This window comes from Verrucosispora sp. TAA-831 (assembly GCF_050780145.1).
Classification (GTDB): domain Bacteria; phylum Actinomycetota; class Actinomycetes; order Mycobacteriales; family Micromonosporaceae; genus Micromonospora.
This window is the reverse complement of the sequence record NZ_CP192240.1, coordinates 5,841,299-5,955,441: the sequence shown is the minus strand read 5'-3', so window position 1 is coordinate 5,955,441 and position 114,143 is coordinate 5,841,299. Positions and strand designations below refer to the sequence as shown.

102 protein-coding genes, 3 pseudogenes and 1 riboswitch (2 of these 106 running past the window's edge) are annotated in these 114,143 nt (G+C 71.9%); of the genes and pseudogenes, 71 read left to right on the top strand and 34 right to left on the bottom strand.

Annotation, left to right across the window (positions count from 1 at the left end; genetic code table 11):
• The 16 genes and pseudogenes from rplR to truA all read left to right on the top strand — a co-directional run.
• On the top strand, positions 1–100 hold the 3' end of the coding sequence (gene rplR / locus ACQVFL_RS26450) for a 50S ribosomal protein L18 (protein ID WP_396690260.1). The gene continues 290 nt to the left of window position 1, outside the view; the window shows 100 of its 390 coding nt (coding positions 291–390); the start codon falls outside the window, past its left edge; its stop codon occupies positions 98–100.
• A 34-nt stretch (positions 101–134) separates the two neighbouring features.
• Positions 135–749, top strand: a complete 615-nt coding sequence (gene rpsE, locus ACQVFL_RS26445; protein WP_093403623.1) for a 30S ribosomal protein S5 — start codon at positions 135–137, stop codon at positions 747–749.
• Positions 749–931 carry a 50S ribosomal protein L30 gene (gene rpmD, locus ACQVFL_RS26440; RefSeq protein WP_117226245.1) on the top strand — a complete coding sequence of 61 codons (183 nt, stop codon included), beginning with the start codon at positions 749–751 and terminating at the stop codon, positions 929–931. Before rpsE ends, rpmD begins: the two co-directional genes overlap by 1 nt.
• Positions 931–1,374, top strand: coding sequence for a 50S ribosomal protein L15 (gene rplO, locus ACQVFL_RS26435; protein ID WP_396690263.1), 444 nt, complete (start codon positions 931–933; stop codon positions 1,372–1,374). Before rpmD ends, rplO begins: the two co-directional genes overlap by 1 nt.
• Before the next feature lie 233 nt (positions 1,375–1,607).
• A complete protein-coding gene (secY, locus tag ACQVFL_RS26430) occupies positions 1,608–2,933 on the top strand; it encodes a preprotein translocase subunit SecY (protein WP_396690265.1) in 1,326 nt (441 codons plus the stop codon).
• A complete protein-coding gene (locus ACQVFL_RS26425; protein WP_117226242.1) occupies positions 2,934–3,587 on the top strand; it encodes an adenylate kinase in 654 nt (217 codons plus the stop codon). It begins immediately after the preceding gene.
• An 89-nt stretch (positions 3,588–3,676) separates the two neighbouring features.
• The gene (map, locus tag ACQVFL_RS26420) at positions 3,677–4,528 is read left to right on the top strand and encodes a type I methionyl aminopeptidase (RefSeq protein ID WP_396690267.1); all 852 of its coding nucleotides are present in this window, start codon (positions 3,677–3,679) and stop codon (positions 4,526–4,528) included.
• Positions 4,529–4,735: 207 nt separating this feature from the next.
• Positions 4,736–5,239 (top strand): annotated as a pseudogene (locus tag ACQVFL_RS26415) (DUF1707 SHOCT-like domain-containing protein); the annotation flags it as partial.
• A gap of 456 nt (positions 5,240–5,695) precedes the next feature.
• Positions 5,696–5,917 carry a translation initiation factor IF-1 gene (gene infA, locus ACQVFL_RS26410; protein ID WP_007073013.1) on the top strand — a complete coding sequence of 74 codons (222 nt, stop codon included), beginning with the start codon at positions 5,696–5,698 and terminating at the stop codon, positions 5,915–5,917.
• Between the two features lie 91 nt (positions 5,918–6,008).
• Positions 6,009–6,122 carry a 50S ribosomal protein L36 gene (gene rpmJ / locus ACQVFL_RS26405; RefSeq protein ID WP_012184307.1) on the top strand — a complete coding sequence of 38 codons (114 nt, stop codon included), beginning with the start codon at positions 6,009–6,011 and terminating at the stop codon, positions 6,120–6,122.
• Positions 6,123–6,336: 214 nt separating this feature from the next.
• The gene (rpsM, locus tag ACQVFL_RS26400) at positions 6,337–6,717 is read left to right on the top strand and encodes a 30S ribosomal protein S13 (protein WP_117226239.1); all 381 of its coding nucleotides are present in this window, start codon (positions 6,337–6,339) and stop codon (positions 6,715–6,717) included.
• 132 nt (positions 6,718–6,849) lie between these two features.
• The gene (gene rpsK / locus ACQVFL_RS26395) at positions 6,850–7,257 is read left to right on the top strand and encodes a 30S ribosomal protein S11 (protein WP_007073011.1); all 408 of its coding nucleotides are present in this window, start codon (positions 6,850–6,852) and stop codon (positions 7,255–7,257) included.
• Between the two features lie 14 nt (positions 7,258–7,271).
• On the top strand, positions 7,272–7,898 hold the full coding sequence (rpsD, locus tag ACQVFL_RS26390) for a 30S ribosomal protein S4 (protein ID WP_350692864.1): 627 nt from the start codon (positions 7,272–7,274) through the stop codon (positions 7,896–7,898).
• A gap of 98 nt (positions 7,899–7,996) precedes the next feature.
• A complete protein-coding gene (locus ACQVFL_RS26385) occupies positions 7,997–9,019 on the top strand; it encodes a DNA-directed RNA polymerase subunit alpha (protein WP_074472529.1) in 1,023 nt (340 codons plus the stop codon).
• Between the two features lie 34 nt (positions 9,020–9,053).
• The gene (rplQ, locus tag ACQVFL_RS26380) at positions 9,054–9,614 is read left to right on the top strand and encodes a 50S ribosomal protein L17 (protein ID WP_396690272.1); all 561 of its coding nucleotides are present in this window, start codon (positions 9,054–9,056) and stop codon (positions 9,612–9,614) included.
• 68 nt (positions 9,615–9,682) lie between these two features.
• Positions 9,683–10,513, top strand: coding sequence for a tRNA pseudouridine(38-40) synthase TruA (gene truA / locus ACQVFL_RS26375; protein ID WP_431727823.1), 831 nt, complete (start codon positions 9,683–9,685; stop codon positions 10,511–10,513).
• 9 nt (positions 10,514–10,522) lie between these two features.
• On the opposite strand, the gene ACQVFL_RS26370 is transcribed toward truA, so the two are convergent.
• Complete coding sequence (locus ACQVFL_RS26370) at positions 10,523–11,710, bottom strand: hypothetical protein (protein ID WP_431727822.1); 1,188 nt, start codon at positions 11,708–11,710, stop codon at positions 10,523–10,525.
• A gap of 114 nt (positions 11,711–11,824) precedes the next feature.
• On the opposite strand from ACQVFL_RS26370, the gene ACQVFL_RS26365 reads away from it, so the two are divergent.
• From ACQVFL_RS26365 to ACQVFL_RS26355, 3 genes are read left to right on the top strand one after another with little or no spacing between them, the layout of a single operon-like run.
• On the top strand, positions 11,825–12,427 hold the full coding sequence (locus tag ACQVFL_RS26365) for a class I SAM-dependent methyltransferase (RefSeq protein ID WP_396690278.1): 603 nt from the start codon (positions 11,825–11,827) through the stop codon (positions 12,425–12,427).
• A 57-nt stretch (positions 12,428–12,484) separates the two neighbouring features.
• Positions 12,485–14,173: an ABC-F family ATP-binding cassette domain-containing protein gene (locus ACQVFL_RS26360; protein ID WP_431727821.1), complete on the top strand. Its 1,689-nt coding sequence runs from the start codon at positions 12,485–12,487 to the stop codon at positions 14,171–14,173.
• A gap of 19 nt (positions 14,174–14,192) precedes the next feature.
• Positions 14,193–15,143 carry an aldo/keto reductase gene (locus ACQVFL_RS26355; protein WP_396690967.1) on the top strand — a complete coding sequence of 317 codons (951 nt, stop codon included), beginning with the start codon at positions 14,193–14,195 and terminating at the stop codon, positions 15,141–15,143.
• A gap of 64 nt (positions 15,144–15,207) precedes the next feature.
• On the opposite strand, the gene ACQVFL_RS26350 is transcribed toward ACQVFL_RS26355, so the two are convergent.
• Complete coding sequence (locus ACQVFL_RS26350; RefSeq protein ID WP_431729896.1) at positions 15,208–20,991, bottom strand: ThuA domain-containing protein; 5,784 nt, start codon at positions 20,989–20,991, stop codon at positions 15,208–15,210.
• Between the two features lie 388 nt (positions 20,992–21,379).
• A riboswitch (TPP riboswitch) is annotated at positions 21,380–21,488 on the top strand.
• Between ACQVFL_RS26350 and thiE the strand changes: the two genes are divergently transcribed.
• From thiE to thiC, 7 genes are all read left to right on the top strand, one after another.
• Positions 21,483–22,109, top strand: a complete 627-nt coding sequence (gene thiE / locus ACQVFL_RS26345) for a thiamine phosphate synthase (RefSeq protein ID WP_431727820.1) — start codon at positions 21,483–21,485, stop codon at positions 22,107–22,109. Its footprint overlaps the riboswitch before it by 6 nt.
• Positions 22,103–23,326, top strand: a complete 1,224-nt coding sequence (thiO, locus tag ACQVFL_RS26340) for a glycine oxidase ThiO (protein ID WP_431727819.1) — start codon at positions 22,103–22,105, stop codon at positions 23,324–23,326. The genes thiE and thiO overlap by 7 nt, the downstream gene beginning before the upstream one ends.
• Positions 23,327–23,340: 14 nt before the next feature.
• A complete protein-coding gene (gene thiS, locus ACQVFL_RS26335; protein WP_396690286.1) occupies positions 23,341–23,541 on the top strand; it encodes a sulfur carrier protein ThiS in 201 nt (66 codons plus the stop codon).
• A gap of 5 nt (positions 23,542–23,546) precedes the next feature.
• Positions 23,547–24,365, top strand: coding sequence for a thiazole synthase (locus ACQVFL_RS26330; RefSeq protein ID WP_431727818.1), 819 nt, complete (start codon positions 23,547–23,549; stop codon positions 24,363–24,365).
• Between the two features lie 80 nt (positions 24,366–24,445).
• Entirely contained in the window at positions 24,446–25,129 is a 684-nt protein-coding gene (locus ACQVFL_RS26325) for a thiamine phosphate synthase (RefSeq protein ID WP_431727817.1), read from the top strand.
• 191 nt (positions 25,130–25,320) lie between these two features.
• Positions 25,321–26,112 (top strand): bifunctional hydroxymethylpyrimidine kinase/phosphomethylpyrimidine kinase, encoded by a 792-nt coding sequence (thiD, locus tag ACQVFL_RS26320; protein WP_350692845.1) that lies wholly within the window; start codon positions 25,321–25,323, stop codon positions 26,110–26,112.
• Between the two features lie 15 nt (positions 26,113–26,127).
• Positions 26,128–27,720, top strand: a complete 1,593-nt coding sequence (gene thiC / locus ACQVFL_RS26315) for a phosphomethylpyrimidine synthase ThiC (RefSeq protein ID WP_396690289.1) — start codon at positions 26,128–26,130, stop codon at positions 27,718–27,720.
• 24 nt (positions 27,721–27,744) lie between these two features.
• Here the strand turns inward: thiC and ACQVFL_RS26310 are convergent, their stop codons facing one another.
• From ACQVFL_RS26310 to ACQVFL_RS26295, 4 genes are all read right to left on the bottom strand, one after another.
• On the bottom strand, positions 27,745–30,501 hold the full coding sequence (locus ACQVFL_RS26310) for a hypothetical protein (protein ID WP_431727816.1): 2,757 nt from the start codon (positions 30,499–30,501) through the stop codon (positions 27,745–27,747).
• 77 nt (positions 30,502–30,578) lie between these two features.
• Positions 30,579–30,890 carry a cupin gene (locus ACQVFL_RS26305; RefSeq protein ID WP_396690293.1) on the bottom strand — a complete coding sequence of 104 codons (312 nt, stop codon included), beginning with the start codon at positions 30,888–30,890 and terminating at the stop codon, positions 30,579–30,581.
• Entirely contained in the window at positions 30,887–31,837 is a 951-nt protein-coding gene (locus ACQVFL_RS26300) for an LLM class F420-dependent oxidoreductase (RefSeq protein ID WP_431727815.1), read from the bottom strand. Before ACQVFL_RS26300 ends, ACQVFL_RS26305 begins: the two co-directional genes overlap by 4 nt.
• A gap of 2 nt (positions 31,838–31,839) precedes the next feature.
• Complete coding sequence (locus ACQVFL_RS26295) at positions 31,840–32,622, bottom strand: ABC transporter ATP-binding protein (RefSeq protein ID WP_396690297.1); 783 nt, start codon at positions 32,620–32,622, stop codon at positions 31,840–31,842.
• A 268-nt stretch (positions 32,623–32,890) separates the two neighbouring features.
• Between ACQVFL_RS26295 and ACQVFL_RS26290 the strand changes: the two genes are divergently transcribed.
• Both ACQVFL_RS26290 and ACQVFL_RS26285 read left to right on the top strand, forming a co-directional pair.
• Positions 32,891–33,913 (top strand): ABC transporter substrate-binding protein, encoded by a 1,023-nt coding sequence (locus ACQVFL_RS26290; protein WP_396690299.1) that lies wholly within the window; start codon positions 32,891–32,893, stop codon positions 33,911–33,913.
• A gap of 101 nt (positions 33,914–34,014) precedes the next feature.
• Entirely contained in the window at positions 34,015–34,875 is an 861-nt protein-coding gene (locus tag ACQVFL_RS26285; protein ID WP_396690301.1) for an ABC transporter permease, read from the top strand.
• Between the two features lie 6 nt (positions 34,876–34,881).
• Here the strand turns inward: ACQVFL_RS26285 and ACQVFL_RS26280 are convergent, their stop codons facing one another.
• Positions 34,882–36,063, bottom strand: a complete 1,182-nt coding sequence (locus tag ACQVFL_RS26280) for an ABC transporter substrate-binding protein (protein ID WP_396690303.1) — start codon at positions 36,061–36,063, stop codon at positions 34,882–34,884.
• Positions 36,064–36,510: 447 nt separating this feature from the next.
• Here ACQVFL_RS26280 and ACQVFL_RS26275 point away from each other — a divergent pair, with 447 nt between their 5' ends.
• From ACQVFL_RS26275 to ACQVFL_RS26260, 4 genes are all read left to right on the top strand, one after another.
• Positions 36,511–39,651, top strand: a complete 3,141-nt coding sequence (locus ACQVFL_RS26275) for a sensor histidine kinase (protein ID WP_431727814.1) — start codon at positions 36,511–36,513, stop codon at positions 39,649–39,651.
• A complete protein-coding gene (locus tag ACQVFL_RS26270; protein WP_007465177.1) occupies positions 39,648–40,055 on the top strand; it encodes a roadblock/LC7 domain-containing protein in 408 nt (135 codons plus the stop codon). Before ACQVFL_RS26275 ends, ACQVFL_RS26270 begins: the two co-directional genes overlap by 4 nt.
• Before the next feature lie 86 nt (positions 40,056–40,141).
• Positions 40,142–40,507 carry a DUF742 domain-containing protein gene (locus ACQVFL_RS26265; protein ID WP_117226208.1) on the top strand — a complete coding sequence of 122 codons (366 nt, stop codon included), beginning with the start codon at positions 40,142–40,144 and terminating at the stop codon, positions 40,505–40,507.
• Positions 40,488–41,111: a GTP-binding protein gene (locus ACQVFL_RS26260; protein ID WP_396690307.1), complete on the top strand. Its 624-nt coding sequence runs from the start codon at positions 40,488–40,490 to the stop codon at positions 41,109–41,111. The genes ACQVFL_RS26265 and ACQVFL_RS26260 overlap by 20 nt, the downstream gene beginning before the upstream one ends.
• A 57-nt stretch (positions 41,112–41,168) precedes the next feature.
• Here the strand turns inward: ACQVFL_RS26260 and ACQVFL_RS26255 are convergent, their stop codons facing one another.
• Genes ACQVFL_RS26255 through ACQVFL_RS26245 form a run of 3 tightly spaced genes read right to left on the bottom strand, consistent with a single transcriptional unit; the run spans position 41,169 to position 42,787 of the window.
• Complete coding sequence (locus ACQVFL_RS26255) at positions 41,169–42,257, bottom strand: uroporphyrinogen-III synthase (RefSeq protein WP_431727813.1); 1,089 nt, start codon at positions 42,255–42,257, stop codon at positions 41,169–41,171.
• Positions 42,258–42,605, bottom strand: coding sequence for a nitrite reductase small subunit NirD (nirD, locus tag ACQVFL_RS26250; RefSeq protein WP_431727812.1), 348 nt, complete (start codon positions 42,603–42,605; stop codon positions 42,258–42,260). It lies immediately after the preceding gene.
• Positions 42,602–42,787 carry a hypothetical protein gene (locus ACQVFL_RS26245; RefSeq protein ID WP_431729933.1) on the bottom strand — a complete coding sequence of 62 codons (186 nt, stop codon included), beginning with the start codon at positions 42,785–42,787 and terminating at the stop codon, positions 42,602–42,604. Before ACQVFL_RS26245 ends, nirD begins: the two co-directional genes overlap by 4 nt.
• Positions 42,788–42,950: 163 nt before the next feature.
• Between ACQVFL_RS26245 and ACQVFL_RS26240 the strand changes: the two genes are divergently transcribed.
• The 7 genes from ACQVFL_RS26240 to ACQVFL_RS26210 all read left to right on the top strand — a co-directional run bounded on the left by ACQVFL_RS26240 (position 42,951) and on the right by ACQVFL_RS26210 (position 48,278).
• A complete protein-coding gene (locus tag ACQVFL_RS26240) occupies positions 42,951–43,694 on the top strand; it encodes a class I SAM-dependent methyltransferase (RefSeq protein ID WP_431727811.1) in 744 nt (247 codons plus the stop codon).
• Entirely contained in the window at positions 43,694–43,981 is a 288-nt protein-coding gene (locus ACQVFL_RS26235; protein ID WP_396690314.1) for a hypothetical protein, read from the top strand. The genes ACQVFL_RS26240 and ACQVFL_RS26235 overlap by 1 nt, the downstream gene beginning before the upstream one ends.
• Positions 43,971–44,264, top strand: coding sequence for a type II toxin-antitoxin system PemK/MazF family toxin (locus ACQVFL_RS26230; RefSeq protein WP_396690316.1), 294 nt, complete (start codon positions 43,971–43,973; stop codon positions 44,262–44,264). The genes ACQVFL_RS26235 and ACQVFL_RS26230 overlap by 11 nt, the downstream gene beginning before the upstream one ends.
• A gap of 461 nt (positions 44,265–44,725) precedes the next feature.
• Complete coding sequence (gene rplM, locus ACQVFL_RS26225; protein WP_350692820.1) at positions 44,726–45,169, top strand: 50S ribosomal protein L13; 444 nt, start codon at positions 44,726–44,728, stop codon at positions 45,167–45,169.
• 20 nt (positions 45,170–45,189) lie between these two features.
• Entirely contained in the window at positions 45,190–45,654 is a 465-nt protein-coding gene (rpsI, locus tag ACQVFL_RS26220; protein ID WP_102658823.1) for a 30S ribosomal protein S9, read from the top strand.
• Between the two features lie 118 nt (positions 45,655–45,772).
• A complete protein-coding gene (glmM, locus tag ACQVFL_RS26215) occupies positions 45,773–47,125 on the top strand; it encodes a phosphoglucosamine mutase (protein WP_396690319.1) in 1,353 nt (450 codons plus the stop codon).
• A gap of 112 nt (positions 47,126–47,237) precedes the next feature.
• Positions 47,238–48,278, top strand: a complete 1,041-nt coding sequence (locus ACQVFL_RS26210) for a hypothetical protein (RefSeq protein WP_431727810.1) — start codon at positions 47,238–47,240, stop codon at positions 48,276–48,278.
• A gap of 8 nt (positions 48,279–48,286) precedes the next feature.
• On the opposite strand, the gene ACQVFL_RS26205 is transcribed toward ACQVFL_RS26210, so the two are convergent.
• Complete coding sequence (locus ACQVFL_RS26205) at positions 48,287–49,480, bottom strand: pyridoxal phosphate-dependent aminotransferase (protein WP_431727809.1); 1,194 nt, start codon at positions 49,478–49,480, stop codon at positions 48,287–48,289.
• A 156-nt stretch (positions 49,481–49,636) separates the two neighbouring features.
• Between ACQVFL_RS26205 and glmS the strand changes: the two genes are divergently transcribed.
• The gene (gene glmS / locus ACQVFL_RS26200) at positions 49,637–51,550 is read left to right on the top strand and encodes a glutamine--fructose-6-phosphate transaminase (isomerizing) (protein WP_396690324.1); all 1,914 of its coding nucleotides are present in this window, start codon (positions 49,637–49,639) and stop codon (positions 51,548–51,550) included.
• Between the two features lie 21 nt (positions 51,551–51,571).
• On the opposite strand, the gene ACQVFL_RS26195 is transcribed toward glmS, so the two are convergent.
• Both ACQVFL_RS26195 and ACQVFL_RS26190 read right to left on the bottom strand, forming a co-directional pair.
• Complete coding sequence (locus tag ACQVFL_RS26195; RefSeq protein WP_431727808.1) at positions 51,572–53,185, bottom strand: alpha/beta hydrolase; 1,614 nt, start codon at positions 53,183–53,185, stop codon at positions 51,572–51,574.
• Complete coding sequence (locus ACQVFL_RS26190) at positions 53,182–53,478, bottom strand: hypothetical protein (RefSeq protein ID WP_396690328.1); 297 nt, start codon at positions 53,476–53,478, stop codon at positions 53,182–53,184. The genes ACQVFL_RS26195 and ACQVFL_RS26190 overlap by 4 nt, the downstream gene beginning before the upstream one ends.
• A gap of 218 nt (positions 53,479–53,696) precedes the next feature.
• Between ACQVFL_RS26190 and ACQVFL_RS26185 the strand changes: the two genes are divergently transcribed.
• The 5 genes from ACQVFL_RS26185 (at position 53,697) to ung (ending at position 58,721) form a co-directional block, all read left to right on the top strand.
• On the top strand, positions 53,697–55,166 hold the full coding sequence (locus tag ACQVFL_RS26185; protein ID WP_396690330.1) for an NAD(P)H-hydrate dehydratase: 1,470 nt from the start codon (positions 53,697–53,699) through the stop codon (positions 55,164–55,166).
• An 83-nt stretch (positions 55,167–55,249) separates the two neighbouring features.
• Positions 55,250–56,368, top strand: coding sequence for an alanine racemase (gene alr, locus ACQVFL_RS26180; protein ID WP_431727807.1), 1,119 nt, complete (start codon positions 55,250–55,252; stop codon positions 56,366–56,368).
• On the top strand, positions 56,365–57,459 hold the full coding sequence (locus ACQVFL_RS26175) for an alpha/beta fold hydrolase (protein ID WP_396690334.1): 1,095 nt from the start codon (positions 56,365–56,367) through the stop codon (positions 57,457–57,459). The genes alr and ACQVFL_RS26175 overlap by 4 nt, the downstream gene beginning before the upstream one ends.
• Complete coding sequence (gene tsaE, locus ACQVFL_RS26170; protein WP_396690336.1) at positions 57,456–57,944, top strand: tRNA (adenosine(37)-N6)-threonylcarbamoyltransferase complex ATPase subunit type 1 TsaE; 489 nt, start codon at positions 57,456–57,458, stop codon at positions 57,942–57,944. The genes ACQVFL_RS26175 and tsaE overlap by 4 nt, the downstream gene beginning before the upstream one ends.
• Positions 57,945–58,019: 75 nt before the next feature.
• On the top strand, positions 58,020–58,721 hold the full coding sequence (gene ung / locus ACQVFL_RS26165; protein ID WP_431727806.1) for a uracil-DNA glycosylase: 702 nt from the start codon (positions 58,020–58,022) through the stop codon (positions 58,719–58,721).
• Positions 58,722–58,802: 81 nt separating this feature from the next.
• On the opposite strand, the gene ACQVFL_RS26160 is transcribed toward ung, so the two are convergent.
• The 3 genes from ACQVFL_RS26160 to ACQVFL_RS26150 all read right to left on the bottom strand — a co-directional run bounded on the left by ACQVFL_RS26160 (position 58,803) and on the right by ACQVFL_RS26150 (position 63,847).
• Complete coding sequence (locus ACQVFL_RS26160) at positions 58,803–62,042, bottom strand: S8 family serine peptidase (protein ID WP_431727805.1); 3,240 nt, start codon at positions 62,040–62,042, stop codon at positions 58,803–58,805.
• Positions 62,043–62,157: 115 nt separating this feature from the next.
• Positions 62,158–63,321: a hypothetical protein gene (locus ACQVFL_RS26155; protein ID WP_431727804.1), complete on the bottom strand. Its 1,164-nt coding sequence runs from the start codon at positions 63,319–63,321 to the stop codon at positions 62,158–62,160.
• A complete protein-coding gene (locus ACQVFL_RS26150) occupies positions 63,305–63,847 on the bottom strand; it encodes a SigE family RNA polymerase sigma factor (RefSeq protein ID WP_396690343.1) in 543 nt (180 codons plus the stop codon). Before ACQVFL_RS26150 ends, ACQVFL_RS26155 begins: the two co-directional genes overlap by 17 nt.
• Positions 63,848–64,018: 171 nt before the next feature.
• On the opposite strand from ACQVFL_RS26150, the gene tsaB reads away from it, so the two are divergent.
• The 4 genes from tsaB (at position 64,019) to ACQVFL_RS26130 (ending at position 66,529) form a co-directional block, all read left to right on the top strand.
• Entirely contained in the window at positions 64,019–64,696 is a 678-nt protein-coding gene (gene tsaB / locus ACQVFL_RS26145) for a tRNA (adenosine(37)-N6)-threonylcarbamoyltransferase complex dimerization subunit type 1 TsaB (RefSeq protein ID WP_431727803.1), read from the top strand.
• A gap of 68 nt (positions 64,697–64,764) precedes the next feature.
• Complete coding sequence (gene rimI / locus ACQVFL_RS26140; RefSeq protein ID WP_396690972.1) at positions 64,765–65,208, top strand: ribosomal protein S18-alanine N-acetyltransferase; 444 nt, start codon at positions 64,765–64,767, stop codon at positions 65,206–65,208.
• Between the two features lie 5 nt (positions 65,209–65,213).
• Positions 65,214–66,260, top strand: coding sequence for a tRNA (adenosine(37)-N6)-threonylcarbamoyltransferase complex transferase subunit TsaD (gene tsaD / locus ACQVFL_RS26135; protein ID WP_396690346.1), 1,047 nt, complete (start codon positions 65,214–65,216; stop codon positions 66,258–66,260).
• Between the two features lie 14 nt (positions 66,261–66,274).
• Positions 66,275–66,529, top strand: coding sequence for a hypothetical protein (locus ACQVFL_RS26130; RefSeq protein ID WP_131056998.1), 255 nt, complete (start codon positions 66,275–66,277; stop codon positions 66,527–66,529).
• An 18-nt stretch (positions 66,530–66,547) separates the two neighbouring features.
• On the opposite strand, the gene ACQVFL_RS26125 is transcribed toward ACQVFL_RS26130, so the two are convergent.
• The 8 genes from ACQVFL_RS26125 to ACQVFL_RS26090 all read right to left on the bottom strand — a co-directional run bounded on the left by ACQVFL_RS26125 (position 66,548) and on the right by ACQVFL_RS26090 (position 75,593).
• Positions 66,548–68,191 carry a copper resistance CopC/CopD family protein gene (locus ACQVFL_RS26125; protein ID WP_431727802.1) on the bottom strand — a complete coding sequence of 548 codons (1,644 nt, stop codon included), beginning with the start codon at positions 68,189–68,191 and terminating at the stop codon, positions 66,548–66,550.
• A 17-nt stretch (positions 68,192–68,208) separates the two neighbouring features.
• The gene (locus ACQVFL_RS26120) at positions 68,209–68,946 is read right to left on the bottom strand and encodes a DUF4142 domain-containing protein (RefSeq protein WP_396690348.1); all 738 of its coding nucleotides are present in this window, start codon (positions 68,944–68,946) and stop codon (positions 68,209–68,211) included.
• 147 nt (positions 68,947–69,093) lie between these two features.
• The gene (locus tag ACQVFL_RS26115) at positions 69,094–70,275 is read right to left on the bottom strand and encodes an ROK family protein (RefSeq protein WP_396690350.1); all 1,182 of its coding nucleotides are present in this window, start codon (positions 70,273–70,275) and stop codon (positions 69,094–69,096) included.
• Positions 70,276–70,303: 28 nt separating this feature from the next.
• On the bottom strand, positions 70,304–71,563 hold the full coding sequence (locus tag ACQVFL_RS26110) for a sugar ABC transporter permease (protein ID WP_396690352.1): 1,260 nt from the start codon (positions 71,561–71,563) through the stop codon (positions 70,304–70,306).
• The gene (locus tag ACQVFL_RS26105; protein WP_396690354.1) at positions 71,560–72,378 is read right to left on the bottom strand and encodes an ATP-binding cassette domain-containing protein; all 819 of its coding nucleotides are present in this window, start codon (positions 72,376–72,378) and stop codon (positions 71,560–71,562) included. Before ACQVFL_RS26105 ends, ACQVFL_RS26110 begins: the two co-directional genes overlap by 4 nt.
• 102 nt (positions 72,379–72,480) lie before the next feature.
• Positions 72,481–73,575 carry a sugar ABC transporter substrate-binding protein gene (locus tag ACQVFL_RS26100; protein WP_396690356.1) on the bottom strand — a complete coding sequence of 365 codons (1,095 nt, stop codon included), beginning with the start codon at positions 73,573–73,575 and terminating at the stop codon, positions 72,481–72,483.
• Between the two features lie 197 nt (positions 73,576–73,772).
• Entirely contained in the window at positions 73,773–74,252 is a 480-nt protein-coding gene (ybaK, locus tag ACQVFL_RS26095; RefSeq protein ID WP_396690358.1) for a Cys-tRNA(Pro) deacylase, read from the bottom strand.
• A 96-nt stretch (positions 74,253–74,348) separates the two neighbouring features.
• Positions 74,349–75,593: a THUMP-like domain-containing protein gene (locus ACQVFL_RS26090; RefSeq protein WP_396690360.1), complete on the bottom strand. Its 1,245-nt coding sequence runs from the start codon at positions 75,591–75,593 to the stop codon at positions 74,349–74,351.
• Positions 75,594–76,284: 691 nt separating this feature from the next.
• On the opposite strand from ACQVFL_RS26090, the gene groES reads away from it, so the two are divergent.
• From groES to ACQVFL_RS26075, 3 genes are all read left to right on the top strand, one after another.
• Positions 76,285–76,599: a co-chaperone GroES gene (gene groES, locus ACQVFL_RS26085; protein WP_089155197.1), complete on the top strand. Its 315-nt coding sequence runs from the start codon at positions 76,285–76,287 to the stop codon at positions 76,597–76,599.
• A gap of 70 nt (positions 76,600–76,669) precedes the next feature.
• Positions 76,670–78,319, top strand: coding sequence for a chaperonin GroEL (gene groL / locus ACQVFL_RS26080; protein ID WP_431727801.1), 1,650 nt, complete (start codon positions 76,670–76,672; stop codon positions 78,317–78,319).
• 119 nt (positions 78,320–78,438) lie between these two features.
• On the top strand, positions 78,439–80,085 hold the full coding sequence (locus ACQVFL_RS26075) for a molybdopterin-dependent oxidoreductase (protein ID WP_431727800.1): 1,647 nt from the start codon (positions 78,439–78,441) through the stop codon (positions 80,083–80,085).
• A gap of 57 nt (positions 80,086–80,142) precedes the next feature.
• Here ACQVFL_RS26075 and ACQVFL_RS26070 read toward each other — a convergent pair whose 3' ends face one another.
• A complete protein-coding gene (locus ACQVFL_RS26070) occupies positions 80,143–80,529 on the bottom strand; it encodes a WhiB family transcriptional regulator (protein WP_396690365.1) in 387 nt (128 codons plus the stop codon).
• A gap of 254 nt (positions 80,530–80,783) precedes the next feature.
• Between ACQVFL_RS26070 and ACQVFL_RS26065 the strand changes: the two genes are divergently transcribed.
• Positions 80,784–81,581: a response regulator transcription factor gene (locus ACQVFL_RS26065; RefSeq protein WP_431727799.1), complete on the top strand. Its 798-nt coding sequence runs from the start codon at positions 80,784–80,786 to the stop codon at positions 81,579–81,581.
• Positions 81,582–81,688: 107 nt separating this feature from the next.
• On the opposite strand, the gene ACQVFL_RS26060 is transcribed toward ACQVFL_RS26065, so the two are convergent.
• Complete coding sequence (locus ACQVFL_RS26060) at positions 81,689–82,099, bottom strand: DUF5319 domain-containing protein (protein ID WP_396690369.1); 411 nt, start codon at positions 82,097–82,099, stop codon at positions 81,689–81,691.
• A gap of 220 nt (positions 82,100–82,319) precedes the next feature.
• Here ACQVFL_RS26060 and guaB point away from each other — a divergent pair, with 220 nt between their 5' ends.
• From guaB to ACQVFL_RS26045, 3 genes are all read left to right on the top strand, one after another.
• Entirely contained in the window at positions 82,320–83,882 is a 1,563-nt protein-coding gene (guaB, locus tag ACQVFL_RS26055) for an IMP dehydrogenase (protein ID WP_396690371.1), read from the top strand.
• A gap of 37 nt (positions 83,883–83,919) precedes the next feature.
• Positions 83,920–85,038, top strand: a complete 1,119-nt coding sequence (locus ACQVFL_RS26050; protein ID WP_117226169.1) for a GuaB3 family IMP dehydrogenase-related protein — start codon at positions 83,920–83,922, stop codon at positions 85,036–85,038.
• Between the two features lie 132 nt (positions 85,039–85,170).
• Positions 85,171–86,589, top strand: coding sequence for a M1 family metallopeptidase (locus ACQVFL_RS26045; protein ID WP_431727798.1), 1,419 nt, complete (start codon positions 85,171–85,173; stop codon positions 86,587–86,589).
• Positions 86,590–86,629: 40 nt separating this feature from the next.
• On the opposite strand, the gene ACQVFL_RS26040 is transcribed toward ACQVFL_RS26045, so the two are convergent.
• Positions 86,630–87,742, bottom strand: a complete 1,113-nt coding sequence (locus ACQVFL_RS26040) for an LCP family protein (RefSeq protein ID WP_396690375.1) — start codon at positions 87,740–87,742, stop codon at positions 86,630–86,632.
• 182 nt (positions 87,743–87,924) lie between these two features.
• Between ACQVFL_RS26040 and ACQVFL_RS26035 the strand changes: the two genes are divergently transcribed.
• Both ACQVFL_RS26035 and guaA read left to right on the top strand, forming a co-directional pair.
• Positions 87,925–89,619, top strand: coding sequence for an FAD-dependent oxidoreductase (locus ACQVFL_RS26035; RefSeq protein WP_431727797.1), 1,695 nt, complete (start codon positions 87,925–87,927; stop codon positions 89,617–89,619).
• Between the two features lie 100 nt (positions 89,620–89,719).
• The gene (gene guaA, locus ACQVFL_RS26030; protein ID WP_396690379.1) at positions 89,720–91,276 is read left to right on the top strand and encodes a glutamine-hydrolyzing GMP synthase; all 1,557 of its coding nucleotides are present in this window, start codon (positions 89,720–89,722) and stop codon (positions 91,274–91,276) included.
• 262 nt (positions 91,277–91,538) lie between these two features.
• On the opposite strand, the pseudogene ACQVFL_RS26025 reads toward guaA, so the two are convergent.
• Positions 91,539–91,874 (bottom strand): annotated as a pseudogene (locus tag ACQVFL_RS26025) (PspC domain-containing protein); the annotation flags it as partial.
• 144 nt (positions 91,875–92,018) lie between these two features.
• On the opposite strand from ACQVFL_RS26025, the gene ACQVFL_RS26020 reads away from it, so the two are divergent.
• From ACQVFL_RS26020 to ACQVFL_RS26010, 3 genes are all read left to right on the top strand, one after another.
• Positions 92,019–92,966, top strand: coding sequence for an NUDIX domain-containing protein (locus ACQVFL_RS26020; RefSeq protein ID WP_431727796.1), 948 nt, complete (start codon positions 92,019–92,021; stop codon positions 92,964–92,966).
• Between the two features lie 94 nt (positions 92,967–93,060).
• Positions 93,061–93,966, top strand: coding sequence for an NUDIX hydrolase (locus ACQVFL_RS26015; protein WP_431727795.1), 906 nt, complete (start codon positions 93,061–93,063; stop codon positions 93,964–93,966).
• A gap of 365 nt (positions 93,967–94,331) precedes the next feature.
• On the top strand, positions 94,332–95,246 hold the full coding sequence (locus ACQVFL_RS26010; protein ID WP_396690974.1) for a CDP-alcohol phosphatidyltransferase family protein: 915 nt from the start codon (positions 94,332–94,334) through the stop codon (positions 95,244–95,246).
• A gap of 60 nt (positions 95,247–95,306) precedes the next feature.
• Here ACQVFL_RS26010 and ACQVFL_RS26005 read toward each other — a convergent pair whose 3' ends face one another.
• From ACQVFL_RS26005 to ACQVFL_RS25995, 3 genes and pseudogenes are all read right to left on the bottom strand, one after another.
• Positions 95,307–96,554: a phosphatidylserine decarboxylase gene (locus tag ACQVFL_RS26005; RefSeq protein WP_396690385.1), complete on the bottom strand. Its 1,248-nt coding sequence runs from the start codon at positions 96,552–96,554 to the stop codon at positions 95,307–95,309.
• Positions 96,555–96,900: 346 nt separating this feature from the next.
• Positions 96,901–97,084: pseudogene (locus tag ACQVFL_RS26000) on the bottom strand (hypothetical protein); the annotation flags it as partial.
• Positions 97,081–98,814, bottom strand: a complete 1,734-nt coding sequence (locus ACQVFL_RS25995; RefSeq protein ID WP_431727794.1) for a PspC domain-containing protein — start codon at positions 98,812–98,814, stop codon at positions 97,081–97,083. The gene ACQVFL_RS25995 and the pseudogene ACQVFL_RS26000, both read right to left, overlap by 4 nt.
• Positions 98,815–98,984: 170 nt before the next feature.
• Between ACQVFL_RS25995 and ACQVFL_RS25990 the strand changes: the two genes are divergently transcribed.
• From ACQVFL_RS25990 to ACQVFL_RS25960, 7 genes are all read left to right on the top strand, one after another.
• Positions 98,985–100,253 carry a PspC domain-containing protein gene (locus ACQVFL_RS25990; RefSeq protein WP_396690976.1) on the top strand — a complete coding sequence of 423 codons (1,269 nt, stop codon included), beginning with the start codon at positions 98,985–98,987 and terminating at the stop codon, positions 100,251–100,253.
• Positions 100,250–100,936: a response regulator gene (locus ACQVFL_RS25985; protein ID WP_396690389.1), complete on the top strand. Its 687-nt coding sequence runs from the start codon at positions 100,250–100,252 to the stop codon at positions 100,934–100,936. Before ACQVFL_RS25990 ends, ACQVFL_RS25985 begins: the two co-directional genes overlap by 4 nt.
• Before the next feature lie 374 nt (positions 100,937–101,310).
• Positions 101,311–102,948 (top strand): peptide ABC transporter substrate-binding protein, encoded by a 1,638-nt coding sequence (locus ACQVFL_RS25980; protein ID WP_396690391.1) that lies wholly within the window; start codon positions 101,311–101,313, stop codon positions 102,946–102,948.
• Positions 102,949–103,048: 100 nt separating this feature from the next.
• Positions 103,049–104,059, top strand: a complete 1,011-nt coding sequence (locus ACQVFL_RS25975; RefSeq protein WP_396690393.1) for an ABC transporter permease — start codon at positions 103,049–103,051, stop codon at positions 104,057–104,059.
• 157 nt (positions 104,060–104,216) lie between these two features.
• Positions 104,217–105,155, top strand: coding sequence for an ABC transporter permease (locus ACQVFL_RS25970; protein WP_396690395.1), 939 nt, complete (start codon positions 104,217–104,219; stop codon positions 105,153–105,155).
• A gap of 166 nt (positions 105,156–105,321) precedes the next feature.
• The gene (locus ACQVFL_RS25965; RefSeq protein WP_396690397.1) at positions 105,322–106,359 is read left to right on the top strand and encodes an ABC transporter ATP-binding protein; all 1,038 of its coding nucleotides are present in this window, start codon (positions 105,322–105,324) and stop codon (positions 106,357–106,359) included.
• Positions 106,352–107,362: an ABC transporter ATP-binding protein gene (locus tag ACQVFL_RS25960; RefSeq protein ID WP_396690399.1), complete on the top strand. Its 1,011-nt coding sequence runs from the start codon at positions 106,352–106,354 to the stop codon at positions 107,360–107,362. Before ACQVFL_RS25965 ends, ACQVFL_RS25960 begins: the two co-directional genes overlap by 8 nt.
• Before the next feature lie 347 nt (positions 107,363–107,709).
• Here ACQVFL_RS25960 and ACQVFL_RS25955 read toward each other — a convergent pair whose 3' ends face one another.
• Positions 107,710–108,081: a chorismate mutase gene (locus tag ACQVFL_RS25955; RefSeq protein WP_431729895.1), complete on the bottom strand. Its 372-nt coding sequence runs from the start codon at positions 108,079–108,081 to the stop codon at positions 107,710–107,712.
• Between the two features lie 331 nt (positions 108,082–108,412).
• Between ACQVFL_RS25955 and pcrA the strand changes: the two genes are divergently transcribed.
• Positions 108,413–110,806: a DNA helicase PcrA gene (gene pcrA / locus ACQVFL_RS25950; protein ID WP_396690401.1), complete on the top strand. Its 2,394-nt coding sequence runs from the start codon at positions 108,413–108,415 to the stop codon at positions 110,804–110,806.
• Positions 110,807–110,860: 54 nt separating this feature from the next.
• On the opposite strand, the gene ACQVFL_RS25945 is transcribed toward pcrA, so the two are convergent.
• Together ACQVFL_RS25945 and ACQVFL_RS25940 are read right to left on the bottom strand one after the other, a co-directional pair.
• Positions 110,861–111,658, bottom strand: a complete 798-nt coding sequence (locus ACQVFL_RS25945; RefSeq protein ID WP_431727793.1) for a M23 family metallopeptidase — start codon at positions 111,656–111,658, stop codon at positions 110,861–110,863.
• Between the two features lie 275 nt (positions 111,659–111,933).
• The gene (locus ACQVFL_RS25940; protein ID WP_396690405.1) at positions 111,934–112,647 is read right to left on the bottom strand and encodes a M23 family metallopeptidase; all 714 of its coding nucleotides are present in this window, start codon (positions 112,645–112,647) and stop codon (positions 111,934–111,936) included.
• A 424-nt stretch (positions 112,648–113,071) separates the two neighbouring features.
• Between ACQVFL_RS25940 and ACQVFL_RS25935 the strand changes: the two genes are divergently transcribed.
• Together ACQVFL_RS25935 and sucC are read left to right on the top strand one after the other, a co-directional pair.
• The gene (locus ACQVFL_RS25935) at positions 113,072–113,476 is read left to right on the top strand and encodes a cobalamin B12-binding domain-containing protein (protein WP_350692734.1); all 405 of its coding nucleotides are present in this window, start codon (positions 113,072–113,074) and stop codon (positions 113,474–113,476) included.
• A 618-nt stretch (positions 113,477–114,094) separates the two neighbouring features.
• Positions 114,095–114,143: the 5' end (the start) of an ADP-forming succinate--CoA ligase subunit beta gene (gene sucC, locus ACQVFL_RS25930; protein WP_396690407.1), read on the top strand. Its footprint extends 1,130 nt past the window's final position; only the first 49 of its 1,179 coding nucleotides appear in the window; its start codon is at positions 114,095–114,097; its stop codon lies beyond the right edge, outside the window.

Here is a 114,143-nt window from a genome sequence, read left to right as displayed (position 1 = left end):
CGGCGTCTCCAAGGTCGTCTTCGACCGCGGTGGCAACCGGTACGCGGGGCGGGTCGCCGCGCTTGCCGACGCCGCCCGCGAAGCCGGGCTCGAGTTCTGACAATCCCCGTCACGAGAGAGAAGGAAGGCTGCTGATGCCAGGTCAACAGCGCCGTGGCGGCGGGTCCGGTGGCAACGAGGGTGGTCGCCGCGACAACCGCCGTGAGGGCGGCCGCGGAAACGCGCCCGCCGAGAAGACCCCGCACCTCGAGCGGGTCGTCGCGATCAACCGCGTCGCCAAGGTCGTGAAGGGTGGTCGTCGCTTCAGCTTCACCGCCCTCGTGATCGTCGGCGACGGCGACGGCACCGTGGGCGTGGGCTACGGAAAGGCCAAGGAGGTGCCCGCGGCGATCGCCAAGGGTGTCGAGGAGGCCAAGAAGCACTTCTTCAAGGTGCCGCGGATCGGTTCCTCGATCCCGCACCCGGTCACGGGCGAGGACGCCGCCGGTGTGGTGCTGCTCAAGCCGGCCTCGGCCGGTACGGGTGTCATCGCCGGTGGTCCGGTCCGTGCCGTGCTGGAGTGCGCGGGCATCCACGACGTGCTCTCCAAGAGCCTCGGCTCGTCGAACCCGATCAACATCGTGCACGCCACCGTGGCGGCCCTGAAGGGGCTGGAGTCCCCGGAGGCTGTCGCGGCGCGTCGGGGCCTGCCGGTGGAGGACGTCGCTCCGGCCGCCATGCTCGCCTCGCGGGCGGAGGTGGCCTCCTGATGGCACGTCTGAAGGTCACCCAGCTCCGGTCCGACATCGGGACCAAGCACAACCAGCGTGAGTCGCTGCGGTCGCTCGGTCTCAAGCGGATCAACGACGTGGTGGTCAAGGAGGACCGGCCCGAGATTCGCGGCATGATCTTCAAGGTGAGCCACCTCGTGAAGGTCGAGGAGGTCGAGTAATGACGATCAAGGTCCATCACCTGCGCCCGGCGCCGGGGGCCAAGACCGCGAAGACCCGGGTGGGTCGCGGTGAGGGCTCCAAGGGCAAGACCGCCGGTCGCGGTACCAAGGGTTCGAAGGCCCGGAAGAACATCCCGGCGGCGTTCGAGGGTGGGCAGATGCCCATCCACATGCGCCTGCCGAAGCTGAAGGGCTTCAAGAACAAGTTCAAGGTGGTCTTCCAGGTGGTCAACCTGGACCGCCTGGCCGAACTGTTCCCCAACGGTGGTCAGGTCGGCCCGGCCGAGCTGGTCGAGGCCGGTGCGGTCCGCAAGGGTCACCCGGTCAAGGTCCTCGGCACCGGGGACCTCGGCAACGTGTCGCTCCAGGTCTCGGCGCACGCGTTCAGCGCGTCGGCCAAGGAGAAGATCGCTGCCGCCGGTGGTTCGGCCACCGAGCTGTAAGCAGGTACGAGCGATGGCGCCCGCCAGTTGATCGAAGCTGGCGGGCGCCATGGTCTCCACAGGGCCTGTGCGCCCGGTAACATCGGATTCGGTTTATGTAGCCGGGCACATCTGCCCGGACGGGGATCGGGCTGTTAGAGTCCCTTCCCAGCCATGGATATCGGGCACCTGCCCGGCACCCACCCCAAACCGCCAGGGACGACCGGCGGCCCGCCTCGCGCAGGAGGAAGAAGTTGCTGTCCGCCTTTCTCAGTGCGTTCCGTACGCCTGACCTGCGCAAGAAGCTGCTGTTCACAGTAGGCATCATCGCGATCTACCGGCTCGGCGCGACGCTGCCCAGCCCAGGCGTGTCGTACGGCAACGTCCAGCAGTGCCTCGACACCATCGACGGCTCGACCGGGGTCCTGAACCTGCTCGACCTCTTCTCCGGTGGTGCGCTGCTCCAGCTCTCGGTCTTCGCGTTGGGCATCATGCCCTACATCACCGCGTCGATCATCTTGCAGCTTCTGACAGTGGTGATCCCGCGGCTCGAGCAGCTCCGCAAGGAGGGCCAGGCCGGCCAGGCGAAGATCACCCAGTACACCCGCTACCTGACCCTGGGGCTGGGTGTCCTGCAGGCGTCCGCGTTCGTGGCACTGGCCCGCTCCGGACAGCTCTTCAACAACCAGTGCGACCAGTTCCCGATCATCCCCGAGGGCACCGGCATCCCGGACTGGCTGACCCTGTCCATCCTGGTGATGACGATGACCGCCGGTACCGGTGTGGTCATGTGGCTGGGCGAGCTGATCACCGACCGTGGCGTCGGCAACGGCATGTCGGTGCTGATCTTCACCTCGATCGCCGCCCGCCTCCCCAGCGAGGGCTGGCGGATCAAGGAGAGCCAGGGCTGGGCCAAGTTCTTCCTCGTCATCGCCCTGGTCCTGGTGGTCATCACCGCGGTCACCTTCATCGAGCAGGCGCAGCGCCGGATCCCGGTGCAGTACGCCAAGCGCATGATCGGCCGGCGGATGTACGGCGGCACGTCGACCTACATCCCGTTGAAGGTCAACCAGGCGGGTGTCATCCCGGTCATCTTCGGCTCGTCGCTGCTCTACCTGCCGCAGTTGGCGCTGCAGTTCTTCGACCAGAACGACCCGGGTCAGACGCAGGCGTGGATCCAGAACAACCTGGTCGACCCGACCAGCCCGATCTACATCTCGGTCTACTTCCTGCTGATCATCTTCTTCACGTACTTCTACGTGTCGATCACGTTCAACCCGACCGAGGTCGCGGACAACATGAAGAAGTACGGCGGCTTCGTGCCGGGCATCCGCCCCGGCAAGCCGACCGCCGACTACCTGGACTTCATCCTGAGCCGGATCACGCTGCCGGGGGCGCTGTACCTCGCGATCATCTCGATCCTGCCGAACTTCTTCTTCATCTGGCTGGACCGGCAGCAGTACCTCAACTTCCCGTTCGGCGGTACCGCTGTACTGATCATGGTCGGTGTGGCTCTGGAGACCAGCAAGCAGATCGAGAGCCAACTGATGCAGCGGAACTACGAAGGGTTCCTGCGGTAGATGAGACTGGTTCTGGTTGGCCCACCCGGGGCGGGCAAGGGAACGCAGGCGGAGTTCATCGCCGCGCACGTCTCCGTGCCGAAGATCTCGACCGGTGACATCTTCCGCGCCAACGTGTCGCAGGGCACCCCGCTCGGGGTCGAGGCCAAGCGCTACATGGACGCCGGCAAGTTGGTGCCGGACGAGGTCACCATCAACATGGTGCGGGATCGTCTCGCCGAGCCGGACGCGTCCGAGGGCTTCCTGCTCGACGGCTTCCCGCGGACCACTCCGCAGGCCGCCGCGCTGGACAAGCTCCTGGCCGACCTCGGCACCGCGCTGGACGTCGTCCTGGAGCTGGTGGTCGACGACGACGAGGTGATCCGCCGGCTCTCCGGCCGGCGTACCTGCCGGGGCTGCGGCAAGATCTGGCACGTCGAGTTCGACCCGACCAGTCGGGACGGCATCTGCGACCGGTGCGGTGCCGAGCTGTTCCAGCGCGACGACGACAAGCCGGAGACGATCGCCGCTCGCCTGCGCGAGTACGCGGAGAAGACCGCGCCGCTGGTGGACTACTACGGTGCCCAGGGCAAGCTGGTCGGGATCGACGCCACCGGTCCGGTGGAGGACGTCACGGTCCGCGCGATCGACGCCCTGCGGTCCTACGGCGGCTGAGATCGGCGTAGTCGCCGGCCGGATAGAGTGCGAACAGCGGGGTACGTCCGGCGTGCCCCGCTGGTTCGGCAACGAAAGGTAGCGCCCCGATGCGTCGTCCCCAGCTGGACATCCAGCTGAAGACCCCCGAGCAGATCGAGAAGATGCGTGCCGCCGGGCTGGTGGTCGCCGAGGCGTTACACCGGATGCGCGAGGCGGTGGCGCCTGGGGTGAGCACCGCCGACCTGGACGCGATCGCCGAGTCGACCATCCGCGAGGCCGGTGGCGTCCCCTCGTTCAAGGGCTACCACGGCTTCCCGGCGTCGATCTGCTCGTCGGTGAACGAGCAGATCGTGCACGCGATCCCGTCGCCGGACCAGGTGCTCGCCGAGGGCGACCTGATCTCGATCGACTGCGGTGCGGTGCTCGACGGTTGGCACGGCGACGCCGCCATCACCGTCGGGGTGGGGGAGGTCGACCCCGCGCTGCTGCGGATGGCGACGGTCGCCGAGGACGCGATGTGGGCCGGTATCGCCGCCGCCGCCCGGGGCGCGGCCAGCGGCAAGGGCCGACTGACCGACATCTCCCACGCGGTGGAGAACGCGGTCCGCAAGGGCGGCCGGTACGGCATCGTCGACGGCTACGGCGGCCACGGCATCGGCACCGAGATGCATCAGGACCCGCACGTACTCAACCACGGGCGTCCGGGCAAGGGGCCGCGTCTGGTGCAGGGCATGGCGCTGGCCATCGAGCCCATGATCACCATGGGTTCGCCGCGTACCGCCGAACTGGCCGACGGTTGGACCGTGGTGACCCGGGACGGGTCCCGCGCGGCGCACGTCGAGCACACCATGGCGCTGCTCCCGGACGGGGTCTGGGTGCTGACCGCCCGGGACGGCGGCCGGGCCCGCCTCGGTGATCTGGTCACCGCCCGCCAGCCCGCCGACTCCTCGGCCGGCTGAGCCCACCGACGCTCGGCGATCGGCCGCGCCGTCGGCTCTCTGGGCGGCTCTGTCCGGTCGTCGGTCGTGTGACGTTCGACACCACCGGAGCCCTGTGCTCACTCTCCGTGATTGGAGGCGGGGTGGTCGAGTCGGCTCCGGCGTGACGGCGGGCGGCCGTACGACGTCGGTTAGCCGGACTGGCGGCACGATGGCATGCTTGCCGACATGGACGGGCGGGACGGGATGCGGGCAGCGAACTCCGACCGGCAGGCCGTCGCCGAACGGCTCCGCGAGGCGCTCGACGAGGGCCGGCTCGACCTGCACGAGTACGACGACCGGTTGCAGCGCGCCTACGCGGCACGGACGTACGCGGAACTGGACGCTCTGACGGGTGACCTGCCTGGGGCGCTGCCGGCGCGGCAGGAGCCGGATGCGCCGGTGCTGCCCGACGGCGGGCGTGGGGTGACCGTCCGCTGGCTCGTCGACGTGTGGGAGCCGTGGCTCAAGACCGTCGGCATCGTCGTCGCGATCTGGGCGGTCACCTCGTTCGCCGCCCGCGATCTGGTCTACTTCTGGCCCATCTGGGTCGCTGGACCGTGGGGCGCGGTGCAGGTGGTGCGTACCGTCACCGGGTTGAGCACCGGGGAGCCGCAGCGGTGGGCGGCGCAGCAGGAACGCCGCCGGCAGCGGCGGAAAGAGAAGAAGGCCCGCAAGCGGGAGCGGGCAGCGCTCGTCGACGAGCAGCCCGGCGAGATCGCCGCCACGGCGACCGGATTCACCGAGCCGGGCGCGGGGCGGAACCGGCTTAGCACCGACACCGGGCCGGACGCGGTGCCCGAGTCGGCCGGGGCGGACCTGCGCGCCGAGGAGCTGGGCGCGGAGGCGGGTGGCGGTACGCGCGCCGAGCCGGAGGCCACCGGCGGGATGCGCCGTGCGGAGCGCGACGCGGCGGGCTGAAAGCCGGGTTTGTCCACCTCGTGGGCGTACTCTGGCCGGTCGGTTTGGCGGCGGCGTGCAGGCGGGCGTACACTTTCTGATCGGCGCACAGCGTCCACTCCGCCATGCCCACCAGCGCTTCGGTGGGACGCGGAGCCGCGGCTGGCGCGGGAAATCTGATCTTGATCAGTCACCCGTGTAAGACGTTGTGGGCCGTCCGGAGTAACCGACGTCAGGACAGCGGAGGACATGCCGAAAAAAGACGGAGCCATCGAGATCGAAGGTCGGGTCATCGAGCCCCTGCCGAACGCCATGTTCCGGGTGGAGCTCGCCAACGGCCACAAGGTGCTGGCTCACATCAGCGGCAAGATGCGGCAGCACTACATCCGCATCCTGCCGGAGGACCGGGTCGTCGTCGAGCTCTCGCCGTACGACCTGACTCGCGGGCGCATCGTCTACCGCTACAAGTAAGCCTGACGGCGGCCGGAAATCGTCCCGTGTCCGTCTTCGACGTCCGGTGTCGCGCCTCGTGGCGCCGGGCCAGATGGGAAGTAAGGCAACCGTGAAGGTCAAGCCGAGCGTCAAGAGGATCTGCAACAAGTGCCGGGTTATCCGCCGGCACGGCCGGGTCATGGTGATCTGCACCGACCCGCGCCACAAGCAGCGCCAGGGCTGAACCAGCCCACACATCACACATGCTCGTCCCAGCCGCGGGCGGTGCGCAGCGCGTACTTTCTCGTGGTTGACCCCCGGTCGGAGGCCGGGGCCCGCTCGGGCAGCGACCGATCCCGGTCGCCGGCGTGTTTCGCGCCGGAAAGACGGGACGGCCGCGTAGCGGGGTGGGACGGGACCACACCTCCGGCAGAAAACCACAAGGAGTACGCCCGCAGATGGCACGTCTAGTCGGCGTGGATCTCCCCCGCGAGAAGCGGCTGGAGATTGCGCTCACCTACATCTTCGGCGTGGGTCGTACCCGCGCACTGGAGACGCTCGCCGCCACCGGCATCTCGCCGGACAAGCGCGCCCGGGACCTCACGGACGAGGAGCTGGTCCAGCTCCGTGACCACATCGAGGCCAACTACAAGGTAGAAGGCGACCTGCGCCGCGAGGTCGCCGCTGACATCCGCCGCAAGGTCGAGATCGGCTGCTACGCGGGTATCCGGCACCGCCGGGGACTGCCCGTCCGTGGCCAGCGGACCCGCACGAACGCGCGTACCCGCAAGGGCCCGAAGCGGACGGTCGCCGGCAAGAAGAAGCCCGGCAAGAAGTAGTAGTTCTTAAACCGGAATTCTGGTCCTTCTCCGCCGAGGTCGGCCGGACTCCCACCGGAGCCGGTGTCTACGGAAGTAGCGGGGCGAGAGACCGGAACCCGATCGAGAACCCAAACAGGAGCGCACAGACTTATGCCACCGAAGGCTCGTGCCGGAGCCGCAGTCAAGAAGGTCCGGCGCAAGGAACGCAAGAACGTCGCCCACGGGCAGGCGCACATCAAGAGCACCTTCAACAACACCATCGTGTCCATCACGGACCCGACCGGTGCCGTCATCTCGTGGGCCTCCGCCGGCCAGGTCGGCTTCAAGGGCTCGCGCAAGTCGACTCCGTTCGCCGCGCAGTTGGCCGCCGAGGCCGCCGCGCGTCGGGCCATGGAGCACGGCATGCGCAAGGTCGACGTGTTCGTCAAGGGACCCGGCTCCGGCCGGGAGACCGCCATCCGTTCGCTGCAGGCGGTGGGTCTGGAGGTCGGGCAGATCTCCGACGTCACCCCGCAGCCGCACAACGGGTGCCGTCCGCCGAAGCGTCGTCGGGTCTGAGAGGTTAGAGAGAGATGGCTCGTTACACCGGTGCTGACTGCCGCCGTTGCCGGCGGGAGAAGATGAAGCTGTTCCTCAAGGGCAGCAAGTGCGATGGTCCGAAGTGCCCGTTCGAGTCCCGGCCGTTCCCGCCCGGGCAGCACGGCCGCGGTCGGACCAAGGAGACGGAGTACCTGCTCCAGCTCCGTGAGAAGCAGAAGGCTCGCCGGGTCTACGGCGTGCTGGAGAAGCAGTTCCGCGGTTACTACGAGGAGGCCGTGGCCAAGCAGGCCAAGACCGGTGAGGTCCTCCTGCAGATCCTCGAGTCGCGGCTGGACAACGTGGTCTACCGGGCCGGCTACGCCAAGTCCCGGGACATGGCCCGCCAGCTGGTCAAGCACGGTCACTTCACGGTGAACGGCAAGAAGGTCGACATCCCGTCGTACCGCGTCAAGGAGCACGACATCATCGAGGTTCGGGTGAAGAGCAAGGAGCTCACCCCGTTCATCGTGGCGCAGGCCGAGGCCGGCTCCAAGACGGTTCCGGCGTGGCTTGAGGCCATCCCGAGCCAGATGAAGGTGCTCGTGCACTCGCTCCCGGCCCGCCAGGTGATCGACACCCAGGTCCAGGAGCAGCTGATCGTCGAGCTCTACTCCAAGTAAGGGCTCGTTGCGGTGGCCCGCCCGGCGACGGGCGGGCCACCGGAACACGTTGTGTCGTGGACGTCATATAGCGGGCGTCCCGGAAGAGAAGAGAAAACATGCTCATCAGCCAGCGACCGTCTCTCTCCGAAGAGTCGATCAACGAGACCCGGTCCCGGTTCACCATCGAGCCGCTGGAGCCGGGCTTCGGCTACACCCTGGGCAACTCGCTGCGGCGTACGCTGCTGTCGTCCATCCCCGGTGCGGCGGTCACCTCGATCAAGATCGATGGTGTGCTGCACGAGTTCACCACGATCCCCGGGGTCAAGGAGGACGTGGTCGAGCTCGTCATGAACATCAAGGAGCTCTGCGTCAGCTCCGAGCACGACGAGCCGGTCAGCATGTACCTGCGCAAGCAGGGCCCGGGCGACGTGACCGCCGGTGACATCCAGCCCCCGGCCGGTGTCTCGGTGCACAACCCGGACCTGAAGCTCGCCACCCTCAACGGCAAGGGCCGGCTCGACATGGAGCTGACCGTCGAGCGGGGTCGGGGCTACGTCACGGCGGCGCAGAACAAGCAGGCGGGTGCCGAGATCGGCCGGATCCCGGTCGACTCGATCTACTCGCCGGTGCTCAAGGTGACGTACCGGGTCGAGGCGACCCGTGTCGAGCAGCGGACCGACTTCGACCGGCTGATCATCGACGTCGAGACCAAGCCGTCGATGGGCCCGCGTACCGCACTGGCCTCGGCCGGTTCGACGCTGGTGGAGCTGTTCGGGCTGGCCCGGGAGCTGGACGAGACGGCGGAGGGCATCGACATCGGCCCGTCGCCGCAGGACGCGCAACTGGCGGCGGACCTGGCACTGCCGATCGAGGAGCTGGACCTGACCGTCCGCTCCTACAACTGCCTCAAGCGCGAGGGCATCAACTCCGTTGGTGAGCTCATCGGGCGTACCGAGGCCGACCTCCTCGACATCCGCAACTTCGGCCAGAAGTCGATCGACGAGGTCAAGATGAAGCTCGCCGGAATGGGTCTGGGGCTGAAGGACTCGGCTCCGAACTTCGACCCGGCGCATGTCGTGGACACCTTCGGCGAGGCCGACTACGACACCGACGACTACCGCGAGACCGAGCAGCTCTAGTCCGCGCTGCCGCCACACCTGAGGAGCACCAAGCATGCCCACGCCCACCAAGGGCCCCCGCCTCGGCGGCAGCCCCGCGCACGAGCGGCTGATGCTGGCCAACCTGGCCACCGCGCTGTTCCAGCACGGCAAGATCAAGACCACCGAGACCAAGGCCCGGCGGCTGCGTCCGCTCGCCGAGCAGCTGATCACCAAGGCCAAGCGGGGCGACCTGGCGTCGCGTCGGCGGGTGCTGACCGTGGTCAAGGACAAGGACGTGGTCTACGCCCTGTTCGACCAGATCGCGCCGCGGTACGCCAACCGGCCCGGCGGCTACACCCGGATCGTGAAGACCGGTCCGCGCAAGGGTGACGCCGCGCCGATGGCGATCATCGAGCTGGTCGAGGAGCTTCAGGTCGCCGAGCCGAAGGCGAACCAGAAGACCGCCGCCCGCAAGGCCGCGCAGCAGGACAAGGTCGAGGCGTTGGCCCCGGCCGACGAGGCCCCGGCGAACCGGTCGGGCGACCAGGACGCCGAGGCGCCGGTGTCGGCATCCGGTGACACCGCCGCTGCCCGCGAGGACAGCGACCTGGCCACCGAGGAAGGCAAGGCCTGAGTCAGGCCGTCGTCGGGCCCGGCATCCCCCACGGGGGTGCCGGGCCCGACTCGTCGAGGAGGTACGACGTGGACGAGCGCACCCGGCTGCGGCTGGACGTCGCGTACGACGGGACCGGCTTCTCGGGGTGGGCCGCCCAGCCGGAGCGGCGCACCGTCGCCGGTGTGCTGGTCGAGGCGCTGGACCTGGTGCTCGGGGCGGGTGTCGCGGCCGGGCTGACGGTCGCCGGACGCACCGACGCCGGGGTGCACGCCAGCGGGCAGGTCTGCCACGTCGACGTGCCCGGCGAGGTGTGGCGGGCGCACGAGGGCCGCCTGCTGCGTCGGCTGGCCCGACTGCTGCCGGGTGACGTGCGGGTGCGCGCGATGGGCGTGGTGCCGGGAAGCTTCGACGCCCGCTTCTCGGCGACCTTCCGGCGCTACGAGTACCGGGTGACCGACGCGCCCTGGGGTGCCGAACCGTTGCGCCGGCACGAGATCCTGGCCTGGCCCCGCGCGCTCGACGTCGACCTGCTCGGTGCAGCGGCGGCCGGGTTGGTGGGGGAGCACGACTTCGCCGCGTACTGCCGGCGCAAGGAGAACGCCACCACGCTGCGGGAGGTGACCCGCCTGGACTGGCGACGCGAGGCCGACGGCATCCTGGTCGCCACCGTGCAGGCCGACGCGTTCTGCCAGGCGATGGTGCGCAGCCTGGTCGGCGCGATGCTGGTCGCCGGGGACGGGCGTCGACCGGTCGAGTGGCCGGCGGGCCTGCTCACCCGGCGGGAGCGGTCCAGCGAGGTGACGGTGGCGCCGGCGCACGGGCTGACCCTGGTGGCGGTCGGCTATCCCGACGATCCGGCCGAGTACGCCCGCCGGGCCGAGGCCACCCGACAGCTCCGGGTGCCCGCCGGGGCCTGAGCGGCCTGCTCAGTTTCCGGTGTCGGGGTCCTGGTCGCCGGTGTCGTCGGTGGGCGTCGGGCTCGGCTGCGTGGCCGTACCGCCGGCTGCCCGCCGTTCCAGCACGTCCCGGCTGAGATGCATCTCCAGCATGTCGAAGAGGACCTCGCGGACCGTGGTGTCGGCGGAGCGGACGGCTGCCCCGTCCGTCCGGGCCACCACCGCGTAGGCGAGGTAGTGACCGCGTACCTGCCAGCCCACCCGGGCGGGCGCGGAGGTGATGACGTCGGTCCCGTCGCCGGCCGACATGCCCCGGAACCGGCCCTGTCGTGCGTCGAGCGCCTGCCGGATGCGGTCCCGGGCCCGTTCCGCGCTGGAGCGGTCGGTCAGGTTGAACAGGCCGGTGGTGACCAGGTGTTCGCCGTCGGGGGTGCGCAGGGTTGCCCGCACCACCTGGTTGCAGCCGAGCAGGGTCAGGGACTCGGCGACCTCGCCGGTGGCCGCGACCGCGCAGCTCGCGCTCGATTGCGTCCGCAGCACCTCGTAGCCGGTGTCTCTGCCGTCGACCGTCAGGGTGCTGCCCGGGAAGACCTCGCGCGCGGTCAGCGGCGCGGAGTCGGTGTCCCGGGAGTCCAGGTCGCTGGCGGCGGGCTCGGTGTCCTGGGTGTCCTGCTGCTCGGAGGTGGGCGCCGCCTGTTGACCGATGAACTGCCCACCGTCCATCAGCGCCCCGGCGGTGAGGCCGCAGAGCCCGAGCAGCACGAGCGCGGCGGCACCGCCGATCAGCACCTGCCAGGTGCGGTTGCCGCCGGTGCGTGGCGGCGGCGGGCTCACCGGTGTGGACGGTGGCGCGGCGGTGGTCGGCTCGTACCCGGTGAGGGAGGTCTGCGTCGCCGTCGCGGTGCTCGACGCGTACACCCCGGAGGGGAGGACCAGGTCGGGCTCCGGCGGATAAGGCTCCGGTGGGTACGCCTCCGTTGGGTAGGGCTCCTGTGGGCCGATCGGCGCCGGTGGCGCGGCCAACTCGGGCGCGGGATCCGCGTCGGGGGCCGCTGCCGTCGAGGGCAGCAGGATCTGGTTGGGGCGCGTCAGCGACGGTGTGGGGAAGCGCGACGGCGAGGGGCCACCCGGGCGGCGGGCGTCGCCGGCCGGCATCCCCTCGGCGTCGTCGTCGCCGTACTGGAGGTATGCGTCCTCATCAGAGTCGTACCGGTACATGGTGACCAGAGTAAGGATTTTTACCCCATTAGTGGGCATTTTGCCGGATGTGCTGGCGGCGCAGGCCACTCCCGACGGCCGGGTCGGTTCCGGCCCGGTGCGAGAATGGCCGGCGTGACCGGGGACCACTACTTCACCGCCGAACCGAGCACGCCCGCCCAGGCGCGCGAGGTGCAGTTCAGCGTCGCCGGCCGCGACTACGCCCTGGCGTCGGCGGGCGGGGTCTTTTCGGCCACCCGGCTGGACCCCGGCACCGCCGTGCTGCTGCGCAAGGCCGAACTACCGACGTCGGCCACCGGGCCGCTGCTCGACCTCGGCTCCGGGTTCGGACCGATCGCCTGCGTCCTGGCCAGCGTCGCGCCCGAGGCGACGGTCTGGGCGGTGGACGTCAACGCGCGGGCCCGGGAGCTGACCGCCGGCAACGCGCAGCGGCTCGGCGTCGCGGACCGGGTACGGGTGGCCGCCCCCGAGGACGTACCGGCCGACCTCCACTTCGCGCAGATCTGGTCCAACCCGCCGATCCGGATCGGCAAGGAGGACCTGCACCAGTTGCTCGGCCGCTGGCTGCCGCGACTGGCCCCGGACGGGGTGGCCTGGCTGGTGGTGGCCCGCCACCTCGGCGGCGACTCGCTGCACCGTTGGCTGGTCGAGCAGGACTGGCGGGTCGAGCGGCACGCCAGCCAGAAGGGCTTCCGGGTGCTGCGCGTCACCCGCTGACCGCTCGCGGGCGACTAATCGGTTGGCCGTCCGGCCCGGCTCCGGCAGGATGCCGGCGTGGGATACGTCGACGTGGCAGCGGTCGGACACGTACTGCCGGACGGGCGGGATCTCTTCACCGACGTGTCGTTCCGGGTCGGTGAGGGTGCCAAGGTGGCGCTGGTCGGCCCGAACGGCGCCGGCAAGACCACCCTGCTGCGGATGGTCGCCGGTGACCTGCCGGTGCGTACCGGCACCATCGCGCGGGCCGGTGGCCTGGGCGTGATGCGCCAGTTCATCGGCATGATCGGCGACGAGTCGACGCTGGCCGACCTGGCTCTGTCCCTGGCCCCGCCGCCGCTGCGTGAGGCCGGACGCCGGCTGGCCGAGACCGAGGCGGCCATGCGCGCGGCCGAGCTTCGCGGCAAGTACAGCACGGTGGCGGGCAAGGCACAGCTCGCGTACGCGGACGCGCTGGCCGCCTGGGGCGAGACCGGCGGGTACGACGCCGAGGTCCTCTTCGACACCGTCGCCACCATCGTGCTCGACCTGCCCTGGGACACCGCCCGACAGCGGCCGGTCCGCACTCTCTCCGGTGGACAGCAGAAGCGGTTCGCGCTCGAACTGCTGCTGCGCGGCCCGGAGGAGGTGCTGCTGCTCGACGAGCCGGACAACTTCCTCGACGTGCCCGGCAAGCGCTGGCTGGAGGCGCGGCTGCGGGAGTCCGCCAAGTCGGTGCTCTACGTCTCGCACGACCGGGAGTTGCTGGCGCACACCGCCGACCGGGTGGTCGCGGTGGAGGGCGGCAGCGCCTGGGTGCATCCGGGCGGCTTCGCCAGTTGGCACGAGGCCCGGGTGGCGCGCCACGCCCGCCTCGACGAGCTGCGCAAACGGTGGGACGAGGAGCACCACAAGCTGCGCGAGCAGATGCTGATGTACAAGCAGAAGGCGGCGTACAACTCGGACATGGCCTCCCGGTACCAGTCGGCGCAGACCCGGTTGCGCAAGTTCGAGGAGGCCGGGCCGCCGCCCGTACCGCCGAAGGACCAGGACATCCGGATGCGGCTGGCCGGCGGCCGGACCGGCAAGCGGGCACTGATCTGCGAACAGCTTGAGATCGACGGCCTGACCTACCCGTTCGACCTGGAGGTCTGGTACGGCGACCGGGTGGCGGTGCTGGGCGCCAACGGCACCGGCAAGTCCCACTTCCTGCGGCTGCTGGCGCGCGGGGGCACCGACCCGGATCCGGCCAACGGCCCGGTCGACGGGGCGGCGGCGCTCGCGCCGGTGGCACACGACGGGACGGCCCGACTCGGCGCGCGGGTGCGCCCCGGGCACTTCTCGCAGACCCACGACCGGCCGGAGCTGATGGCGAAGACGCTGGCCGAGATCCTGTGGCGGGGCGACGAGCACCGTGCCGGCATGGACCGGCACGCCGCGATGGCCGCGCTCAGCCGGTACGAGCTGGCCGGGCAGGGCGACCAGCGCTTCGGCACGCTCTCCGGCGGCCAGCAGGCCCGTTTCCTGGTGCTGCTGCTGGAGCTGTCCGGGGCGACCCTGCTGTTGCTCGACGAGCCGACGGACAACCTCGACCTGGCCTCGGCCGAGGCGTTGGAGGCCGGGTTGGCCGCGTTCTCCGGCACGGTGCTGGCGGTCACCCACGACCGCTGGTTCACCCGGACCTTCGACCGCTTCCTGCTGTTCCGCGGTGACGGTGAGGTGGTGGAGACGCCGGAGCCGGTGTGGGAGGTCGGGCGATCGACATAGGGTTGATCTCGTGACTGAGATGACCTATCGCCGGTTGGGCGACTCCGGGCTCGTGGTGTCCGTCGTGGGGATCGGCTGCAACAACTTCGGCCGCAAACTCGATCTGGACGGCACCCGCGCGGTGGTCGACGCCGCCCTCGACGTCGGGATCAACTTCTTCGACACCGCCGACATCTACGGCGAACCGCACGGTGCGTCGGAGGCTCAGCTCGGTGCGGCCCTCAAGGGCCGTCGCGACGACGTGGTGATCGGGACCAAGTTCGGCATGTCGATGGGGGGTGACAACGGGCGCGACTTCGGCGTGCGCGGCTCGCGGCGGTACGTCATCCGGGCGGTGGAGGCGTCGCTGCGCCGCCTGGACACCGACTACATCGACCTGTATCAGTTCCACGAGCCGGACCCGGGCACCCCGATCGAGGAGACGCTCGCCGCCCTGGACGACCTGGTCCGCGCCGGCAAGGTGCGCTACCTCGGCAACTCCAACTTCGCCGGCTGGCAGATCGCGGACGCCGACTGGACGGCGAAGACCCGGGGGACCACCCGATTCGTCAGCGCCCAGAACCACTACAGCCTGCTCAACCGGGACGCCGAGATCGAGGTGCTGCCCGCCTGCGAGCGTTTCGGCCTCGGCATGCTGCCGTTCTTCCCGCTGGCCAACGGGCTGCTCACCGGCAAGTACAAGCGTGGCGAGGCCCCGCCGGCCGGTAGCCGCCTCGCCGGTGGCGGCCGGTACGCCCAACGGCTCGCCGCCGCCGACTGGGACACCATCGAGGGCATCGAGGCGTACGCCGCCGAGCGGGGGGTGTCGATGCTGCACGTGGCGATCGGCGGACTGGCCGCCCAACCGGCGGTCACCTCGGTCATCGCCGGAGCCACCACGCCCGACCAGGTGCGCGCCAACGCCGAGGCGGGCAACTGGCAGCCGGGTGAGGCGGACCTCACGGCACTGCGCGCGGTGCTCGACCGGTAGGGGACAGCGCACGCGGAGAGGGGCCCCGCCCGGCGCACAGCCGGACGGGGCCCCGAGAACTCGCCTACAACTTCCGGCCGGGCGCGAGCCGGGTGGGATCGCCACCCAGTCGTCCGGTGCCGGCGACGGACTCGCCGTCGTTGGCGCGTACGCCCGCCTTGCTGGCCGTGCCACCGAGCCGGACGATCATGGCGTCGGTGTCCCGGACCAGCGTGTCCCGGATCTCCGCCTCGCCGACGAGCGAGGCGTCGGCGGCCAGCCCCCGGAACGCGGTGAGCTGGTTGATCGCCCGCTGGTCGTTACCGGCGGCCTCCGCCGTACGGGCGTTGGAGAGCCGGTTCGACAACTGGGTGTGCGCCCGAGCGGAGAGCCGACCCGTCGCCTTGAACCGGTCCAGCAGGTTCTGCATGTCCCGGAACGACGTGGTGACGAAGAACCGGACCGTCGTGGTGGTGGCGTTACCCGCCTTGTCGGTCGCGGTCACGGTCAGCTCGTGCAGCCCCAGCGGCAGCTCGTACATCGCCTGGAGGGTGCCGCTGACGTACGGGCGGTCGTCGAGTCGACCGACCACGGTGGCGATCCCCGAGGTGGGGTCCACCGCCTGCCAGGACACCCGTACGTCCTGACTGTCGCCGTAGAGCTGGCCGTCGGCGATGCCGGAGACCAGCAGCGTCGGCTTGGTGCCGTCGATGCGCACCACCGCCGACTTGAGCGTCTCGGCGTTGCCCACGTTGTCGGTGGCCCGATAGAGCAACTCGTGGGCCCCGTCGCCGCTGATCTCGACCGGCTCGGTGTACGGCGTCCAGTCACCGCCGTCCAGCGACCACTCCAGCGACTTCACCCCGGAACCGGCGTCGGTCGAGGTGAGCACCACCGGCACGGTGCCGTCGTGCCAGCCCTCGTCGTTCGCCGGAGCGAACGCCGCGGTGCTGACCGGCGCGGTGGTGTCGATCCGGACGTCGACCGTCCTGGTCTCCTCCACGTTGCCGGCCTCGTCGACCGAGCGGAACCGCAGCTCGTGCTCGCCGTCCCCGGACACCGCCACCGGCGCGGTGTAGGTGGTCCAGGTGTCGGCGTCGTCGAGCTGGTACTCGGTCCGGGCCACCCCGCTGCCGCCCTCGTCGGTGGCGGCCAGCGTGACCGTCGTCGGGCCGGTGTACCAGCCCTGAACCGGCGTACCGGCGACCTCGGCGGTGGTCACCGGCGCGGTGTCGTCGACCGTGCCGGTGCTCAGCCGGAAGTAGTCGAACGACACCTGCTTCGAGGCGGTCTGGTTGCCGCCGAGGGCGAACAGGCCCACCTTCGGGGTCGGCCCGACCGCCGCGTTGGTCAGCTCGGTCAGCGTCGTCCAGGTGTTGCCGTCCGCCGAGTACGACGCGGTGAAGGTGTCACCGGTGCGGGCCAGCCGCAGGTGCCACACCGACTCGGTCAGGCCCTCCGCGCCGGGCTGCGGGTCCTGGATCACCCCGTCGATCTCGCTGCGCAACTCGATCCGTCGCGACACCGGCGAGCCGGCCTGGTTGTCGACGACGAAGTCGAACTTGACGTAGTTGTCGTCGTCGCCGTACACGATCAACCCGCCCTGCTGGTACTGCTCGTCCAGCAGTCTGCCGTCGACCTTCGTCTCCAGCGTCCAGTCGCCGTCCGGCGCGTTCTGCAGGATGAAGTTCGTCGGCCCGGTGTTGTCGGTGCCGTAGATGTCACCGTTGGGTACGTCGATGCGCAACGCCCCGTCGGCCACCAGGTAGGCGGTGGCGTCCTCCCGGAGGATCGCGTTCCACCGGCACTTGTCCAGCGCGGTCCCGCTGAACTCGTCGGACGGGTCGACCGGTCCGGCCGGCTCGTCCGGCGTCACCTGGAACCAGTCGAACGCGGCGTCCACCACCGGCGCGGTCGTGCCGCCGTTGAGGGCGAACAGACCGATCCGGGGGTTCTCGATGCCCTCCAGCGCCGCCGCCCGACCGACCGGGGTGAAGGTCAGCCCGTCGGACGAGAGCGACGCCGTCAGGCTGGTGCCGTCGCTGCTGATCCGCAGGTGGACGGTGTCACCGGCCGGTGCCGCCGTGCTGTCGGCACCCTCGTTGCGAGGCGTACCCGCGGTCTCCCGGATGAACTCCACCCGCCGGCTGCCGTTGTAGAGCAGGTCCACCTTGGCGTAGTTGTCGTCGTCGCCGTAGACCAGCAGACCGGCCTGCTGGTAGTCGGCCGTCACCGGCAGGGTCACCTTGGTGGTGGCCGACCAGGCACCCGAGGGAGCCGGCTGGAGCACCAGGTTGGTGGCGTCGTTGCGGCTGCCGTACAGGTCACCGGCCGAGGTGGGCAGGCGCAGCGCGCCGTCGGAGACGGACAGGAGTTGGTTCTCCCGCACCACGCTGGTCCAGCGCTCCCGGTCCAGGGTGGTGCCGCCGAAGTCGTCCGAGCGCGTGCCGACGCAGGAGGTGTTCGGCGCGTCGACCCGGACCGGCACGGTGGCGTACGAGAACGCGCCCCGGCTGTCGGTCACCGTCAGGGTGGCGGTGAAGTTGCCGGGCCGCTCGTACGTGTGCTCGGCCTGGAGCGTGTCGGCGGTGCCACCGTCACCGAAGTCCCACTCGTACGTCAGCGGGGTGTCGCCCTCGGGGTCGACGGCCGTTCCGCCGAACGCGATGGTGACCGGCGCGGTGCCGGTGGCCGGCGTGGCGGTGGCGGTGACCGTCGGCGGGGCGTTGTCGGTGACGCCCTTGCCGACGAAGTCCGCCCAGTTGACGTTGAACAGCGAGCCGGAGCCGCCGCTCGGGTGCCGGGCCACGAAGAACAGCGATCCGCTCGCCGGTCCGGTGACCTCCGCGGTGACGTCGGTGTACGTCTGCCAGTCACCGGTGCCCGGCACGGTGGCCGTGGCGACCACCGGTCCGTCGACCGCGCCGGCCCGGACCTCGATCACCCCGCCGTCCACGCCGGATGAGGCACGGAACCGGATCTCGGAGATCTCGGTCAGGTCGGCCGGGTCCACCGACCACCAGTCGCCGTCCTCGATGAAGCTGATGTTCTCGCCACCGCCCGCGCTGTCGCCGGTGGTCTCCCGCTGCACGCCGGGCTCACCGCCGCCGGTGCCGTCCGCGGTACGGCCGGTGTCGCTGAAGTACTCGGCCTGCTTGCGCTTCGGCTGGAGGATCTCGATGACCCGCCCGGTCAGCGGGCTGGCGCCGCCGGAGCCGCCCTTGTCGGTGTAGGTCGCCTCCAGCACGGTGAAGACGTCCGCCTCGGCGCCGTGACCGGCGGCGAGCTGGGTCTGCACCGTGCCGCTGCACCCGGTGTGCTGCTCCAGCGGGTGCGCGTGCTCGTCGTGGCCGAGCAGCACCTGGAGCTGGACGTCGGCGCAGTCGATCTCGCCGTCCTCCGGGTCGGTCACCTTGATCGAGTACCTGACCTGGTCGCCCCAGTTGAAGAAGCCACCGTTCGGCGGGAATTCGATCTCCACCGTCGGCGCGGTGTTGCCCACGGTCACCGGGACGTTCGCCACCGCCGTACGGCCGTTGGGGTTGGTCACGGTGAGCTGGGCGGTGTAGTTGCCGGCCTCGGCGTACGTGTGGGTGGGGTTCGCCTCGGTGGAGGTGCCGCCGTCGCCGAACGCCCAGGAGTACGTCAGCACGCCGCCGTCCGGGTCACGTGATCCGGCGCTGGAGAACTCGACGGTCAGCGGCGCCGGGCCGGAGGTCGGCTCGGCGGAGGCCACCGCGATCGGCGCCCGGTCACCGGCGATGTAGTCGATCCGGTAGACGCCGGAGTTGTCGTTGTTGCCGCCGAAGCCGCTGCCCCACTCGATCAGGTACATCGCGCCGTCGGGGCCGAACTCGAAGTCCATCGGACGGATGAAGGTCATCCCGGTGAGCAACTGGTTGATGTCGACCAGTTCCCGCCCGTCCGCGCTGACCTGCATCGTGTACATCTTGGACTGGTTCCACTCGCCGAGCAGTGCCTTGCCGTCGTAGTACGCCGGCCACTTGCGGTCCGAGTCGAGGTCGGCGTCGTACCGGTAGACCGGGCCGCCCATCGGAGCACCGCCGCCACCGATCTCCGGGAACCGGGGGTCACCGCTGTAGCCGTAGTCGACGGTGGCCGGGATGGCCGGCGGCAGGTTGGTCAGACCGGTGTTGTTGGGCGAGTTGTTCACCACGGCGGCGCAGTCGAACTTCGGCCCGCTCGGGCCGGACGGGAACTGGTAGTCGTTGTACGCCTGGTTCCCGCCGTGGCAGTACGGCCAGCCGTAGTTGCCGGCCTCGGCCACGATGTTCCACTCGACCAGGCCGGCCGGGCCACGGTTCGGGTTGGCCGAGGCGGCGTCCGGACCGTAGTCGGCGACGTAGAGCGTGTCGGTGGCCGGGTCGATGCCGATCCGGAACGGGTTCCGGAAGCCCATGCCGTAGATTTCCGGGCGGGTCTTCTCGGTGCCCGGCGGGAACAGGTTGCCCTCCGGGATGGTGTACGTCCCGTCGTCCTCCGGGTGGATCCGCAGGACCTTGCCGCGCAGGTCGTTGGTGTTGCCGGAGGTGCGCTGCGCGTCGTAGTCGGCACGGCCCGGACGCTCGTCGATCGGGGTGTACGCGTCCGACTGGAACGGGTTGGTGTTGTCGCCGGTGGCCAGGTAGAGGTTGCCGGCCGAGTCGAACGTCATGGTGCCGCCCGCGTGGCAGCAGGTGTTGCGCTGGGTGTCGACCTGGAGGACGACCTTCTCGGTGGCCGCGTCGATCGCGTCACCGCTCACCGTGAACCGGGACAGCACGTTACGTGCCACCCCGTCGTTCGGGGCGTAGTAGAGGTACACCCAGTTGTTGGTGGCGAAGTCCGGGTCGAGGCGGATGCCGATCAACCCGTCCTCGTTGCCGGTGAAGACGTCGAGGTCGATGGCGGTGACCGTGTTGCCGGTGTCCGGCTTGACGATCTGCACCCGGCCGTCGCGCTCGATGTAGAAGACCCGGCCGTCCGGGGCTATGTCCAGTTCCATCGGGTTGCTGGTGTTGCTGTCCAGCGTCACCTTCTCGAAGCTGGCGGTCAGCGAGGCGCCGCAGTCGGCGTCCTGCACCCCGGCCGCGGTCCGGATGCCACCGAGCAGGTGGGTGAGGAACTGCGGCTCCGCGTACGACTCGTTGGTGTGGCCGCCGCCGGTGTACCAGGACCGGCCGCCGTCGTAGTCCTGGCACCAGACGATCGGGTGGTCGTGGCCCATCGCACCGGCACCGGGGGAGTAGCTGGTCTCGTCCAGCGTGGCCAGCACGTGCACCTTGCCGCGCGGGTTTGTCCGGTAGTTGTACCACTCGTCGAACCGGGACCAGCGGTCCGGCAGGTCCGCCGTGGACGGGTGCGCCGGATCCTCCACCTTGATCGTGGCCTGCTGGTTGGCCGGGTGGCTGTTGAAGTACGCGCCGACCAGGCCGCCGTACCACTCCCAGTCGTACTCGGTGTCGGAGGCGGCGTGGACGCCCGCGTACCCGCCACCGGCCCGGATGTAGCGCTCGAACGCCGCCTGCTGGTCGGCGTTGAGCACGTCACCGGTGGTGGAGAGCCAGATCACCGCCTGGTATTCGGCGAGGTTCTGGTCGGTGAAGGCGGTGCTGTCCTCGGTGGCGTCGACGGTGAACCCGTGTTCCGCGCCGAGCTGCTGGATGGCGGCGATACCGGCCGGGATCGAGCCGTGCCGGAAGCCGGCGGTCTTGGAGAAGACCAGCACCGAGAACGGGTCGGCCTCGGCCTGCGGGGCCGGCGCCTGGGCGACGGGGACGGTCCGGGACGGGGCGGCCTGGGCGGCGGGTGCGCCGGCGAGCGTGGTCGCGGCCAGGCCGAGGGTGAGAAGGGTGGCGGTCAAGGGCACGCGCTTACGGCGTGTTCGGAACACTCCGGTCTCCTTTGTCCTTGCCGGACAGGGGTCGCGGGGGCCGGCTCGCCGAAGACCGTCCCTGATGGAGCCGCAGCCGGGGGGCCGTGCCAGGGCTTTCCGTTGCGGCATTATGTCGAATCGCTGAACAAATTAATTCCGGTGAATCGGTTCATGGCAAGGTCTCGATGGATAACGTTTCGGCATCGGTGGGCTGTAATTACCGTCTATGTGTACGAAGCGCGCATTCCGCTGGAAGTAAGGAGGGGTCCCCTGCTAACGCCTGCGGTATAGGAAGGGCCCCCTCCTCACGCCAGCGGCGGAGCCGGCGTCGTGGCGGGACGCACCTTGGCAGGTCAGCGGATCTGTCGTACGGTGGCCACGCAAGTGACCCACGGGAGCCCGGTCGACCGGGCTGAGAGGGGGGCTGTGAGCCCCCGACCGTCGAACCTGATCCGGGTAATGCCGGCGCAGGGAGGAGTGTTGCCGTGCCGTCCCTGGGACGACTGCATCTGATCACCGACACCCGGCCCGGGCGGGATCCGCTCGCCGTGCTCCGGGCCGTGCTCCCGGTGGCCCGTACCGAACTGCTGGTGCAGGTCCGGGTGGAGGACTCCGCCACCGACCGCGAGGCGTACGACCTGACCCGACGGGTGCTCGCCCTCTGCGCGCCGTACGCGGTGGACTGCCTGGTCAACGACCGGCTGCACGTGGCGTTGGCGGCCGGCGCGGGCGGCGGCCACGTCGGCGCGGACGACCTGCCGGTCACGGCGGCGCGGCGGGTGCTCGGCCCGGCCGCCGTGCTGGGCGCCACCGCCCGCGAACCGGGCTCGGCCCGCGAGGCGGTCGGTGCCGGCGCGAGCTACCTGGGCGTCGGTCCGTGCCACGCCACCACCACCAAGGACGGGCTGCCGCCGGCGATCGGCGTCTCCGGGGTACGGGCGGTGGCCGAGGCGGTCACCGTGCCGGTGATCGCCATCGGCGGGGTGACGGCGGCGGACGTGCCCGCGTTGCGGGCCGCCGGGGCGTACGGGGTGGCGGTGGTCGGTGCGCTCTCCGGCGCCGCCGATCCCGCGCGCGTCGCGGCAGAGCTGATCGGGGCGTTGTCGTGTTAGCAGGGGACCCTTCCTATACCGCAGGCGTTAGCAGGGGGCCCTTCCTTTCATCCGATGTCGCTGTCGTCGGTGGGGGCCCGATCGGGCTCGCGATCGCCTGGCGCTGCGCGGCGCGCGGGTTGCGGGTGGTCGTGCACGATCCCGCGCCGGGCTCGGGTGCCTCGCACGTCGCCGCCGGGATGCTCGCGCCGGTGGCCGAGGCGTACTTCGGCGAGCACGAGCTGACCGCCCTGCTCACCGAGTCGGCTGCCCGCTGGCCGGCGTTCGCCGCCGAGCTGACCGAGGCGAGCGGCGCCGACATCGGCTACCGCACCGAGGGCACGCTGATGGTCGGGCTGACCGCCGACGACCTCGCCGAGGCGCGTCGACTCTGGGCGTACCAACTGGGCCTGGGGTTGCCGGTGACGCCGCTGCGTCCCTCGCAGCTTCGCGACCGGGAGCCGGCGCTCGCGCCCCGGGTCCGGGGCGGCGCGCTCGCCGCCACCGATCACCAGGTCGATCCGCGTCGGCTGGTGCCGGCGCTGCGGCTCGCCGCCGAGCGGGCCGGTGCGACGGTGGTCCGGGAGCCGGTGCGGAGGCCGGCCGACGTCCGTGCTCGGGTGACCGTGGTCGCCGCCGGCTGCGGCTCGGCCGCGCTCACCGGGCTACCGGTCCGCCCGGTGAAGGGCCAGGTGTTGCGGCTGCGCGCCCCCGACGGCGGTCCGCCGGGCTTCCGGCACGTGATCCGGGGGTACGCCGACGGCGAGCACGTCTATCTGGTGCCCCGCGACGACGGCGAGGTGGTGGTCGGGGCGACCGTCGAGGAGCGCTCCGACCTGGCGGTCGGTGCCGGGGCGGTGCTGCGGCTGCTGCGGGCCGCGATCGACCTGCTGCCGGAGCTGGCCGAGTACGACCTGGTGGAGGCGATCGCCGGGTTGCGCCCCGGCACCCCGGACAACGCCCCGATCCTGGGTCCGTTGCCGGGTCGGCCGGACGTGCTGGTCGCCACCGGGCACCACCGGCACGGGATCGTGCTCACCCCGGTGACCGCCGACCTGATCGCCGACCTGGTGACCGGGGCGGACCCCGACGCGATCGGCGGTCCGTTCCGCCCCGAACGCTTCGTCGTCGCCGCTGCCGACGCGACCGCCAGCCCGTTCCGGCCCGAGCGCCACGTCGCCGCCGGACCGGGCGAGGGCTTCGGCGCTTCCGGCGACGCCACCCGATCCGCGCAGTGAACGGAGGAGTCCTGATGGAGTTGACGGTGAACGGTGTCGGGCGCAGCGTGCCGGACGAGGTGACGGTCGCCGAGCTGGTCCGGGACGTGACCCCGCAGCAGCGCGGCGTGGCGGTGGCGGTCAACGGCGAGGTGGTGCCGCGTACCGACTGGCCGGCCACGGTGCTGCGGGGCGGCGACCGGGTCGAGGTGCTCAGCGCCGCCCAGGGCGGGTGAGCGGCATGGAGCGCACACCGTCGACCGGCGGGCCCGAGACGGACGCCGAGACGAAGGGTTTCGAGCTGGGCGGGGTCCGGTTCGGCTCCCGGCTGGTCCTCGGCACCGGCGGGGCCGCCAACCTGCACGTGTTGGAACAGGCGATCCGCGCTTCCGGCACGGAGCTGGTCACGCTGGCGCTGCGCCGGGTGGACACCGTCGCGGTCGGCTCGGGTGGCCTGCTCGATCTGCTGGACCGCTGTGGCGTACGCCTGCTGCCGAACACGGCCGGCTGCTACACCGCAGGTGAGGCGGTGAAGGTGGCGCGGCTGGCCCGGGACGCCTTCGCCACCGACTGGGTCAAACTGGAGGTGATCGGCGACGAGCGCACGCTGCTGCCCGACGGGGTGGAACTGCTGCGTGCCGCCGAGGAACTGGTCGACGACGGGTTCACCGTGCTGCCGTACACGTCGGACGATCCGGTGCTGGCCCGGCGGCTGGCCGACGTGGGCTGCGCGGCGGTGATGCCGGCCGGCGCGCCGATCGGCTCCGGGCTGGGCGTCAACAATCCGCACCACATCCGGTTGATCCGGCAGGACGTGACGGTGCCGGTGATCCTGGACGCGGGCATCGGCACCGCCTCGGACGCGGCCCTGGCCATGGAGCTGGGCTGCGACGCCGTGCTGCTGGCCAGCGCCGTCACCCGGGCTGCGGATCCGGTCGCCATGGCCACCGCGATGCGGTACGCCATCGAGGCGGGCCGCCTCGCGTACGGCGCGGGCCGGATTCCCCGCCGGTTCCACGCCCTGGCCTCCACTCCCGACGACGGTCGACCCGACCTGTGACCCGTCACGTCGCCGATCCTGGTGCGAAACCGCCCCTCCAGGGGACTCCTCGCACCAAGGTCCAGCCGGTCTCGGGTGTGGTGCTGCTGACGGATCGCCGGGCGGCCCGGGGGGACCTGCGCGATGTGGTGGCGCAGGCGGTCTCCGGGGGAGTGCGGTGCGTGGTGCTGCGCGAGAAGGACCTGCCGCGTGCCGAGCGCCTGGTGCTCGCCGCCGAGCTGCGACCGATCCTGGCCGAGGCGGGCGGCACGCTGATCGTCGCCGGCCCCGACCCGCTCCTGCCCGACACCCAGCCCGCCCCACGGATCCCCAGCACCTTCGGCGGGGCATTCGTCGCGCTCCACCTTCCGGCCGCCGGCCCGTACCCGCCACCCGTCGCCGACCTGGTCGGTCGCTCCTGCCACGACGAGGCGGAGCTGGACCGACTCACCACCGAGGACTACGTGACCCTGTCACCGGTCTTCCCCACCCGCAGCAAACCCGGTTACGGCCCACCGCTGGGCCCCGACGGTCTGGCCGCCCTGGTGGGTCGCAGTCCCGTGCCCGTCCTCGCCCTCGGCGGCATCGAGACACCCGCCCAGGTCCGGGCCTGCGTGGAGGCCGGCGCCACCGGCGTGGCCGTCCAGGGCGCCATCATGCGCGCCCGAAACCCACACCGGGTCGCCACCACCCTCACCACCGCCCACCACGAGCTTCACCAGACGAGTACGCCCCAGACCCCCCACCGCAGCGACCCCGCCCCCACCACCCCGGCCCAGCGATGACCCCCACCCCGCCAGCCTCTCCCAAGGCAGGACACCCGAAGCCGCCACCAATCCGTCTCGATGGGCGACGCCCACGACGGGGCTGCGGCCGACCGTGCCCACGCAGGAATCAAGCCTGACCGCCCGGAGTGGGCACGGTCGGCCGCAGCCCCCAACCGCAACCCGAGCAAGAACAAGCCAAGAGGAGACACGTGAGAACCCCAACGACCGTGCTCACCGTCGCCGGTTCGGACTCCGGTGCCGGTGCCGGTATCCAGGCCGACCTCAAGGTCTTCGCCGCCCTCGGTGCGTACGGCACGAGTGTGCTCACCGCCGTGACCGCGCAGAACACCCGGGGCGTGGACGCGGTGCTGCCGTTGCCGCCGCAGACGGTCAGCGACCAGTTGGACAGTGTGCTCTCCGATTTCACGGTCCGCGCGGTCAAGACCGGGATGCTCGGTACGCCGGCCGTGGCGGGTGCGATCGCCGAGGCGGCGGCAGCGGGTCGCCTGCCGCAACTCGTCGTCGATCCGGTGCTCGTGGCGACCAGTGGACACCGGCTCGGCGTGGTGGAGGCGGTGGAGCGGCTGCTGCCGTACGCCCGGGTGGCGACGCCGAACAGCGCGGAGGCCGCCGCCCTCACCGGGGCGCCGGTGACCGGCGTGGCGGAGATGACGGCGGCGGCGCGGGCGTTGGCGGCGGGCGGTGCCGAGTGGGTGATCGTGACCGGCGGTGACGTGGACACCGGCGACGAGGCGGTGGACGTGCTGCACGGCCCGGACGGCACGACGGTGCTGCGGGCTCCCCGGGTGCCGACCCGGCACACGCACGGCACCGGGTGTTCGTTCTCGGCGGCGACCGCCGTACGGCTGGCGCTGGGCGATCCGGTGCCGGTGGCGGTCGCCGCCGCCAAGGAGTACGTGACCCGCGCGCTGGCCGGTGCGCGGGACTGGGAGTTGGGCGCGGGACGCGGCCCGATGGACCACTTCGGCTGGTCCGCTTAGGCGAGGGAGGCTGTCATGCAGGCACGTCGCAAGGTCTACGTCGAGGGTTCGCGACCGGACGTCCGGGTGCCGTTCGCGGAGGTCGAGCTGACCGGGGACAACCCGCCGGTCCGGTTGTACGACACCGCCGGGCCGGGTTCGGACCCGGAAATCGGTCTGCCGCCGCTGCGGGGACCGTGGATCGCCGAGCGGGGCGACGTGGCCCCGGTACGCGGTGCCGGAACGCCGCTGGGCGGGGCGGACGGCAGACGGCCGACGCAGCTCGCGTACGCCCGGGCCGGAATCGTCACCCCCGAGATGGAGTTCGTGGCGATCCGGGAGGGGATGGCGCCCGAGTTCGTCCGGGACGAGATCGCGGCGGGTCGGGCGGTGCTGCCGCTGAACATCAACCACCCGGAGTGCGAGCCGGCGATCATCGGCAAGGCGTTCCTGGTCAAGGTCAACGCCAACATCGGCACCTCGGCGGTGACCTCCTCGGTGGCCGAGGAGGTGGAGAAGCTGACCTGGGCCACCCGGTGGGGCGCGGACACCGTGATGGACCTGTCCACCGGCAAGCGGATCCACGAGACCCGCGAGTCGATCGTGCGCAACTCGCCGGTGCCGATCGGCACGGTGCCGATCTACCAGGCGTTGGAGAAGGTCGGCGGTGACCCGGTGAAGCTGACCTGGGAGGTGTTCCGGGACACCGTGGTCGAGCAGGCCGAGCAGGGCGTGGACTACATGACGGTGCACGCCGGGGTGCTGCTGCCGTACGTGCCGCTGGCGGTCGACCGGGTGACCGGCATCGTGTCGCGGGGCGGCTCGATCATGGCGGCCTGGTGCCTGGCGCACCACGAGGAGAACTTCCTCTACACGAACTTCCGGGAGCTGTGCGAGATCCTGGCCCGCTACGACGTGACGTTCTCGCTCGGTGACGGGCTGCGCCCTGGCTCGATCGCGGACGCCAACGACGAGGCGCAGTTCGCCGAGCTGCGCACGCTCGGTGAGCTGACCCGGATCGCCTGGGAGTACGACGTGCAGGTGATGATCGAGGGTCCGGGCCACGTGCCGATGCACAAGATCAAGGAGAACGTGGACCTGCAACAGGAGTGGTGCCACGAGGCACCCTTCTACACGCTCGGCCCGCTGACCACCGACATCGCGCCCGCGTACGACCACATCACCTCGGCCATCGGCGCGGCGATGATCGGCATGTTCGGCACCGCGATGCTCTGTTACGTCACGCCCAAGGAGCACCTCGGGCTACCGGACCGTGACGACGTCAAGGCGGGGGTCATCGCGTACAAGATCGCGGCGCACGCGGCGGACCTGGCCAAGGGGCACCCCGGCGCGCAGGCCTGGGACGACGCGCTCTCCAAGGCACGCTTCGAGTTCCGGTGGGAGGACCAGTTCAACCTCTCGCTCGACCCGGAGACGGCGCGGTCCTACCACGACGCCACGCTGCCCGCCGAGCCGGCGAAGACCGCGCACTTCTGCTCGATGTGCGGGCCGAAGTTCTGCTCGATGAAGATCAGTCAGGACCTCAAGGAGTACGCCGCCCGGGGCATGCAGGACAAGTCCGAGGAGTTCGTCGCCTCCGGCGGACGGGTCTACCTGCCGCTGGCCTGACGGGTCCGGCCGGCCGGGCTGCTGCTACTCGCGGTGGTGCCGGCCGGTCGGCCGCAGTCGGCGGCGCGCCTCCTTCGGCAGCGGCTCGTCCTCGATCGACGGGCGGCCGAGTCCGGCCACCCAGTCCACGTACTCCTCGTCCTGCGCGGCGAGCGGTTCCTCCTGCTCCGCGGGGTCGGTCTCCACGGGGCGGGGCCGGTTGCGCCGGAACAGGCCCCGCCGGCCCCTCTCGCGTTCGTGCTTGGGCGGGGCTGGTTCGGCGCGCGGGGCGGGCGGTTTGCTGAACGCAGCCGTCACGTCGCGGGCGGCCGCCGCCGGGTCGGTGGAGACGGCCGGTGCCGCGCTGGCGAAGGCCGCCGAGACGTCCCGCGCGGCGGTCGCCGGGTCGGTACCGGCACCGGCCTCGGTGTGGCCCGGGTCGGAATCGACACCGGCGGTGGCGTGGTTCGGGTCGGCACCGGCGTGGGCGTGGCCCGGTTCGGTGCCGCCGTCCAAACCCGATGGTCCGTCGGTGCCCGGCCCGGTCGGCGACCCGGCCTCGTCGGTGGCATCGGCCGGGTCAGGGTGGCGGGCCGGTGTGAAGGCGTTCCAGGTCGCCGTGGTGTTGAGGTCGGGCAGCGGGAGCCGGTGCCGGGGCCAGGGTGCGGTCTCCGGTCCCTCGACCGGACGGGGGGCCGGCGTCACCGCACTGTCGGACCGGCCGCCACCGGTCGGCTCGTCGTCGTCCGTCGACCCGGGACCGCCCCCGGGTGGTACGGGCGCGGTGTCGACGAAGTCCGGACCACCGGCCTGGTCGGGCACCCCGGCCCGGGGCATCGGCGTCTGGGCGGTCGGGCCTGACGCGTCGAACGGGTGCGGCGATCGGTCCTGGTCAGCGGCGCGAAACACGGGCGCGATCCGGTTCGGCGGCTCGGCCAGCGGGCGTGGTGTGTGGACAAGCCGGGGTGGCCGTTTCGCCGGGCCCGCCGTCGGGGTGAGGTCGCCGCCGTCGCCGACCGGGTCGGGCCCGGCCGTCCAAGGCTCGGTGATCGCGCCGCTGCGGGCAGGCGGCCCGACGATCGCGCCGGTCCCCGCCGACGGCGTGTCGAAGGGCGGCCGGTGGTCGTACGGCCCCGGCGGATCCATCGGGCGCGCGTGAAGTGTCGGCGGCTGGTCCGGGTGGTCGGGGTCGCCCGTCGCCTGGACCGCGAGGGCCGGTGTACCGAGCGGAGCGGGGTCGACGATCGCGGGGTCGACGGTGTCGGTGCCGACGAAGAGGGGCCGCTCGGTGGGGTCGGCATGGGCGGGTCGGTCGGCAGCGGACCGGGCACCGGAGGGCTCGGCAGCGGGTTCGGCGTCGCTGGATTCGGCGGGGACGGGTCGGGCGGGGGTGGCTCCGTCGCGGTCGACACCGATGGCTGAACCGAGTTCGGCGGCGGGGAAGCGGTCGGTGGCGGGCAGACGGTCGGGGCCGGTGTCGGGCGCACCGGGGCCGGTGGCGGTGGCACCGGCGTCGGCCGCCGACTCGTCCGGTCGGGTCAGCCCTGCGGTGCCGGTGGGCAGATCCTCGGACCCGGTGTGGAGAGAGGCACCGGCGGCCGGTGCGACGTCGCCGTCGATGGTCGGGCCGGCGGCGGTCGGGAGACCGGTCCTCGGCCCGGCGTCGGAGGCCGGACCGATCGGCGCGTTCCCCGACGCGGCGGGCACCGGGGCAGCCGGCTCGCCGGGCCAGTGCCAGTGCGGCGGTGACGCGTCGCCGGTGACCGGCCGGTCGGGGCCGGTGTGCGGACCGCCGGGCGGATCGGCCACCGCGACGGCCCCGGCGTCGGCCTCCGTGCCGGTCGGACGGTCGGCCGACGTCGGCAGGGCGGGGGAGGTCGGTAGGGGCTGCAGGATCGCGGTCGGTTCGATGGCGGTCCCGGCGGTCCCGGCGGTCCCGGCGGTGTCGCGGTCGAGTGCGGCGAGAGGGATCAGCGCGGCAGCGGCCGACCCGAGGGCACCGACCGCGACCGCGATCAGGGCACCGTAGTAGGGCGCGAGCTGGTAGCGGTCGCTCGCGTCGCCGGGTCCAGCGGCCAGGTAGGCGAACGCCACCAGGATCGGCCCGGCCACCCCGCTCGGCCCGCTGATCAGCGGCGGCTGGCCGCGCCACCGGGCCAGGGCACCGGTCGCGGCACCGGCCAGCAGGCTGACCAGCGGCAGGATCAGCAGGGACAGGCGCTGGGCCGCGTCGGCGGTGAGCCAGCTCGGTTCCAGCACGCCGAGGCGGACCGGGGTCAGTGGCCCGGTCGAGGCGAGCGACGGGGCGACGGACAGCAGCGCCAGCAGCCACACCGTACCGGCGATGCCGGCCATGTTCCAGGCGAAGGTCGGCCGGAGCAGGGCGGCCAGCGCGGCGCCCGCGCCGACCACCGCGCCGAGGACGGCGCAGATGGCGACGGCCCAGACCGGGTCGACCGAGACGAGCTCGACCGCGCGGGCCGGTCGCATGCACAACGGTGCCACCACGACGGCGCCCAGCGCGGCGCTGCACGCCACGGCCAGTTGACGATGCGTACCGGTGAGCCCTCCGTGGCGCTCGGCGAGGCGTTCGGTGAGTACCGCTCCGACGACGGCGGCGTTCGCCGCGAACCAACCGGCCCAGACGAGTTGGGCCGGCCACTGGTTGACGGTGGCGCCGGTGAAGGTGCCGGTGAGACGGAGTATGCCGAAGCCGAAGGCGACGCCGAGCTGACCGGCTGCGGTCAGCAGGCTGACGCCGAACGCCGTGAGCAGTAGCCGGCTCAAGGTCCTATGGGCCATGGTCGGCACGTTACGGTCCGTGGCGACCGATCGCCACCGGCGCGCCGTGGGACGGCCGCTACCTGCGCCCGGCGGGTCTACTTGAGCTCGACCAGGCGAGCCAGGTATGTCGTGTCCCCGACGTTGGTCAGCATGTGCACCGCGCCCGGGTCGCGGTAGACCACGCCGCCGGTCGGCTCGTCCGCGTCGATCGTGGTGCCGTCGATGGTCTGCACCACGTTCTTCGCACCCTGCACAGCCACCACCAGATAGGGGTGGTCGTGCCGGTGCAGCGGCTGCCGCTCGCCCGGCTCCAGCCGGATGTGCCAGACCCGGACCCGGTCGTTCTCGAAGACGATCTCCTGGCCCACCGGGCCGAGCGTGGGCAGGTCGAGGGGGGTCTCGGTCATCGGGTTCCCTCCAGTCGGGGCAGCACCTCGGCCGCGATCAGCTCCAGGTGGTCCAAGTCGTCGAGGTCGACCAACCGGAGGTGTACGCGGGCGGTGCCGACGGCCGCGAACTCGCCGATCCGGTCGACCAGTTGTTCCGGTGAGCCGACCACCGCCTCCTCGGGCGGCAGGGCGCTGGTCACGTGCAGTGGTGCTGCCCGTCGTCGGGCCTCCGCGTCGGTGCGTCCGATCGCCACCACGATGCCGGCGGAGAGCACCAGCGGTGCCCGGCCGGTGCCGGCGCGGTCGACCCGGTCGCACGCCTCGCGTACCCGCTCGTAGGACTCGGCGGTCCGGGCGACGTCGGTGAAGGGCACGTTGAACTCGTCGGCGAAGCGGGCCGCCAGGTCCGGGGTGCGCTTGGGACCGCGTCCGCCGATGATGATCGGCGGCCCGGGGGTCTGCACCGGCTTCGGTAGCGCCGGGGCGTCCACCAGCCGGTAGTGGTCGCCGCTGTAGCTGTACGTGCTGCCCGACGGGGTCCGCCACAGTCCGGTGAGTACGTCGAGTTGCTCGGTGAGCCGGTCGAAGCGTTCACTCGTGCCGGGGAACGGGATGCCGTACGAGGTGTGCTCGCGGGCGTACCATCCGGCGCCGATGCCCAGCTCGACCCGGCCGCCGCTCATCCGGTCCACCTGGGCCACCATCACCGCGAGCGGACCGGGTAGCCGGAAGGTCGCGGAGGTGACCAGGGTGCCGAGCCGGATCCGGCTGGTCTCCCGGGCGAGCGCGGCGAGCGTCAGCCAGGCGTCGGTCGGGCCGGGCAGCGCCGACGCGTCACTCATCGACTGGTAGTGGTCGGCGCGGAGGAATGCCTCGAAACCGCCGTCCTCGGCGAGTCGGGCGAAGCGGAGCTGGTCGTCGTAGTCGGCCCCGCGATGCGGCTCGGTGAAGACGGTGACCCGCATGGTCACCTCCGCGTACCGGCGGTCGCGGGGTGGTCCCGCTCCATGAGCAGCTCGTGCAGGTCGGCGCTGACCTGGGCGACCTCCGCCAGGTGCGCGTTGCGGCCCAGCGTACGGGGGCGGGGGATGGCCACGTCGACGATCTTGCGAACCCGGCCGGGGCGCGGGCTGAGCACGATCACCCGGTCGGCCAGCAGCACCGCCTCGTCGATGGAGTGGGTGACGAAGACGATGGTGGCGCGGTTGCGCATGTGCACCCGCTGCAACTCCCCGGACAGTTCCTCGCGGGTGAGCGCGTCCAGCGCGGAGAAGGGCTCGTCCATCAGCATCACGCGGGGGTCGCCGATCAGGGACCGGCACAGCGACACCCGCTGCTGCATGCCGCCGGACAGCTCGTGCGGCAGCCGCTTCTCGAAACCGGCCAGCCCGGCCACGTCGAGTAGCTGCCGGGCGCGCTCCCGGTAGTCGTTCCGCTTCCAGCCGAAGATCTCCACCGGCAACAGGACGTTGTCCAGCACCGTGCGCCACGGCAGCAGGGCCGGCCGCTGGAACAGCATGGCGATGTCGCGGCGCGGCTTGGTGACCGTCTCGCCACCCACGGTGATCTCACCCGAGGTGACCGGGATCAGTCCGGCGATCAGTCGGAGCAGGGTCGACTTGCCGCAGCCGGAGCGGCCGAGGATGGCCACAAACTCGCCGTCGGCCACGTCGAGGTTGATGCCGCGCAACGCCTCCACGCGGCCACTACGGCCGTCGAAGGTGCGCGAAACCTCGGACAGGCGGATCATCTCCGGCGGCCTCCCTGAGTGAGTAGTCAGGATTCCGCCCAAAGGTTAGCGGTCTCCACCGTTATCTCACCGTCCGGGGTGGAGATGAGTTGTTTCCGTTCCGCAACCCGGTATGCCTGGCGTCGCAAAGGTGAGGTTCTCGTACGCTGTGCCCGCGAAGAGTCCCCTCGATACGCGGTGTCGGCTTCCGTTCCGGCTGCCGGTACCGCCCCAACATCCCCTCCCGGAGGCCCGCGACGCCTCCGGTGGGAAAGGACAAGGTGTACTGATGAGAAGGCTGACCCGTACGGTCGCCGCGGCCACGATGGCCACCGCGCTCGCCCTGGTCTCCGCGTGCGGCAGCGGCTCGGACGACGCTGACGACAACGTCGGCTCCTCGATGGAGCAGGTGACCTACCTCACCTCGTTCGGCAACTTCGGGCGTGACGCCTACGCCTGGGTGGCGAAGGAGAAGGGCTTCTTCAAGGACGCCGGCTTCGACGTGGACATCAAGCCCGGCCAGGGCACCAACGCCGTGATCCAGACGATCGTCGGCGGCCAGGCGCAGTTCGGTCCGATCGACCTGACCGGTGGTCTGCTCCAGCTCGGCAACGGCCAGGCCAAGGACTTCGTCGCGGTGGCGGCGATCCAGCAGCGCACGATGGCCGCCATCGCGACCGTCGAGGGCACCGGCATCAGCACGCCGAAGGACCTGGAGGGCAAGAAGCTCGCCGACACCCCCGGCTCGGTCGTCCGGAACCTCTTCCCGACCTACGCGCGCCTGGCCGGCATCGACTACGACAAGGTGACCTGGGTCAACGGTGACGCGCAGACCCTGATGGGCACGCTGGCCTCCGGCTCGGTCGACGGCATCGGCCAGTTCGTCGTCGGTCAGCCGACCATCGAGGCGGTGACCAAGAAGAAGGCCGTCCTGCTGCCGTACAGCAACGTCATGCAGGACCTCTACGGCAACGTGCTGGTCACCTCGAAGCAGATCGCCGCCGACAAGCCGGAGATGGTCAAGCGGTTCACCGAGGCGCTGCTCAAGGGCCTGGAGTACGCCCTGGAGAACCCGCAGGAGGCCGCCGAGATCCTGGCCAAGAACGTCGAGGCCGTGGTGCCCGCCGCAGCCGCCGCCGAGCTGCAGCTCATGGCCGGGTACGTCCGCTCCAGCAACTCCGGCACCGCCCTGGGCGCGCTGGACAGCGGTCGGGTGGCCAAGAGCATCGCGATCCTGCGCGGTGCCGGCGCTCTGGAGTCCGACCTCACCCCGGACCAGATCGTCGACTTCAACCTGGCCCCCAAGGCCTGACTCCAGTTCACACCAGTTCCACCGCGGGGTACGCCGTGCCGGTCAGCCGGTACGGCGTACCCCGATCCCGCGTCTGACCACCCGAACCGCAGGAGGATCCGATGACCGACGTCCGCTCACGGCAGCCGGAGGTGGCACCCGCCCCGGAGCCGGCCCCGGCCGCACCGCAGGGCCGGCGGTGGCGGCCGGCAGACCTGCGGGACGGCGTGAGGGCCGCGCTGCTGCCGGCCGCCGGCCTGCTGATCGCGTTCAGCGTGTGGTGGCTGGTCGCCCGGCTGGAGCTGGTCCACCCGGCCGCCCTGCCGCCGCCCGGCGACGTGCTGACCGCCTTCCGGCTGGGCCAGGACCGGCTGCTCGAACACACCGTCACCACCACCGGCGAGATCCTGCTCGGCTTCCTGCTCTCGGCGGTGGCGGGTGTGCTGATCGGCCTGTCGCTGGCCGCTTCGCGGACGGTCGAGCGGATGTTCACCCCGCTGCTGGTCGCCGTCAACGCGGTCCCGAAGATCACCCTGGGCCCGCTGTTGGTGGTGGCGCTCGGTTGGGGTCAGAAGCCCATCCTGACGATGGTCTTCCTGCTCTGCTTCTTCCCGATCGTGCTCTCCACCGCGACCGGCCTGACCACCACCTCGGCCGAGTTGGCCGAGCTGGTCCGCTCCTGGAACGCCTCCCGCTGGCAGGCGTTCCGCAAGGTCCGCTTCCCGGCCGCGCTGCCGCAGATCTTCGTCGGGCTCAAGGTCGCCATGCCGCTGGCCGCGATCGGCGCCGTGATCGGCGAGTTCCAGGCCGGTGAGGGTGGTCTCGGTTTCGTCATCCAGCAGTACGCGGGCATCGGCGACACCGCCACGGCGTGGGCGGCGATCATCCTCGTCGCCCTGGTCAGCATCCTGCTGTACGCCGTGCTGGTGCTCGTCGAGCGGCGCAGCCTGCCGTGGGTGCGCGAGACCACCTCCAGCCGCTGAGCGAGGTCAGCCCGCCAGGCGCCACCGGCCGTTGCGGGCGACCAGCGTGGTGAGCGCCTGCGGCATCAGCCCGGAGTGGTTGTCCGGCGTCATCCGGATCGGTCCGGACAGACCGTCCAACTGGGACGTCTCCAGCACGTCGCGGAGGCCCTCACGGTCGACCTGTCCGGCCGGTCCGCCGGCGCGCAGTTCGGCGTCGGCGATGAGCTGGACGGCGTCCGCTGCGAAGGAGGACGAACCGTGGTAGCCGCCGAAGCGGGCGGTGTAGTCCTGGAACCACTGGCGGCGGGCCGCCTTCGCCGGGGTGGTGGCGATGACGTCGTCGATCACCATGGTCTGGGTGAAGACCAGGGTGGCCCGCTCCACCGCCCGCGAGGCCGATCCGAGGAAGAGGTCACCGGCAGCGGCGGCGTCGAAGTACAACGCCCCGCCGAAGTTGGCCCGCTTCACCGCTGCGGCGGCGAGCATCGCCTGGTCCGGCGAGGTCCAGATGATGATCCCCTCCGGGTCGGCGGCAGCCAGCGAGGCGGCCTGCTGGTCGACCTCGGTGTCGGTGCCCCGCACCGAGGCCTGGGCCACCACCCGGATGCCGGCGTTGTCAAACTCGCGCTGCAACGCGGTGACGCCCTCCCGGCCGTAGGTGTCCTCGGTGTGCAGGATGCCGATCGTGTCGATGCTGCGTCGGCGGAGTTCGACGGTGAGCGCGTCGGCGCTGTCGGCTGCGTTCGGTGCCAATTTGAACACGTACCGTCGTTCGGCGACCGGGCTGGTGATGGCGCCGGCCGCGGCGAGCGCGATGGTCGGGATCTGCTTTTCGTTGATGGTGCGGACCGCGCCGACCGCGCATTCGTTGCAGCCGCCCATGATGATGGCGCTGACCGCCGAATCGTTGCTGAAGTCCGCGATGTTTCGCAGCGACTCACTGGCGTCGGAACGATTGTCCTTCACCCGCAGATCGATCGAACGGCCGTTGAGCGCACCCGAGGCGTTCAACTGCTCCACCTTGAGTTCCAGTGCCTGCCGGTACGCCTTGCCGACCCCGGCCGCCGCACCGGAGAGCTCCAGGTCGGCGGCGATGACGATCGGGCTCGTGTCCCTCGCCTCTCCGCCGAACTGGCAGCCGGCGAGCATGGAGGCCAGCAGGGTGGAGGCGAGCGCCGTGGCGGTCGCGGAGCGGAAGGGGGTCAACTCAGTCCTCCTGGAGTGGCGCGGGCGGGGCCCGGTCACTGGTGTCGGCGACCGTCCTCAGTGGATAATCGGGAAGGGTCTGCCGTACCGTGTGCGCGAAGCCTGCAAAACCTTGCCAATGCCGGGCGCTGCGGTCAAGCGGGACCACTGGAGGCGTTTCGGGACGCCGATCCCACATGCTGGGGTAACCAGATGTTTTCCGTTGCTCACTGTGGCGACATGCTTCGCCACTCTGGAGTTACATGCCCTGTTCAGGGCGCTGTGGAAATGTAGGTATTAGTTGACCGGATCACGGGATGCGCGACGTCCGACCGATTCCTGCCCGCCTGCGGCTTCCCAAACACGATCTCGTCTGATGAAATCGCGGCCGTGCCGCGCGTGGCGCTGGCCGTCGCTCCATGCACGGATCGACGGGCCAGGCGTGGAGAAAACGACGGAGGCGATGTCGTGAGCACCGGACCGACGACCCTGCCCGCCAGCGGTGACGCCGTGCCGAAGGCGCCTCGCCGCCTGTTCCGGCTGCGCGACGCGCGGATCCGGTCCAAGCTGGCGCTGATCCTGGTCGTGCCGGTCGCCGCCGTCATCGCGCTGGCCACCGTCCGTCTCGTCTCCGTCGGCGAGGGCGCCTACGACGCCACCCAGGCGCGATCGCTGACCGCACTGTCCATGAACATCTCCGCACTCACCAACGACCTGCACGCGGAACGGATGGCGGCGGCGGCCTACCTGGCCCAGCCGCAGCCGCAGGCCGACGCGTACAACCTGCGGGTCCGGCAGACCCAGCAGCGGATCGACGCGTACCGCGCGGAGCGGTCCAAGATCGGTGAGGTGCCCAGCGCGGTCGGCGACCGCCTGCGGACCATCGACACGCACCTGGACACCCTCGACGGCACCCGGCAGGAGGTGCTCGACCGCTCGCAGATGGAGGTCGCCGAGGCGGCCCTGCGGTACGGCGTCGTCCTGGCCGACCTGGTCGCCTACGGCGACGGCCTGGCCCAGTTGCCGGGTGAGGAGCAGTTGGCCGACAGCCGCCGCGCGGTGGCCGCCTTCGCCCGCGCGAAGGCCGCCGTCGCCGAGGAGGAGTCGATCGCGTTCACCGCGCTGAGCCGGGGCCGGCTGGACAACGAGCAGTTCTCCGCGTTCGTGGCCACCCTGACCGGGCAGCAGGAGGCGCTGCTGGCCTTCTCGCTGGCCGCCGACCCGACCCAGCGGGCCCTGGTCGAGACCACCGTCTCCGGTGACGCGGTGGTGCTGGCCGACCGGATCGCCACCGACATCAGCCGCTCGGTGGGCAACCGCTCGCCGGTCAGCGCGCAGGACGCCACGGCGGCGATCGGCGCGGTCAACGAGCTGATGCGCTGGGCCGAGATCGAGCTCCAGAACCGGTTGCTCGCCCAGGCCGAGCAGGCCCGGACGGACGTCATCCGGCAGGCCATCGTCGAGACGACGCTGGTGCTGCTCACCCTGATCATCGCGGTGACGCTGGCCGTCGTGCTGGCCCGCTCGCTGAACCACTCGCTGCGCCGGCTCCGTGAGGGCGCGCTCTCGGTGGCCAACCACGACCTGCCCGAGGCGGTGCGCCGCCTCCAGGGCATGGGTAACGTCAGCGACGGCAGTGTCGACGAGATCGTCCGCGAGGTGCGGGACCCGATCCAGCTCAACAACCGCGACGAGGTGGGACAGGTCGCCCTGGCCTTCAACGTCGTGCACCGGGAGGCGGTCCGGGTCGCGGCCGAGCAGGCGGCCCTGCGGACCAGCGTCTCGGCGATGTTCCTCAACCTGGCCCGGCGCAGTCAGACCCTGGTCGACCGGATGATCGGTGAGCTCGACGCGATCGAGCGTGGCGAGGAGGACCCGAAGCGGCTCGCCCAGCTCTTCGAGCTGGACCACCTCGCCACCCGGATGCGCCGCAACGACGAGAACCTTCTCGTGCTGGCCGGCGCGGACTCGGCCGTGCCGCGTCGCGACGACGCCCTGCTGGTGGACGTGTTGCGCGCCGCGCAGTCGGAGGTGGAGCTCTACAACCGGATCGAGTTCGGCACGGTCGACACCGACGTCTCGGTGGCCGCGCACGCGGTCAACGACGTGGTGCGACTGGTGGCCGAGTTGCTCGACAACGCCACCCGCTTCTCGCCGCCGAACACCACCGTGGTCGCCGACGGCCGCCGCATCCGCGACTACGTGCTGATCCAGATCGAGGACCGGGGCCTGGGCCTCAGCGACGAACAGCTCGACTCGCTCAACCGGCGGCTCGCCGCGCCGTCCACCGTGGACGTGGCCGCCTTCCGGCTGATGGGTCTCGCAGTGGTCAGTCGCCTCGCCGCGCGGTACGGCATCCGGGTCGAACTGCGCCGCAACGTCGAGGGCGGCACCGTGGCGCAGATCACCCTGCCGGCCGCGACGGTGATCCTGCCGAGCCTGCGGGGACGCGACCAGATCACCCGGCCGCGTCAGCCGCTCGCGGTCGAGCAGACCCCGGCGACGCCGCCGGCACCCGCCGAGCCGCTCACCGGCGCGGGTCGCAGCAACCTCGCCACGTTGACGACCGAGCGGTGGCGCGACAGCACCCCCACGTCGGCACCGTGGCCGGCTGCGAACCCGGCCCCGACCCCGGAGCCGCCGGCACCACCGGCCCGTACCGTGCCGCCCGCCTTCGCCGGTGGGTTCAACGCCGGTACGCCGACCGTCGCCCAGCCGTCGCTCGACCCGCTGCCACAGCGCGCCGCGCCGCCCGCCGCCCGGCCCGACCCGGTGCTGCCGGCCGGTCCGGTCGCCGGAGCGCCGATGAGCGCGCCGACCGCGTTCGGCGTGGGTGTCACCCCGCAGTCCGAGACGCCCTTCCGTGGCCTGGGCGCCAGCCTCGCGGCCACCGCACCACAGGCCACCGCGCCGATCACCGCCCCGCCGGAACCCCAGGCCGAGGCGCCGATCTTCCGCGAGATGGAGGCGGTCTGGTTCCGTTCACACGGCAACGACGCCACCGCCATCTTCAGCCGACCGCAGTTCGACGAGCCGCCGCAACCGGCTGCCGGCCCACCCACGCCGGCTGTCGAGCCGACTCGGGGACGGAGCCCGTTGCCCACACGTACACCCGGTGCGGCAGCCGCCGCGCAGCCCGCGCCGCCACCTCCGTACCAGTCGTCACCGGCTGCGCCGACCGCCGCGACGGCCGCGACCACGCAACTGCCCACGGTGACTCCGGCCGCCGCGCCACCACCACCGGCGGCGCCTCCCCGGACCGCCCCGGCCGCGCCGGCACCGGCGGCGCCCCCGGCCCCGGCACCGACGACGGCCCACGCCCCGGATCCGTCCGACGCCTGGCGGACCGCGGCCGACGACGGCTGGACGCGGGCCAGCAAGGCCGCCGAGCCGACCCCGGCCGGCACCACCCGGTCCGGACTGCCCAAGCGGGTGCCGCAGCAACAGCTCGTCCCCGGTGGGATCGAGCCCCGCGGCGGACGTGAGCGCAGCCGCCGTACGCCGGACGAAGTACGCGGCCTGCTCTCGGCCTACCACCGCGGCGTGCAGCGCGGACGGACGGCCGGAGCGAGTCAGGACAGCACCTCGACCAAGGAGACGAGCCGATGAACAGGCCAGCGGCCATGCAGGACATGGGTTGGCTGCTCACCAACTTCGCCGACAGCGTGGCGGGTATCGCCCACGTGGTGGCGGTGTCCGCCGACGGACTGCTACTCGCCTCCTCCCGTGACCTGCCGGGGGACCGGGCGGACCAGCTCGCCGCGATCACCTCCGGCGTGGTGAGCCTGACCGAGGGCGCCGCGCGGATGTTCAGTGCCGGCGGGGTGTTGCAGACGGTCATCGAGATGGACAGCGGCTACCTGTTCCTGATGTCGATCAGCGACGGGTCGTCGATGGCGGTGCTCGCGGCGCGTAGCTGCGACGTCGGGCAGGTGGGTTACGAGATGGCACTGCTGGTCGAGCGGGTCGGCGCGGCGCTGGTGCCGCTGCCCCGGGACGCGGTGCGGTCATAACAGGGACAGCACCGGCGCAATCCCGCGCCGGTACGGAGGAGATCCGGTGGCGACACGCCGGCGAAGGGGAGAGGAGGTGATCGCGGATGGAGCAACACCGACGTGACCCGCGTGGTGCACTGGTGCGGCCGTACGCGGTCACCCGGGGACGGACCGAGCCGCGGCAGGACATCGCCTTGGAAGCGGTGCTGGTAGCCAGCCCCACCCAGATCGCCGAGTCGCGGTTTGCCGGGCATGACAAGCATCGCATCGCCATGGTCTGCGAGAGCCGGCCCGAATCGCTGGCGGAAATCGCCGCGTACACCCGGCTACCGCTGGGTGTCGCCCGGGTGTTGGTCGCCGACATGGTGGCCGAGGGCCTGTTGACGCTACAGACGGCTGCTCCCGCCACAGGTTTCGAGGAGCGGATGGAAATGCTGGGAAGGGTGCTGAGTGGACTTCGCGAGCTATGACCCCGCCGGGGCCCGCCAGAGCCGGGGAATCATCTCCGCGAAGATCGTCGTCGCGGGTGGCTTCGGTGTCGGCAAGACCACGTTGGTCGGCGCGATCTCGGAGATCACACCGCTGACCACCGAGGCGGTGATGACCGCGGCGGGCGTCGGTATCGACGACCCGTCCAAGGTGCCGGGCAAGGAGACCACCACGGTCGCCATGGACTTCGGCCGTATCACCATGGCGCAGGACCTGATCCTGTACCTCTTCGGCACACCCGGGCAGACCCGGTTCTGGTTCATGTGGGACGAGATCATTCGGGGCGCGGTGGGTGCGACGGTGCTGGTGGACACCCGCCGGATCACCGACGCGTTCGCTCCGCTCGACTACTTCGAGAGCCGCAACCTGCCGTACGTGGTCGCGCTGAACCGGTTCGACGGTGCGCAGCAGTACGAACTGGAGGAGGTCCGCGAGGCGCTGGCCATCTCGCCGGACGTACCGCTGGTGCTGACCGACGCCCGGCAGCGCGACTCGGTCAAGCGGGTGCTGATGACCGTCGTCGAGCACGCCATGACGCGGTTGCAGGCCGAACACGACCGGGGCTTTCCGACCCCGGTCGGCTGAGTGCCGGGCGGGAGCCCGTCGGTGGATCGATCTCCACCGGCGGGCTCCCGCGTCCGGTCAGTCGACCCGGAGCCGGTACCCGCGTTTGACGACCGTCTGTACCACGCGGGGGGCCTTCAGCCCGGCCCGGAGCCGGGCCACCGCCATCTCCACCGCGTGCTCGTCGGCGCCGCGCGGCAACGTCCGCAGCAGGGCGGTACGCGACAGCACCCGACCCGGCGTCTGGGACAGGGCCCGCAGCACCGCCATCGGCGCCGGGGCCAGGGGTCTCAGCTCACCGTCCATCACCGCCGCGTGTCCGCGCAGGGTGAGTAGATGTCCGGCGGCCTTGATGGTGACCGTCCGACGGGGCAGTTCGTCGACGATGGTGCGGACCAGCGCACCCAGCCTCGCCCGGCTCGGTGCGCTGACCGGTACGCCCCGACGCACCAGCGGTTCGGCGGTGACCGGGCCGACACAACTCGCCAGCACGTCACCGCGCAGCGCCTCCAGCACCGTCTCGGTACGGTCACCGGCGGCCCGCAGCAACGCCTCCGCGGCCGGTGCCGAGGTGAACGTGACCGCGTCCACCAGACGGCTGGCCACCAGGTCGACGAGCCGGTGCAGCGGGGCCGGGTCGGTCGGCGGCGCCCACCGGTAGACCGGGATCTCGATGACGGTGGCACCGGCGTCCTCCAGGGCGCGGGTGCACTCCGGTTGTCGCTCGCCGTGCAACTGCATGGCGATCACCTGCCCGGCCACGCCCCGTCGACGCAGGTGGTCCACCACCTCGTCGCAGCTCTCCGACTCCGGGGACCACTGGTCGTGCAGCCCGGCGGCACGGATCGCCCCCCGGGCCTTGGGGCCCCGGGCCACGACGTACGCGTCGCCGAGCACCGAGCGCAGCGGCTCGGCCAACCCCCAGCCCTCGGCGGCCTCCAGCCACCCGCGCATTCCGATGCCGGTGTTGGCCATCAACACGTCCGGCGGCCGGTCCAGACAGGTCCGGGTCGCCTCGCGCAGCTCGGTGTCGTCGGCGAGCGGCACGATCCGCAGGGCGGGAGCGAGCACCACCCGAGCACCGCGCCGTTGTAGTAACGCGGCGAGTTCGTCCCGCCGCCGGTCGGCGGTCACCCCGATGGTGAAGCCGGCCAGTTCCTCGCCCATTCACCCCTCCTGTCGCAGCCGCACCTCGACCATGCCGTTCCGACAACGGATCTCGTGCCGGGTCACGGCGACGCCGGGCAGGTCGAGACAAACCCCCGTGCGCAGGTCGTGCACCTGCTTGTGCAGCGGCGAGGCGACCGTGGGCACGCCCTGCCGGCTGCCGACGATGCCCCGGGACAGCACGTACGCCTCGGCGACCGGGTCGCGGTTGTCGATCGCGTACAGCCCGTCCCCGGTGCGGAAGATCGCCACCTGCACGCCGTCGACGAGGGCGGCCACGCCCCGGTCCGGGTCCAGCTGGCCCAGCGGGCGGACCACGTGCCAGCGCAGCGTCGTCGCGGTGCTCATCGCCCCACCTCCACCGGATCGGTTCTGGGCAGGTTGGTCGGGAAGTCGCGGGGGCGTACGGCGATCCGGTCCTCCTCCCGGCGCAGGGTCATCCCGCGCTGGAGGGCGCAGTACGGGCAGTGCGTCGCCACCTCCCGGGGCGACTGCCCCGGTCGAGTTGCGGACCGTGCACCGTCTGTCATGTCGGCAAAGCGTGCCGTTGGGCGGTTTCCGGTCAGCGTCCCGTTTGTTTCGGCCCTGTCAAGAGCGCCTCACACCGCACGCCGGCTGCGCGTGTGGTCGAGGGGTCTACAATATGGAACAAAAATCCTGATATTTGAGAAGACTCCGGATCGGAGGATCGACATGGATGTGGCTCGGGCGTTCGACGCCGTGGCCGGCAGCTACGACGCCGCGCGGCGGCGGCTGGTGCCCTGCTTCGACGGGTTCTACGGCACCGCCGTCGAGGTCGTCGAGCCGGCGCTGCGGGCCGCCCGTGCCGCCGGACGTACCCCCGAGGTGTTGGACCTGGGGGCGGGCACCGGTCTGCTGTCGTTGCTCGTCGCCGCCGCCGTGCCGGACGTCCGGCTGACCCTCGTCGACGCCGCGCCGAAGATGCTCGCCGTCGCCGCCGAGCAGCTCACCGGTCGTGGCGTGCCGCACCGGGTGGTGGTGGCCGACCTGACCGACCCGCTGCCCGGCGGGCGTTACGACGCGGTGGTCAGCGCGCTCGCCGTCCACCATCTCGACGACGCCGGCAAGCGGGACCTGTACCGGCGGGCCGCCGGTGCGCTGGTGCCCGGCGGCGTCTTCGTCAACGCCGAACAGGTCACCGGCCCGACGGCCGAGCTGGACCGGCGCTACCACGAGGTCTGGCTGGCCCAGATCACCGCGCGCGGCTCCGACGCCGACGAGATCGCCGCCGCCGCGCAACGGATGGCGTACGACCGGCCCGCGCCCGTGGGGGAGCAGTGTCGCTGGTTGTCCGAGGCGGGCCTGGTCGACGTGGACTGCTTCTTCAAGGCGTGGCGGTTCGCCGTCTTCGGCGGCCGTGCCCCGGCCGTCACCGGCCCGTCCGGCGACAGCTCGCGGTATCCGGCGGATGACTGATGGTCATACCGACGGGTAGTCTGACCGGCATGACAGCAAAGGTGACTCTGTCGTTCTCCGACGAGACGATCGCGGAGGCCCGGCGGTTCGCCAAGCGCGAAGGGCTCTCCCTGTCGGCCTGGATGGACCAGGCGGCCCGGGAGAAGGCCCTGCGTGAGGTCTTCGCGGCGCACGCCGCCGCGGTCGGCCGGGCGGGGCTGGACCTGGAGTCGGCCTCGTTGGCCGACGCGCAGGAGGTGGGCATGGTCGACGACCTGCTCTTCGGCGGTCGCCCGCGTGCTGCGTAGGGGCGAGGTCTGGCGGATCGCCGGGGCCCGCGAGCGGCTCGGGCTCGTGATCAGCTCGGACGTCTACAACTCCACCGCAGTGCCCATCGTGATCGTCGCCGAGGTGGTCGAGGCGGCGCTGCTGCGCGACTCGCCTCTGGCGGTGCCGATGGGTGGCTGGGTGGTGATGCCGGACCGGATCTCGTCACCGATGAAGAAGTGGTTCGCCGAGTGCGTGGACGTGGCCGACGTCGAGACGATGCGGCAGATCGACCGGGCGCTGCGCATCCTCCAGCAGCTCTGACCCGGCGGGTTCCTCACCACCGGCGCTCGATTCCTGGCTGCGGCGCCATGACCACCACGAGCACGCGTCCGAGGTCGTCGCGGACGAACAGGACCTGGACCGCCGGCCCGGTCGCTGGATCGGGCACTCGTTCATCGGCTACTCGGCGGCCTTCCCGACGCTGCTCACTTCTACGTCGGCTTCCTGGTGTTGCTGGCGGCCACCTGGGTGGCGTACCTGCGGACGGGGTCCCGGATGGCCCGGGCGTGGGTGTGCGGGGTATTGTCCGGTCGTCCGGCGCGCCCGCCGGACCCCCGTTTTGACCGGCCGACGGGGCTACGGGTATCGTTGCCTGCTGTTGTACGACATCTGTGGGCGTGCCGCCTGAGGTACGCTTGGTCGTTCGTGCGCGCTGGTCCGACCGAGAAGCCCTGGTCACCTCGGCGCGCTACCCCAGACCGACGACGAGACAAGGTAGACCTGTGCGTACGTACAGCCCGAAGCCGGGTGAGATCGAGCGTCAGTGGCACGTCATCGACGCCTCTGATGTCGTGCTGGGCCGCCTGGCCACCCACGCCGCCACGCTGCTGCGGGGCAAGCACAAGCCGACTTTCGCGCCGCACGTCGACACGGGCGACTTCGTCGTCATCGTGAACGCGGGCAAGGTCGCGCTGACCGGCAACAAGCGGCAGCAGAAGATCGCCTACCGCCACTCCGGCTACCCGGGCGGCCTGAAGCAGGTCGGTTACGAGGAGCTGCTCGCCAAGCGCCCCGAGCGGGCCATTGAGCTGGCTGTCAAGGGGATGCTCCCGCACAACAAGCTCGGCCGTCAGCTGATCAAGAAGCTGAAGGTCTACGCCGGTGCCGAGCACCCGCACGGCGCGCAGCAGCCGGCGCCGTTCGAGATCAAGCAGATCGCGCAGTGAGCGCGGGCGAAGGAAGCAGCATGACCGACATCACCGCCACCGAGGTCGCCCCCGAGGCCACCGAGGCGCCGGCGCCCGTCGCCCGCGCGCCTCGTGGTGACCGCCCGATCCAGACCGTGGGTCGGCGCAAGGAGGCCATCGTCCGAGTCCGGATCGTGCCGGGCACCGGCAAGATCACGTGCAACGGGCGTGACCTCGAAGCCTACTTCCCGAGCAAGGTGCACCAGCAGCTCATCAAGGACCCGCTGGTCACCGCCGAGAAGCCCGAGGCCTTCGACGTGATCGCCAACCTGCGGGGCGGCGGCACCACCGGCCAGGCCGGTGCGTTGCGGCTGGCCATCGCGCGGGCGCTGATCGTCAACGAGCCCGACGACCGCCCGGCCCTGAAGAAGGCCGGCTTCCTGACCCGTGACGCCCGGGTCAAGGAGAGCAAGAAGTACGGCCTCAAGAAGGCCCGTAAGGCTCCTCAGTACTCGAAGCGCTGATCTCCAGCCGCACCTTGTACTTCTGACGGACGGCCGGTCCGCCTCCCCTCGATCCTGGGAGGTGGACCGGCCGTCCGCTTTTCACCTATTACGGTAGTTTCATCGGAGGTTGGTGGGTATGGGTCGGTTGTTCGGCACGGACGGCGTACGCGGGCGGGCGAACGTCGACCTCACCCCGGAGTTGGCGCTCTCGGTGGCCGTCGCCGCCGCGCACACCCTCGCCGAGTCGGATCGCAGTCACGCCCCGATCGCCGTGGTCGGCCGGGACACCCGTGCCAGCGGCGAGATGCTGGAGGCGGCCGTGGTGGCCGGACTCACCAGCGCCGGGGCGACGGTGGTCCGGGTCGGCGTGCTGCCCACCCCGGCGGTGGCGTTCCTTACCGCCGAGGCCAAGGCGGATCTCGGGGTGATGCTCTCCGCCTCGCACAATCCGATGCCGGACAACGGGATCAAGCTCTTCGCGGCCGGCGGGCACAAGCTGCCCGACGAGATCGAGATGCGGATCGAGGCGGCCATCGAGGCCAACGCCACCACCGCCTGGAAGCGCCCGGTCGGCGCGGGAGTGGGCCGGGTGCACGACCTGCTCGACGGTGCCGACCACTACGTGCAGCACCTCGCGGGCACCGTGCCGCACCGGCTCGACGGGATCAAGGTCGTGGTGGACTGCGCCAACGGCGCCGCCGCCGAGGTCGCCCCGGCCGCGTACCGGGAGGCCGGTGCCGAGGTCGTCGCGATCTACGCCGAGCCGGACGGGCTCAACATCAACGACGAGTGCGGCTCGAACCACATCGCCGCCCTGCGACAGGCCGTGGTCGAGCACGGCGCGCACCTCGGCATCGCGCACGACGGCGACGCCGACCGCTGCGTGGCGGTCACCGCCGACGGCGACGAGGTCGACGGCGACCAGGTGATGGCGATCCTGGCGTTGGCCATGCGCGAGGCCGGCACGTTGACCGGGGACACCCTGGTCGCCACCGTGATGAGCAACCTCGGCCTGCGCCTGGCCATGTCCGCCGAGGGCATCCGGCTGGTCGAGACCAAGGTGGGCGACCGGTACGTGCTGGAGGAACTGCGCGCCTCCGGGCTGGCGCTGGGCGGCGAGCAGAGTGGACACATCGTCATGCCGGCGTACGCCACCACCGGCGACGGGGTGCTGACCGGGCTGCACCTGATGGCCCGGATGGCCGCCACCGGCCGTACCCTGGCGGACCTCGCGGGGGTGGTGACCAAGCTGCCGCAGGTGCTGATCAACGTGCCGGTCGGTGACCGCACCGTCGGTGCCGCCGCGCCGGCCGTACGTGCCGAGGTGGAACGCGCCGAGGCGGAGCTGGGCGAGACCGGGCGGGTGCTGTTGCGCCCCTCGGGCACCGAGCCGCTGGTGCGGGTGATGGTCGAGGCCGCCACCGAGGCGACCGCACGGGAGGTCGCCGAGCGGATCGCCGAGCAGGTCAGCACGGCCAGCCCGGCCTGACCGACGCGAGGACGAGCCGAAGATGCGGCAGGGCGGCCGTGGTGCCCCCTGCCCCGAGGTGTGTCGTGCGACCATGGCGACCGCCGTACCGCCCGCTCTCACGGAGGTGACCGTGTCTCACCCAGGCTCCCTCGGTGCCGTCGACCAGCCCGCCGACCTCCCGTCGGACGTGAGTGGGGCGGACGTGCCGGAGAGCTGGCTCGGAGCCCGCTGGGGGCGCCTGCTCGCCATCCTGCTGGCCCTGGGGCTGATCGCCGCCTCGGTGGTGGTGCCCTGGTCCGAGGTGTCGTTGCGGGTGCTGGGCAGCCGGGACGACGCACTGATCAACCAGGACTCCACCGCCGCGCTGGGCCTCACCGAGATCGGCGGTTGGGGCTGGGCCTACCTGGCCGTACTCCTACCGTTGGTGCTGTTGACGCTGGCCGCCACGGTGCTGGCCGGGCGGGCGGGACGGGTGGCGGCCCTGGCGGCGGGCGGTGCCCTGCTGGCGATGTCGACGGTCCTGGTCGGCGCCGCCCACCGCGTCTCGTCCGGGCCGGACGAGACGGCGGCGCGCTGGGCGGAGGTCGTCCGGCGGCTGGCGCCGGTGCTCGACGACGACTACGGGGCGATCCGGTTCGGCTACGACAGCCCCGGCCTGACGTTCGCGGTGCTCGGCGTGGCCACCCTGGCGGGGACCGTGCTGGCCGGTCGGTTGCCGGGTGGCGGCCGGTTCGTGCTGGCGGGGGCCGGCACGTTGGCCCTGCTCGTCGGTCTCGCGGCACCGTGGGTGACCGTGTACGGCGCGACCGCGACCGAGGTGGACCGCAGCACCGTCCGGTGGACCGGCCTGGGCACCGCGTCGGTGGTCGTCATGGTCGGGACCGTGGCGTTGGCCGCCGTGGTCTGGTGGGCCGCGGCGCGTCGGTCGACCCGCTGGCGGCTGCCGCTGCTGCTCGTGACGGTGCCGGTGGCGTTCGCGTTCGCCCTCGCCCACGACTTCCTGGAGTTGGACCCGGCGCAGTGGCAGGACGCGGCCGAGCGCGCCCGCTTCCTCGCGGTCACCTACGACATCCGGTCCGCCGCCGAGCTGGCCCAGCTCGCGCCGCTGCTGCTCCTCGTCGCGATGGTGCTGAGCTGGTCGGCGGCGCGCCGCCGGGCCCGGGCGCGGTGACCGTCGGATCAGGCGTGCGTGTCCGCCCGGCGTAGTCGGGCCACCGCCTCGGTCAACACCTCGGGGCGCTTGCAGAACGCGAACCGCACCAACCGTCGGCCGGCCTCCGGGTCGTCGTAGAAGACCTGGGTGGGCACGGCCACCACGCCGCAGCGCTCCGGCAGCGTACGGCAGAAGTCGACGCCGTCGGTGCCGCCGAGCCCGGTGATGTCGGCGGTGACGAAGTACGTCCCCTCCGGCGTGAGCACGTCGAAGCCGGCGTCGCCGAGACCGCTGATCAACTGGTCGCGGCGGGACTGCATACCGTCCCGGAACTCGGTGAAGTAGGCGTCGGGCAACGCCAGGGCCACCGCGACCGCCGGTTGCAGCGGCGCGGCGTTGACGAAGGTGAGGAACTGCTTGACCCGCAGTACCGCCGAGACGAGAGCCGCCGGGCCGCTGACCCAGCCCACCTTCCAGCCGGTGCAGGAGAACGTCTTACCGGCGGACGAGACGCGCAGCGTGCGCTCACGCATCCCGGGCAGTGTGGCCAGCGGGACGTGCCCGGTCGACGCGTCGGTGAAGACCAGGTGCTCGTACACCTCGTCGGTGACCGCGTACGCGTCGTGCTCCTGGCACAGCTCGGCGATCAGCGACAACTCGGCCGGGGTGAAGACCTTGCCGGTCGGGTTGTGTGGTGAGTTCAGCAGCACCAGTCGGGTCCGTGGCCCGAACGCGGCCCGCAGGTCGGCCGGGTCGAAGGCGTACCGCCCGTGGTCGCCGGGACGCAGCGTGACGGGTCGCCGGACCGCGCCGGCCAGGGTGATCGAGGCGGCGTACGAGTCGTAGTAGGGCTCGAAGCAGACCACCTCGTCACCCGGCTCGCACAGGCCGAGGATCGCCGCGGCGATCGCCTCGGTGGCACCCGCCGTGATCACCACCTCGCCGTCCGGGTCGTACTCCAGGTTCCAGAAGCGGCGTTGGTGTGCGGACACGGCGGCGCGCAGCTCCGGGACGCCGGGACCGGGCGGGTACTGGTTGCGGCCGGAGTGCAGCGCCTCGGCGGCGGCGGCCAGCATCTCGGGCGGGCCGTCGGTGTCCGGGAAACCCTGTCCGAGGTTCACCGCGCCGGTACGCACGGCCAGAGCGGACATCTCGGCGAATACCGTCGTTCCGAACGGGCGCATCCGGCTCACCAGCGGGTCGACATCGGTGCTCGTCACCCCGTCAGGGTACGGGTGGGCCCGGTCGTCCCGACCCGGCCCGGCTGCGTGCTCCGTGACACCGATCACCGGTGTTGCGCTAATCGCTCAAATTCAGTGATTGTTTACCCCGCTTTCGCGCAGACATCGTGAGCGGAACTGGTTAGGCTGCCACCCATGTGTGGAATCGTGGGGTACGCCGGTAGTCGGCCGGCGCTCGGTATCGTGCTCGACGGCCTGCGGCGGCTGGAGTACCGCGGCTACGACTCGGCGGGCGTCGCCGTGGTCTGCGACGGGCAACTGCTGACCGAGAAGAAGGCCGGCAAACTGGCCAACCTGGAGAAGGTGCTCTCCGAGCGGGCCGCCGAGGACCCGGACGGTTGCGGAGCCAGCCCGATCGGCATCGGCGACGGCACCACCGGCATCGGGCACACCCGGTGGGCCACCCACGGCGGCCCCACGGACCGTAACGCCCACCCGCACCTGTCGCCCGACGGCCGGGTCGCGGTGATCCACAACGGCATCATCGAGAACTTCGCCAAGCTCCGCGCGGAGCTGGAGGACGACGGCGTCCAGTTCCTCAGCGACACCGACACCGAGTGCGCCGCGCACCTGCTCGCCAAGGCACTGGCCGAGCTGCGGGCCGCCGGTCACCCGGACGGGCCGCAGTTGCTCGCCGCCGCGATGCGGGTGGTCTGCCAGCGACTGGAGGGTGCCTTCACGCTGCTCGCGGTGGACTCCGGAGTGCCCGGGGCCGTCGTCGGCGCGCGCCGCAACTCACCCCTGGTGGTCGGGCGCGGCAACGGGGAGAACTACCTCGCCAGCGACGTCGCCGCGTTCATCGAGCACACCCGCGAGGCGGTCGAGCTGGGCCAGGACCAGATCGTCCTGATCACCGCGGACACCATCGAGATCACCGACTTCGCCGGTCAGCCGGCCACCGGCAAGGACTTCCACATCGACTGGGACGCCTCGGCCGCGGAGAAGGGCGGCTACGACTGGTTCATGCTCAAGGAGATCGAGGAGCAGCCGCAGGCCGTCGCCGACACGCTGCTGGGCCGGTTGACCGAGAGCGGCGAGATCATGCTCGACGAGGTCCGCCTCAGCGACCAGGACCTGCGCGACGTCGACAAGATCTTCATCGTCGCCTGCGGCACCGCGTACCACTCCGGCATGGTCGCCAAGTACGCCATCGAGCACTGGACCCGGATCCCCTGCGAGGTGGAGCTGGCCAGCGAGTTCCGATACCGGGACCCGGTGCTGGACCGGTCCACCCTGATCGTGGTGATCTCGCAGTCCGGCGAGACCATGGACACCCTGATGGCGCTGCGGCACGCCAAGGAGCAGAAGGCCCGGGTGCTGGCCATCTGCAACACCAACGGCTCCACCATCCCCCGGGAGTCCGACGCGGTGCTCTACACGCACGGCGGGCCGGAGATCGCCGTCGCCTCGACCAAGGCGTTCCTCACCCAGTTGGTCGCCTGCTACCTGATCGGCCTGCACCTGGCCCAGGTGCGCGGGATCAAGTTCGCCGACGAGGTGGCGGCCGTGGTCGAGCAGCTCCACCAGGTGCCGGACAAGCTGCGGGAGCTGCTCGGCCGGATCGATCCGGTCCGGGAGCTGGCCCGCGAGCTGAAGTCCGCGCCGACGGTGCTGTTCATCGGCCGCCACGTCGGCTACCCGGTGGCGCTGGAGGGTGCGCTCAAGCTCAAGGAGCTGGCGTACATGCACGCCGAGGGCTTCGCCGCAGGCGAACTCAAGCACGGCCCGATCGCGCTGATCGACCAGGGCACTCCGGTGATCTGCGTGGTGCCGTCGCCGGTCGGTCGCGGTCTGCTGCACGACAAGATCGTCTCCAACATCCAGGAGGTACGCGCCCGGGGCGCCCGCACCATCGTGATCGCCGAGGAGGGCGACGCGGCGGTCGTCCGCTACGCCGACCACCTGATCTACGTGCCGCGTACCCCGACGCTGCTCGCCCCACTGGTGACCACCGTGCCGTTGCAGGTGCTCGCGGCCGAGATCGCCGCCGCCCGGGGGCACGACGTCGACCAGCCGCGCAACCTGGCGAAGTCGGTCACCGTCGAGTAGGAGCGGTCGACGACCGGGCGGTCACCGGCCGAGCACCACACGCGCCATGCCGTCCAACGCGGGATTGGCCGGATCCCAGTAGCCGGTGTGCCCGTACCGGCCACTGGGGAACGTCCGGCCCCCGAAACCCGGCTCGGCCGGGTCGCGCCCGAACCAGCGTTCGTCGCGCGGCCCGGCCAGCCAGTCGACGATGGTCCCGACCGGCGAGGCGCCGAGTATCGTCTGCCGGGCCAACTCGTCCGGTGGGCGGGTCAGCCGGATCACGTCGTCCGGCGCGGTGCTGGCCCACACCTGCTCGGGCGGTATGCCCAGCTCGGCGGCGTGTCGCACGCCGACGCCGGGCGAGCCGACGAAGACCAGCGCGTCCGCGGCGAGCCCGTGGTCCCGGGCGGCGGTGCCGACCACCAGCGATCCGTAGCTGTGCCCGAGCACCGTCTGCCGGGCCGGTGGCCCGTCGTGGGTGGCCCGCAGCCCCTCCTGGAACCGGTGCAGCGCGTCGCCCGCGTCGCGGGCCTGCCCGTCCCGGGCCGCCTCGTGCAGGAAATCCGGGGCGTCGTAGTCCAGCCAGAGCACCGCCGAGGTCTCCTGGCCCGGTGCCAGGTCGGCGCAGCGGGACAGCACCCGCGCCGCCCGGCCCAGCTCGCCGGTGGCGTCGTCCAGCCCGGCGGTCATCCCCGGCACGTACGTGACCACGCCGGTGGCGCGGTCCGGGTCGCCCAGCGCCACCACCGTGCGTCCCTCCCCGCCCACGTCCAGGCCGAGCAGGTACGCCCGGGGCGACTCCGTCGCGTCGAGCCGGGTGGCGAGCGCGTCCAGCCCGGTCAGCGCGGCGTCCACCGCCCGGAGCCCGGCCACCTCGACCGGCCCGCGCGGCACCCGGGCCAGCAGGCGCTCCCACCGGGCCCGCAACTCCTCCCGCCGGGTGCCCAGCAGCGACCGGTTGGCCTGGTCCCGGTCGGCTGCCGGCACTCCGTCGAGTCGACCGACCAGCTCCGGCTCGTGCAGCACCAGCCAGCGGCGCTGTGCCGTGCTGAGCCCGGCCCACCACAGCCGCACCCGGGCCGGGTCGGTGTGCGGTGCGGGCCGACCCGGTGGCGGCGCAACCACCCACCCGGCGGCGGCATCCCGGGACAACTGCCCGAGGCGCGCGGCGGCCTCGCGGTCGGCCGCACCCGCCAGGTCGAGCGCGTCCCGGATGCCGCTGGCCACCGGGGCCGTGGTGGCGGCGGCCCGCTCCGGCGGCACCCGTGCCGGGTCGGGGCGTACCCGACCCGACCGGTCGATCAGCACGCCGGTGGCGGCGGCCAGCTCGACGGCCGAGGAGAGCCGGGCGCGGGCCGCCGCGAGCCGGGCGGCGAACCCGGCGAGCACCTGGTCGACCTCGACGGCGGCCGGGACGAGTGCGGTCAGCTCGGTCCGCAGCCCGGCCAACCGGGCCCCGGCCGACCCGGCGGCCCGCCCAGACCAGCCGGCGCGCAGCGCCGTCGTGCCGTCGGCGAGTTCGTCGGCGCGTCGCCGGGCGAACCCGGACAGGCCGGCCCAGGCGGTGCCGGCGGCCCGCCAGCCGGTCGGGTCGGTGCTGGAGAGCTGGACGTAACCGACAGGGGCGGGCCGGGCCGGTGTCGAGCCGGTCACCGGGGCACCGCGGCGAGCCGGGTGGCGGCCCGACCGTCCACCGACTCGTACGCCCCGGCGGCGGCCCGCACCGCGTCCCCGGTGTCGGCCACCTGCGCGCCGAGCCGCCCGCACCAGGTACGTACCGACGTCTCCAGGGCGGCCAGCGCCTCCGCCGCCGACCACCGGCGGTCCGGTGCCGCCAGCCCCGGTACGCCCGCCGGGCCGTGGACCACCCGGTAGGCGGTGTCGCCGAGCGTCCGCCCGACCCGGTGTAGCGTCTCCGGCCGCACGGTCAACTCCTCCTGTGCCATCGGCCCCTCCCGCCCTCGGCTCCCGCACGCCGCAGACGCTAGGCGGGGTCGGCCGTCGAATGCGTGCCCTGTGGACGACGACGGCGCGCACCTCCGACGGCCGTCCACAGGGGCCGCCGGGAATGTGAACAACGGCTATCCTGCGGCCCGCCCGCCGGTAGGGTGGCGCGTGATCGTCGGCATCGATCGCGTGCGGGGCGCGGGAGACGGGGTGGGACATGCGGCCGGTCTGGCGGGTGGCGGAGATTCGGGCGGCCGAGAAGGCGCTGATGGCCACGCTGCCTCCGGGCACGCTGATGCAGCGGGCCGCCGCCGGGCTGGCCCGCCGCTGCGCGTTGCTGCTCGCCGACCGGGGCGGGGTGTACGCCGCACCGGTGCTGCTGCTCGTCGGCTCCGGCGACAACGGCGGCGACGCCCTGTACGCGGGCGCCCGGCTGGCCGGGCGCGGTGCGTCGGTGTCGGCGCTGCTGCTCGACCCGGACCGCGTACACGCGGCGGGGCTGGCCGCGTTGCGGGCCGCCGGTGGCCGGGTCGTGGACCGCCCGCCGGTCGTGGTCGACCTGGTGGTCGACGGGATCGTGGGCATCGGTGGGCGCGGCGGGCTGCGGGAGACGGCCGAGCAGTTGGCGGCGAGCCTGCTGCGGCAGCACGGGCGCGACGGCGGCCGGGCGACGGTGGTGGCGGTGGACGTGCCCAGCGGGGTCGAGGTGGACACCGGGGCGGTGCCGCTGACCTCGTCGGGTCGGCCGAACGCGGTGCGGGCCGACGTGACGGTGGCCTTCGGCGCGTGGAAACCGGCCCTGGCGGTCGGCCCGGCCGCCGCACTGGCCGGGCAGGTGGAACTGGTCGACATCGGCCTGCGACCGTGGCTGCGCGGCAGCCCGGCGTGGCACGTCGTGGAGGAGTCCGACGTCGTCGACTGGTGGCCCCCGCTCGGCGCGGGCTCGGAGAAGTACACCCGGGGCGTGGTCGGGGTGGCCACCGGGTCGGCGACGTACCCGGGTGCGGGGGTGCTGTCGGTCGGCGGTGCGCTCGCCGGGCCGACCGGCCTGGTCCGCTACGCGGGCGGTGCCCGCGAGGAGGTGGTGCGCCGCTACCCGTCGGTGATCGCCACCGACCGGGTGGTGGACGCGGGCCGGGTGCAGGCGTGGGTGTGCGGCTCGGGCCTGGGCACCGACGAGCGGGCCGCCGCCGAGCTGCGGACGGTGCTCGCCGCGCCGGTGCCGGTGGTGCTGGACGCCGACGCGCTCACCCTGCTGGTCGACGGTCGGCTCGCCGACCAGCTCCGGCAGCGCGACGCGCCCATCGTGCTCACGCCGCACGACCGCGAGTTCACCCGGCTCTGCGGCGAGGAGCCGGGCGCGGACCGGGTCGCCGCGACGCTGCGGCTGGCCGCCTGGACCAACGCCGTGGTGCTGCTCAAGGGCAACCGCACGGTGATCGGCACGCCGGACGGCCGGGCGTACGTCAACCCGACCGGCACCCCGGCCCTGGCCACCGGTGGCACCGGTGACGTCCTGGCCGGGCTGCTCGGCTCGCTGCTCGCGTCCGGCCTGCCGGCGGAGCGGGCCGCCGCGTCGGCGGCGTACCTGCACGGGTCGGCCGGTCGGGAGGCCGCGCGGGGCGGTCCGGTGGTCGCCGCGGACGTGGCCGCCGCGCTGCGTCCGGTGCTGGCCCGGATCACCTGACTCCGGCCGTCCCGGGACCCGTCCGACACCCCGTACTCGGCCGGGGCCACCCCGGGTGATCAGCGCGGAAGTAGGGTGGGGGCATGTGGCAGGCCGAGGTACGCGTCGACCTCGACGCGATCCGGGAGAACGTGGACCGGTTGCGCACCGGTACCAACGCCGAGGTGATGGCGGTGGTGAAGGGCGACGGCTACGGCCACGGCATGGTCCCGGCGGCCCGTGCCGCGCTGGAGGCGGGCGCGGACTGGCTCGGCGTCTGCACCCTGGACGAGGCGTTGGGCCTGCGCGCGGCGGGCATCGACGCCCCGGTGCTGGCCTGGCTGCTGGCCCCCGGGCTGCCGCTGCACAGCGGCGTCGCGGTCGGCGTCGACCTGGGTGTGGCGAGCCTTCCGCAGCTCGACGAGATGGTCGAGGCGAGTCGGCGCGCGGAGCGCCCGGCCCGGCTGCACCTCAAGATCGACACCGGGTTGGCCCGGGGCGGCGCGACCGTCGCCGACTGGCCGACGCTGCTCGACGCCGCCGCGAAGGCCCAGGCCGACGGGTTGGTCGAGGTGGTCGGGGTGTGGAGTCACTTCGTCTACGCGGACCTGCCGGGACACCCCACCACCGACCGGCAGTTGGCGGTCTTCCACGAGGGGCTGGCCATGGTCGAGCGGGCCGGACTACGCCCCCGCTATCGGCACCTGGCCAACTCGGCGGCCACGCTCACCCGGCCCGACACCCACTTCGACCTGGTCCGTCCCGGGCTGGCCGTGTACGGCCTCTCCCCGGTGGCCGGGCAGACGTACGGGCTGCGGCCGGCGATGACCGCGCGGGCCCGGGTGATGCTGACCAAGCGGGTACCGGCCGGTGCCGGCGTCTCCTACGGGCACACCTACCTCACCGAGCGCGACGCGACGCTGGCGGTGGTGCCGCTGGGCTACGCCGACGGGGTGCCCCGGCACGCCTCCAACACCGGCCCGGTGCAACTCGGGGGCAAGCGGCGGACCGTCGCCGGCCGGGTCTGCATGGACCAGTTCGTGCTGGACTGCGGCGACGACCCGGTGGTCGCCGGTGACGTGGTCACCCTCTTCGGCGACGGTGCGGACGGGGCGCCCACCGCCGACGACTGGGCCGAGGCGGCCGGCACCATCAACTACGAGATCGTCACCCGGTTCGGCAGTACCCGGGTGCCCCGGATCTACGACGGCGGGTCGGCGTGAGGGTGCCCCGACCGCGTTCCGCCGCCGGCCGGGCCGCCGGGCTGGTCGGGGCGGCGCTCGGTGTGGCCGCCGCCGGGCTCGCCGCCGGGGTGGCCACCGAACGGGCCCTGGTCCGCCGGCTCAAGGCCGACCCCGCCGACCCGTACGTCGACGAGGTCTTCGGCGAGCAGCACTACGACGCGGCGTACCGGTTGGAACTGCCCGACGGCACCGACGTGCACGTCGAGGTGGTCGAACCGATCCGCCCGGTCGCCGGCAACCCGACGGTCGTGCTGGTGCACGGCTTCTGCCTGGACATGGGCACCTTCCACTTCCAGCGCAAGATGCTGGCCGGGCGGGGCGAGCACCGGATCGTGGCGTACGACCAGCCCGGACACGGCCGCTCGGGGCGGCTGGAGGGCGGCGAATACGACCTGGTCGCGCTCGGCCACACGCTGCGCCGGGTGATCGACGAAGTGGCGCCGGACGGCCCGCTGGTCCTGATCGGGCACTCGATGGGTGGCATGACCATCATGTCGCTGGCCGAGCTGTACCCGGAGATGTTCGACGACCGGGTGGTCGGCACCGTGCTGATGGCCACCTCGGGTGGTCTGCTGGCGGAGACGAAGCTGGTCGCGTCCGCCCTGCTCGGGCGCGTCGGCGCGCCGGTGCTCTACACGGCCGGTTACGTGACCCGGTACGGCGGGACGGTGATCGACCGGGCCCGCAAGTCCACCAGCAACGTGGCCTGGCTGCTCACCCGCAGGTACGGCTTCGGCACCCGTAAACCGAGCCCCGCACTGGTGTCGTACGTGGAGGAGATGAACTCGCGTACCTCGGCCGACACGGTGACCCGCTACCTGCGTACGCTGGCGACGCACTCGCGGTTCCCGGCGCTGGCCGCGTTGGAGGACACGCCGGTGTTGGTGATCGTCGGAGACAAGGACATGATCACGCCGGTGACGCATTCCGAGGAGATCGTCCGGCGGCTGCCGCACGCCGAGTTCGTCAAGATCCAGGACAGTGGGCACGTGGTGATGCTGGAGCACGCCGACGAGGTCAACATCGCGGTGAGCCGGTTCCTCGACTCGTGCGAGCGGGACCGTCCGTGACCCGCTTCGAGTTGCCGACCGTCGCGGACACGCACGCCTTCGGGCAGCGCCTCGCGCAGGTGCTGCGCGCCGGTGACCTGGTGCTGCTGACCGGCCCGCTGGGCGCCGGCAAGACCGCGCTGACCCAGGGGATCGGCGCCGGGTTGGGCGTGCTCGGCGACATCACCTCGCCGACCTTCGTGATCGCCCGGGTGCACCGGCCGGACCCGGCGACCGGACGCGGGATGGCTCTGGTGCACGCCGACGCGTACCGGCTGGGGGCGGCGAGCGATCCCCGGGCCGAGATCGACGACCTGGACCTGGACGCCTCGGTGGAGGAGTCGGTCACCGTGGTCGAGTGGGGCGAGGGGCTGGTCGAGCAGTTGGTCGACGCGCACCTGCGGATCCGCCTCGACCGGCGCGACGACGACACCCGGGACGTGGAGTTGGAGCCGGTCGGCGGCGACTGGGCGGCACGGCTGGCCGCGCTGACCGTGCCGCGCTGACCGCCCTGCGCCCGACGCTGTCGTACCCACTGCCTACAGTGCCCCGGAAACGTTCCGACCGGTGAAAGGCCGCCGATGCCCGACGACACCCCCGCTCTCGACCTGCTGGCCCTGCTTCCCGAGCAGTGGCGCGAGGTGCTCGCCCCGCACCTCGACCCGGCCCGCACGGCCGCGTTGGCCGACTTCGTCGCCGGGGAGTACGCGACCCAGACGGTCTTCCCGCCGGTCGAGGACCTGTTCTCCGCCTACCGGCTCTGTGCGCCGTCGGCCTGCCGGGTGCTGATCCTCGGGCAGGACCCCTACCACCGGGCCGGCCAGGCACACGGGTTGAGCTTCAGCGTGCGCGAGGGCGTCTCGGTGCCGCCGTCGCTGCGCAACGTCTTCAAGGAGTTGGGCGAGGACCTGGGTGTGCCCAAGCCGCGCAGCGGCAACCTGGACGGCTGGGCGGCGCAGGGGGTGCTGCTGCTCAACTCGGTGCTGACGGTCCGGCAGGGCACCCCCGGCTCGCACGCCAACCGGGGGTGGGAGGAGTTCACCGACGCCACCATCCGGGCGTTGGACGCCCAGGAGTCGCGGGTGGTGTTCCTGCTCTGGGGCGGCTACGCCCGCAAGAAGGCGACGCTGGTGACCAACCCGCAGCACGTGGTGCTGGAGGCGGGGCACCCCAGCCCGATGAACCCGCGCGGCTTCCTCGGCAGCCGTCCGTTCAGCGCGGCCAACAAGGCGCTCGCCGACGCCGGTCTGCCCACCGTCGACTGGGAGCGCACCGCCGGCTGAGCCGACCGACGCGCTCCGGCAGGACGAGGAGAGGTGCCCCCGCACACCACCGGACGGGTGATGTGCGGGGGCACCTCGTGCTCAGCCGATCCGGTACGCGCGAACCACCGTCTCGGTGAGGGTGGCGGCGCTGCCCCTGGCGGTGACCCGCACCGACACGTATCCGGGGGTGGCCGGGTGCCGGACCGTGCCACGGAAGGCACCGGCGCCGGTGCGGACGACCGGGGCGGGCCGCCAGGTGACGCCGTCGTCGTAGGAGACCCGCAGGCCGACCGAGTCGGCGTCGACGCTGATCGGGATGGTGAACGACCGGCCGGCCGGTGCGGTGCCGGTGGCGTCCAGGCCGGGCGCCATCCGGACCGCCATCAGGCGCGAGGCGGTCGCGGGCCGGGTGAACGTCCAGTCGGCCGTGACCCGGGTGGAGAGGCCGAACGAGGCGGCCCGGGTGGACTCCACGTGGAGCCGGTAGTCGCCCGGTGCGGGCCGGACGGTGAACCGGGCGTGACCGGGCACGTCGGAGGTGGCCACTGCGGTGCCGTTGCGGTAGAGGGTGGTCGTGCCGGTGCGGGCTTCCTGCTCGACGTAGCCGGGGTGACCGGCGCTGTCGCAGTAGGGCGCGATCCGCACGACCAACTGGTCGCCGGACCACCCGCCACCGGCGGTCGGGCAGGGCGCGACGATCGGGGCGTTCCAGGTGGAGGTGTAGGTCCGCCCGGCCCGGTAGGCGATCGGCGCGCCGGTCGTGGTGACGGTGTAGTAGTCCACGGCCTCGTCCGAGTACTGGAACACCCGCGAGGCCCACGTGACGCCGCCGTCGGTGTTGAAGTAGCGGGTCTGCGCCAGCGGCGTGGAGGCGTAGGCGGGGGTGAGCGGATAGCCCGGCACGATCGGTGCCGACTGCATCGCGGTCGGACCCTCCGGGGCCTGGGCGCGGGCGGAGGTCCGGTCCAGGGCGAGGTCTCCGGTGCGGACGGACCTGGTGAAGCCGGTGGGCAGCGTGCCGGGCCGGTGCCAGGCGAGCTGGTACGCGTACCTGCTGGGATCCGATCCGTCGGCGAAGGCCGCGCCGATCATCGAGACGAAGGTGTCGGCGCTGCCGATCCCGCCGATCTGGGCGGTCCGCATCCGGGTCGACGCGTTGCTGCTGCCGCCGACGGTCACCCAGGAGTCGCCGTTGCGGACGCCCACCTGGACGGTGCTGTCCGCGCGGACCGCGTCGGCCGCCGGCACGCTGATCCGGACCGGCCGCCCGGCCCGTTCGTCGAGCGTGAGGTCGGTGTCGGCGGTCACGGCGAGGTTCGGGTGGGCCAGGTAGGTCAGCGCCGGCGAGCCGGAGAACATCTGCGAGACGACCGCGTAGCGCCCCTCGGGCACCCGGATGGTGATCTCGCTGCCCTGCTCGTCGTCGTAGTGGTGGAGCGAGTCGTAGACGTACGGGGTGTCCAGGCCCACGACGGTGGTGTAGTAGTCCCTGCTCGCCTGTCCGTCCACACCGAGATGCCGCACCGTCAGCGAGTGGGTGGCGGCCTCCCGGATCAACCCGACCGGCGTGGTCAGCCGTTTGCCGTCGCCGGTGCTGGCGGTCAGCCGCCCGGAGTACGGCCCGACCGGTGCCGTCGTCGAGGCGGCGGCCGTGACGGTGGCCTGCGCGCTGCCACCCGCCGGCACGGTCAGCGTCGACGGGCTGACCTGGAACAGTCCGGAGACGGGCGTCATCCGTGGCCCGTCCACGGTCAGGGCCAGGGTCAACGTCTGCGGCGCGGTGCCGGTGTTGCGGTAGGTGACCGTCCGGCTGGTCGGCTCGTCGTCGGTGTGCGGGTACGCGTGCGTGCCGAGGCTCAGGCTCGGCGGGTCGGCGAGCACCCGGCCGGCGAGCGCCCCGGCCACGTCGACCCGACCGGCCCCCTGGGCGAACACGCCGACACCCGGTGCCGGTCGGGCGGTACCCATCAGCGCGGCCTTGATCATGTCTCCGGTCCAGTCCGGGTGTCGCTGCTTGAGCAGGACGGCGCTGCCGGCCGCGTGCGGGGCCGCGAAGGAGGTGCCCCACAGCCCGTCGGTGTAGGGGCCGGTGCCGTACGCGTCGGTGCTGCGGGCGGCGGTGATGTCGTCGCCGGGCGCGGTGAGGTCGGGCTTGACGGCGTCGTCGCCGAGACGCGGGCCACGGCTGGAGAAGGAGGTCAGCCGGTCGTCGTGGTCGACCGCGCCGACGGCCAGCGCGGCATCGGCGGTGGCCGGTGACCCGACGTCGTAGTCGTGTGCGGCGTTCGGGTTGTTGCCGTTGTCGCCGCTGTTGCCCGACGCGACCACGAACAGCGTGCCGTGCTGCTCGCTCAGGCTGCGCAGGGCGATCTCCAGGGGGTCCTCGCCGGGGGTGTCGGGGAAGCCGAGACTCATGTTGACGACTGCGGCGCGCTTCGGGCCGGCCGCCCACTCCATCGCGGCGATCACCGCCGACTCGGTCGAGTCCCAGTCCCCGGTCTTGGCGTCGATGATCGTCGCCTCCGGAGCGACGCCCCGGTACCGGCCGGCCGAGGCGGCCCCGCTGCCGGCGGCGACGGCGGCGACGGCCGTGCCGTGTCCCATCAGGTCGCGGACGTCGCCGCTGGTGGGTACGCCGCCGTCGGAGACCGGCGAGAAGTCGACCTGGTCGGCCACCCGGCCGACCAGGTCGGGGTGGGTGGCGTCGACACCGCTGTCGATCACCGCGACGGTGACGCCCTTGCCGGTCAGGCCGCCCTGCCAGGCGCTCGGCGCGCCGATCTGCTGGACGCCCTCGGCACCGTGGAAACGACCGACGGCGTCCAGCCAGACCTTGCCCTTCGCGCCCTTGCGGGTCAGCCCCGACCAGAGCCGGTCGAGGCCCTGCTTGCGGGTGTGCATGGCGGTGGCCTGGAAGCTGGTCATCCGGTGCACGATCGTGCCGTCGACGCCACTGTCGGTGGAGGCGATGATCGGCAGGTCGGCGCGCCGGTCGTCGTCGTACCCGTCGGCGAGCAGGCCGGTCACGTCGAACAGCCGTGGGTCGAGCCGGTCCGCCCGCAACAGCGGCAGCGCGTCGGCCGGCACCACCCGTACCCGGCCGGCGATCGTGCTGGTCAGCATCGGGATCTCCGACCGGCCGGGGCCGGGGACGACGCTGACGCCGCCGTCGGCGGTCACGGTGACCCGGTCGCCGGTGATCAGCGTCGCGGTCCGGGTGTCACCGCCGGGCAGCGGAGCCGACCCGGCCGCGTCAGCCGCACCGGCCGGGGACGCGGGGACGAGACCGGCCGCGAGCAGCAGGGCCACGGCGGCCGGTAGGAATCGTCTGGAACGCATGTACCTCTTGTCCTCCATTGTGGACATATCACGGGTGGGAGAAGTGCGACGGCGCCGCGCCCCCGGGGGCGGGGACACGGCGCCGGACGTGCGGGGTCGCCGGTGTGGGCCAGGGCTACCGCGCCTGGAGCACCGGGACCCAGGTGTTCTCGTCGTTGACGTCGGTCACCTCGACCGACTCCACGATCCGGGTCAGCTCCGCGACGGAGAGCCCGCCGGTGCTCAGGACCTGCACCTGCACCGCGCCGTCGGCGGTCCAGCGGTTGCAGAACGGGTCACCCGACACCTGGTGGCACTTCGTCTTGCCGGCCTTCGCCCGCTGGTTGGAGGCGGAGGCGGGCATGACGTAGATGCTGACACTGCCCGGGATGGTCCCGGCCTCGTTGTCGCCGTACGGCGCGTTCAGGCCGGTGGTCGCCGGGCTGGGATCGGCGTAGGTCACGCCGCCGTAGTTGCCCGCCCGGGCCTGCGAGATGCCGATCAGACCGGGCAGGGCGTGCGTGCCGGCCTCCACCGGGGCGTGGCCGGCGGGCAGGTAGCCGACCCGGAACGGCAGCGTGGCCGGCGTCGCCGGGCTCGGCTCCAGGGCGGTGACCAGCGCCGACAGGTCCGCGATGGAGGGTTCGGAGGTGCTGGTGTACGCGGTCACCACCGCCCATGCGTCGTCGGCGTACTCCCAGGCCAACTGTCGGCCGGCCGGCTCGACGGCGGACTCGACGGCCTGGCGGCCGGCGATCGTCGACGCGGTGCCGCCGACGATCCCCGCCGGGTCGAACGCGCCCGGCCGGTAGAGCGTGAGGTAGCCGGAGAACGGCCGGGTCGAGTCGGTGCCCGCAGCGGGGGGCCGCTTCCCGTTCCGCCGGACGGGCGCCTCGGAGTCCTCGACCGGCCGATCGTGGGTGACCCTGCCGTCCAGGTAGACCGCGGCGATCTGATAGGCGGTGGAGGCCACGACGGGGTCCTGGACGCGCAGCGGACCGGCGTCGAAGGCGCGGAACGTGAAGCTGAACGGCGGTGCGTCCGACCAGGTGGCCGCCGTCTCCGGTGCCGCCCCGGCGACGATCGTGGTCGGCGGCTCGGCGGTTCCCGGAGCGCCCGGCGTCAGCGCGAACGTGCCGGCGACCACGGCCACGACCAGGCCGGCGGCACCCGCCGAGGCGAAGCCGGCCCGACGACGACGCTCGGCCTTGCGGCCGGCCGCGACGATCTGGTCGACGGAACGCGACATGGGCGGCTCGTCCACGGTCACCGCCGCCACGATTTCATGCAACTGCGACATGCCATTCCTTGTCCTCGATGTGATTGAGTCGATCGGCTCCGAGTAGTTCGCGGAGCTTGGCGAGACCGCGTGAGGTCTGGCTCTTTGCCGTACCGACGGTGCAGCCCAGGACCTGGGCCGTCTCCTCCAGACTGAGTCCCAGGTAGTGGCGCAGCACCACGGCGGCACGCTGGCCGGTGGGTACGGCGTTGAGCGCCGCCCGCAGCCGTAGCCGCTCGTCGGTGGTGCCGTTCGGGTCGTCCATCGCAACGTCCGGAATGCCGTCGCCGACCGACCGTTCCCGCCCCCGACGCCACGGCCTGCGGGTCTCGTCGACAGCGGCCCGGTACACCATGGTCTTGGCGTACAGGTCCGGCCGCTCCACCTTGCGCCAGCGCGGGTACAGCTTGATCAGTGTGTTGGCCACCGCGTCATCCGCCGCGTGCCAGTCCCCGCAGGTCACATAGGCCAGCTTGCGCAGCGACGCCATCTCGGACGTCACGAACTCCCGGAACGCTTGCTCGTCTGCGGCCTTCAAAATCGACATTCCTCCTCTGTCCGGAGGTGGGACGGCGGGATCGGGAGCAGAAGTTGCTCGGGGAGAGGAAGTACTTGTCCGATCACTTTCGGTGGTGCCGGCGGTGGTGGACGCGGCGCCGGCACCGGTGGCGGGCGGGGCGCCACGGGGCGATCGGCGGTGCGGCTAGGCTGGCTCATTGTGCTCGTACTCGTGGTGGACAGCTCGACGCCGGCGGTGACGGCGGCCCTGGTCGAGGTCACCGCGACGGCGGTGACGACCCGGGCGCACCGGTGCACCGTCGACGCCCGTGCCCACGGCGAACTGCTCGCGCCCCAGGTCGACGCGGTGCTGACCGACGTCGGCGCCCGCCCGGCCGACCTCGGTGCGGTCGTCGCCGGGCTCGGTCCGGGACCGTTCACCGGGCTGCGGGTCGGGCTGGTCACCGCCGCCACCATGGGCCAGGTGCTCGACATCCCGACGTACGGTGTCTGCTCACTGGACGCGATCGGGTACCCGGCGGCGAACGGCGAGCCGGTGCTGGCCGCCGGTGACGCACGGCGGCGGGAGATCTACTGGGCGGTCTACGACGGCGCCGGGCAGCGGCTCGTCGGGCCGGAGGTCGGCGCGCCGACGGTCGCCGCCGAGCGGGCCCGGGAGTCGGGCGTCACGGCGGCGGTCGGGGACGGCGCGCACCGGTACGCGGAGACGCTCGGGCTGCCGCTGCGGGCGGAACCGCGCTACCCGGACGCGTACACGCTGGCGACACTGGCCGCCGAACGCATCCGGGCCGGTGCGCCCGGTGAGACGCTGACTCCGCTCTATCTGCGGCGTCCGGACGCCGTGGCGGCCACCGCCCGCAAACCGGTCCTGCCGTGACCGGGCGGCACGGCACCGATCCGGTGCGATCCGATCCGGTGCAGCGCGATCCGGAGCAGCGTGACTCGGTGCGGCTCGGCCGGTTCCGCTGGTGGCACATCGACGAGGTACTGCCGATCGAGGCGGACCTCTTCGGTGCCGAGCAGTGGTCCGCGGCGATGTTCTGGAACGAGCTGTCCCACGGGCACTTCTATCTGGTCGCCACCGACGACGGTGGTGCGGTGCTCGGCTACGCCGGGCTGGCCGTCGCGCCGCCCGACGAGGCGTGGGTGCAGAACATCGCGGTACGGCGGGACGCGCAACGTCGGGGCGTGGGACGGGTGCTGCTGGAGGCACTGCTCGCCGAGGCGGCCCGGCGGGGCGTACGGAGCGTGCTGCTGGAGGTCGCGGCGGACAACGCGCCGGCCCAGCGCCTCTACGCGTCGTACGGCTTCGAACCGATCGGCGTGCGGCGCGGCTACTACCAACCGAGCAACACCGACGCGCTGGTGATGCAGCGCAACCAGGACTGAGAACCATGGCTGACGAACCACTGATCCTCGGCATCGAGACCTCGTGCGACGAGACCGGCGTCGGCATCGTACGCGGGCACACCCTGCTCGCCGACGCGCTCGCGTCCAGCGTGGACCAGCACGCCCGGTTCGGCGGGGTGGTGCCCGAGGTGGCCAGCCGGGCGCACCTGGAGGCGATCGTGCCGACCATGCGGCGGGCGCTGACCGAGGCCGGGGTGACCCTCGCCGACATCGACGCGATCGCGGTCACCGCCGGCCCCGGGCTGGCCGGTGCGCTGCTGGTCGGGGTGGCCGCGGCCAAGGGGTACGCGGTCGCCGCCGAGAAGCCCGTCTACGGGGTCAACCACCTGGCCGCCCACGTGGCGGTGGACACGCTGGAGCACGGGCCGCTGCCCGAGCCGGCGATCGCGTTGCTGGTCTCCGGCGGCCACTCGTCGCTGCTGCTCGTCGACGACCTGGCCCACGGCGTCACCCCGCTGGGCGCGACCATCGACGACGCGGCCGGGGAGGCTTTCGACAAGGTCGCCCGGCTGCTCGGCCTGCCGTTTCCCGGCGGACCGTACATCGACCGGCAGGCGCGGGAGGGCGACCCGGCGTCGATCGCGTTCCCACGCGGCCTGACCGCCGCCAAGGATCTGGCCGCGCACCGGTACGACTTCTCCTTCTCCGGGTTGAAGACCGCAGTGGCCCGGTGGGTGGAGGCGCGGCAACGCGCCGGTGAACCGGTGCCGGTGGCCGACGTGGCCGCGTCGTTCCAGGAGGCGGTCTGCGACGTGCTGGTCACCAAGGCACTGGACGCCTGCCGCAGCAGTGGCGTGGAGACCCTGGTGATCGGCGGGGGAGTGGCGGCCAACTCCCGGTTGCGGGCGCTGGCCGAGCAGCGGGCCGCGCGAGCGGGCATCCGGGTACGCGTACCCCGGCCGGGACTGTGCACCGACAACGGCGCGATGGTGGCGGCTCTCGGCTCGCACCTGGTCGCCTCGGGGGTCGCGCCGAGCCGGCTCGACCTGCCCGCGGATTCGGCGATGCCGCTGACCACGGTCAGCGTGTGAGGGAGGACGGCGACGTGATCGTACGGATGTGGGAGGCGCGGGCGGAGCCGTACGCGCTCGCCGAGTTGATCACCTGGGTCTGCGACAGCGCCCTACCCGAGTTCGAGCACGACCCGCTGCACCTGTCCAGCGAGGTGTTCTCCTCCACCGACCACCGGGTGGTGGTGATCTCGAAGTGGCGCAGCAGTCCCCGGCCGCTGCCCGAGCCGCCGGTGATGCTGCTCGCCCGGCCGCCGCACTCCTGGGACTTCACCCAGGTCGACCGCTGACCGGCAGCGCCACCACGGTCAGCGGATGGTCACCGTGGTGGTCGCGGTGGCCCGGTCGATGTCGCTGGTCCGGGCGCTGATCCGCAGCGTCCACTCGCCGGCCAGCGGGAACTGGATCTCGGCGCTGCCGTGGTGTGGTTCCAGGCTGACCACGTCGATCGCGATCGGCTCGACACCCGCCTCCGGCAGGGCGGCGGTGACACTCCACTCCGCCACCGGCAGCTCCCTGCCCTCCGGCGTGTAGACGTACGCGTGCAGGCTGTTCGCCGTGTTCGGGGCGGCCGGGTAGATGTCGAACTGCACCACGAAGATGCTGGTGGTCAACGACTGGGCGACACCGTCCCGGGTGACGCCGTCCGGGGTCGCGCCGTCCGTACGCCCCGGCGGCGTCTGTACCAGGACCGCGGTCAGCGCCAGGACCACCGCGGTCACCGCGAGTTCGACGCCGGCCGCCCGGGCGACCCAGCGGGGGCGGCCGGCGGCGGCCCGCCGCCGGATCAGGCGGCGCTGCCAGGCCGCGATCGCCAGCACGGCCGCGAGCAACGCGGCCTTGGCGCAGAGCAGGCGACCGTACGCGGTGCCGAACAGCGCCGCCGGTCGACCGAGTTCGATCGCGGCCTGGAGCACACCGGCGGTGACCAGCCAGGCCACGGCCAGCGTGGCCCACCTCGACCAGGCCGGCAGGATGCGGGCGAGAACCCGCTCGTGGGTGCCCCGGAGCAGGAACACGGTGAGGGTGAGCAGCCCACCCAGCCAGACGACCACCCCGACCACGTGCACGGTGGTCAGCACGATGCTCACCGGCGGCACCGGTGCGGCGACCGGATGCCCGGCGAGCGGCCAGGTGACCGCCCCGCCCACGCCGACCGCGGCCAGCGCGCCGGTCCGGGCCCGTCCGGCGGTACCCCGGGTGACCGCCGGCAGCAGCGCCGCGGCGACCCCGACCAGCGCCAGGCGGGCGGCCAGCACCAGCCCGATGTCGGTGTCGGCGACGGCGCGCAGGTCGGCGGGGGAGAGTCGCCCGACCGGCGCGCCGACCACCTGGGCGGCCTGCCCGACCCAGGTGCCCACGGTGGCCACGGCGACCAGGCCGAGCCCGACCAGCGCCGTCACCGTCGCACCCCGTCGGGACCGTCGGGGTGGCCAGAGGACGGCCGCGAGCAGCGGCGGACCGACGGCCAGCAGCAGCCCGAGATAGCCGAGGAACTTGGCGGCGGGCACCAGGACCCCGGCCGGAGACTCCGACTCCGGCGTGGCCGGCAGCGGCGGGGCCACCGACGGCGCCCCGGCGGCGAAGGTGAAGCTGCCGGCGACCGGATGGCTGTCCGCCGAGATGACGCGGTAGCTGACCAGGTACGTGCCGAGTGGCCGGTCCGAGGCGCGCAGCATGATCCGCAGGGTCCGGTCGCGGACCTCCGGGTCACCGATGTTGATCCGCTTGCCGTCCGGCGCGAGCACCTGCACCCGGCCGGCGACCGGTGCGACCGACTCGCTGAAGGTGACCAGCACCTCGCGCGGCGCGTACGGGAGCACCTCGTCGCGCTGCGGGGCGGTGTTCGCCACCACGGCGTGCGCCGCCGCTGGGCCGGTGGGGCCCAGGGCGGCGCACAGGGTGGCCAGGACCAGCCCGAGCAGGGTGAGGGCCCGGGTACGGGGAGTCATCGGTGCGGGTCGGCTGGTTACCTGCGGCGCAACAGCCGATAGCTGAGGAATCCACCGGTGCCGAGGGCGGCGAGGAAGATCGCCCAGATCAGGGTGTTGCTGATGCCCATCGCCGGTGCGGAGTTGGCCTGCGCGGCGGCGATCAGTCCGTCCTCGCCGGGGGCGGGCAGCACGGCGGGCGGCAGTTCGGCGTATCGCACCAGGCCGGTGCTCTCCAGCATCAGCATGTGGTCGCTGACGTACTTGTTGGTGGCGTTGGCCAGGTCCCGGATGACGTCGTTGCGGGTGCTGCCCCGGACCGCGGTGACCACCGGGAGGATCGAGCCGTGGGCGACCCGGAGCCGGGTGACGAAGATCTGGTCGAACTGGGCGCCGGTGGCGTTCTTCATCTCCGTCAGCCACTGCTGCTGCTGCGCGGACGGCACGGTCGGGATGGTCGCGCCGAGCTTGTTGGCGGCCTCCACGGTGAGTCGGTCCAATTCCTCGTGCTGCCGGGCGATCTCCGCACCGACCTCGCGGACCACCGCCGACTGGCCCTTCTCGGCGGCCATCTGCCCGGCCGGCATCTCCCAGAGCCCGGCCAGACGTACGCCGTCGAGCAGAGCCTGGTCGGCGGCGGCGAGCTGCTGCCCCACGGGCGCGGCTGCGGCCACACCGGGCAACCCGACGAGAGCGGCGGCGATCGTGGTGAGTAGCACCGCCAGGCGACGGGACCGGGTGCCCTGCCGGCGACGAACGGAATCCAGCGGTGCCATGTCTGCGGCGCCTCCTCGGACGAGAACCGATCGACTAGTGACGGGCGGGACGGCACCCCGCCGGCCGCTCGTGCGCACAGTGGTACGGAATGAGCGGCCGATCAGTTCATCAGTTCCGAAAGCGGTTCACGGTCGTGTCCGGCCGGGTCAGCCGACGTCGAGCGGGTCGGCCAGCAACCGGTCGAAGGCGAGTTCGGCGGCACCGACCAGTGGGGCGTCCTCGCCGAGCTTCGGCGTCCGCAGGCGTACGTGTTCCAGGCAGGCGGGCAGACCGTTCGAGTTGAGCCGGCTGCGTACCTGGGCGGCGGCGGCCAGGTAGAGGTCGCGCATGGTGCCGCCGAAGATGACCATCTCCGGGTTGAAGATGTTGACCAGGTTGGCGACGCCGAAACCCAACCAGTCGCCGGCCTGGCGTACCGCCGTCTGGGCCCGGGCGTCGCCCCGGTCGGCGGCGTCGAAGACCGCGAGCATGGCCTCCCGGCCCCGGGCGTCGGAGCGTCCGGCGGCCCGCAGCAGCGCGTGCTCGCCGATCTCGGTCTCCCAGCAGCCCCGGTTGCCGCACTCGCAGCGCACCCCGTCGCGGGTCACCACCATGTGCCCGACCTCGCCGCTGTAGCCGCCGTGCCCGGTGAGGCGGCGACCTCCGGCGATGATCCCGGCGCCCACGCCGACGTCGCCGTAGAGGTAGATGACGTTGTCACAGCCGGACGCCACGCCGCGGGCGTGTTCGGCGAAGGCCGCCACGTCGGCGACGTTCCCCACGGTGACCGGGACGTCGACGCCGAGTTCGCGGCCGAGGGTGGTGCCGATCGGCTCGTCCACCCACCCGGTGGTCGGGCCGAGCCGGACCAGTCCGTCGTCGCGGCGCACCATGCCGCAGACCGCCACCCCGGCCCCGACGCAGACCGCGCCCTGCGGCAGCCCGTGGCGCATCTCCTTGACCGCCCCGGCCAGCAGCGGGGCGGCCTCCGTCGCGGTGAGCCCGCGCGGGCGGTCCAGCTCCCAGCGGTCGAGCACCGCACCGCCGAGACCCACCCGCGCGGCCCGCAGCCGGTCCACCTCGATGCTGTACGCGTACGCGAAGACCCGGTCCGACTCGGGCCGGACGACCAGTGACGGTCGTCCGGCCCGGCCGGTCTCCTTCGGTGCCCCCTCGCTCACCAGGCCGGCGGCGGCGAGGTCGGCGGTGAGCGCGCCGATGGTGCTCCGGTTCAAGCCCAGCGTGTTCGTCAGCTCGGCGCGCGTGGTGGCGCCGTGCAGGTGCACGTAGCGCAGCAGGGCACCGAGATTCTGTCGACGGATCTCGTCCTGGCTGGGTCCTACGCGCATCGGGGCTTACTACTTTCGGTACAGCGGATCAGCGGTTGCCGGTGGCCGAGGCTCGTCGTCGCGACAACGCGTCGACACTGGCCGCGAGCAGCAGCACCACGCCGGTGACCACGTACTTCACGCCCGAGCTGTAGCCCATCAGCCCCATGCCATTGTCGATCACCGCCACCACGGCGCCACCGAGGACCGCGTCCAGGACGCGTCCCTTGCCACCGAAGAGGCTGGTTCCACCGATCACGGCCGCCCCGACGGCGTACAGCAGCACGTTGCTGCCACCGGTGTTCGGGTCGACCGAGTTGGCCCGGCTCGCCGCCACGATGCCACCGATCGCCGCCATCGTGGAGCAGATCACGAAGACCGAGATGCGGATCCGGTCCACGTTGATGCCGGCCCGGCGCGCGGCCTCCTTGTTGCCGCCGACGGCATAGATGTGTCGGCCGTAGCTGGTGCGCTGGAGCACGAAGGTCCAGAGCACGAGCAGAATGGCGATGATCGGCACCACGATCGGCACACCCTTGAGCGAGCTGATCAGCACGTTGCGGCTGCGCTCCAGGTTGAGCACGTAGACGGCGACGCCGAGGACCACGGCCAGGATGCCGATCCGGCCCAGCACCATGGCCAGCGGGTCGTTGATCAGGCCGCGTGCGGCACGCTTGCGGTACCGCAGCAACTGCACTGCGGCGAAGCCGACGACCGCGAGCGCGGCCAGGGCCCAGCCGAGCGTCGGCGGCAGGTTGCGGTTGGCGATCGCCACCAGCACCGGGTCGCGGACCGAGATGTTCCGGCCCTCCTCCATCAACAGCAGCACCACGCCCTGGAAGGCGAGGAAGCCGGCGAGGGTGACCACGAACGACGGGATGCCGACCTTGGCGACCAGGAAGCCCAGCGTGGTGCCGATGACCAGGCCGGTGAGCACGGCCGCGAGCACCGCCACGTACCAGGGGTACCCGAGGACGGTCACCACGTTGGCCAGCACCGCCGCGCAGACGCCGCTGGCGAAACCGGCGGACAGGTCGATCTCGCCCAGCAGCAGGACGAAGACCAGACCCATGGCGATCAGCGTGACCGCCGCGCCCTGGGTGAACAGGTTGGCGAAGTTGCCCGCGGTGAGGAAGCTCGGACGCATGATCGAGAAGATCGTGCAGAGCACGAGCAGTCCGGCGACGGCGGGCAGCGCGCCGATGTCGCCGCCGCGTACCCGACGCCAGTAGCCGCGTACGTGGCTGGCGACGGTGGGTTCCGGCGCCACGGCGGCCGGCCCGTCCTGCTTGACGACGGTGGAACTCATGCCTGGCCTCCCGGAGTACCGTCGGCGGCTGCTCCACCGTTGCCGTTGACGGCCGGTTCGGCGGCGAGCCCGAGCCCGCCGGAACGGCCTGCGGTGATCAGCTCGACCACCTGTGAGTGCGTGATGTCGGTGGTCCGCACCTGGGCGACCATCTGGCCGAGATAGAGCGCGGCGATCCGGTCGGAGACGGCGAAGACGTCGTTCATGTTGTGCGAGATGAGCACCACGGCCAGGCCGTTGTCGGCCAGCCGGCGGACCAGTTCGAGCACCTGGGCGGTCTGCGCGACGCCGAGCGCGGCGGTCGGCTCGTCCAGGACCACCAGCTTGCTGTTCCAGAGCACCGCCTTGGCGATCGCCACGGTCTGCCGCTGGCCGCCGGAGAGGCTGGAGACGTGCTGACGCAGCGACTTGACGGTGCGTACGGAGAGCCCGGCCAGGGTCTCCGCGGCCATCTGCTCCATCGTCGGTTCGTCCAGGACGATGCCGCTGCGCTTCTCGCGCCCGAGGAACATGTTCTGCACGATGTCGAGGTTGTCGCAGAGCGCGAGGTCCTGGTAGACGACCTCGATGCCGAGCGAGGCGGCGTCCCGGGGGCTGTTGATGTGCACCGGGCGGCCGTCGAAGACGAACTCCCCGGAGTCGGTGGGGTAGATGCCGCTGATGCACTTGACCAGGGTCGACTTGCCGGCGCCGTTGTCGCCGACGAGCGCGGTCACCTCGCCCGGGTAGGCGGCGAAGGCGACGTCGCGCAGGACCTGGACGGGACCGAAGCTCTTGTCGATCCCGCGTAGCTCCAGCAGTGGGGTCGCGGACACGGGGTTCTCCTTAGGCACGGAGGGAGATCGGGGCCCGTCCAGCGGCGTCGCGCCGCCCGGCACGGGGTTGCCGTGCCGGGCGGCGACGCCTAGGCGGGTGGGTCAGCTGATGCCCGCTTCGGTGCAGAGCTTGGCGAAGTCGGCGGTGCAGACCTCTTCCTTGGTCACGTAGCCGTCGGCGATGACGTCCTTGACGTTCTCCTTGAAGATCGCCTTCGGGGTGAGCAGGACGCTGGCCACGTCCCGACCGCTCTCCGGGTCCTTGACCGTCTGGCCGGTCTCCTTGCGCTCGCCCTTGGCCAGCGCGATGGCCAGCTCGGCGGCGGCGTCCGCCTCCTGCTTGACCGCCTTGTAGACGGTCATGCACTGGTCACCGGCGAGGATGTTCTGCAGACCCTGCGGGTCGGCGTCCTGGCCGGTCACCGGGACCTTGCCGTTGAGGTTGTTCTTCTTGAGCACCGAGATGGCGGCGTTGCCCAGGCCGTCGTTCGCGCTCAGCACGCCGTCGATCTTGCCGCCGGCCTTGGTGAGCTGCTGCTCGAAGATGGTGGCGGCCTGCGCGTTGTCCCAGTCCGGCACCGAGTCGTCGGCGGCCTGGGTGTACTCGCCCGAGTCGAACTTCGGCTTGAGGATCGAGTCGTACCCGTTCTTGAACAGGGTCGCGTTGTTGTCGGTCGGCGAGCCGTTCAGGTACGCGATCGCCGGCTTCTCCACCTTGGCGTCGGTGAGGCACTTGACGAGGCCCTCGCCCTGGAGCTTGCCGACCGCCTCGTTGTCGAAGCTGACGTAGTACTCCGCCGAGCCACCGAGGGTGAGGCGGTCGTAGTCGATCGTGGCGACGCCCTGCGACTTGGCCTTGTCGAGCACGGCCTTGCCGGTGCCGGAGTCCAGGTTGACGATCATCAGCGCGGTGACGCCGCTGGTGATCATCTGGTCGGCGATGGTCTGGAAGGCGTTCTTGTCACCCTGGGCGTTCTGGATGTCGTACTGAACGTTGGCGGCTTTGAACGCCTCCTCCAGGAACTTACGGTCCGCGCTCTCCCACCGGACCGAGGACTTGCTGTCCGGCAGGATCACCCCGATCTTCGGGGTCTTGTCGGAACCGGCCTGGTCGCCGCCGGAGTCGTCGCCGCAGGCCGTCAGGGAGCCGAGGGTCAGGAGACCCACGGCGCCGACGGCGAGGAAGCCCTTGCGCATCTGCAGGGTCCTTTCGAGGGTGGGGGAAGGTATCGGTGTTTGTTTTGTTGTGTCCGGCAACGTATTGCGCCCCACCCGTCAGCACAAGAGCGCGATGGCGATGAGTTTGTTGTCGGCAGTAACAATTCAGCAACGCCGAGGACACCCGCCCGGTACGCGGCCGGACCGCGACGGGTGAGTGCGCAGGTGGGGTGTTGTCAGCCGGTGGTCAGCGCGGCGGTGCGGGCCTCGGTCAGCGTCACGAGATCCGTGGGCGCCAACTCCACCTGGAGACCCCGGCGACCGGCCGACACGTACACGGTCGGATGGGCCAGGGCGGAGCCGTCGACCACCGTGGGGAGCCGCCTGCGTTGGCCGAGCGGGCTGATGCCGCCCCGCACGTACCCGGTGGCGCGCTCGGCTACCGCGCGGTCGGCCAGCGCCGCCCGCTTGCCACCCACGGCGGCGGCGAGGGCCTTGAGATCCAACTCGCCGGTGACCGGCACCACCGCCACGGTCAGCGCGCCGTCGACCTCGGTGACCAGCGTCTTGAAGACCCGCTCCGGCGCGACCGCGAGCGCTGCGGCGACCAGCGCGCCGTAGTTGGCGGCGTCCGGCGAGACGTCGTACGGATGGGTGCGGTGCGTGATCCTCCGCTTCGCCAGCAGCGCGATCGCCGGCGTCCCCCGTCCCGCCATGCCCGTCAACCTAGTCCGCCGACCGTCCGGCAGGCCAGCGGCGGGTCCGGTGTGGCCGCCGCCGGGCGGATGCTGGCCGTGCGGTGATCCGGCGGGTCAGGTCACCGGCTGGCAGACCAGCACCGTCGGGGCGTCGGCGACCCGGGTCAGCACCAGGCTGGCCGACTGGTCACCGGCCAGCCGCAGGTCCCGGCGGAGCCGTTCCGGTTCCAGCGCGGAGCCCCGCTTGAGGATCTCGACCCGGCCGACCCGACGTTCCCGCAGCAGTGCCCGCAGCCGCTTGAGCGAGAACGCCAGCACGTCCGTCACCTCCAGGCAGCGGGCGTACGGGGTGGGGGTGGCCCGGTCGGCGTAGAGGTAGGCGATGCTCGGGTCGGCCAGCGAGGCGTCCAGGTCTTCGGCCAACTCGGCGACCAGGTGCGCCCGCACCACCGCCGAGTCCGGGTCGTAGACGAACCTGCGTACCGGCCCGACCGGCGCCTGCGCCGTCCCCTGTCCGATGAGCTGATGCACGCGCGGCCCGTCGCCGAGATGTAAGGAGGGGACCCCTGCTATGCACGAGGCGTTAGTAGGGGGCCCTTCCTTACAAAGGGTCGCGCGGCGGGGGTGTTCGGCGAGCGGGCCACACCAGAGGGCCGCCTCCACCAGGTCGCCGTCGACGCCGACCCACTCGGCCTCGGCACCGGCCGGGATCAGCGCGTGGTCGATCCCCGGTGCCACCTTGACCACCGTGCGCGGCACCCGTTCGGCGAGCCCGACGACGAAGTCCCAGGGCGGCGAGTACGCGTTCGGGTCGAAGATCCGGCGACCGGTGCCGGCCCGGCGGCGGGCCGGATCGCAGAAGACCGCGTCGACCCGGGTCACGTCGACGGTGGTCGCGTCGGCGCACTCCACCGAGACGAGGTCGGCCACCCCGGCGGCGTGCGCGTTCGCCTCGGCGAGCGCGGCGGTGAGCGGGTCGGCCTCCACGGCGTACACCCGGATGCCGGCGCGGGCGGCGGCCAGCGCGTCCGCGCCCAAACCGCAGCCCAGGTCCGCCAGGGTGCCCACCCCGGCGGCCCGCAGTCGTCGGGCCCGACGGTCCGCGACGATCCGTCGGGTGGCCTGCTCCAGGCCGGGCCGGGTGAAGAACATGCCGCTTGCCTCCGGCCCGAACTTGCCGGTGGCGCGGCGGCGCAACTCCGCCTGGGTCAGTGCCGTGGCCGCCAGTCCGGGCGGCACCCCGGCCGCGCGGAGCGTGGCCGCCGCGTGCAGTGGGTCACCGCCGGCGACCCGCCCCGCCGCGTCGAGCGCCGCCGACCCCTCGTCGGTACGCAACACGGCGAACTGCTCCACATCCACCCGCCCATTGTTCCGACCCGCCCCCGACACCGGCCCGCCCGCCCCCGCCCTGCGCTGTCCGGTTCATGATCGTGCTCGATCCGTGTTCGAGTGGTCTCGCAGTCGCCTGGATGCCACTCGAACCTGGATCGAGCGTGACCTTGACGGCGTTCGCGGCATCCCGCCCACCGTCGATCACGCAGCAGCCCGCCCATCGCCCCGTCGATGCGGCGGCTCGCACCGTCGCTCCGCCGATCATGGACTCATGGCTCACGCAAATGCCCATATCGCGGCGTTTCGTCGACCACAACTCCATGATCGACGAGGCGACGGGCGACGGGCGACGGGGCGGCGGGGTGGCGGGAAGGCGGGACCGGCGACGGGGTGCATCGCGGCTGGTGGAGCGCCGATTACGGCAGCGTGTGGTGTGGGTGGTGACGAAGGCGTGCCGGGCGGCCGGGGTGAAGGCGGGCGTAAGGCAAGAGTGGCGACACGAGGTGGTGGGTTGGCACTCTCCTTGACGGAGTGCTAGCCGAGGAATAACCTGCGATTAGCACTCTCACCCTGAGGGTGCCAACGTCCGGGCCCTGGTGCCCGGGGGTTGAACGCCAGGCGGACCGGCACCCGCGACGACGGCCCCGCCCGGTGGCATGTGGCAATTGACGCCGGTCGGCATGCCGACCGGTAACGAAACCAAGTACCCCAGGAGGGTATGCCCGTGACTACCGCGACCAAGGTTGCGATCAAGCCGCTCGAGGACCGCATCGTGGTCCAGGCGAACGAGGCCGAGACCACCACCGCCTCGGGCATCGTGATCCCCGACACCGCCAAGGAGAAGCCGCAGGAGGGCACCGTCCTCGCTGTCGGCCCGGGCCGGATCGACGACAAGGGCAACCGCGTGCCGATCGACGTCTCCGTCGGCGACACCGTCCTCTACTCGAAGTACGGCGGCACCGAGGTCAAGTACGCCGGCGAGGAGTACCTGGTGCTCTCCGCCCGCGACGTCCTCGCGGTCATCGAGAAGTAACCAACCGATCAGTGACGTTGCCCCGGTCCGGCTCGCCGGGCCGGGGCAACCTCGCGTCGAAGGGACATTCATGGCGAAGATCCTGAGCTTCTCGGACGACGCCCGGCACCTGCTGGAGCACGGTGTCAACGCGCTCGCGGACGCGGTCAAGGTCACCCTCGGGCCGCGCGGGCGCAACGTCGTCCTGGACAAGAAATTCGGTGCGCCGACGATCACCAACGATGGTGTGACCATCGCCAAGGAGATCGAGCTCACCAACCCGTACGAGAACCTCGGTGCGCAGTTGGTCAAGGAGGTGGCGACCAAGACCAACGACGTCGCCGGCGACGGGACCACCACCGCGACCGTGCTGGCCCAGGCCATGGTCCGCGAGGGTCTGCGCAACGTCACCGCGGGTACCAACCCGGCCGGTCTCAAGCGGGGCATCGACGCGGCCTCCGCGAAGGTCTCCGAGGCGCTGCTCGGCAAGGCCGTCGAGGTCTCCGACAAGAAGGCCGTGGCGCACGTGGCGACGGTCTCCGCGCAGGACTCCACCATCGGTGAGCTGATCGCCGAGGCGATGGAGCGGGTCGGCCGCGACGGTGTGATCACCGTCGAGGAGGGCTCCGCCCTGCACACCGAGCTGGACGTGACCGAGGGTCTCCAGTTCGACAAGGGCTTCATCTCGCCGAACTTCGTCACCGACGTGGAGTCGCAGGAGTCCGTCCTGGAGGACGCGTACATCCTGATCACCACGCAGAAGATCTCGGCGATCGAGGAGCTGCTGCCGCTGCTGGAGAAGGTCCTCCAGAACAACAAGCCGCTGCTGATCATCGCCGAGGACGTCGAGGGTCAGGCCCTGTCCACCCTGGTGGTCAACGCGATCCGCAAGACCCTCAAGGTCTGCGCGGTCAAGGCGCCCGGCTTCGGCGACCGCCGCAAGGCGATGCTCCAGGACATGGCGGTCCTGACCGGTGCCGAGCTGGTCGCGCCCGAGCTGGGCTACAAGCTCGACCAGGTCGGCCTGGAGGTGCTGGGCACCGCCCGGCGCATCGTGGTCGACAAGGAGAACACCACGATCGTCGACGGTGGCGGGCAGGCCACCGAGGTCACCGACCGGGTCGCGCAGATCCGCAAGGAGATCGAGGCCTCGGACTCCGAGTGGGACCGGGAGAAGCTCGCCGAGCGGCTGGCCAAGCTCTCCGGCGGCATCGCGGTGGTCAAGGTCGGCGCGGCCACCGAGGTCGAGATGAAGGAGCGCAAGCACCGCATTGAGGACGCCATCGCCGCGACCAAGGCAGCGGTCGAGGAGGGTACGGTCCCCGGTGGCGGTGCCGCCCTGGCCCAGATCCTGCCGGTGCTCGACGACGACCTGGGCTTCACCGGTGACGAGAAGGTCGGCGTCTCGATCGTGCGCAAGGCGCTCGTCGAGCCGCTGCGGTGGATCGCCCAGAACGCCGGCCACGACGGGTACGTGGTGGTGCAGAGGGTCGTCGCCGCCGAGTGGGGCACCGGCCTGGACGCCGCCACCGACGAGTACGTCGACCTGGCCAAGGCCGGCATCATCGACCCGGTCAAGGTGACCCGTAACGCCGTCACCAACGCCGCGTCGATCGCCGGTCTGCTGCTCACCACCGAGAGCCTCGTGGTGGAGAAGCCGAAGGAGCCGGAGCCCGCCGCGGGCGGTCACGGTCACGGTCACGGCCACGGTCACGGCCACCAGCACGGCCCGGGTTTCTGACCCGAAGAGATCCGGACGCGGGGCGCATCGTCGACGACGGTGCGCCCCGCGCGTTCCGGCCCGGTCACGCCGCGTCGAGGTGACTACCGGTCGGGCGTACGGTCGGAAACACTGGACCGGTGAGCAGTACGACACCCCGGTACGCCGCCCTCGCCGGTGTCGCCGCCGCAGCGGCGGCCATCGGTGCCGCCGAAGTGGTGGCGGTGCTGACCGGTCCCCGCTCCGCCCCGCTGGTGGCGGTGGGTGGGCTGGTCGTGGACGCCGCCCCCGAGCCGATGAAGCGGTTCGGCATCGCGGTCTTCGGCACGTACGACAAGATCGCCCTGCTGGTCGGGACGGCGGTGCTGCTGGCCGCCTTCGCCGCCCTGCTGGGCGTGCTGGCCGTACGCCGTCTGGTGGTCGGTCTGGCCGGCATCGCGGCGTTCGCCGCGCTCGGCGCCGGCGCGGCGCTGACCCGGGCCGGTGCGCAGGGCGTGGACGTGCTGCCGTCGCTGGTCGGCGCTCTGGTCGGCGGCGTGACGCTCTGGGCGTTCGTCGCCGGTCCGCTGGAACTCGATCCATGGCCCTGGTCCCCGCCGACCGAACAGCGTCCACCCGGCCCGGACGAAGCCGGACCGCCGCACGCACCCGGCCCGGACGAAGCCGGGCCGCGGCATTCGCCCGTGCCGGACGGGGCGGGGTCGCGGCGGCGTACCGATCCGGAGTCGCGGCGGCGGTTCCTCACCGGCGTCGGCGGGGTGCTCGGGGTGGCGGTCGTCGGCGGTGCGGCCGGGCGGTGGTGGTCCGGTCGACGCGGTGTCGCCGACGCACGGGCGGCGATCACGCTGCCCGCCCCGGTCTCCGCCGCGCCGCCGCTGCCCGCCGGGGTCGACCTGGAGGTGCCGGGCCTGGCGGGCTACGTCACGGAGAACCGACGCTTCTACCGCATCGACACCGCGCTGGTGGTGCCGCAGGTGGATCCCGAGACGTGGCGGCTGCGCATCCACGGTCGGGTGCGCAATCCGGTGACGCTGAGCTTCGCGGACCTGTTGGCCCGACCGATGGTGGAGCGGTACGTCACGCTGGCCTGCGTCTCCAACGAGGTCGGCGGCGACCTGATCGGCAACGCGCGGTGGCTCGGCGTACCGATCCGGGAACTGCTCGACGAGGTGCAGCCGCTCGACGGCGCGGACCAGGTGGTGGGGCGCTCGGTGGACGGCTGGACCTGCGGTACCCCGACGGCGGTGCTGCGGGACGGGCGGGACGCGTTGCTCGCCGTGGGCATGAACGGCGAACCGCTGCCGGTGGCGCACGGCTTTCCCGCCCGGATGGTGGTGCCCGGTCTCTACGGCTACGTGTCGGCGTGCAAGTGGATCACCGAGCTGGAGCTGACCAGCTTCGCCGACTTCGACGCGTACTGGGTGCCTCGGGGCTGGTCGGCCGAGGGGCCGGTGAAGACGCAGTCGCGGATCGACACGCCCCGTCCGCGCCACCGTCCGGCCGCCGGCCCGGTCACCGTGGCCGGGGTGGCGTGGGCGCAGCACCGGGGCGTACGGCGGGTCGAGGTACGCGTCGACGGCGGGCCGTGGCAGGAGGCGGAGTTGGCGCCGACCGCCTCGGTGGACACCTGGGTGCAGTGGTCGTGGCGGTGGACGGCGACGCCCGGCGAGCACACGCTCCAGGTCCGCGCGACGGACAGTACCGGTGAGACGCAGACCGGTCAGCGGCAGGCGGTGGCACCGGACGGCGCGACCGGCTGGCACTCGGTCACCCTGACGGTCGAGTGACGCACAGACCGACGCCGCGCTTCCGGGGGGCGGGAGCGCGGCGTCGGGGGCGTTCGGTCAGGCGACGTTGCGTTGGGGCGGCGGCAGGGTCGACTTGTGGGAGCTGCCCAGCCGGGCCTCCAGCCGGTTGACGTCCACCCGGCTCTGCCGACGGTCGGCGAGGTCCTCCCAGCCGACCGCGAGCAGGCGCAGGCGCTCCGACTCGCTGAACCCACCCCAGACGCCGTACGGCTCCCGCACCGCCAGCGCGTGTGCGGCGCACTCGGCCCGGACCGGGCAGGCGCGGCAGACGTTCTTGGCGGAGGACTCGCGCCGCAGCCGGGAGGATCCACGCTCACCGTCGGGGTGGAAGAACTGGGCGCTGTCGCGGCCACGGCAGGAGCCGAGCCGCTGCCAGTCCCACAGGTCGATGATGGGTCCGGGCAGTCTACGTACGTTCGACATCTGCACCCCTCCTCTCGCGCGGCACCGCGAGATACTTCGTGGCCGGTTGTCCGGGCGGCGGGCCGCGCAGGCGCACCGTTCCCGGCCTGAGCCCCTCGGTACCCAGCCCTCTCTCGGCTCACACGTGTGTGATCCAAAACCTTTGGCGAATTGGGGCATATGCCCTATCTGTCGGAAAAGTTGGAAGAGTTGCCGGGAACCTCCTCCCGACCCCACCCCGTCATGGTCTGCTCGTGTGCGGAAGGGAGATCACAGTGCGTACGGTTCTCGTGTGCGTTCGGACGCCGCTCGCGGCGCAGCACCTGACCTCCGCGGCGGCGCGGTTGGGACTGTCGGGTGCGGTCCGGACGGCGGTCTCCGATCCGGAGGTGATGCTGCGGCTCGCCGAGCGCCCCGCCGACGTGGTGCTCGCCGACACCGCCATCACCCGGCCCGACAGCGCCGGGTTCGTCCGTCGGGTCCTGGCCCGCGCGCCGCAGGCCAGCGTGCTGCTGCTCGGCGCGGAGGAGTCCGAGGCGGCGGCGGCCACCATCAGCGCCGGTGCGCGCGGCCTGATCCAGGGCGTCGACCACGATCTCACCAGCGCGGTCGCCAAGGCGTTGCTGCTGCTGGCGGCCTCCGGCCGGGCCAACCGTCCCCGGATCGCCGACCCGGCCCGGGACACCGCCGCCGTCGGCGGCCCCGGCCGTCCGGCCCCGGGCGCCCGGCCCACCACCGGTGAGGCCGCGTCGGCCTGGCCGGGCAGTGACGCCGCCGGTGGCCCGGCGATGGTGCCGGTGCAGCGGGGCGACGACCCGGCCGAGCCGGAGGCCGCCGAGACTGGCACGGCCGCTCCGGCGCGGGTCGACCGGTCCACCGTCGGCCTGACCGAACGGGAACTCCAGGTGCTGCTCGGCATGGCCGAGGGCAAGAGCAACGCCGAGATCGGCCGCGAGCTGTTCGTCTCCGAGGACACCGTGAAGACCCACGCCCGGCGGTTGTTCCGCAAGCTGGGCGCCCGGGACCGGGCACACGCGGTGGCCGCCGGCTTCCGGGCGGGTCTGGTCGCCTGACACCGGCCGGTAAGGAGGGGCCCCCTGCTAACGCCTGGTGTATAGGAAGGGCCCCCTCCTCACCGGTCACCGGACGGCGGCCACGGCCCGGCGGCAGGCGGCGCGGCTCAGTCCCGGCCGGGGGAGTCGTCCTCGGTGCCCTCGCTGAGGGTGTCGTGCACGCCGTCGGCGTATCCCCGGGCGTAGTCCCAGGTGACGTAGTGGTCCGGGTCGGGATCGTAGGCCGGCTCGTGCACCCGGGGGCGGCCCGAGCTGAGCAGGTGACGCAGGTTGCCCCGGAGCAGGTCCCAGTCGAAGTAGTGCGGTTCCCGGCAGTCCTCACACTCGATGACCAGCCCGCGTACGCCGATCGGCGCCAGCAGCGCCTGGTAGATCTCCAGATCGGCGAGGTCTTCCAGCACGTCCTGGCGTTCGACGTCGGTCAGCGGATCGAGCGGGGCGTCGCGACCGGGGCCGTCCAGATCGGCCGACGGGTCGGTCGGATCGCCGGTGAACGGGTCGATGGGCTCGTCGTGCACCCCCTCACCGTAGACCCAAGGCACGTCGGACGCCTGTCCCCCTTCGCGCAAGCCGACGTACCCCACTGAGGTCGTCTCCGCCTCGCCGCACGGACCGCCGGACGCGGGTGCCGCCCCGGCCACTGGGTACGATGGCCCTGACGCACCCTCGCCCGGCGCTCGCCGGTGCCCACCCGTGCACCTCGCTGAAGCCCCGTTCGACCAGCTCAGGAGAGCAATCGTGGAGAATTCGCCCCGTTCCGACCTTTTCGCTGGCACCGAGGGTGGCGAGCTGGGCGGCCATCTGCCCGAGCTGCCGGCCGGCTCCGCCCGGGTGGTGCCGCTGGGGCTGACCTTCGACGACGTGTTGCTCCAGCCCGGCGAGTCGGACGTGGTGCCGAGCCGGGTGAACACGGTCACTCGACTGACCCGCAACGTGACGCTCTCCATCCCGCTGCTGTCCAGCGCGATGGACACCGTCACCGAGGCGCGGATGGCGATCGCCATGGCCCGCCAGGGCGGCATCGGCGTGCTGCACCGCAACCTCTCCGTCGAGGACCAGGCGCTCCAGGTGGACCTGGTCAAGCGCTCCGAGTCCGGCATGATCACCAACCCGGTGACCGCCAGCCCGGACGACACGCTGCGCGAGGTGGACCAGCTCTGCGGGCGCTACCGCATCTCCGGTGTGCCGGTGGTGGACGGGCAGGGCCAGTTGGTGGGCATCGTCACCAACCGTGACATGCGTTTCGTCTCCGACCCGGCCACGCCGGTGCGCGACATCATGACCCGCGCGCCGCTGGTGACCGCGCCGGTCGGGGTGAGCAAGGACGACGCGCTCGGCCTGCTGCGCCAGCACAAGGTGGAGAAGCTGCCGATCGTCGACGGCTCCGGCAAGCTGCGCGGGCTGATCACGGTGAAGGACTTCACCAAGAGCGAGCAGTACCCGAGCGCCACCAAGGACGACGCCGGCCGACTCCGGGTGGCCGCCGCCATCGGGGTGGGCGAGGACTCGTACAAGCGGGCCCGCGCGCTCGTGGACGCCGGGGTCGACGTGATCATCGTGGACACCGCGCATGGGCACCAGCGGGCCGTGCTGGAGATGGTCAGCCGGCTCAAGAAGGACGTCGCGATCGACATCGTCGGCGGCAACGTGGCGACCTACGCCGGGGCGAAGGCCCTGGTCGACGCCGGTGCCGACGGCGTCAAGGTGGGCGTCGGCCCGGGTGCCATCTGCACCACCCGGATCGTGGCCGGCGTCGGCGTGCCGCAGATCACGGCGATCATGGAAGCCGCCCGGGCGGCCCGCCCGGCCGGCGTGCCGGTGATCGGTGACGGCGGCATCCAGTACTCGGGCGACATCGCCAAGGCGCTGGTCTCCGGTGCCGACACGGTGATGCTCGGCAGCCTGCTGGCCGGCTGCGAGGAGAGCCCGGGTGAGCTGATCTTCGTCAACGGCAAGCAGTTCAAGGCGTACCGCGGGATGGGTTCGCTCGGTGCCATGCAGTCCCGGGGCCAGGCCAAGTCGTACTCCAAGGACCGCTACTTCCAGCAGGACGTGACCAGCGACGAGAAGCTGGTCCCGGAGGGCGTCGAGGGCCAGGTTCCCTACCGTGGGCCGCTCGCCCGGGTGGCCCACCAGCTCGTCGGCGGCCTGCGGCTGGCGATGGGGTACGCGGGCGCGGAGAGCATCGTCGAGCTGCACGAGCGCGGTCAGCTCATCCGGATCACGGCGGCCGGGCTCAAGGAGAGCCACCCGCACGACATCCAGATGACCGTCGAGGCGCCCAACTACCACACCCGCTGACCTCCCCCTCCACCCCCGAAGACAACTGGAGTCCCCAATGCGTGACGTGGTCGAGATCGGGCTGGGCAAGACCGCGCAGCGCGGCTACCACCTGGACGACATCGCGATCGTGCCGAGCCGCCGCACCCGGGACGTCGACGACGTCTCCACCGGGTGGCAGCTCGACGCGTACCAGTTCGGCATCCCCTGTGTCGGGCACCCCTCCGACGCGACGATGAGCCCGGCCTCGGCGGTCCGGCTCGGCGAGCTGGGCGGACTCGGCGTGCTCAACGTCGAGGGGCTGTGGACGCGGTACGAGAACCCGGCCAAGGTGCTGGAGGAACTGGCCGACCTCGGCGAGGACGCCCGCGCCACCAAGCGCCTCCAGGAGGTGTACGCCGAGCCGATCCGGCCCGACCTGATCACCGAGCGGGTCCGCGAGCTGCGCGAGGGCGGCAGCACGGTGGCCGTCCGGGTGTCCCCCCAGCACACCCTGGCGTTGGCTCCGGTCATCCTCGACGCGGGCGTCGACCTCCTGGTCATCCAGGGCACGATCGTCTCGGCCGAGCACGTCTCGACCACCGACGAACCGCTCAACCTCAAGGAGTTCATCGCCGACCTGGACCTGCCGGTCATCGTCGGCGGCTGCACCGACTACAAGACCGCGCTGCACCTGATGCGGACCGGTGCGGCGGGCGTGATCGTCGGCATCGGCGGGGACGAGTGGTCCACCACCGAGTCGGTGCTCGGCATCCGGGTGCCGATGGCCACCGCGATCGCCGACGCCGCGGCGGCCCGCCGGGACTACCTGGACGAGACCGGCGGCCGGTACGTGCACCTGATCGCCGACGGCGACATCCGTACCTCGGGTGACATCGCCAAGGCGCTCGGCTGCGGCGCGGACGCGGTGATGCTCGGCGAGCCGTTGTCGCTCTGCGCGGAGGCGCCGGCGGGTGGGGCCTGGTGGCACTCGGCGGCCAGCCACCCGTCGCTGCCCCGGGGCGCGTTCGAGGTCGCCGGTGAGCCGCTGGGCTCGATGGAGCGCCTGCTGTTCGGCCCCGCCGACGAGCCGGACGGCCAGCTCAACCTCTTCGGCGGCCTGCGCCGGGCCATGGCCAAGTGCGGCTACCGCGACCTCAAGGAGTTCCAGCGCGTCGGCCTGGTTCTCGACCGCTGACGCTCCCTCCCGCCGCGCGCCCGTGGCTGCGTCGATCATGGAGTTGTGGCACCTGACCTGTGCTGATTTCGCCCGGTTCGCCACCGCCACAACTCCATGATCGATCACGTGGGCGGCGGTAGGCTCTGGCGGATGAACAGGGGTGCGGGGCGGCGGTGGCAGGCCGGCGTGGTGGCCGTGGTGGCCGCTGTGGGGCTGGTGAGCTGCACGGGGGAGCGCGACGCGTCGGACCCGGACGGGTTCCGGGCGGGCAGCGTCGACCTGGCCGACCCGTACGTGCCGGGCAGCGGCAACGGCGGATACGACGTGGACCACTACCGGTTGCTGGTGCGCTACGACCCGGCCGACGACCGGCTCACCGGCCGGGCCGAGGTCCGGGCCACCGCCACACACGGGCTGTCCCGCTTCAACCTGGACCTGACCGGGCTGTCGGTCGACACGGTCACCGTGGACGGCGCACCGGCCCAGCACCGGCACGCCGACGGCGAGCTGACCGTCACGCCGCGCCGGGGACTTCCCGAGGGCAGCCGGTTCACCGTCGACGTGACGTACGCCGGTGTGCCGCAGCCGATCGCCGACAACGTGCTGGGCAGCGGCGGCTTCCAGCACACCGACGACGGCGCGATCGCGCTCGGGCAGCCCCACTCGGCGTCGACCTGGTTCCCGGTCAACGACCACCCCTCCGACAAGGCCACGTACGACATCGAGGTGACCGTCCCGGACGGCCTCGCCGCGTTGAGCAACGGGGTGCCGGGGGAGCGGACCAGCGCCGACGGCTGGACCACCTGGCGGTGGGCCGAGCGTTCGCCGATGGCGAGCTACCTGACCACGCTGGTGATCGGTGACTACCGGGTCGAGACCGGCACCCACGGCGGCAAGCCGCTGGTCACCGCCGTACCGACCGGGATGCCCGCCACCGGCCCGCAGGCACGGTCCCTGGCCCGCACCGGTGAGATCGCCGACTTCCTGGCCGGCCGGTTCGGGCCGTACCCGTTCGAGGCGTACGGCGGGGTGGTGGTCGACGACAGCCGCATCGGGTATGCGCTGGAGACGCAGTCCCGGCCGGTCTACGGGCCGGGCTTCTTCCGCGACGGTGAACCGAACTACGCGGTGGTCGCGCACGAGCTGGCCCACCAGTGGTTCGGCAACAGCGTGGCGCTGGCCCGCTGGGGCGACATCTGGCTCAACGAGGGCTTCGCCAGCTATGCCGAGTGGCTGTGGGCGGAACACGACGGTGGACGTACCGCCCAGCGCAGCTTCGAACTCCAGTACGCCGACACCGACTGGTCGCGGCCCACGCTCGACCCCGGTCCGGGCCAGATGTTCAGCACCGCCGTCTACAAGCGCGGGGCGCTGGTGGTGCACGCGTTGCGTCGTACCGTGGGCGACGACGCCTTCTTCGAGATCCTCCGCTCCTGGACCACGGAACGCCGGGACGGCACCGCCACCACCAGCGACTTCGTCGCGCTGGCCGAGCGGGTCTCCGGGCGGTCGCTGGGTAGCTTCTTCGACACCTGGCTCACCGGCACCACCCCACCCGGCCTGCCCTGACCGCCCGGTCCCGGCCGCTCCACCGCGGGACGGGCACCGCTCACTGCGGCACGACGAGTGTCGGGTGCTCGGCGAGGTAGGCGTCCGCCCGCCCGGCGCGCAGCGCGGTCAGGAACCGGCGACCGACGGTGGTCAGTTCCTCGCCCCGGTACGCGCCACCCCGGCCGACCGACGCCCCGGGCAGGCCGACCAGCGTGAGCGTCTCCGGTGACAGCGTGCCGAGCGCGTACGCGAACTCAACGATCCGCCGCCCGCCGACATAGACCATGGCGTCACCGAGGGCGGCGACCACCTGCTCGACGCGCTGTGGTTGCTGGGCCAGGTCGTCGGCGAGGATCCCGCCGATCAGCGCGCGGACGAGTTGCTGCTGGTGGCGCTGCCGGGTGTAGTCGCCGCCGGGCAGGTAGCGCTGGCGCGCGTAGTCCAGCGCCTGCCAGCCGTTGAGGTGCCGGTCGCCCGGCTCGTAGACCATCCTCGGCCCGACGTAGCCGCCCACACCCGGGCCCGGTTGACGGTGCTTGCCGTCCGGCTGGCGGTGCCGGGAGACGACCCGCTGGTCGACCCGGATGTCCACCCCGCCGAGGCTGTCCACCAGCTTGTCGAAGCCGCCGAAGGTGAGCACCGCGCCCGCGTCGATGCGCAGTCCGGTGTACTCGCTGACGGTGCGGCGCAGCAGCTCGTACCCCTGGGCCGGGTCGGGCTTGTTCGGCCGCCCCGGCACCCGGCTGCCGTTGCTCATCGCGTGGGTGAGCTTGGTCCGCCCACCCCGGTAGTCGGCGGCCGGGAACGCCGGGATGTCCACCAGCAGGTCACGGGGGAGCGAGAAGAGGTACCCCCGGGACAACCCGGCCGGCACGTGCAGCACCAGGACGGCGTCGGCGTTCGGCTGCCAGCCGGGCACGCTGACCCGGGTGTCGATGCCGACCAGCAGCAGGTTGAGCGGGCCGGTGATGTCGGCGCCGGGTGGGGGCGTACTCGGGACGGGGCTGGGCGACGGGCTCGGCGAGGTGGCGACGTCGGTGGGCGCGGCGCTCGGCGCACGGTCCTCGCCGACCGTCTTGGCCACCACCACCGCGCCGACGGCCACCACCGCCACCGTGACCAGACCGGCCAGCGCCAGTGTCAGTCGTCTCCGGTCTCCTCCGAGCGCCATCCCCCGCCTCCTCCTACGATGCCGGGCCGCCGCCGCGCGGCGGGCCGGGTTGCCACCGACCGGTCCGCAGGCGTCCGGGACGGCGTCGTGGCACGCGTCGGCCGCACGGTGGTCGGGTGCGCTGCATGATGGCGCGAGAACGCCGCCTGGCGCGAGATCTACTCACGAGTAATGATGCGTGCATGCGGTACGACGTGGTCGTGATCGGGTCCGGCTTCGGCGGCAGCGTCGCCGCGCTGCGGCTGGCCGAGAAGGGGTACTCGGTCGGTGTGCTGGAGGCGGGCCGACGGTTCGCCGACGACGAGTTCCCCCGGACCTCGTGGCGGCTGCGGCGGTTCCTCTGGGCACCCCGGCTGGGCTGCCTCGGCCTGCAACGCCTCACCCTGCTGCGGGCCGCCGAGCGGCGACGTGGCGGCGGAGTGCTGGTGCTGTCCGGAGCCGGTGTCGGCGGCGGGTCGCTGGTCTACGCCAACACGCTCTACGAGCCGCCGGCCGCGTTCTACGACGATCCCCAGTGGCGCGACGTCACGGACTGGCGCGCCGAACTGGCCCCGCACTACGCCCAGGCGAAGCGGATGCTCGGGGTGACCACGTATCCGCTGGTGACCCCGGCGGACCGGGTGATGCGGCGGGTGGCCGGGCGGATGGGGGTGGGACACACCGTGCACGCCACCCCGGTCGGCGTGCACATCGGGCGGCCCGGCCAGTCGGTCGCCGACCCGTACTTCGGGGGTGCCGGTCCCGCCCGCACCGGCTGCACGCACTGCGGCGCCTGCCTGACCGGCTGCCGCCACGGGGCGAAGAACACGCTGGTCAAGAACTATCTCTGGTTGGCCGAGCGGCTCGGTGTCCGGGTACACCCGTTGACCACGGTGACCGCGGTCCGGCCGGTCGAGGGCGGCTACCGGGTGCACACCGAGCGCAGCGGTGCCTGGCTGCGGCGGCGTCGGCAGGTGATCGACGCCGATCAGGTGGTCTTCGCCGCCGGGGCGCTGGGCACCCAGCGGTTGCTGCACGGGATGCGGGCAGTGGGCGCGCTGCCCGGACTCTCACCCCGACTCGGCGAGCTGACCCGCACCAACTCGGAGGCGATCCTCGGCGCCTCGATGTCCCGTCGGCAGGCCCGGGCGCGCGGGGTCGACCTCACCGAGGGGGTGGCGATCACCAGTTCGTTCCACCCCGACCCGCAGACCCACGTCGAGCCGGTCCGGTACGGGCGGGGCGCGAACGCGATGGGGCTGCTCCAGACGCTGCTGGTCGAGGGCGGGCCGCATCGGGTCCGCCGCTGGCTGGGGCAACTCGTCCGGCATCCCGGCCGGGCCGCGCGGATGCTCTCCGTACGCGGCTGGTCGCAACGCACCGTGATCGCACTGGTGATGCAATCGGTCGACAACTCACTGACCACCCGGTGGCGGCGCGGACCGTTCGGCGGCCGGCTGGTCTCCGGCCCCGGCCACGGCGCGCCGAACCCGACCTGGATCCCGGCCGGCCATCGGGCCGCCCGGCTGCTGGCGGAGGAGATCGACGGTACGCCGGGCGGCGCGCTGACCGAGCCGTTCGACATCCCGATGACCGCGCACATCCTCGGCGGCGCGGTGATCGGCGCGTCCCCCGCCGACGGGGTGATCGACCCCTACCACCGGATCTTCGGCCACCCGGGGCTGCACGTGCTGGACGGCGCCGCCGTCTCGGCCAACCTCGGGGTCAACCCGTCGCTGACCATCACCGCGCAGGCCGAGCGCGCGACGTCGTTCTGGCCCAACCGGGGCGAGACGGACCCTCGGCCACCGCTCGGCGCGCCGTACCGGCGGCTCGCGGCGGTCCGCCCGCACCGTCCGGCCGTGCCGCCCGGCGCACCCGCAGCGCTGCCGGACTAGGGCGGCCGGTCCTCGCCCCGGTGCCGGTCGGGCGAGGGGTCGGTGGGAGCGTGCAGGGCGCGGCCGGGCTGACCGGTGACTGTCGGTAGGCTTCGTGCACATGAGCCTGCCGCGTCCTGTCCTCGTGGTCGACTTCGGTGCCCAGTACGCCCAACTGATCGCCCGCCGGGTACGCGAGGCGAGGGTCTACTCCGAGATCGTCCCGCACACCATGCCCGTGGCCGAGATGCTGGCTAAGAATCCGGCCGCGATCATCCTCTCCGGCGGCCCGTCCAGCGTCTACGAGCCGGGTGCGCCACAGGTGGACGACGGGTTGTTCACCACCGGTGTGCCGGTCTTCGGCATCTGCTACGGGTTCCAGGCGATGGCCCGTTCGCTCGGCGGCACGGTGGCCCGCACCGGCAACCGTGAGTACGGCGGCACCCCGCTGCGCCCCCGCCTGCTCGACCCGGGTGTGCTGCTCCGCGACCTCCCGGCCGACCTGCCGGTCTGGATGAGCCACGGCGACTGCGTCACCGAGGCGCCGGAGGGCTTCACGGTGACCGCCGAGTCGGCCGGTGCGCCGGTCGCCGCCTTCGAGGACCTGGCCGGTCGACGGGCCGGTGTGCAGTTCCACCCCGAGGTGGGGCACACCGCGCACGGGCAGGAGATGCTGACCCGCTTCCTGTACGAGATCGCCGAGATCGAGCCGACCTGGACTCCCGAGAACATCATCGACGAGCAGGTGGCCCGGATCCGCGAGCAGGTGGGCGACAAGGAGGTCATCTGCGGTCTGAGCGGCGGGGTGGACTCCGCGGTCGCCGCCGCGCTGGTGCACCGGGCCGTCGGTGACCAGCTCACCTGCGTCTTCGTCGACCACGGCCTGCTGCGCGCGGGCGAGGCCGAGCAGGTGGAGAAGGACTACGTCGCCGCCACCGGCATCAAGCTCAAGGTGGTGGACGCCGCCGACCGGTTCCTCGGCGCGCTGGCCGGGGTGGTCGACCCGGAGCAGAAGCGCAAGATCATCGGTCGGGAGTTCATCCGGGTCTTCGAGGCCGCCGCCCGGGAGGTGGCCGCACACGGTGACGTCGAGTTCCTGGTGCAGGGCACCCTCTACCCGGACGTGGTCGAGTCCGGTGGCGGCACCGGCACCGCCAACATCAAGAGCCACCACAACGTCGGCGGGCTCCCCGACGACCTCAAGTTCGCCCTCGTCGAGCCGTTGCGCACGCTGTTCAAGGACGAGGTCCGCACGCTCGGCCTCCAGCTCGGCCTGCCCGAGGCGATGGTCTGGCGGCACCCGTTCCCCGGCCCCGGCCTGGCCATCCGGATCATCGGCGCGGTGGACCGGGAGCGGCTGGACCTGCTGCGCCGGGCCGACTTCATCGCCCGCCAGGAACTCACCGCCGCCGGGCTGGACCGCGACGTCTGGCAGTTCCCGGTGGTGCTGCTGGCCGACGTCCGCAGCGTCGGCGTGCAGGGCGACGGGCGCAGCTACGGTCACCCCGTGGTGCTGCGCCCGGTCTCCAGCGAGGACGCGATGACCGCCGACTGGTCCCGCCTGCCCTACGACGTGATCGCCCGGATCTCCACCCGGATCACCAACGAGGTCGCCGAGGTGAACCGGGTGGTCCTGGACGTCACCAGCAAGCCGCCGGGCACCATCGAGTGGGAGTGACGCCTCAGGAGGTCGGCTTCTCCGACGGCTGAGGCGAGGTCCCGGAAATCGGCTGAGACGAGGTCCCGGAGGTCGGCAGCGGCCCGGTCTCCGGCTCCGGCTCGACGACCAGCGCCGGTCCCGCGTCCGGTGGGGCGGACGCCGGGCGCGGCGCCCGGGGCGTCTCCTGGGCCGCGGAAGCCGGGTACGACGCCTGCGGAGCCTCCTGCGCGGCGGGTGTCGGCTGCGGGGCGTGCGGGGCCGGTGACGCCGCGTGCGGGGTGCCGGCCGGGGCGGTGGGTGCCGCTGCCGGGCCCGGGAAGGGCCAGGCCGGATGCGGTGGACCACCGGCCTGCGGCGGAGCGCCGTGCGGCGCCGCGCCCGCCGGGTGCGGCCAGGCCGGCGCGCCGGCCGGCTCCTCGGGCATCAGGAACCACATGACCGGGTACGCGAGCGCGGCGATCCCGCCGGTCAGCAGCGTGCCGACGGCGAAGGCGACGCGGATCAGGGTGGGGTCGACGGCGAAGTACCGGCCGAGGCCGCTGGCCACACCGGCGATCATCCGGTCGGTGGTCGGACGGCGCAACTGCTTGTACGGGGCCTGCGAAGTGGAAGTCATGACTCCACGGTCCGCGTCGCGGCGCTCATCGACCTCGGTGATGGCCCGGAGCCCTACCCTGACCTATCCCTCAGGGGCGAGTGATCAGTCAGGAATCCGACTCTTTTCCGCAGCGGTAACCGGTCACGGGGAGAATTTGGCTCCGTGACCACCATGCTGGAGCCGCTGCGCAGGATCGCGGCATATGCAGTCTGTGCTGATTCGGTTGACCGAGTGTTGCTGGTCCGCGCATCGGAGCGCTCCGGCACACCCGGCACGTGGTCCCTGCCCGGCGGGGCTGTCGACCACGGCGAGGACCCCCACCACACCGTCGTCCGCGAGACGGCCGCCGAGACCGGGCTGTCCGTGGCCGTGGCGGGCCTCCAGGACGTCCTGGCCGACATGCGTGCCCTGCCCGAGCGGGGCATCACCATCCACACCGACCGGCTGCTCTACCGGGTCTCGGTCCGGGGCGGCTCGTTGACCGACCGGGTCGACCGGCCGACCGACCTGGCCCGCTGGGTGACCCGGGAGGAGGCGCAGCAGCTCCCGCTGCGGTCCTTCACCGCCCGCGCGCTGGGGCTGCCCGCCTCCTCGGCGGACATCGTCCCCGACGAGGCACCGGAGTTCCCCTCCTTCTACGCGGTGCCCGGCCCGGACGGGCTGCACCGGGCGCAGCGCTTCGCCGCGTACGCCGTCGTCACCGATCCGGACGGGCGGGTGCTGCTGACCCGGGTCTCCGACGGCTACCCGGGGGCGGGCTGCTGGCACCTGCCCGGTGGCGGCACGGACTACGGCGAGCAGCCGGGAGCCGCGCTGATCCGGGAACTGGTGGAGGAGACCGGGCAGACCGGACGCCTGGTCGAGCTGCTCGGGGTGGCCAGCCACCGGGACGCCGCCTCGCTCGGCCCCGAGGGCTATCCGATCGACTGGCACGGCGTCCGTGCCTTCTACCGGGTCGTGGTGGACAAGCCCGCCCCGCCCACCGTCTCCGACGTCGGTGGTTCCACCTGCGAGGCACGCTGGTTCGCGCGGGAGGAGTTGGGCGCCCTGCCCTCCGACCGCCTCACCGAGGTCACGGCCGAGGCCGTGCAGGCGGCCCGACTGACCTGACGCCATCCGCCCGACGATCGTGAGGTTGGCGGCGGGCAGCACGGAAACGGCCGTCAACTTCATGATCGATCCTCGCTCGCCTAGGGTCGGGAGCGTGGAACAGGTACGGCGGGTCGGTGCGTACGGAGTGCTGCGGGACGCCGAGCGGCGGGTGCTGCTGGTGCGCGGCTCGACGGAGGCGGACTTCCCCGCGGTGTGGTCGCTGCCCGGCGGCGGTCTGGAGCACGCCGAGCATCCCGCCGACGCGGTGGTCCGCGAGGTCGCCGAGGAGACCGGCCTGGCCGTCGAGGTGGCCGGCCTGCGGGCGGTGGTCGCGGACGTGACGCCGTACCCGGACCTCGGGGTGGCCCTGCACACCGACCGGGTGCTGTTCGACGTGACCCCGGTGGGCGGGCGGCTGCGCGCCGAGCGGTCGGGCAGCACCGACCTCGCCCAGTGGGTCACCCCGGCCGAGGCTTCCGTGCTGCCGCTACTGCCGTTCACCGCCGAGGCGCTCGACCTGCCGGTCGTTCCGTTGCCGCCGGAGGCGCTGCGCCGCACCGCGCCCTTCCCGCCTCCCGAGCCCCGCCGACGACAGCGCTTCGGCGCGTACGGCGTGGTCACCGACCCGGCGGGTCGGGTGCTGCTGTCGTTGATCGCGGACGGCTACCCGGGTGCCGGTCGGTGGCACCTGCCCGGCGGTGGAACGGATCATGGTGAACAGCCGGTCACCGCGCTGCTACGGGAACTGGTCGAGGAGTCCGGACAACTGGGTCGGGTGACCGAGCTGATCGCAGTGGACAATCTGCACAATCCGGCCGCGCTGGGTCCGGAGGGCTATCCGCTGGACTGGCACGGGATCCGCGTCGTCTACCGGGTGCTGGTCGACCTTCCGACCGTTGCGGCGGTGACCGAACTGGCCGGCGGATCCACCGCCGAGGCCGCCTGGTTCACCGTTCCTGAGCTGCGAGAACTCCCGATGACGGAGATCGCCTCGCGGGCGCTCGTCACGCTCGTGTGACGCTCGTCGCGGGCCTGCCCGCGCCCCTGCTCACCAGGCCGGTGATGACCGGCTCCGGTACAGTCGAGGCAGGGCTGACAACCAAAACGGGCAGGAAGTCCCGGGATGGGAACAAGGCGGCGGTTTGCGTAGTTGAGGCAGATATAAGTACCGCCGGTAGCTATCGCCAATCCCCGTCCCCCTATGCAATGGTGTACTCCGCAAAACGGCTGCCGGGTCACAGAGACCCGGCACGAGAGAGCCGGACGCAGGCCCCAGGTGGCGGCCGACGATCCGGTGATGGAGGAAGCGTGCCGAGAGCCCCATGGCGCCGGCGTCGTACCACTGACAGCCCGCGTCCCGCCGGACGCAACTGGACGGGCCCGCTGCGCCGCAGCGGCAGTCTTGCCCGCCAGGTCCTGTTGGTCCGCGTCGGTCGTCGAGGTGTGGAGGGGGGCGGCACGGCTGACGTGCTGCCCGAGCCGAGGTACCAGGACCGCCCGCGTCGCCGGTACGGTCTGCAGCGGTTCCACCGCACACGGATCGAGACAATCGCCCCGGCCGGCCCCGCCGTCGTGCCGACCGGAGCCCAGGAGAGCGTCGAGACACCGGTCCCGCTGCTCCCGGGCGAGCGGACGATGGCCCGGCGGATGAAGTTCGCCCTGGTCAACGCCTGCACACTGGCCAGCCTGGTGCTGGGCATCAACGCGATCTTCGTCGCCATGCGTGGCGACGTACGACTGGCCGCCCTGCTGCTCATCGCCTGCGTCGCCTTCGACGGTCTCGACGGCGCGCTGGCCCGCAAGCTCGGAGTCTCCAGCCCGTTCGGCGCGCAGATGGACTCACTCGCCGACATGTGCTCGTTCGGTCTCGCCGCGCCGGTGGTGGTCTACGCCTCGCTCGCCGGTGAGGTGCCGACGGCCGCCGCCGGGGTGGCCGCCGCACTGGTCGCGGCGTGCGCCGCGATCCGGCTGGCCCGCTTCAACGTCTCGCCCCAGGACGGCCGCTTCTTCTGCGGCGTGCCGACCACCATGGCGGCGGCGGTACTCGCCCTGATGGTCGTGATCGGCCTGCCGGTGCCGGGTGTGGTGCAGGTGGCCGGGGTGGCGCTGCTCGCCTTCACCATGGTCAGCAGCTTCCCGTACGCCAAGCTCGCGCGGCTGGTCAAGCTGCCGCCGTGGGTCTGGGTGGCCCCGGTGCTCGGCGCGCTGATCGACATCCGGGTCACGTTCGGGCTGATCGTGGTGGGTTACCTGGTCAGCGGTCCGGTGCTCTGGCTGCGGCAGCGTCGCACCATCTGATCGACATCGCGAGAAGGGGCGCCGCGGTCGGAAGACCACGGCGCCCCTTTCCTGTGTCGGTCAGCGCCAACGGGCGATGACGCTCGACCCGCCGACGACCTTGTCGCCCGGCCCGACCAGCGGCTCGGCGGCCTCGGCCGGCAGATACACGTCGGTACGCGAGCCGAACCGGATCAGGCCGAACCGCTCGCCCCGGGCCAGCAGCGCGCCGATCGGGGCCCGCTGCACGATCCGCCGTGCGATCAGGCCGGTCCGCTGGGCCACCACGACGGTGCCGTGGGCGGTGTCCAGCACCGTGTACGCGGCCACGTTGTGCTCCGCGTCCGGCTTCATCGCGTTGACGAACCCGCCGTCGGCGACGAAGTAGTCCACCACCTTGCCCGCCACCGGTGCGCGGTTGACGTGCACGTCGAGCACCGAGAGGAAGACGGCGACCCGCAGGAACTCGCCGTCGCCGAAGCGCTCGTCGTGCAGGCGCTGCACGGACAGCACCTCACCGTCGGCGGCGGCCACCACGGCCGACGGGTCCTCCGGCACGTCCCGCTCCGGGTCGCGGAAGAAGGCGGCCACGGGTGCGGCGGCCAGCGCGGGCAGCAACCAGAGCTTCGACTTCGGCCGGGCCAGGCGGGTCAGCGCGGCCAGACCGAGGGCGATGCCGGCGGCGGCCACCCCGTTGGAGTCGATGTGCATGTCGCGGGTCAGCGGCACGCTCGACGGCCGGTAGGCGGGGGCGAGGCGCTCCGCCGACGCGGCGTCGGCCGGCGTGAACCGGAGCCGGTACACGCGTACCGGCGGAGAGTTGCGCAGCACCAGGTCTGCGCCGACGCCGTGCAGCGCGCCCTGCCGCTCCAATTCCGCGGCGGCGCCGGCGGTCCGGGCGACCGCCGTGGACACGGTGAGCACACCGCCGTCGGCGAGGTACTTGGTCAGCTCCTCGACGGCGCTCCGGGTCTCGTCCGCGGTGCCGACGAACGGCTCACCGGCGACCACCACGGTGGCGGGTTCGGCCTCGGTGAGGCTGTCCACCACCCGGACCCGGTCGGCGACCCAGCGCCCCTGGGCGGTGACGTGTTCCCGCAGCGCCGTCGCGCTGACCCGCTCGGTGGGCACCAGGGTGAGGGTGTCGCCGGGCAGCAGCGCGTCGATGGCCGCGGCCAGCACAGCGGACTCCGGGGCGGCGCCCACCAGCAGGGCGGCCTTCGGGTCGTTGATCCGAGCGAACTCGGCGACGAGGGTACGGGCGGCGCGCTCGCCGAGGCGGACCGGACCGGACCGCCCGGGGACACGCACGGCGGGGGACTGGGTCATGTCGAACGGGCTCCTGACGGGGTAGAGGCGACTGTCGCGAGATCACCGCCAGCGGCGGGGCCGGACCCGCCGCGGACGGCCCGCGCGAGCCGGCGGCCAGCGCAGGACGTCCTGCGGCGTGGACCGGCCGGCGGAGGCGGGAGCACACCGGCCAGCATAGGCGGCTGACGACAGCCGTCGCATGGTCAGGCGGCGGGCCCCCGTGGCGGCGTGGACGACGTGTCGTCGCCGTAGGGGAGATCGAGGGTCGGCGAGTCCGGGTCGGTCGCCGACGATGCGCCCGGAGCGGCGTCCGGGTCGCCGGTCGACGGGTCGGCCGCGGTGGCCCCGTCCGCCGACGGGCCGTGCCGGCTGGACCGCAGCGCGCCGACCAGTCCGAGCACACCGATCAGGATCAGGCCGCCGGCCAGGAACCAGCCCACCGGCGGCAGGACCAGGCCGAGTACCTGGGCCAGCAGCCACCAGGCCGAGAGCAGGAGGAAGAGCAGCCCGAAGGCGAACGACACCAGGTCCGTGCGATGCACCCTCACCGGGTCACCTCCATGTGTCCGGCGTTGATCTGCAGGTTGAGGCGGAGCTTGCCGCCACCCGCACCGTCCGCGCCGAGGTCGACGATCTCCGTGAGCCGGTTGTCCAGGCCGCCGGCACGCTGGCCGAAGACGTTGGCGTCACCGGCGGTGACATGTGCGTTGGCCGTCACGTCCACGTTGGGCGGGACGACCACGGTGGCCTCGCCGAAGTTGATGACCACGGTGATCTCGGTGTCCTTCTGGTCGAAGTCGACCGCGCGTAGGTCGAGCACCGCGTCGGAGAAACTCTGCTCGTACCGCACCGCGAGGTCGCGGTGGTCGGTGGGTGCCCAGGTCACGGTGCCGTCCACCCCACGGACCCGGTCGTACGACTCGGCGACCGTGGCGACCGCCAACGCGGCGGAGACCACCAGGCCGAGGGCGATGAGCCAGCGGGCCCGGCCGAACCAGGTGCCCACGAGCAGGCCCAGGGCGATCACGGCGAGGACCGCCGCGAAGTACGCCGACGCGCCGACGGGGAAGACGTCGAGCAGGTCGAGGATGCCCACCACACCCAGCGCGACGAAGATCAGCGAGAAGGTCACCGCACCGAGGGCGGACCGTTCGCGCGGCTTCTTCGGCGGCTTGGGCGGAGGCGGCGGCGGTACCACCGGGGTCTGCCCGGCGTACGGGCCGTGCGGGGCGAACGGGGCCCGGTAGGTCGGCGAGTGCGGCGGCACCACCGGTGGCGTCGGAGCGCCCATGGACGGCCACGGGGGTGTCGGCGGCAGGTACCGCGTGGGCTCCTCGGTCTGCCCGGCCGGACCGGATGACGGGGCGGGCGCGTGGAAGGCGGCCGGCGCGGTGAACGGCGGAACGGTGCGCCCGAACCCGCCGGCCGGCGGCGGGTATCCGGCGGGACCGGGGTAGCTCACCGGCGGCACCGGGCCGGGCGGACCGGCGGGTGGCGCCGGTGCTCCGCCCGGGCCGCCCGCCGGCTGCGGGGCGCGTTGCTGGTGGCGGTTGAGCAGCAGTGCGCCGCCGACCAGGATCGCCGCGCCGAGCAGCACCGCGCGGAAGGCGTCGGTGACGATGAAGCCGAAGCTGATCGCGACCAGGATGCTGAGCACGATCACGGTCACCGGCGACATGCTGGACCGACCCCGGCCGAGCATGGACTCGACCGGAGAGGCGGTGTCACCCTCACCCGGAATGATCAACCAGGCGGCGACGTAGAGCAGGATGCCGATGCCGCCGAAGAAGCCGAGCACCGCGAGCAGCACCCGCCAGAGCACCGGATCGGTGTTGGTGGCACGACCGACGGCGGCGCACACACCGGCCAGGTAGCGGCCGTCGCGGGGTCGGACCAACCCGTACCGCGAGGTGAACCCGGCGCCGCCGAAGTGCGACCAGGGGCCGTCCGACGGCGGCGGCCCGCCGGTCCCCCCGGGCGGCGGCGTGGCCGACGGGCCACCGGTGTACGCCGACCCGCCGTACCCACCGGCCCCGCCCGGCCCCCCCGGCCCGGCGGGGGGTGGCGTGCCGACCGGCGGCGGCGTCGCGTCCCAGGCCGTCGATCCCGCCGATGGCGGTGCGGCCGAGGTGCCGGAACCGTCCGGGGCGGTGCTCGGGGTGCCGGCCTCCTCCTGGACGGGGCCCGGTGGCCCGGGCGCGTCCGGTGCCGGGGTGTCGTGCCCCGGCGCCCTCTCCGTGGGCCCGGGCCGGTGCGGCTGAGCAGCGTCGTCGGTCATGTCTCGATACTGCTGCGCCACGGACCCGAGCGACCTCCGGAGCCGACCCTGACCCCACCCTGAGATCGGCGGGCCGGTGAAGTCCGGGGCGTCCCCGTGGTCGGCCGACCACCGCGCGTGTGACGATCGGACCAGCGCCGCCGCACCGTCCGTCTCCGGCGCGAGCCGTCCTGACCAGGGAGTACGTGATCAGCACCGTCGTTGGGCCGCCGCGCCTCTACCGTGCCCCGGAACACCGGATGGCCGCCGGGGTGGCGGCCGGCATCGCCGAGCACCTCGGTGTCCCGGTACTCCGGGTCCGGGTCGCCTTCATGGTGCTGCTCGGGCTGAGCGGGCTCGGCCTGCTGCTCTACGCGGCGTTCTGGGCCGTCGTGCCGCTGCGGCCGGGAGACACCGCCGTACCGCCCCGGCGGGAGTTCGGGCAGTTGCTGCCGTTCGTGGCGATCGGGCTGGGCGCTCTGCTGGTCCAGGTGGTGCTCTTCGACTCGGTGGGTGCCGCGGGCACCGCCGGGTGGCTGGTCGCGATCATCGCGGTGGGAGCCGGCGTGATCTGGCACCAGTCGACCCCGGAACGGCGGCGGCAGTGGGGCGAGTCGATGCCGGTGCCGTGGCTCGGCGCGGTGGTGGAGGAGAGCGACCGGCGGGCCTTCGTGCTCCGGTTCGTCGGCGGTGGGGTACTGGTCGCCGTCGGCATCATCGGCGTCGCCGCCGTGTACTCCCCGGCGCAGAACCTCGACGCGGTGATCAACGGCGTGATCTTCGCGCTGGTCGGCCTGGCCGGCGTCGGGGTGGTGGCGGCGCCGGTGCTCTGGCGGACGTGGAACCAGCTCCGCTCCGAGCGCGAGGGACGCATTCGGGAGCAGGAACGGGCCGAGCTGGCGGCCATGGTGCACGACCAGGTGCTACACACCCTCGCGCTGATCCAGCGCAATGCCAGTGACGTGAAGGCCGTCCAGCGGCTGGCCCGGGGCCAGGAGCGCTCGTTGCGGAACTGGCTCTACAAGCCCACCGCGTCGCCCACCGAACGGTTCGCCGCCGCGTTGGAGCAGGCCGCAGCCGAGGTCGAGGACACCTTCGCGATCACCGTGGAGGCGGTGGTGGTCGGTGACCGGGAGACCGACGAACGGGTCGGCGCGCTGGTCGCCGCCGCGCGGGAGGCGCTGGTGAACGCCGCCCGGCACGCCGGGGTGCAGACCGTCTCGCTCTACGCCGAGGTGGAACCCGACCAGGTCAGCGTCTTCGTACGGGACCGGGGGGCGGGCTTCGATCCGGATACCGTGGAGGATCACCGGCACGGTGTACGGGGCTCGATCATCGGGCGGATGAAGCGACACGGCGGCCGGGCGGAGATCCGCTCCGGGCCGGGGGAGGGGACCGAGGTGCGACTGATCCTGCCGATCAGCCGGGACTCGGCCACGGCGGAAAGGGACAGATCATGACCGAGCAGTCGACGCCAGCGGCCGAGCCGACGGGAGCCGGACCCGAGCGGCTGCGCGTGTTCCTGGTCGACGACCACGCCATGTTCCGCGCCGGGGTACGGGCCGAACTGGGCGCGCACGTGGAGGTGGTGGGCGAGGCGAGCACGGTCTCCGAGGCGGTCAGCAGGATCGCGGCCATCGAACCGGACGTGGTGCTGCTCGACGTGCACATGCCCGACGGGGGCGGGCGTGCGGTGCTGGAGGCGATGCGGCGCAGCCACCCGCAGGTGCGGTTCCTGGCGCTCAGCGTCTCCGACGCCGCCGAGGACGTGATCGGGCTGATCCGCGCCGGTGCCCGGGGCTACGTCACCAAGACGATCTCGCCGGACGAGCTGGCCGCGGCGATCCGGCGGGTGGCCGACGGCGACGCCGTGTTCAGTCCCCGGCTGGCCGGGTTCGTGCTGGACGCGTTCGCGGCCCGCCCCGACGCTCCGGTCGCCGACCCCGAGCTGGACCAGCTCACCAACCGCGAGCGCGAGGTGCTTCGGCTGTTGGCCCGGGGGTACGCGTACAAGGAGATCGCCCGGGAGCTGTACATCTCGATCAAGACCGTCGAGACCCACGTCTCCAACGTGTTGCGCAAGCTCCAGATGTCCAACCGCTACGAGCTGTCCCGCTGGGCTGCGGACCGCCGGTTGGTGTGAGCGGACGGGGCTCGTTCCGACTCTTCGGAAGACGATCACCCGAGGAACTGATTCGGTCTCCCGTCTGGATTCGACATCCTCCTTTCGGTTAGGATTCGGGGCGACGTGGAGGGATTCACCTCAGGTTTCCTGGTCGATGCTTCGAGGTGATCCGGCCGCGCAGGCAATCGGCCATTCGGGCGCGAAAAAGCCGTTGACGGGCAGCTCATAGCATGCCTGTCGGGCGGTGTGGACGGGGCTCCGGGTCGATGTCGAGGCCGTCCCGGGCGGGTATCGGGTTGATAACACGCCTTTCGGCTTGGGCGCATCGGGTGTCACAGTGGCAGGCACCTCACAACCCCCTCGTGAGCCGAGCGCCCTGAGGAGGCACTCCCATGCGCGGGAAATTCCTGAAGGTGGCGGTCGCGGCGACCGCCACCGCCATGTTGGCCACCGCCTGTGGCGGTGGTAGCGACAACGACAACGACTCGAGCGGCCAGGCCGGCGGTACGTTGCGCGTCTACAACGCGGAGCCGGCGTTCCTGACGCCCTCCGGCGGTGACGACGAGCCGTCGCTGTACGTGATCCGCTCGCTGTTCCGTGGTCTGGTCAAGTACAACGCCGAGAGCGCCGCGGTCGAGATGGACCTGGCCGAGTCGGTCGAGTCGGACGACCAGAAGCTCTGGACGATCAAGATCAAGGACGGCTACACGTTCGACAACGGTGAGCCGGTCAACGCCGACGCCTTCATCCGTTCCTGGAACTTCGCGGCCTACAGCCCGAACGCCCAGAACAACGGCTACTTCATGAAGCGGATCGCCGGCATCAAGGACGTCCAGTCCGAGGACCCGGACGGCGACGGCCCGCAGAAGGCCCCGGAGCCGAAGGCCAAGGAGCTGTCCGGCCTGAAGAAGGTCGACGACCTGACCTTCACCGTCGAGCTGGAGGCCCCGTTCTCCGGCTTCCCGACCACGATCGGCTACCCGGGCTTCTTCCCGATGGCCGAGGCCTGCGTCGCCGACATCGCGGCCTGCAACGAGAAGCCGATCGGTAACGGCCCGTACAAGATCGACGGCAACTGGCAGCACAACGTCGCGATCAACGTGGTCCGCAGCGACAGCTGGAAGGGCGAGCCCGGCAAGCCGGACCGCATCGAGTACCGGATCTTCGCCGACATCGACGCCGGTTACGCCGCCTTCCAGGCCGGCGAGCTGGACGTGCTGTACACCGTGCCGCCGGCCCGGTACAAGGAGGCCAAGGCCACCTACGCCGACCGGATGTACGAGCAGCCGGGTGACAGCTTCACCTACGTCGGCATGCCGCTGTACCAGGACAACTTCAAGGACAAGCGGGTCCGCCAGGCGCTCTCGCTGTCGATCGACCGCCAGTCGATCATCGACGCCGTCTTCGACGGCCGGTTCACCCCGGCCACCGGCTTCGTCGCCCCGACCTTCGAGGGTGCGCGGGAGAACGTCACGCCGTACGCCAAGAAGGACGTCGAGAAGGCCAAGCAGCTGCTCGCCGAGGCCGGCGGCTGGCCGGCCGGTGAGAAGCTGATCCTGTGGGCCAACGCCGGTGCCGGCCACGACCAGTGGCTGCAGGCGGTCGGTGACCAGATCAAGGAGGCCCTGGGTATCGACTACGAGCTGCGGGTGAACCTGCAGTTCGCCGAGTACCTGGAGACCGCCGATCAGAAGAAGTTCACCGGTGGGTTCCGCCTCGGCTGGGGTCCGGACTACCCGTTCATGGAGACCTTCCTCTACCCGCTGTACGCCACGGGCTCGGGCAGCAACAACTCGACCTACAGCAACCCCGAGTTCGACGCCGCCATGAAGGAGGGTGACTCGGCCGACTCGATCCAGGCCGCGATCCCGTCCTACCAGAAGGCGGAGGACCTGGTCGGTGAGGACCTCCCGGTCATCCCGATGTGGTTCAACAAGGTTGGTGCCCTTTACAGCGAGAACGTCGACCAGTTCGTCTGGAACTCCGTCTCGGACGCCGACTACGCAGCGATTTCGCTGAAGCAGAACTGAGCTTCAACCGCCTGATCCTGCCGTAACACGACGTGGCGGCAACGGTCTCCCCACCAGGGTGATCGTTGCCGCCACGTCAGCGCCGAGAGGAGACCCCGACATGGGGCGCTACGTCATTCGACGGTTGCTCCAGTTCATCCCCACCGTGCTGGGCACCATGTTCCTGCTCCACTACCTGACTTCACTGGCGATCCAGTTCAGCGGGAACCCGGTCCGGGCGCTGTTCGGGGACCGGACGCCGCCGCCCGCGCTGCTGGAGGCGATCACCGAGCGACTCGGCTACGGTGACCCCTGCCTCGACCAGAAGGGCAACCCCTGCTTCGGGCTCTTCGTGGACCGGCTGCAGGGCATCTTCCTGAACTTCGACTTCGGCATCAACCTGCGCCAGCGCGAGGTCACCGACCTGGTGGCGGACGCCATTCCGTTCACGCTCAAGCTGCTGCTCATCGCCATCGTCTTCGAGGCGGTCGTGGGTATCGCCGCCGGTGTGCTCGCCGGCCTGCGCGGCGGCAGTTTCGCCGACTACACGGTGAAGATCAGCACGGTCTTCGTCATCTCGGTGCCGATCTTCGTGCTCGGCCTGGTCGTGCGGGAGTTCGTCGGCGTCAAGTTCGGCAACGTGCTGCGGGGCCAGAGCTGGATCCCCGACGTGATCTCCACCGGTATGTTCAGCCCAGGCTTCAAGCCCGACTATCCCTGGGCGAGTCTGATCATCCCGGGCATGGTGCTCGGTGCGACGTCGCTGGCGGTCACCGCCCGGCTCACCCGGACCAGCATCATGGAGAACATCCGGGCCGACTACGTCCGGACGGCGAAGGCCAAGGGCCTGACCACCAAGCGCGTCATCGGTGTGCACACGCTGCGTAACTCGCTGATCCCCGTGATCACCTTCCTCGGCGTCGACATCGGCGCCGCGATGGCCGGCGCGGTGGTCACCGAGACCATCTTCAACGTGCCGGGCATCGGTCGGCTGGTGACGATGTCCGCGCGTACCGGCGAGTCCTCGGTGGTGATCGGCGTGGTGACCATGCTGGTGCTGGTCGTCCTGATCGCCAACCTGCTGGTCGACCTCCTCTACGCCGTGCTCGACCCGAGGATCCGCTATGAGTGACCGGACCGTGGTGACGATGCCGACGCAGGATCTTCCGACCGCTCCCGGGTGCCGGTGGAGCGAAACGAGGTATGGACATGAGTGAGCGTAGCGAGCGAATCTTCAGGCTCAGTGCGTTGGTGCCTCGTGGCGGCGCGGAGCGAAGCGGAGCGTCGGCATGAGTGACCTGAGTAGTGCGGGCGCCGCCGTCGGCGGTGCGCCGGTGGCCGGTGACGGCCCCACGACCGATGCGCCGGTCGGTGGCAAGGAGCGCAGCGCCAGTCTCTGGGCGGACGCCCGGCGGCAGTTGCTTCGCGACCCGGTCTTCATGATCGCTTCCCTGTACATCCTCGTGGTGGGCTCGATGGCGGCCTTCCCGAAGCTCTGGACCAGCCAGGACCCGCGTGCCTGCAACACCGACCGGTCCCGGATCTCGCCCAGTTGGGAGCACCCGTTCGGGTACGACATCCTGGGCTGCGACTACTACTCGCACGCGATCTACGGCGCGCGGCCGTCGATGGTCATCGCGGTCATGGCGACCGGTGGCATCGTGCTGGTCGGTGGCACGCTCGGCCTGCTCGCCGGCTACTACGGCGGCTGGGTCGACACGATCATCTCCCGGGTGATGGACATCGTCCTGTCGCTGCCGTTCCTGCTCGGCGCGATCGTGTTCCTCACGGTCATCAAGCGGCAGAACATCTGGACCCTGACCCTGGTGCTGTTCCTGCTCGCCTGGCCGACCATCGCCCGGATCACCCGAGGTAGCGTCATCTCCTCGAAGGACCTGGACTACGTACACGCGGCCAAGGCGGTCGGTGCCCGCAACTCGCGGCTGATGTTCCGGCACATCCTGCCGAACGCGATCGCCCCGATGCTGGTGTACGCCACCATCGTGCTCGGTTCGTTCGTCGCCGCGGAGGCCACGCTGACCTTCCTCGGTGTCGGGCTCCAGCCGCCGGCGCAGTCGTGGGGCATCATGATCTCGGTGCACCAGGTCTACTTCCTGGAGGACCCGTGGCTGCTGCTCTTCCCGTGTGGTCTGCTGGTCGGCACGGTGCTCTCCTTCATTCTGATGGGTGACGCACTGCGTGACGCCCTCGACCCGAAGTTCCGGTGATTCCGAATGAGTGAGCGGAGCGAGCGAATCTTCAGGCTCAGTGCGTTGGTGCCTCGTGCCGGCGCGGAGCGAAGCGGAGTGTCGGCATGAGTGAGCGGAGCGAGCGAATCTTCAGGCTCAGTGCGTTGGTGCCTCGTGCCGGCGCGGAGCGAAGCGGAGTGTCGGCATGAGCAGTGATGTGAACGTCAAGTTGGACGCGCTGCCGGGCCTCGACCCGAACGCGTTGCCACTACAGGTCAAGAACCTGCAGGTGGAGTTCCGTACCCGTAACGGCGTGGCTCGCGCGGTCAACGGGGTGAGCTTCGACGTGCGGGCCGGCGAGACCCGGGCGATCCTCGGTGAGTCGGGCTGCGGCAAGAGCGTGACCGCCCAGGCGATCATGGGCATCCTGGACAGCCCGCCCGGGTTCGTCACCGGTGGCGAGATCCTGTACCGGGGTGTCGACCTGCTCAAGCTGCCGGAGTCCGAGCGCCGCAAGGTGCGCGCGAACCGGATCGCGATGATCTTCCAGGATGCGCTCTCCGCGCTGAACCCGGTCTTCACCGTCGGGTTCCAGCTCGGCGAGTTGTTCCGCAAGCACCGGGGCATGTCCCGCAAGGACGCCAAGGCCCGAGCCGTCGAACTGCTCGACCTGGTCAAGATCCCGGCGGCGCAGCAGCGGGTGAACGACTACCCGCACCAGTTCTCCGGCGGTATGCGGCAGCGGGTCATGATCGCCATGGCGTTGGCGCTCGACCCCGAGGTGCTGATCGCGGACGAGCCGACCACCGCACTGGACGTGACCGTGCAGGCCCAGATCATGGCCCTGCTGGCCGAGCTCCAGCGGGAACGGAACATGGCGCTGGTGCTGATCACCCACGACATGGGTGTGGTGGCCGACGTGGCCGACCGGATCTCCGTCATGTACGCCGGTCGGGTCATCGAGGAAGCCGGCGTGGACGACATCTACGCCACCCCGGCCCACCCGTACACCAAGGGTCTGCTGGAGTCGATCCCGCGGCTGGACCTCAAGGGTCAGGAGCTCAGCGCCATCAAGGGTCTGCCCCCGGCGCTGACCAACATCCCGCCGGGGTGTGCCTTCAACCCTCGCTGCCGCTACACCCAGGACGTTTGCAAGCAGGACCCGGCGCCGCCGCTGTACCAGGTGTCGCCGAGCCGGACGGCTGCCTGCCACTTCTGGAAGGAGGTCAAGGGCGATGAGTGACGTGGTGTTGGAGACCCGCGACCTGGTAAAGCACTTCCCGCTGACCCGGGGCATCGTCTTCAAGAAGCAGGTCGGCGCGGTCCGCGCGGTCGACGGGATCAACCTGGAGCTGCGGCGCGGCGAGACCCTCGGCATCGTGGGCGAGTCCGGCTGCGGTAAGTCGACGTTGGCGCGGATGCTCGTCGGTCTGGAGACGCCGACCTCCGGTGACCTGTTCGTGCAGGGCAAGAACATGGCCAAGGTCGGTGCCGAGGAACGGCGTCGGGGCCGGCGGAACATCCAACTGGTGATGCAGGATCCGTACACCTCGCTGAACCCGCGGATGACCGTCGGCGACATCATCGGTGAGCCGTTCGAGGTGCACCCGGACGTGGTGCCGAAGGGCCAGCGTCGGCCCAAGGTGCAGGAGCTGCTGGAGCTGGTCGGCCTGAACCCCGACCACATCAACCGCTATCCGCACCAGTTCTCCGGCGGCCAGCGGCAGCGGATCGGCATCGCCCGGGCGCTGGCGCTCAACCCCGAGATCATCCTCTGTGACGAGCCGGTCTCGGCCCTGGACGTCTCCATCCAGGCGCAGGTGATCAACCTGCTGGAGAAGCTCCAGAACGAGCTGGGTCTGTCGTACATCTTCATCGCCCACGACCTGTCCGTGGTGCGGCACATCGCCGACCGGGTCGCGGTGATGTACCTCGGCAAGATCGTCGAGGTCGGCACCGAGGACCAGATCTACGAGACGCCCACGCATCCGTACACCCAGGCATTGCTGTCCGCGGTGCCGGTGCCGGACCCGAAGCTGCGTGGGCACCGCGACCAGATCGTCCTGACCGGCGACGTCCCGTCGCCGGCCAACCCGCCGTCCGGCTGCCGGTTCCGCACCCGCTGCTGGAAGGCCCAGGACGTCTGCGCGGAAGAGGAGCCACTGCTGCAGATCAGGGACAAGTCCGGCCACCCGAGCGCCTGCCACTTCGCCGAGGTCCGCGACGTGGTGCACGCGACGGAGTAGCCACACAGACGCCGTCGTGGCCGGTCATCCAAACCGGGAGCGGCGGTGAAGGTAGTGCCTCCTCAGTGATTCGGGGCGTCGGCCGTCACCAGCGGCCGGCGCCCCGGTCCGTGTCCGAGCCGCCGTGTCCGCACTGCCGGCGTCCGGGCCGCTGCGCCCGCGCTGCCGTCCGGACTCGTGCCCGCGCTGCCGCGTCCGGGCCGGTGTGGCCGGGCCGCCGCGTTCGGGCCGCCATGGCCGATTAGCTGTTGTCCGGGCCGCCATGGCCGGGCCGCCCTTGGTCGGCCCGGCGTCCGCTCACGTGGACCGCCGGTCCCCGGTCTGCCACTCGGATCGATCCGTCCGGGTCAGAGCGGTCCGCGACCGGCCCGCAGCAACAGCAGCGCCAACTGGGTGCCGTCGGCACCGAGGGCGACCCGGAAGCGCTCCAGGATCTCCTGCTCCCGGGAGAGCACCAGCCGGGTGCCCCCGGAGGCCATCCGGGTCGCACCGACCTCGCGGGACAGGGCGGCCCGCTCCTGCCACAGCTCGACGATCGTGCGGTCGATCTCGTCGATCCGGACCCGGATCTCGGCGATGCGGGCGGCAGCGCCCGGTTCCGCGGTGCCGGTGCCCGGGGTGTCCGCGGCGGGACCGGTGCCGCCGTTCGCGCCGGTGTCGTTCGCGTTGGTGCCGTTCGGGGTGGTGCCGGACTCGCCTGGGACGCCGTTCTGCTCCATCACGTCTGTCATCTTCGGGTACCTCTCACGGTGTGGTGCCCGGTGCCCGGATCCCGGGACGACGAAAGCCCCGGACTCCGAGAGCCCGGGGCTTTTCGTAGGTCTTGTCGATCAGGCGCGACCTACGGCTGCCGGACTCCCGGGGCCGTAGTAAAAGTAGAAGCGCTGGTCGAACACGCCGTCGAGTATGCCCGCCGCGGACGCCGCCGCGCAAGGAAACCCGTAAGGAAGGGACCCTTCCTATACACGAGGCGTTAGTAGGGGGCCCTTCCTTTCACCAAGGGCGGCGCGGGGCGGGGATGTCGGGGCGGCGGCATAGACTCGCCCTGCGATGCATCCTCTCTTCGACATCCCCGCGTCCCCGTCCGCGCCCGAGCCCGACCGGGCGCTGCCGCCGCGCCGGCCGGCTCCCGGCCGCCTCGACCCGTCCGAGTTGGTGGAGGGCCTCAACGGCCCCCAGCGGGACGCGGTCACCCACGCCGGCTCACCGCTGTTGATCGTCGCCGGTGCCGGTTCCGGCAAGACCCGGGTCCTGACCCACCGGATCGCGTACCTGCTCGCCGCGCGGGACGTGCATCCCGGCGAGATCATCGCGATCACCTTCACCAACAAGGCCGCCGGCGAGATGAAGGAGCGGGTGGCCGCCCTGGTCGGGCCGCGTGCGCGGCTGATGTGGGTCTCCACGTTCCACTCCGCCTGCGTACGGATCCTGCGGGCCGAGCACGAGCACGCCGGGCTCAAGTCCACCTTCTCGATCTACGACGCCGACGACTCCCGCCGACTGATGCAGATGGTCACGCGCGAGCTCGACCTGGATCCGAAGCGCTATCCGGCGCGGGGCCTGGCGGCCCAGGTCTCCAACCTGAAGAACGAGTTGGTCGACCCGGAGACCTTCGCCGACCGGGCGTCGGGGCCGAACGAGCGGGCGCTGGCCGAGGCGTACACGTTGTACCAACGTCGCCTGCGTGAGGCGCACGCGCTCGACTTCGACGACCTGATCATGACGACGGTGCACCTGCTCCAGTCGCATCCGCACGTCGCCGAGACCTACCGCCGCCGGTTCCGGCACGTGCTGGTCGACGAGTACCAGGACACCAACCACGCGCAGTACGTCCTGATCAAGGAGCTGGTCTCGGGCACGGACGGGCTGGCCCCGGCGGAGTTGTGCGTGGTCGGTGACGCGGACCAGTCGATCTACGCCTTCCGGGGCGCGACGATCCGCAACATCCTGGAGTTCGAACGCGACTTCGGCGACGCCCGCACCATCCTGCTGGAGCAGAACTACCGCTCCACCCAGACCATCCTGAACGCGGCCAACGCGGTGATCGACCGCAACACCTCGCGCAAGCCGAAGCGGCTGTGGAGCGACGCCGGGGCGGGCGAGCAGATCGTCGGGTACGTCGCCGACACCGAGCACGCCGAGGCGGACTGGGTGGGTCGGGAGATCGACCGGCTGGTCGACGCCGACGAGGCCCGGCCGGGCGACGTGGCGGTCTTCTACCGCACCAACGCGCAGTCCCGCGTCTTCGAGGAGGTGTTCATCCGGGTCGGCCTGCCGTACAAGGTCGTCGGCGGGGTGCGCTTCTACGAGCGCAAGGAGGTCCGCGACGCGTTGGCCTATCTGCGTGCGGTGGTCAACGACGACGACACGGTGAGTCTGCGCCGGATCCTGAACACGCCCCGCCGGGGCATCGGCGACCGGGCCGAGGCGTGTGTGGAGGCACTGTCCAGCCGGGACCGCATCTCGTTCGGCGCGGCGCTGCGTCGGGCCAAGGACGCGCCGGGCATCTCCACCCGCGCGGCCAACGGCATCGCCGACTTCGTGGCGCTGCTCGACGCCGCCCGGGAGGTGGCCGTCGACGGCACCCCGGAGGAGGTGCTGGAGGCGGTGCTGACCCGCTCGGGCTACCTGAGCGAGCTGGAGGAGAGCCTGGACCCGCAGGACGCGGGCCGGGTGGACAACCTCCAGGAGCTGGTCAGCGTGGCCCGGGAGTACACCGAACGGATCGAGGCGAGCGGCGCGGAGGGGGAGCGGGCCACGCTGGCCGGTTTCCTGGAGCAGGTGGCCCTGGTGGCCGACGCCGACCAGATACCCGCGGACGATCCCGAACACCAGGGCGTGGTCACGTTGATGACCCTGCACACCGCCAAGGGGCTGGAGTTCCCGGTGGTCTTCCTGACCGGCCTGGAGGACGGCGTCTTCCCGCATCTGCGCTCGCTGGGCGACACCCGTGAGCTGGAGGAGGAGCGGCGGCTGGCGTACGTGGGCATCACCCGTGCCCGGCAGCGCCTCTACCTGTCCCGTGCGGTGACCCGGTCGGCGTGGGGACAGCCGGCGTACAACCCGCCGTCGCGGTTCCTGGAGGAGCTGCCGACCGAGCTGGTCCGTTGGGAGCGCACCGAGGGGTCGTACACCTCCTGGGGCGGTGGTGGCGGCGGCGTGGGCGGTCGCGCGGACCGGGTGGGCGGCGGCTTCACCGGCGGTACGCCCCGCGCGGTCCAGTTGGCCCGCAAGCTCGGCGTGGACGGCAGTCGGCTGGCCACCGCGAGCGAGCTGCCGCAGGGCCCCAAGGTCTCCGCCGGGGACCGGGTCAACCACCAGCGGTACGGACTCGGTCGGGTGGTCACGGTGGAGGGCCACGGCCCGGGTGCCCGCGCGCAGATCGACTTCGGCGACCAGACGTTGTGGCTGGTGCTGCGGCACGCCCCGATCGAGAAGATCTGACGGGTCGGCGCACCGGCCCGGGCCGGGCCGGTGCGCCGGACGCCCGGCGTCAGGTCAGCACGCCACGTCGATGCCCCGGGCACGCAGGAACGGCGCCGGGTCGATCTGGTTCCACATCTGTCCCTGGTGCACCTCGAAGTGCAGGTGCGGCCCGGTGGAGTCGCCGGTGGAGCCTTCCAGGCCGATGGTCTGCCCGGTGCTGACCTTCTCGCCCACGTTCACCCGGGTGGTGCTCAGGTGGGCGTAGTGGGTGAGGTAGCCGTTGCCGTGGTCGATGACGACGGAGATGCCGTACCCGTCACCGACGTCGCCGGCCTTCGTCACGGTGCCCTTGGAGGCGGCCCGCACCGGCGTGCCGGCGGGCAGCGCGAAGTCGATCCCGGCGTGCAGCGTGCCCCAGCGCGGGCCGTAGCACGAGGTGATGGCGGCGCCGGCCATCGGGATGACCCAGTCGGGCTTCGGGGCCGCACTCGTGGTCTTCGTGGCGGCCCTGGTGGCTGTCGGGCGGGGTTTCGCGGTCGGGCTCGCGTCGGGTGTCCGGGACGGTCTCGCCGTCGGGGTCGGCGTCGGGCTCTCCGGCGTCGCCGGGGCGGCCGACTCGCGGGCCGAGCGGTCGGCGCGGGCGGCGGCCTCCGCACGGGCGGCGGCTTCGGCGCTGGCCTGCGCGTCGAGTGAGACGGGGGTCGGGGTCGGGCTGTCGTCGAGACTGGTCACGACGACGCCACCGAGTCCGAGTCCCAGTACGGCGACCGCGCCGACGGCCAGTCGACGGCCGCGCCGGCCGATCCGGCGGCGATGCCGGGCGGGGGCGTGGGGGAGCTTGTGGTGCGGGGTGGGGTTGTCGTCCTGCACGGGGCGGACCTCACTGGATCGAGGGGTACGTGACCTGGAAATCCTGGGGTCCGCCGGGTGTTCGTCGAGTACCGGGGTTGGGTGGGCGGGCGGTCATGGCGGGGCTGCTTTCCCGGTCCGTCCCCGGTTGTCGCCGGATGACCGGGTCGGTGCGTCGACCGGGGTGTGCGCTCGACCACAGTGCGGACTGTGGCCCGGGACACTTTGCGATCCGGGCGGGCACGAAAAACCGCCCGGATCGATCGATCCGGGCGGTCAACGGGTGCAACGGGCTGTCAGGACTCCGTTACCTCGCTGTAAATTGCCTCGACTTGCAGCTTGATGTCCACTCCGCGCTCCTGGAGCCAGGGCACCGGGTCGAGCGGCTTGCCCTTGACATGGATCTCCAGGTGCAGGTGGACCCCGTAGGAGTGTCCGGTGTTGCCGACCAGACCGAGCTGGTCGCCGGCCTTGACCTGCTGCCCCTCGCGCACGCTCACGTCCGAGGAGTGGCCGTAGATCGCCTCGCTGCCGTCCGGGTGCTGGACGATCACGGCGTTGCCGTACCCGCCGAACCAGCCGGCCTTGGTGACGGTGCCCTCGTGGATCGAGACGTACGGCGTGCCCTCCGGCGCGACCAGGTCGATGCCGGTGTGCAGCTTCCCCCACCGCATGCCGTAGGGGGAGTTGAAGTCGTAGCCCTGTAGTGGCAGCAGCCAGACGCCGGAGTCCTCGACGCTCTCCGGGGCGCTGCGGCCGTCCCGGGAGGCCCGGTCGGCGGTCTCGGCACGCTCGGCAGCGCCCTGGCTGCTGACCGCCGCCTGCTTCAGCTCGTCGAGCACCGACTGTTCGACGCTCTTGGCGTCCGGCAGAGCGCCGGCGCCCAGTGCCACCACGCCGGCACCGACGAAGGCGGTGGTGACGACTGCGGCGTAGCGGCTACGTGGGGGGGTGGGTACGCGGCGGCGACCGCGATATCGATCGGGCTCAGACGACAGGCGCTGGCGCACGCACACCCTCCGTTGTCGGGGTTCCGAGGCGGTCGGCCGTCGTCCGGATCAGTGGTCCGTCCGTCGGCTGGTCGCGTCGTCACCCGTCCGCAAACCTGATGACAACCGTGGACACGGTAGCCAACCGGCAGTCGCCCCACAAGCCGGAGCGCCGAACTCGTTGCACCTTTCTGTCCCTTTCCGTCCGTTAATGTCATGGCTAGCGGCACCGGAGGGCTGCCCTCGTTATCGTCCGTTCGTCGCACACCGTGACCGATCGGCGGAGTCGTCCTCCTTGACCCGGACCGCGTCGGTCGTGTCTCTGCGTGAGGTGGTCGTGGCGGCGGGTCCGTCACCGGGCTTCGGCCCCGGTTCCCCGGGTTCGGGGGCGCGGGTTACCGTTCGTTCAGGTGAAAGCCCCGGAGCCGCTGAAAGGGATGCGCAGATGAGCTCTCGTGTTCGGGTCGTCGTCGCCAAGCCGGGCCTGGACGGCCACGACCGTGGGGCCAAGGTGGTGGCCCGCGCTCTCCGGGACGCCGGCATGGAGGTCATCTACACCGGCCTACACCAGACTCCGGAGCAGATCGTGGAGACCGCGATCCAGGAGGACGCCGACGCGGTCGGCCTCTCGGTGCTCTCCGGCGCGCACATGACGCTGTTCCGTCGGGTGCTCGAACTGCTCGGTGAGCGCGACGCCCGGGACATCGTGGTCTTCGGCGGCGGCATCATTCCGGACGCGGACATCCCGGAGCTGGAGCAGCTCGGTGTGGCCAAGATCTTCACGCCCGGTGCGACCACCCAGTCCATCGTGGAGTGGGTCCGCAGCAACGTCGCCCAGCCGGTGAGCTGACCCGACACGCACACCGGAGAGTCGACGCGCAGAGCGGGACCGACGTGCCGCAGGAGAGCGCGCAAACCGGCCCGACGCGTGCAGCGCACAAGGGGAGGGGCCGGACGCACCCCTCACACGTCCGGCCCCTCTATGCACGATGCCCCGCCGCCACCCCTCGACCGACAGGGCATCGGCCGCTTGCGTCCTCGCGCCGTTCAGCGCTCCGACACCTGACTCAACGAGGCCCTGCCGGCCGGGTTACGCACCGGCGACGGGTTCCCTGCCCAGGTCGTGGAGATCGCCCGAACGGGTGACACCGGAGCGGTCGCTGCGGCGTGGTGCACGCTGGTGACACAGCGTCCGTGGTGGCTGTGGATTACCGCACACCCCGCACCCGCTCGGTTGCCGCCCGTGCCGACATCGCTAGGCTGCGCCCAATGAACCCCGCATCACCTCCGCCCACGGTCCGACGGACCCACGGGTAGGGCGCGGTGCGCGAGTGCCGTGCGGTTCGGGCCGCGCGAGGTTCAGCGGTCTGCGTCAACTTCGACTGATGTCAGGCACCGCACTGTTTACTTTCCATACGCTGGTGGCGGCGCGACGGTGCGCCGCGGAGACGGGACGGGACGCGCAATCGTGGACCTGTACGAATACCAGGGGCGGGACCTGTTCGAGCGGCACGGTC

Excerpts from the sequence above, each read along its gene's own strand:
- glmS (WP_396690324.1), top strand. The coding sequence starts at position 49,637 with ATGTGTGGAATCGTGGGGTACGCCGGTAGTCGGCCGGCGCTCGGTATC.
- ACQVFL_RS26235 (WP_396690314.1), top strand. The coding sequence starts at position 43,694 with ATGGTCATACCGACGGGTAGTCTGACCGGCATGACAGCAAAGGTGACT.
- groL (WP_431727801.1), top strand. The coding sequence starts at position 76,670 with ATGGCGAAGATCCTGAGCTTCTCGGACGACGCCCGGCACCTGCTGGAG.
- rpsD (WP_350692864.1), top strand. The coding sequence starts at position 7,272 with ATGGCTCGTTACACCGGTGCTGACTGCCGCCGTTGCCGGCGGGAGAAG.
- map (WP_396690267.1), top strand. The coding sequence starts at position 3,677 with ATGCGTCGTCCCCAGCTGGACATCCAGCTGAAGACCCCCGAGCAGATC.
- ACQVFL_RS26355 (WP_396690967.1), top strand. The coding sequence starts at position 14,193 with ATGACCTATCGCCGGTTGGGCGACTCCGGGCTCGTGGTGTCCGTCGTG.
- ACQVFL_RS26125 (WP_431727802.1), bottom strand. The coding sequence starts at position 68,191 with ATGACTCCCCGTACCCGGGCCCTCACCCTGCTCGGGCTGGTCCTGGCC.
- alr (WP_431727807.1), top strand. The coding sequence starts at position 55,250 with ATGTGGCAGGCCGAGGTACGCGTCGACCTCGACGCGATCCGGGAGAAC.
- ACQVFL_RS26240 (WP_431727811.1), top strand. The coding sequence starts at position 42,951 with ATGGATGTGGCTCGGGCGTTCGACGCCGTGGCCGGCAGCTACGACGCC.
- ACQVFL_RS26040 (WP_396690375.1), bottom strand. The coding sequence starts at position 87,742 with ATGGCGCTCGGAGGAGACCGGAGACGACTGACACTGGCGCTGGCCGGT.
- rpsK (WP_007073011.1), top strand. The coding sequence starts at position 6,850 with ATGCCACCGAAGGCTCGTGCCGGAGCCGCAGTCAAGAAGGTCCGGCGC.
- ACQVFL_RS25985 (WP_396690389.1), top strand. The coding sequence starts at position 100,250 with ATGACCGAGCAGTCGACGCCAGCGGCCGAGCCGACGGGAGCCGGACCC.
- ACQVFL_RS26070 (WP_396690365.1), bottom strand. The coding sequence starts at position 80,529 with ATGTCGAACGTACGTAGACTGCCCGGACCCATCATCGACCTGTGGGAC.
- ACQVFL_RS26255 (WP_431727813.1), bottom strand. The coding sequence starts at position 42,257 with ATGGGCGAGGAACTGGCCGGCTTCACCATCGGGGTGACCGCCGACCGG.
- ACQVFL_RS26150 (WP_396690343.1), bottom strand. The coding sequence starts at position 63,847 with ATGTCGATTTTGAAGGCCGCAGACGAGCAAGCGTTCCGGGAGTTCGTG.
- tsaD (WP_396690346.1), top strand. The coding sequence starts at position 65,214 with ATGGCTGACGAACCACTGATCCTCGGCATCGAGACCTCGTGCGACGAG.
- ACQVFL_RS25955 (WP_431729895.1), bottom strand. The coding sequence starts at position 108,081 with ATGGAGCAGAACGGCGTCCCAGGCGAGTCCGGCACCACCCCGAACGGC.
- ACQVFL_RS26305 (WP_396690293.1), bottom strand. The coding sequence starts at position 30,890 with ATGACCGAGACCCCCCTCGACCTGCCCACGCTCGGCCCGGTGGGCCAG.
- ACQVFL_RS26160 (WP_431727805.1), bottom strand. The coding sequence starts at position 62,042 with ATGCGTTCCAGACGATTCCTACCGGCCGCCGTGGCCCTGCTGCTCGCG.
- ACQVFL_RS26310 (WP_431727816.1), bottom strand. The coding sequence starts at position 30,501 with ATGGCCCATAGGACCTTGAGCCGGCTACTGCTCACGGCGTTCGGCGTC.
- infA (WP_007073013.1), top strand. The coding sequence starts at position 5,696 with ATGCCGAAAAAAGACGGAGCCATCGAGATCGAAGGTCGGGTCATCGAG.
- ACQVFL_RS25960 (WP_396690399.1), top strand. The coding sequence starts at position 106,352 with ATGAGTGACGTGGTGTTGGAGACCCGCGACCTGGTAAAGCACTTCCCG.
- thiS (WP_396690286.1), top strand. The coding sequence starts at position 23,341 with ATGGAGTTGACGGTGAACGGTGTCGGGCGCAGCGTGCCGGACGAGGTG.
- thiC (WP_396690289.1), top strand. The coding sequence starts at position 26,128 with ATGCAGGCACGTCGCAAGGTCTACGTCGAGGGTTCGCGACCGGACGTC.
- ACQVFL_RS26155 (WP_431727804.1), bottom strand. The coding sequence starts at position 63,321 with ATGTCGCAGTTGCATGAAATCGTGGCGGCGGTGACCGTGGACGAGCCG.
- ACQVFL_RS26295 (WP_396690297.1), bottom strand. The coding sequence starts at position 32,622 with ATGATCCGCCTGTCCGAGGTTTCGCGCACCTTCGACGGCCGTAGTGGC.
- nirD (WP_431727812.1), bottom strand. The coding sequence starts at position 42,605 with ATGAGCACCGCGACGACGCTGCGCTGGCACGTGGTCCGCCCGCTGGGC.
- ACQVFL_RS26300 (WP_431727815.1), bottom strand. The coding sequence starts at position 31,837 with ATGCGGGTCACCGTCTTCACCGAGCCGCATCGCGGGGCCGACTACGAC.
- ACQVFL_RS26045 (WP_431727798.1), top strand. The coding sequence starts at position 85,171 with ATGAACAGGGGTGCGGGGCGGCGGTGGCAGGCCGGCGTGGTGGCCGTG.
- ACQVFL_RS26035 (WP_431727797.1), top strand. The coding sequence starts at position 87,925 with ATGCGGTACGACGTGGTCGTGATCGGGTCCGGCTTCGGCGGCAGCGTC.
- rpsM (WP_117226239.1), top strand. The coding sequence starts at position 6,337 with ATGGCACGTCTAGTCGGCGTGGATCTCCCCCGCGAGAAGCGGCTGGAG.
- ACQVFL_RS26290 (WP_396690299.1), top strand. The coding sequence starts at position 32,891 with ATGAGAAGGCTGACCCGTACGGTCGCCGCGGCCACGATGGCCACCGCG.
- rplQ (WP_396690272.1), top strand. The coding sequence starts at position 9,054 with ATGCCCACGCCCACCAAGGGCCCCCGCCTCGGCGGCAGCCCCGCGCAC.
- ACQVFL_RS26330 (WP_431727818.1), top strand. The coding sequence starts at position 23,547 with ATGGAGCGCACACCGTCGACCGGCGGGCCCGAGACGGACGCCGAGACG.
- ACQVFL_RS26385 (WP_074472529.1), top strand. The coding sequence starts at position 7,997 with ATGCTCATCAGCCAGCGACCGTCTCTCTCCGAAGAGTCGATCAACGAG.
- ybaK (WP_396690358.1), bottom strand. The coding sequence starts at position 74,252 with ATGGCGGGACGGGGGACGCCGGCGATCGCGCTGCTGGCGAAGCGGAGG.
- ACQVFL_RS26245 (WP_431729933.1), bottom strand. The coding sequence starts at position 42,787 with ATGACAGACGGTGCACGGTCCGCAACTCGACCGGGGCAGTCGCCCCGG.
- pcrA (WP_396690401.1), top strand. The coding sequence starts at position 108,413 with ATGCATCCTCTCTTCGACATCCCCGCGTCCCCGTCCGCGCCCGAGCCC.
- ung (WP_431727806.1), top strand. The coding sequence starts at position 58,020 with ATGCCCGACGACACCCCCGCTCTCGACCTGCTGGCCCTGCTTCCCGAG.
- rpmD (WP_117226245.1), top strand. The coding sequence starts at position 749 with ATGGCACGTCTGAAGGTCACCCAGCTCCGGTCCGACATCGGGACCAAG.
- ACQVFL_RS26285 (WP_396690301.1), top strand. The coding sequence starts at position 34,015 with ATGACCGACGTCCGCTCACGGCAGCCGGAGGTGGCACCCGCCCCGGAG.
- rplO (WP_396690263.1), top strand. The coding sequence starts at position 931 with ATGACGATCAAGGTCCATCACCTGCGCCCGGCGCCGGGGGCCAAGACC.
- ACQVFL_RS25995 (WP_431727794.1), bottom strand. The coding sequence starts at position 98,814 with ATGACCGACGACGCTGCTCAGCCGCACCGGCCCGGGCCCACGGAGAGG.
- ACQVFL_RS25975 (WP_396690393.1), top strand. The coding sequence starts at position 103,049 with ATGGGGCGCTACGTCATTCGACGGTTGCTCCAGTTCATCCCCACCGTG.
- ACQVFL_RS26190 (WP_396690328.1), bottom strand. The coding sequence starts at position 53,478 with ATGGCACAGGAGGAGTTGACCGTGCGGCCGGAGACGCTACACCGGGTC.
- ACQVFL_RS26120 (WP_396690348.1), bottom strand. The coding sequence starts at position 68,946 with ATGGCACCGCTGGATTCCGTTCGTCGCCGGCAGGGCACCCGGTCCCGT.
- ACQVFL_RS25980 (WP_396690391.1), top strand. The coding sequence starts at position 101,311 with ATGCGCGGGAAATTCCTGAAGGTGGCGGTCGCGGCGACCGCCACCGCC.
- rpsI (WP_102658823.1), top strand. The coding sequence starts at position 45,190 with ATGACCGACATCACCGCCACCGAGGTCGCCCCCGAGGCCACCGAGGCG.
- groES (WP_089155197.1), top strand. The coding sequence starts at position 76,285 with ATGCCCGTGACTACCGCGACCAAGGTTGCGATCAAGCCGCTCGAGGAC.
- ACQVFL_RS26110 (WP_396690352.1), bottom strand. The coding sequence starts at position 71,563 with ATGAGTTCCACCGTCGTCAAGCAGGACGGGCCGGCCGCCGTGGCGCCG.
- ACQVFL_RS26425 (WP_117226242.1), top strand. The coding sequence starts at position 2,934 with ATGAGACTGGTTCTGGTTGGCCCACCCGGGGCGGGCAAGGGAACGCAG.
- guaA (WP_396690379.1), top strand. The coding sequence starts at position 89,720 with ATGAGCCTGCCGCGTCCTGTCCTCGTGGTCGACTTCGGTGCCCAGTAC.
- ACQVFL_RS25965 (WP_396690397.1), top strand. The coding sequence starts at position 105,322 with ATGAGCAGTGATGTGAACGTCAAGTTGGACGCGCTGCCGGGCCTCGAC.
- ACQVFL_RS26370 (WP_431727822.1), bottom strand. The coding sequence starts at position 11,710 with ATGTACCGGTACGACTCTGATGAGGACGCATACCTCCAGTACGGCGAC.
- ACQVFL_RS26185 (WP_396690330.1), top strand. The coding sequence starts at position 53,697 with ATGCGGCCGGTCTGGCGGGTGGCGGAGATTCGGGCGGCCGAGAAGGCG.
- rpsE (WP_093403623.1), top strand. The coding sequence starts at position 135 with ATGCCAGGTCAACAGCGCCGTGGCGGCGGGTCCGGTGGCAACGAGGGT.
- ACQVFL_RS26050 (WP_117226169.1), top strand. The coding sequence starts at position 83,920 with ATGCGTGACGTGGTCGAGATCGGGCTGGGCAAGACCGCGCAGCGCGGC.
- ACQVFL_RS25935 (WP_350692734.1), top strand. The coding sequence starts at position 113,072 with ATGAGCTCTCGTGTTCGGGTCGTCGTCGCCAAGCCGGGCCTGGACGGC.
- ACQVFL_RS26005 (WP_396690385.1), bottom strand. The coding sequence starts at position 96,554 with ATGACCCAGTCCCCCGCCGTGCGTGTCCCCGGGCGGTCCGGTCCGGTC.
- ACQVFL_RS26115 (WP_396690350.1), bottom strand. The coding sequence starts at position 70,275 with ATGCGCGTAGGACCCAGCCAGGACGAGATCCGTCGACAGAATCTCGGT.
- ACQVFL_RS26270 (WP_007465177.1), top strand. The coding sequence starts at position 39,648 with ATGAACAGGCCAGCGGCCATGCAGGACATGGGTTGGCTGCTCACCAAC.
- ACQVFL_RS26265 (WP_117226208.1), top strand. The coding sequence starts at position 40,142 with ATGGAGCAACACCGACGTGACCCGCGTGGTGCACTGGTGCGGCCGTAC.
- ACQVFL_RS26100 (WP_396690356.1), bottom strand. The coding sequence starts at position 73,575 with ATGCGCAAGGGCTTCCTCGCCGTCGGCGCCGTGGGTCTCCTGACCCTC.
- ACQVFL_RS25970 (WP_396690395.1), top strand. The coding sequence starts at position 104,217 with ATGAGTGACCTGAGTAGTGCGGGCGCCGCCGTCGGCGGTGCGCCGGTG.
- glmM (WP_396690319.1), top strand. The coding sequence starts at position 45,773 with ATGGGTCGGTTGTTCGGCACGGACGGCGTACGCGGGCGGGCGAACGTC.